Annotated in this window: 83 protein-coding genes, 1 tRNA gene and 1 pseudogene (1 of these 85 running past the window's edge); 51 read left to right on the top strand and 34 right to left on the bottom strand. The window is 63.9% G+C overall.

The window, feature by feature from the left end; genetic code table 11:
- Positions 1–284 precede the first annotated feature (284 nt).
- The 4 genes from IFT87_RS04485 to IFT87_RS04470 all read left to right on the top strand — a co-directional run bounded on the left by IFT87_RS04485 (position 285) and on the right by IFT87_RS04470 (position 4271).
- Positions 285–1334: a DUF262 domain-containing protein gene (locus IFT87_RS04485; RefSeq protein WP_192007672.1), complete on the top strand. Its 1050-nt coding sequence runs from the start codon at positions 285–287 to the stop codon at positions 1332–1334.
- A 56-nt stretch (positions 1335–1390) separates the two neighbouring features.
- A complete protein-coding gene (locus IFT87_RS04480) occupies positions 1391–1930 on the top strand; it encodes a hypothetical protein (RefSeq protein ID WP_192007670.1) in 540 nt (179 codons plus the stop codon).
- Positions 1931–2282: 352 nt separating this feature from the next.
- Positions 2283–3014, top strand: coding sequence for a PEPxxWA-CTERM sorting domain-containing protein (locus tag IFT87_RS04475; RefSeq protein ID WP_192007669.1), 732 nt, complete (start codon positions 2283–2285; stop codon positions 3012–3014).
- Positions 3015–3806: 792 nt separating this feature from the next.
- Positions 3807–4271, top strand: a complete 465-nt coding sequence (locus IFT87_RS04470) for an SMI1/KNR4 family protein (protein WP_192007668.1) — start codon at positions 3807–3809, stop codon at positions 4269–4271.
- Between the two features lie 214 nt (positions 4272–4485).
- On the opposite strand, the gene IFT87_RS04465 is transcribed toward IFT87_RS04470, so the two are convergent.
- Positions 4486–4914 carry a hypothetical protein gene (locus tag IFT87_RS04465; RefSeq protein WP_192007667.1) on the bottom strand — a complete coding sequence of 143 codons (429 nt, stop codon included), beginning with the start codon at positions 4912–4914 and terminating at the stop codon, positions 4486–4488.
- Between the two features lie 486 nt (positions 4915–5400).
- On the opposite strand from IFT87_RS04465, the gene IFT87_RS04460 reads away from it, so the two are divergent.
- Positions 5401–6225 carry a hypothetical protein gene (locus IFT87_RS04460; RefSeq protein ID WP_192007665.1) on the top strand — a complete coding sequence of 275 codons (825 nt, stop codon included), beginning with the start codon at positions 5401–5403 and terminating at the stop codon, positions 6223–6225.
- 117 nt (positions 6226–6342) lie between these two features.
- Entirely contained in the window at positions 6343–6507 is a 165-nt protein-coding gene (locus tag IFT87_RS04455) for a hypothetical protein (protein ID WP_192007664.1), read from the top strand.
- Between the two features lie 753 nt (positions 6508–7260).
- Here IFT87_RS04455 and IFT87_RS04450 read toward each other — a convergent pair.
- Positions 7261–8184: a hypothetical protein gene (locus tag IFT87_RS04450; RefSeq protein WP_192007663.1), complete on the bottom strand. Its 924-nt coding sequence runs from the start codon at positions 8182–8184 to the stop codon at positions 7261–7263.
- Between the two features lie 322 nt (positions 8185–8506).
- Positions 8507–8911, bottom strand: coding sequence for a lysozyme inhibitor LprI family protein (locus IFT87_RS20995; protein ID WP_192007662.1), 405 nt, complete (start codon positions 8909–8911; stop codon positions 8507–8509).
- Between the two features lie 144 nt (positions 8912–9055).
- Between IFT87_RS20995 and IFT87_RS04440 the strand changes: the two genes are divergently transcribed.
- A complete protein-coding gene (locus tag IFT87_RS04440) occupies positions 9056–9196 on the top strand; it encodes a hypothetical protein (protein WP_192007660.1) in 141 nt (46 codons plus the stop codon).
- A gap of 235 nt (positions 9197–9431) precedes the next feature.
- Here the strand turns inward: IFT87_RS04440 and IFT87_RS04435 are convergent, their stop codons facing one another.
- The gene (locus IFT87_RS04435; protein WP_192007659.1) at positions 9432–9953 is read right to left on the bottom strand and encodes a hypothetical protein; all 522 of its coding nucleotides are present in this window, start codon (positions 9951–9953) and stop codon (positions 9432–9434) included.
- On the bottom strand, positions 9928–10281 hold the full coding sequence (locus tag IFT87_RS04430) for a hypothetical protein (protein WP_192007658.1): 354 nt from the start codon (positions 10279–10281) through the stop codon (positions 9928–9930). The genes IFT87_RS04435 and IFT87_RS04430 overlap by 26 nt, the downstream gene beginning before the upstream one ends.
- Before the next feature lie 129 nt (positions 10282–10410).
- Between IFT87_RS04430 and IFT87_RS04425 the strand changes: the two genes are divergently transcribed.
- Together IFT87_RS04425 and IFT87_RS04420 are read left to right on the top strand one after the other, a co-directional pair.
- Positions 10411–11844, top strand: a complete 1434-nt coding sequence (locus IFT87_RS04425) for a hypothetical protein (RefSeq protein WP_192007657.1) — start codon at positions 10411–10413, stop codon at positions 11842–11844.
- Positions 11845–12059: 215 nt separating this feature from the next.
- The gene (locus IFT87_RS04420; protein WP_192007655.1) at positions 12060–12629 is read left to right on the top strand and encodes a hypothetical protein; all 570 of its coding nucleotides are present in this window, start codon (positions 12060–12062) and stop codon (positions 12627–12629) included.
- Positions 12630–13013: 384 nt separating this feature from the next.
- Here IFT87_RS04420 and IFT87_RS04415 read toward each other — a convergent pair whose 3' ends face one another.
- Positions 13014–14063, bottom strand: a complete 1050-nt coding sequence (locus IFT87_RS04415) for a tyrosine-type recombinase/integrase (protein ID WP_206757222.1) — start codon at positions 14061–14063, stop codon at positions 13014–13016.
- A gap of 68 nt (positions 14064–14131) precedes the next feature.
- On the bottom strand, positions 14132–14506 hold the full coding sequence (locus tag IFT87_RS20190) for a hypothetical protein (protein ID WP_206757221.1): 375 nt from the start codon (positions 14504–14506) through the stop codon (positions 14132–14134).
- Positions 14507–14580: 74 nt separating this feature from the next.
- Between IFT87_RS20190 and IFT87_RS04410 the strand changes: the two genes are divergently transcribed.
- From IFT87_RS04410 to IFT87_RS04390, 4 genes and pseudogenes are all read left to right on the top strand, one after another.
- Entirely contained in the window at positions 14581–15162 is a 582-nt protein-coding gene (locus IFT87_RS04410; RefSeq protein WP_192007652.1) for a helix-turn-helix domain-containing protein, read from the top strand.
- A gap of 416 nt (positions 15163–15578) precedes the next feature.
- Positions 15579–16097, top strand: coding sequence for a hypothetical protein (locus IFT87_RS04405; RefSeq protein WP_192007650.1), 519 nt, complete (start codon positions 15579–15581; stop codon positions 16095–16097).
- Between the two features lie 282 nt (positions 16098–16379).
- A pseudogene (locus tag IFT87_RS20990) lies at positions 16380–16577 on the top strand (glutaminase); the annotation flags it as partial.
- Between the two features lie 78 nt (positions 16578–16655).
- Positions 16656–17687 (top strand): hypothetical protein, encoded by a 1032-nt coding sequence (locus tag IFT87_RS04390; protein WP_192007646.1) that lies wholly within the window; start codon positions 16656–16658, stop codon positions 17685–17687.
- Positions 17688–17713: 26 nt separating this feature from the next.
- Here IFT87_RS04390 and IFT87_RS04385 read toward each other — a convergent pair whose 3' ends face one another.
- Positions 17714–18415 carry an HAD family hydrolase gene (locus tag IFT87_RS04385; RefSeq protein ID WP_192007644.1) on the bottom strand — a complete coding sequence of 234 codons (702 nt, stop codon included), beginning with the start codon at positions 18413–18415 and terminating at the stop codon, positions 17714–17716.
- 261 nt (positions 18416–18676) lie between these two features.
- Here IFT87_RS04385 and IFT87_RS04380 point away from each other — a divergent pair, with 261 nt between their 5' ends.
- Positions 18677–18979, top strand: coding sequence for a hypothetical protein (locus IFT87_RS04380; RefSeq protein ID WP_192007642.1), 303 nt, complete (start codon positions 18677–18679; stop codon positions 18977–18979).
- Positions 18980–19924: 945 nt separating this feature from the next.
- On the opposite strand, the gene IFT87_RS04375 is transcribed toward IFT87_RS04380, so the two are convergent.
- On the bottom strand, positions 19925–20242 hold the full coding sequence (locus IFT87_RS04375; protein ID WP_192007641.1) for a hypothetical protein: 318 nt from the start codon (positions 20240–20242) through the stop codon (positions 19925–19927).
- A complete protein-coding gene (locus IFT87_RS04370; protein ID WP_192007640.1) occupies positions 20227–20604 on the bottom strand; it encodes a cyclic-phosphate processing receiver domain-containing protein in 378 nt (125 codons plus the stop codon). Before IFT87_RS04370 ends, IFT87_RS04375 begins: the two co-directional genes overlap by 16 nt.
- Positions 20605–20870: 266 nt before the next feature.
- Between IFT87_RS04370 and IFT87_RS04365 the strand changes: the two genes are divergently transcribed.
- From IFT87_RS04365 to IFT87_RS04345, 5 genes are all read left to right on the top strand, one after another.
- Positions 20871–21188, top strand: a complete 318-nt coding sequence (locus IFT87_RS04365) for a hypothetical protein (RefSeq protein WP_192007639.1) — start codon at positions 20871–20873, stop codon at positions 21186–21188.
- A gap of 259 nt (positions 21189–21447) precedes the next feature.
- On the top strand, positions 21448–21912 hold the full coding sequence (locus tag IFT87_RS04360; RefSeq protein WP_197975100.1) for a DUF4011 domain-containing protein: 465 nt from the start codon (positions 21448–21450) through the stop codon (positions 21910–21912).
- Positions 21913–22226: 314 nt separating this feature from the next.
- The gene (locus IFT87_RS04355) at positions 22227–22997 is read left to right on the top strand and encodes a DNA adenine methylase (protein WP_192007745.1); all 771 of its coding nucleotides are present in this window, start codon (positions 22227–22229) and stop codon (positions 22995–22997) included.
- Positions 22998–23156: 159 nt separating this feature from the next.
- Complete coding sequence (locus tag IFT87_RS04350; protein WP_192007636.1) at positions 23157–23783, top strand: SOS response-associated peptidase family protein; 627 nt, start codon at positions 23157–23159, stop codon at positions 23781–23783.
- Positions 23784–24043: 260 nt separating this feature from the next.
- A complete protein-coding gene (locus tag IFT87_RS04345; protein WP_192007635.1) occupies positions 24044–27721 on the top strand; it encodes an ATP-binding protein in 3678 nt (1225 codons plus the stop codon).
- Between the two features lie 188 nt (positions 27722–27909).
- Here the strand turns inward: IFT87_RS04345 and IFT87_RS20310 are convergent, their stop codons facing one another.
- Positions 27910–28242 carry a DUF4113 domain-containing protein gene (locus IFT87_RS20310; protein ID WP_249403173.1) on the bottom strand — a complete coding sequence of 111 codons (333 nt, stop codon included), beginning with the start codon at positions 28240–28242 and terminating at the stop codon, positions 27910–27912.
- On the opposite strand from IFT87_RS20310, the gene IFT87_RS20305 reads away from it, so the two are divergent.
- The 7 genes from IFT87_RS20305 to IFT87_RS04310 all read left to right on the top strand — a co-directional run bounded on the left by IFT87_RS20305 (position 28177) and on the right by IFT87_RS04310 (position 36132).
- Positions 28177–28530 (top strand): hypothetical protein, encoded by a 354-nt coding sequence (locus IFT87_RS20305; protein WP_249403214.1) that lies wholly within the window; start codon positions 28177–28179, stop codon positions 28528–28530. The two genes, IFT87_RS20310 and IFT87_RS20305, sit on opposite strands and share 66 nt — an antisense overlap.
- Positions 28531–28653: 123 nt before the next feature.
- On the top strand, positions 28654–30699 hold the full coding sequence (locus IFT87_RS04335) for a DUF3857 domain-containing protein (protein WP_192007631.1): 2046 nt from the start codon (positions 28654–28656) through the stop codon (positions 30697–30699).
- Positions 30700–30752: 53 nt separating this feature from the next.
- A tRNA-Thr gene (locus IFT87_RS04330) sits at positions 30753–30866 on the top strand.
- A gap of 643 nt (positions 30867–31509) precedes the next feature.
- Complete coding sequence (locus IFT87_RS04325) at positions 31510–32088, top strand: hypothetical protein (RefSeq protein WP_192007629.1); 579 nt, start codon at positions 31510–31512, stop codon at positions 32086–32088.
- Entirely contained in the window at positions 32085–32396 is a 312-nt protein-coding gene (locus IFT87_RS04320; RefSeq protein WP_031440215.1) for a hypothetical protein, read from the top strand. The genes IFT87_RS04325 and IFT87_RS04320 overlap by 4 nt, the downstream gene beginning before the upstream one ends.
- 478 nt (positions 32397–32874) lie before the next feature.
- Positions 32875–34944, top strand: a complete 2070-nt coding sequence (locus IFT87_RS04315; RefSeq protein WP_342211127.1) for a TonB-dependent siderophore receptor — start codon at positions 32875–32877, stop codon at positions 34942–34944.
- The gene (locus tag IFT87_RS04310) at positions 34945–36132 is read left to right on the top strand and encodes a DUF1624 domain-containing protein (RefSeq protein ID WP_042466873.1); all 1188 of its coding nucleotides are present in this window, start codon (positions 34945–34947) and stop codon (positions 36130–36132) included. It begins immediately after the preceding gene.
- 63 nt (positions 36133–36195) lie between these two features.
- On the opposite strand, the gene IFT87_RS04305 is transcribed toward IFT87_RS04310, so the two are convergent.
- The gene (locus tag IFT87_RS04305; RefSeq protein WP_031395616.1) at positions 36196–36537 is read right to left on the bottom strand and encodes a PilZ domain-containing protein; all 342 of its coding nucleotides are present in this window, start codon (positions 36535–36537) and stop codon (positions 36196–36198) included.
- Between the two features lie 54 nt (positions 36538–36591).
- Positions 36592–38475: a methyl-accepting chemotaxis protein gene (locus tag IFT87_RS04300; RefSeq protein WP_414712132.1), complete on the bottom strand. Its 1884-nt coding sequence runs from the start codon at positions 38473–38475 to the stop codon at positions 36592–36594.
- A gap of 179 nt (positions 38476–38654) precedes the next feature.
- Between IFT87_RS04300 and IFT87_RS04295 the strand changes: the two genes are divergently transcribed.
- Positions 38655–39767, top strand: coding sequence for a carbohydrate porin (locus IFT87_RS04295; protein ID WP_042466875.1), 1113 nt, complete (start codon positions 38655–38657; stop codon positions 39765–39767).
- Positions 39768–39855: 88 nt separating this feature from the next.
- Here the strand turns inward: IFT87_RS04295 and IFT87_RS04290 are convergent, their stop codons facing one another.
- Both IFT87_RS04290 and IFT87_RS04285 read right to left on the bottom strand, forming a co-directional pair.
- On the bottom strand, positions 39856–41745 hold the full coding sequence (locus tag IFT87_RS04290) for an EAL domain-containing protein (RefSeq protein WP_192007628.1): 1890 nt from the start codon (positions 41743–41745) through the stop codon (positions 39856–39858).
- The gene (locus IFT87_RS04285) at positions 41742–42872 is read right to left on the bottom strand and encodes an FIST signal transduction protein (RefSeq protein ID WP_192007627.1); all 1131 of its coding nucleotides are present in this window, start codon (positions 42870–42872) and stop codon (positions 41742–41744) included. Before IFT87_RS04285 ends, IFT87_RS04290 begins: the two co-directional genes overlap by 4 nt.
- 212 nt (positions 42873–43084) lie before the next feature.
- Here IFT87_RS04285 and IFT87_RS04280 point away from each other — a divergent pair, with 212 nt between their 5' ends.
- The 3 genes from IFT87_RS04280 to IFT87_RS04270 are packed head-to-tail and all read left to right on the top strand — an operon-like array spanning position 43085 to position 44084.
- The gene (locus IFT87_RS04280; protein WP_031440221.1) at positions 43085–43321 is read left to right on the top strand and encodes a hypothetical protein; all 237 of its coding nucleotides are present in this window, start codon (positions 43085–43087) and stop codon (positions 43319–43321) included.
- A complete protein-coding gene (locus IFT87_RS04275) occupies positions 43321–43575 on the top strand; it encodes a transcriptional regulator (protein WP_052149302.1) in 255 nt (84 codons plus the stop codon). Before IFT87_RS04280 ends, IFT87_RS04275 begins: the two co-directional genes overlap by 1 nt.
- Before the next feature lie 32 nt (positions 43576–43607).
- On the top strand, positions 43608–44084 hold the full coding sequence (locus tag IFT87_RS04270) for a hypothetical protein (protein ID WP_031440223.1): 477 nt from the start codon (positions 43608–43610) through the stop codon (positions 44082–44084).
- 390 nt (positions 44085–44474) lie between these two features.
- On the opposite strand, the gene IFT87_RS04265 is transcribed toward IFT87_RS04270, so the two are convergent.
- Complete coding sequence (locus tag IFT87_RS04265; RefSeq protein ID WP_031440224.1) at positions 44475–44954, bottom strand: SRPBCC domain-containing protein; 480 nt, start codon at positions 44952–44954, stop codon at positions 44475–44477.
- A gap of 297 nt (positions 44955–45251) precedes the next feature.
- Between IFT87_RS04265 and IFT87_RS04260 the strand changes: the two genes are divergently transcribed.
- The 7 genes from IFT87_RS04260 to IFT87_RS04230 all read left to right on the top strand — a co-directional run bounded on the left by IFT87_RS04260 (position 45252) and on the right by IFT87_RS04230 (position 54058).
- Positions 45252–46130 carry a TorF family putative porin gene (locus IFT87_RS04260; protein ID WP_031440225.1) on the top strand — a complete coding sequence of 293 codons (879 nt, stop codon included), beginning with the start codon at positions 45252–45254 and terminating at the stop codon, positions 46128–46130.
- A 106-nt stretch (positions 46131–46236) separates the two neighbouring features.
- Complete coding sequence (gene kdpF, locus IFT87_RS04255) at positions 46237–46326, top strand: K(+)-transporting ATPase subunit F (RefSeq protein ID WP_037531783.1); 90 nt, start codon at positions 46237–46239, stop codon at positions 46324–46326.
- Between the two features lie 14 nt (positions 46327–46340).
- The gene (gene kdpA / locus IFT87_RS04250; protein WP_037531785.1) at positions 46341–48044 is read left to right on the top strand and encodes a potassium-transporting ATPase subunit KdpA; all 1704 of its coding nucleotides are present in this window, start codon (positions 46341–46343) and stop codon (positions 48042–48044) included.
- Between the two features lie 12 nt (positions 48045–48056).
- Complete coding sequence (kdpB, locus tag IFT87_RS04245) at positions 48057–50093, top strand: potassium-transporting ATPase subunit KdpB (RefSeq protein WP_192007625.1); 2037 nt, start codon at positions 48057–48059, stop codon at positions 50091–50093.
- A gap of 12 nt (positions 50094–50105) precedes the next feature.
- Positions 50106–50696, top strand: coding sequence for a potassium-transporting ATPase subunit KdpC (kdpC, locus tag IFT87_RS04240; protein WP_031440228.1), 591 nt, complete (start codon positions 50106–50108; stop codon positions 50694–50696).
- Positions 50696–53371, top strand: a complete 2676-nt coding sequence (locus IFT87_RS04235; protein WP_031440229.1) for a sensor histidine kinase — start codon at positions 50696–50698, stop codon at positions 53369–53371. Before kdpC ends, IFT87_RS04235 begins: the two co-directional genes overlap by 1 nt.
- Positions 53372–54058: a response regulator transcription factor gene (locus tag IFT87_RS04230; protein WP_031440230.1), complete on the top strand. Its 687-nt coding sequence runs from the start codon at positions 53372–53374 to the stop codon at positions 54056–54058.
- Between the two features lie 81 nt (positions 54059–54139).
- Here the strand turns inward: IFT87_RS04230 and IFT87_RS04225 are convergent, their stop codons facing one another.
- The gene (locus tag IFT87_RS04225; RefSeq protein ID WP_156363512.1) at positions 54140–54298 is read right to left on the bottom strand and encodes a hypothetical protein; all 159 of its coding nucleotides are present in this window, start codon (positions 54296–54298) and stop codon (positions 54140–54142) included.
- Between the two features lie 316 nt (positions 54299–54614).
- Here IFT87_RS04225 and IFT87_RS04220 point away from each other — a divergent pair, with 316 nt between their 5' ends.
- Positions 54615–56489 carry a sensor domain-containing phosphodiesterase gene (locus IFT87_RS04220; protein ID WP_197975099.1) on the top strand — a complete coding sequence of 625 codons (1875 nt, stop codon included), beginning with the start codon at positions 54615–54617 and terminating at the stop codon, positions 56487–56489.
- Positions 56490–56557: 68 nt separating this feature from the next.
- Here the strand turns inward: IFT87_RS04220 and IFT87_RS04215 are convergent, their stop codons facing one another.
- Positions 56558–56929 carry a hypothetical protein gene (locus tag IFT87_RS04215; RefSeq protein WP_052149303.1) on the bottom strand — a complete coding sequence of 124 codons (372 nt, stop codon included), beginning with the start codon at positions 56927–56929 and terminating at the stop codon, positions 56558–56560.
- A gap of 190 nt (positions 56930–57119) precedes the next feature.
- On the opposite strand from IFT87_RS04215, the gene IFT87_RS04210 reads away from it, so the two are divergent.
- The 3 genes from IFT87_RS04210 to IFT87_RS04200 all read left to right on the top strand — a co-directional run bounded on the left by IFT87_RS04210 (position 57120) and on the right by IFT87_RS04200 (position 58774).
- Positions 57120–57578, top strand: a complete 459-nt coding sequence (locus IFT87_RS04210) for a membrane protein (RefSeq protein WP_031440233.1) — start codon at positions 57120–57122, stop codon at positions 57576–57578.
- Positions 57579–57757: 179 nt separating this feature from the next.
- Positions 57758–58180 (top strand): hypothetical protein, encoded by a 423-nt coding sequence (locus tag IFT87_RS04205; protein ID WP_037531788.1) that lies wholly within the window; start codon positions 57758–57760, stop codon positions 58178–58180.
- Between the two features lie 12 nt (positions 58181–58192).
- Positions 58193–58774, top strand: coding sequence for a hypothetical protein (locus IFT87_RS04200; RefSeq protein WP_159511613.1), 582 nt, complete (start codon positions 58193–58195; stop codon positions 58772–58774).
- A 103-nt stretch (positions 58775–58877) separates the two neighbouring features.
- Here the strand turns inward: IFT87_RS04200 and IFT87_RS04195 are convergent, their stop codons facing one another.
- The 5 genes from IFT87_RS04195 to IFT87_RS04175 form a co-directional block, all read right to left on the bottom strand.
- Positions 58878–59531, bottom strand: coding sequence for an SOS response-associated peptidase family protein (locus tag IFT87_RS04195; protein WP_192007623.1), 654 nt, complete (start codon positions 59529–59531; stop codon positions 58878–58880).
- Between the two features lie 60 nt (positions 59532–59591).
- Complete coding sequence (locus tag IFT87_RS04190; RefSeq protein WP_192007621.1) at positions 59592–62045, bottom strand: prolyl oligopeptidase family serine peptidase; 2454 nt, start codon at positions 62043–62045, stop codon at positions 59592–59594.
- Positions 62046–62132: 87 nt separating this feature from the next.
- On the bottom strand, positions 62133–62930 hold the full coding sequence (locus tag IFT87_RS04185) for a hypothetical protein (RefSeq protein WP_249403172.1): 798 nt from the start codon (positions 62928–62930) through the stop codon (positions 62133–62135).
- A gap of 55 nt (positions 62931–62985) precedes the next feature.
- A complete protein-coding gene (locus IFT87_RS04180) occupies positions 62986–63918 on the bottom strand; it encodes a lysylphosphatidylglycerol synthase domain-containing protein (protein WP_192007619.1) in 933 nt (310 codons plus the stop codon).
- 68 nt (positions 63919–63986) lie between these two features.
- Positions 63987–65282: a glycosyltransferase family 4 protein gene (locus IFT87_RS04175; RefSeq protein WP_192007617.1), complete on the bottom strand. Its 1296-nt coding sequence runs from the start codon at positions 65280–65282 to the stop codon at positions 63987–63989.
- Positions 65283–65431: 149 nt separating this feature from the next.
- On the opposite strand from IFT87_RS04175, the gene IFT87_RS04170 reads away from it, so the two are divergent.
- The 4 genes from IFT87_RS04170 (at position 65432) to IFT87_RS04155 (ending at position 70729) form a co-directional block, all read left to right on the top strand.
- Positions 65432–66109 carry a response regulator transcription factor gene (locus IFT87_RS04170; RefSeq protein ID WP_031440241.1) on the top strand — a complete coding sequence of 226 codons (678 nt, stop codon included), beginning with the start codon at positions 65432–65434 and terminating at the stop codon, positions 66107–66109.
- Positions 66106–67467: a sensor histidine kinase gene (locus IFT87_RS20825; RefSeq protein WP_052149305.1), complete on the top strand. Its 1362-nt coding sequence runs from the start codon at positions 66106–66108 to the stop codon at positions 67465–67467. The genes IFT87_RS04170 and IFT87_RS20825 overlap by 4 nt, the downstream gene beginning before the upstream one ends.
- A 137-nt stretch (positions 67468–67604) precedes the next feature.
- Entirely contained in the window at positions 67605–68777 is a 1173-nt protein-coding gene (locus IFT87_RS04160) for an MFS transporter (protein WP_031440243.1), read from the top strand.
- Between the two features lie 83 nt (positions 68778–68860).
- Positions 68861–70729: a gamma-glutamyltransferase family protein gene (locus IFT87_RS04155; RefSeq protein ID WP_192007616.1), complete on the top strand. Its 1869-nt coding sequence runs from the start codon at positions 68861–68863 to the stop codon at positions 70727–70729.
- Positions 70730–70746: 17 nt separating this feature from the next.
- On the opposite strand, the gene IFT87_RS04150 is transcribed toward IFT87_RS04155, so the two are convergent.
- From IFT87_RS04150 to IFT87_RS04120, 7 genes are all read right to left on the bottom strand, one after another.
- Positions 70747–72150, bottom strand: a complete 1404-nt coding sequence (locus IFT87_RS04150) for a TolC family protein (RefSeq protein ID WP_192007615.1) — start codon at positions 72148–72150, stop codon at positions 70747–70749.
- Entirely contained in the window at positions 72147–73238 is a 1092-nt protein-coding gene (locus tag IFT87_RS04145) for an efflux RND transporter periplasmic adaptor subunit (protein ID WP_031440246.1), read from the bottom strand. The genes IFT87_RS04150 and IFT87_RS04145 overlap by 4 nt, the downstream gene beginning before the upstream one ends.
- Positions 73228–74916 (bottom strand): ABC transporter ATP-binding protein, encoded by a 1689-nt coding sequence (locus tag IFT87_RS04140; protein WP_192007613.1) that lies wholly within the window; start codon positions 74914–74916, stop codon positions 73228–73230. Before IFT87_RS04140 ends, IFT87_RS04145 begins: the two co-directional genes overlap by 11 nt.
- A 93-nt stretch (positions 74917–75009) precedes the next feature.
- On the bottom strand, positions 75010–75909 hold the full coding sequence (locus IFT87_RS04135; RefSeq protein ID WP_037531791.1) for a hydrogen peroxide-inducible genes activator: 900 nt from the start codon (positions 75907–75909) through the stop codon (positions 75010–75012).
- Positions 75910–75975: 66 nt separating this feature from the next.
- Positions 75976–77430 (bottom strand): glucoamylase family protein, encoded by a 1455-nt coding sequence (locus IFT87_RS04130; protein WP_037531793.1) that lies wholly within the window; start codon positions 77428–77430, stop codon positions 75976–75978.
- 68 nt (positions 77431–77498) lie between these two features.
- Positions 77499–80564: a TonB-dependent receptor gene (locus tag IFT87_RS04125; protein WP_042466884.1), complete on the bottom strand. Its 3066-nt coding sequence runs from the start codon at positions 80562–80564 to the stop codon at positions 77499–77501.
- The gene (locus IFT87_RS04120; protein ID WP_084215270.1) at positions 80561–81628 is read right to left on the bottom strand and encodes a LacI family DNA-binding transcriptional regulator; all 1068 of its coding nucleotides are present in this window, start codon (positions 81626–81628) and stop codon (positions 80561–80563) included. The genes IFT87_RS04125 and IFT87_RS04120 overlap by 4 nt, the downstream gene beginning before the upstream one ends.
- A 209-nt stretch (positions 81629–81837) precedes the next feature.
- On the opposite strand from IFT87_RS04120, the gene IFT87_RS04115 reads away from it, so the two are divergent.
- Entirely contained in the window at positions 81838–84099 is a 2262-nt protein-coding gene (locus IFT87_RS04115; RefSeq protein ID WP_249403171.1) for a glycoside hydrolase family 3 N-terminal domain-containing protein, read from the top strand.
- 63 nt (positions 84100–84162) lie between these two features.
- Positions 84163–85650, top strand: coding sequence for a glycosyltransferase family 39 protein (locus IFT87_RS04110; protein WP_192007612.1), 1488 nt, complete (start codon positions 84163–84165; stop codon positions 85648–85650).
- Positions 85651–85715: 65 nt separating this feature from the next.
- On the opposite strand, the gene IFT87_RS04105 is transcribed toward IFT87_RS04110, so the two are convergent.
- Positions 85716–86249, bottom strand: a complete 534-nt coding sequence (locus IFT87_RS04105) for a hypothetical protein (protein WP_031440253.1) — start codon at positions 86247–86249, stop codon at positions 85716–85718.
- A gap of 227 nt (positions 86250–86476) precedes the next feature.
- Here IFT87_RS04105 and IFT87_RS04100 point away from each other — a divergent pair, with 227 nt between their 5' ends.
- On the top strand, positions 86477–89602 hold the full coding sequence (locus tag IFT87_RS04100; protein ID WP_192007610.1) for a TonB-dependent receptor domain-containing protein: 3126 nt from the start codon (positions 86477–86479) through the stop codon (positions 89600–89602).
- A gap of 107 nt (positions 89603–89709) precedes the next feature.
- Here IFT87_RS04100 and IFT87_RS04095 read toward each other — a convergent pair whose 3' ends face one another.
- A complete protein-coding gene (locus IFT87_RS04095) occupies positions 89710–90771 on the bottom strand; it encodes a hypothetical protein (RefSeq protein WP_249403170.1) in 1062 nt (353 codons plus the stop codon).
- 93 nt (positions 90772–90864) lie between these two features.
- Here IFT87_RS04095 and IFT87_RS04090 point away from each other — a divergent pair, with 93 nt between their 5' ends.
- The 3 genes from IFT87_RS04090 (at position 90865) to IFT87_RS04080 (ending at position 93169) form a co-directional block, all read left to right on the top strand.
- A complete protein-coding gene (locus tag IFT87_RS04090) occupies positions 90865–91209 on the top strand; it encodes a hypothetical protein (protein WP_107046037.1) in 345 nt (114 codons plus the stop codon).
- A complete protein-coding gene (locus IFT87_RS04085; RefSeq protein ID WP_244180585.1) occupies positions 91184–92512 on the top strand; it encodes an aspartyl/asparaginyl beta-hydroxylase domain-containing protein in 1329 nt (442 codons plus the stop codon). The genes IFT87_RS04090 and IFT87_RS04085 overlap by 26 nt, the downstream gene beginning before the upstream one ends.
- A gap of 111 nt (positions 92513–92623) precedes the next feature.
- Entirely contained in the window at positions 92624–93169 is a 546-nt protein-coding gene (locus IFT87_RS04080) for an energy transducer TonB (protein WP_052149179.1), read from the top strand.
- Positions 93170–93187: 18 nt separating this feature from the next.
- On the opposite strand, the gene IFT87_RS04075 is transcribed toward IFT87_RS04080, so the two are convergent.
- Positions 93188–94357 (bottom strand): aspartyl/asparaginyl beta-hydroxylase domain-containing protein, encoded by a 1170-nt coding sequence (locus tag IFT87_RS04075; protein WP_249403169.1) that lies wholly within the window; start codon positions 94355–94357, stop codon positions 93188–93190.
- An 85-nt stretch (positions 94358–94442) separates the two neighbouring features.
- On the bottom strand, positions 94443–95527 hold the 3' portion of the coding sequence (locus IFT87_RS04070) for a glycosyl transferase (RefSeq protein ID WP_192007608.1). 16 nt of this gene lie beyond the right edge of the window; only the last 1085 of its 1101 coding nucleotides appear in the window; the start codon falls outside the window, past its right edge — the gene reads right to left on this strand; its stop codon occupies positions 94443–94445.

Below are 95527 nucleotides of genomic sequence, written 5' to 3'. Positions count from 1 at the left end.
ATGCCCGCCCGGGCAGCTGTTGCACGCGCCTCAAACCAGGGCGAAAACCGAAAACCCCATAGGCCAACATCCGCGGCCCGCGGCTTCCTGCTTTGGAGGATATCGTACACCTGCCGGTGCCCGATTTCCTTCACACATGAAGACATTCAGCCGACGTTTCGCGCTCCCCAACTTCAGACATCCGTTCATGTTCATCGGCCGTGATCGAATGCGGCAAGCCAATATCCCGAAATGTAGCTAGTGAACGCACAATGGCGCTGGCATACGTCCGGCGGGAGGAACCTATGCCTAGCATTCCACAGACGTTTTCAATTTCCGATTTTCTTACTTGGAACCGGCAGAAGCAGCTTGAGCTGCAACCGCAGTTTCAGCGTGGGTCGGTATGGACGCCTCAAGCTCAGTCATTTCTGATCGACACCATTCTGCGGGAGCTTCCAATCCCCGCCGTTTATATCCGCACACGTATCGACGCGGTTACGCAATCATCTATTCGTGAAGTCGTCGATGGTCAGCAACGACTGCGTGCTATCTTAGCGTTTGCTAACAACGACATCCGTATCAGCTCGCGCAGCCCTGACTTCGGGGGGCAACGCTACAATGAGCTTACACAGGATCGCAAAGACGCCTTCCTCTCCTATAACATTTCGACCGTTCAGCTTCTGAATGCGTCGGATGCCGAGGTGCTAGAGGTGTTTGCTCGCCTGAACTCCTACAGCGTCAAGGTCACGCCGGCAGAACTACGCCATGCGAAGTATGACGAACCCGTCAAATGGGCGATCTGGAACACCACGCGCGAGAACGGAGCGCTGTGGGACGAATATCATGTGGTGTCGCTACGTGACAGTGTGCGCCTAAAGAACACTACGCTGATCGCCGAGCTGTACATGGCCTTTGCGAATGGCCTAGGCGACGGCGGAGAAGAAAAGGTCGGCGGATTCTATAAGAACAACATTAAGCGAGACGAAGCGTATTTTGTGAATATAACCGCCCTTGTGCATAAAAACATCAATATTGCCGTTGCTACGTTCGGCCCATCCTTCAGTGAGACAACGTTTTTTGACGCGCCGAATTTCCTCCTTCTCGTTTGCGCCATCGCATTCGTAGCTGGCGAACTTCCCACTTCCGCTTTAACTGCGACTGTGGACAACAAACGTGGCGTTGGGCTGAGTCATGCGAATGCTGCGAACACTCTGCCATTGCTCGCCACGGCAGTCGAGAATGACGACATCAATGGCCCCTACGCCACGTTTGTTGTTGCAAGCAAAAGCAGCACACAGCGGACAAGCTCGCGACGTCCCCGGCTTGCAGCCATTGTTAACGCAATTGCGGCCTAATGCTTGGCAGTCTCGTGTCCCAGCTAGAGCGCCGGGTTGACAATCTCCATGCAGAGATGACGCCGCTTATAGGCGGTGCACCACTCAACGCCGTCGAACGCCGGCAGGCGGAGCATATCATTTTCCAGCTTCAGAACGCGTGGGAAATGTATGTGCGGAACTTCATTCTGTCGTCGGCGACAGGACGCGCCTCGGGCTTGGGCGGTCTGGTGCCGGCGAGCGTGCCGCATGGCTATAGAAACCGTGAGGCAGTAAGCCATTATCTTTTGCAGATAACAGGGCAGCGTTTCGAGCCGAGGTGGTATCGGCCTACGGATGCAATCAAGGCAGCGAGACGCCTCAATATTGGTAATGTCGCCAACGTGGCAGCCGCAATCGGCTCGACGCCATGGCCGCTTGAGAACCTTCGCCTGACCCGAAATTTCTTCGCGCATCGCTCGCGCAGCTCGGCCTTGGAACTTCGTGCTTTGCATTGGTTCGGCTCAAGAGACACCATCGAAGTAGAAACAACGGTGTTTCCTTTCGACGCTGGCGGTGTGCGCCGGTTTGACACTTGGTGCGCCGCGATGAAGGTCGTTAGTCAAGCGATGCTCTAACCGGCTTTCACCTTAATTATCGCCATGCTGGGCTCGTCCACGCCGACACGGTAGCGCGTCGTCATCTTGTGGCTCCTTGCTGCAATTTCGGAGGCGACGGGTTCTGTTAAATACAGACATCAGCAACCGCCTAATCTGGTCGATAGCTGCCGTCGTGCCGTCTATGAACAGATAGCCATTCTCGCCTCTTGCGTGCTCATAAGCGGACAGGCTGCTATCCACCAAAATCCGCCATTTCGCTATCATCCATTAGGCGTTCATTCGTGGTTTTCTCGAGCATTCTCAATGAAAGGGGTTCCTTGACAGAACGCTATCCCTGTTGCCACTTCGACGAAAAATAGGGAGGGCAACTATGCTACGTGCGTTAACGGCAGTGGGTCTTGTAGGAGTTGGGCTTGGGCTTGGCGTTCCCGCAGAGGCCGCAAAAATCGTATTTTCTGGACAAGGCAGCGTAGACGCTTCCCAGGGAGCTTTGGTCAGGAACGCTGCGGCCTCGAACGGGTCTCCGTTCCGTTTTACCTTCACGCTTGATACGACCGCTCTTACTTTCTTAGAAGGTGGCGACCAGGACGCGTTCTACGACCTGCCAGTGACGGATTTTTCGGCAACGATTGGGAATTACGCCTTTACCCTGTCGGGAGCGCCGGGTTTTGAACCCCTGCTATCGATTAGCCGCGGTTTCACCCTTTTTGGTCAACCGTTCAGCGAACCGGTGCTGGTTACGACGTTCAACTTCGCTAGCGCGCGCAGTACAGGATCGTCGCTCGAAACGCCGTTCGCGACAGGGGCAGGCGCTTTCGGGGCACTAGCGATCAATGCGTTCTTCCGCGCGGAGAATGGCGAAAGCGGTCTGGGGCTGGACGAACTTAAAGATCCACGCAACGCGGACCGGCTCAGCTTTAGTTATACCACTCTCGATCCCAACACTCGCCAGAGGGGCACTATCTTAGGCGCGTACAGCGGTAGCTTTTCCACATCCGCAGTCCCCGAGCCCGCCACTTGGGCAATGATGCTCGTCGGCCTAGGCATGGTCGGCGGAGCAGTTCGCTACCGTCGTCGCACCACGACAACGACCTACGCCTGACGGGTTGCGAATCTCAAAGGGTGAGACGAAGTCGTCAGCCGAAGGCTGGCGGCTTTGTCATTTCTGCTCTCCACCACGTCGCGACATTCGGGCTACCGATTGAGATCGGCCCAAAGCGGCCATTCCGCTTCCGCCCAATAGCGGACGCTCACGCGCTCTTTTTCTCGCCAGGTATCCGCTGTAGCCTATCGAAGAAAGTGGGGCATCGGCATGCACTATCCTTTGATGGACATCACAGATCGTATCCCCGAGCCGCCCAAATGGTGGCTGCGAGGCATTCCGCGATACTGTGATTACCATCCGCACGAGGCAACCTTCGCCCTAACAAACTTGTTGGTGCGGATGCGCTGTGAAGGTTGTCAGCGTACATTCGATGTCGCCTTCGGAACAAGCGCAGTCTTGCAAAGTAATGTCGTAGATCCAGTGCTGGGCTATCCACTCGACTCAACGACAGGCGCTACCATCAAAGAAGCGCACGACGACCCGCCATTCCATCTTGGGGAAGACGGCTTCAATTGCATCGGAAACCCGATGACGGCGGGGTGGGTCGCTATCCTACAGGTCTGGGAACGAAGTGGAGCGAAATGGAAGCGGAGATTTGACCTCGATGGCCCGTCACCCGACTGCTAGCCTCCATATCTTGACGCACGAACGTCGCTTTAACGAACGGCAGCTTTCCACCAACTCGCGACATTGGAGGTCAACAAAGCGGACGCCAAAAGCAGCCCGGCGGGAAGCGCCCACTAGCGGACTGGCAGCTAACCGGTAAGATCACACGTTAGGAGGTTGTCTATGCCGATTGCCATACCGACCATGCCCGCGCCGACAGACGCGCAACTCGAGGCTTTAGAGCAGTCAGTGGGAGTCGCGCTTCCAAACAGTTACGTCGAGTTCACCAGACATCATGACGGCGCAGTTCCGGAAGATAACTCGCTTGGCACTCAAGATAACGAGGTTGGCGTGGCCCGCTTCATCCCGGTGGGAGAGGCGGTTAAAGCTGCGAGCGGAATAGAAGGCTTTCCTGCTAACGTGATACTTTTGGCGGAGGATGGTTGCGGCAATCACTTCTACGTCGATCCCGGCAGCGGAGCAGTTCATTTCTGGGATCATGAATTAGAAGGGCCGGACGAACGTGTGGCGGACAGCGCGCTTGCGTTCGTCGATCGCCTAAATCCGTTCGACATATCGCGCGTGAAGCTCGCACCCGGTCAAGATCAAGGAGGGTGGGTCGATCCGTCGTTCAAGCCAGAGTTCTAACTTCCACTTTCCACCAATTCCGGACGCTCCGGAGCCGATCGCGTTGACTGACCGCTAACGCCCAGAAACAGCCCTACCTACCTTTATTCAGCGTGATTGAAAGCTGCCGGTTGTTAAGCCGGTCGGCACGTGAGTGCTGACTGATCGCCGACCAAAAAAGCTTCAATTCCATTGATTTTCCGGTGTTCGGCGAATCACAGCGCTCCCTACAAACTTATTGCGGAGTGGGTGGAGAGTTCATTTGCATGTAAAAGCCAGCTACCTTCTGCCCTTTTACAAAGTAAATAGTGGTTATCTCGTGCTCGCCGGACTTGCCCGAAACGGCGCCATACGGACATGTACGCTTCACTTCCACGAAAAGAGTATCGTACTTAACTGGAAGGAAGTTTGGGGTGTCGCGAATGGACGTAATGCGGCACCCATACCTTTCCATCTGCCCCAATATTGATACCGTCTCTTTATTTAGTGGGCCGCCAACATCACCCATCCCGAGTTGCGCGTCAGCGGTCAGCATAGTGAGTACGGCGGGCCAATCCTCCTTAGCACTTGCTTCTAATAAGCGCTGAACAATGGTAGTTGGCATTTCGCGACCTGACATCGCAACGATAGGAGCAAGCGCAAGTAACGCAGCAGTGAGCACCATGAGCAGCTACCTTGCCATTAGAGCACTAGATTAGCTGCAAAGCGGACTTTCGCAAGCCAGCCGAATATCACTATCGCCCCTGCTTTGCCATTTAATGGAGGTCCGCTTACCTGCATTGGTGGCCGGAGGCGGCCAAGCCGCTTTCGACCAATTGCGGACATCCAACCCGAGGGCGCATGTCCAGATTTGCAACGTGGCGCGGTTAGACGGCGCTAAGGCACTGTGAAATAACAGTTAGACAGACTGGAGGCCCGACCGGGCCTTAAACAATCGAACGATTTCAACGAGATAAAATGTCTAACCGGACTCGAACCGGCGACGGGCTTCTGCGGCGTCCCGTGTTGAATGGCTAACCTTTAGTGCGTCTGCGCTTCGAGCGCCGATGTCGGTTATAGCAACGCCCGATGGTAGCAGATACTGAGGCTCTGGTTTGCCGCTTTGCGCACTGCGGTCAGCGCTCACACACATTGCCCGGAAGGATGGCGAGTGAAGACGTGTTTCGTAATGCAGGTATTTGATAACGCCGAATATGATACGCGTTTCACTGAAACTTTTGCCCCTGCGCTGAACGCCGCTGGCGCTCTTCCCGTCCGCGCGGATAAGATACTTGGGACGAAGCCCATTGTCGAGAAGATCGAAGCTGCGCTCCGGGAAGCTACCATCGGGTTTGCTGAAATCAGCGAGAACAATCCTAACGTGTTCATTGAACTAGGGTACGCGCTGGATCAGGGATTACCATTAATTATGGTATGTGATCGCGCGAAGCGGCCTACTCTGCCTTTCGATATTCAGCACCGGCCCGTGATCTTCTATCAAACAAAGTCGCAGGGTGATTTTGCTAAACTATCTGGCGAGATTGAGGCCGCCGCGGTCGCTGCGCTGGTCGAGGCGGGTACGAAAACCGCAAAGGAGGTTGGTCCAGAGCCGTCGTTGGTCACCGACGTCGACGATCTAAAGAACAAGATTATGTTACATATTGTCGAAACAGAGATGGGTTCGCCCGTCGGTCCAACCGCTTTCAGTATCAAAAACCATGTCGCAAGAGCAGGATTTACAGAACAATTAGTAAGCTTGGCCGTTTTGAGCCTCATAGAGAGTGGCTACGTCCAACGGGAGATTGCTGAGGATCGGGATGGAGATCCGTACACGACCTATAACTTGTCACCGAAGGGACAAGCGACGCTACTTGGCCAATATGCCGATTTGAAGCGTTACGAGGATCGGATAATTGACTTCAGCGGTGTTCAATCAAAGGAAGGGATGAAAGCTTCTACAAGGACCAGCGCTTTTGACGATGACCCGCCTTTCTGAAATTTTTGCCTCTGCAGGGTGATTCGTCCGGATACGACCTGCAAGGAAAACGGGTTCGTGCTGACAACAGCAATTGTTCGCTATCGGAGGATTGGTGATGGTTTGACCGGGCTTTGAATGATGGAGGGAAACAACGCCTTGCTTGTTTTAATCTACGGTATCTCCGCGACGGTGTTCGGCGGCATCTCGCGCGCGGTGGCTGAATATCGCTCGGCGGCTTTCAAAGTTTCACTGCCTTGTTCAAAAGCACCTGAAATGCAATGCGGAGGGTGCAATGCATGATCCCGACTCACACCCCAAAAGCTCTGCTGGCGTTCCAATCGTTAGCATCGCGACTTCAATGGCCGCTCCCGCAATCGTAATTGGTGCCGCTACGGCATTCTTTTCCGGCACCGTGTACCTTGACCATTTACTTAACCACTTTGGGCTTGCGGGCGCGGCTCTCCAGGCAAGCATTCAGGTAGTTATGGCCACGGGCTATTCCGCAATCTTACAAATGGTAATTATCGCTGCGATTGGCTTGGTCCTCTGTATCGCGCTCTTATTCTGGCTTCGATCATACCGTCAAAAAAAGGGCAGTGCCCCTAAACCGCGAAGCCGCCTGATGCTGGCGTTCTCGTGGCTGTACATGATTACATTCCTGATGGGCTTTGGTTGGTTAAGTGGCAGCCGAGCGGCGGACGTCGAGTACAGGCGACTGTATCTAAGCGTTCAGGAAGGCTGCCACGCTTGTTTCTTATATAATACGACGCGAGGCCGCGTTGTCGGTATGCCCATAGGACAAGATGAGCGCGTCCTCATCCTCGCCACCCGTCGCGGGGTGGCGGTCTTACCAACCGCATCGGTAAAGGCGATACGCGCTATAAATCCGCGCCAGCCCTTACCGGGGCCAGCTTGGCTTCCGTTCTAGCTGATACCGCCAATGGCCTCTGCAGTGCGATTGCTCCGAAAGCTGAAGTTTCGGACTGTTCACGAGTAGAGGGGGCAGGCAAACCGGCATACCTGGCAGTCGCTGGAATCAATTTTGCGGCGCGGCTACAGCAATGCCTTGGTCTGCTCCGGCATTTCCAAGGGCAGGGGTTTAATTACCGGCGCCTCGTCGTCGTCGATGCGATCAAGCATATAGCCAATGGCGGCGCGTATGGCAGCGTAAAGGCTGATCGCCTCATCCACAGACTTTATGCTATCGTCAGGATGCATAAGGGGATTACGGTGCAAATCCTTTATGCTCTTCAGAACGTCGAGAACTTTTGAGTCGCCAAGTTTTTTCGTTTTCAAAACGTTTATGAAATCTCCCATATTACCTGAGGTGGGACGGCTACTAGCACCCGCCAGATGGTCAAAGTACTTTCGGAGAACCGCTTCATTCGCACGGTGCAAATGAAAAGCTGCAGCCGTAGGCAGTTCGAAAGCTAGGCACCGCGTCGCTGCCGCCACGTCAACCGCTGCCTCCGGAACCTTTACAAGCAATGATCCCGGAAACAGGTTTTCGCCGGCGTCCGTAAGCACCGACGTGTCAAATCCGCCTTTTTGCGAAACGTAGTATAAGTCGAGTGTTTGCAGAGTTGCGATTAAAATATTCTCAAGATTTGCGAATTTCGTTACCAGTCCGGCTAAGCGCCAGCCGCGAATTATCTCTGCATAATCCACATCCGGGCCAAGATCGGGGGCGATTGAGTCAATTGCCGCATACAGTTCTCGAGCGGGCTGAGCCAGAACGCGCAGCCCGGGTTTGAAAAGGCTCTGATTAACAAACTCATTCAATGCGCTTTTCACCTGGATCAAATTAAACAGGACGTCGATACGGGGAGTATCTACTTTGGGTAGATCATTGATCACCCGAAGGCTGACACTCAGCTTGTAAAGATACGCACCGTCTACTCGAAGCATGAGAATCCCCTTGATGTCCACGGGCTTAGACACCGTGGGAAATGATTCTGCAAACGCTGGTAAAGCCACGCTTTAGCCGTGGAGCCGTAATTCGCTTTGTTTTCAACGATGCTTGCCCGAATGAACCGCAAAACCGGCGTCATGTATATCAATGAGTTACGGGGAAGGGGGCATCAGCGACGGGATGCCGACGAGTTTGGTGAAGCGGCTTGAGCGTTATCGCAACTCGCGGCGGACGACCGCTTTCGCCCATTATCGGCCGTTTAGCTCGTCGGCTCGCCAGCCCGAAATCAGCCATTCGATCAGGGCGATCTTTCCACCCCGGTCATTCCTGATGCAAAAGTCAAAAGGTATGCATCAGCGACAACATCGTAACAACGCGTACGCTCAGCTATCCGCGACCATCTGACAGTGCGCTATCGGTCGCTGGGCGAGGTAATAAGGGGGGCGTGCTATCAGAATAAGTCAGCCAATGGCGCCAGATCATATAAGTCCGTAAGCGCGTTAAGCGTATGCGGCAGCCAATCTCCACGCTCGTTCTGATTGTGCCATCCCGATACTTCTCGAAAAGCGCATTGCATTCAAAATTTCTGTACGACAGCCATGATCGTTGAGCGTGGATGAAAACTTTGGCTACAGGCTCCCCACCTTCTTTGCGGACTCGCTGAACCGCCACGTCGTAATAGTGGGTTAGGTCAGCATCTGCCTCACCGAAGCGAGCTGCGAGACAGGCGTTCACCTCTGTCGTTGTTGCACCAGGGCAAGGAGCAGGGTCAGGGCTGGCAGTGACAATCATCACTAGCGCTAGAAGGGGCAGCACAGGTTCTCTCCTGAATCAGTCGATCTTGGTGATAGATCGTCAAACCAAGAGCGGAAGATCGCTTTCTCAATGATCCAAAATTCACGGACACAAATCTGATGCATTTGGCGAGCGCATTCGATGGCAGATTTTTCAGAGTTCAGCCCGAAAGCGGTCATTCCGCTTTCCACCAATTCCGGCCGTTCCGCTCACGCCCACCCCTTGCCGTTCAACGTTTTCGACCTCGATCCCGAAAGCAGTCGTTGGTTCAATTGTCCGTGAAGCCTGAAATTGGGACAAAGAGGCCTTAGCCGCACCAAGCACCGTACGGCAGGTCTAAACGGGAGCGGACGTTCGCCGGCTGGTGACGAACCTTGTTACGCAGACGCCCCGTCGTCCTCGACGAGAATGGCCGGTCCATCTGACTGCGCGTGAGCGGCCTGAACCTCGCCGTTCTCATTTGACAAGGTGACGAGGGCAACGATCCCTGCGTCGAGCATGAGCACGACATGCAGGTTCAGCAGCGCCTTGATCCGAGCGACCGAGGCCAGTATCTCTTCGGGTGCATACTCGCGTTGGTTGCCCGCAAGCACATGTTTGAGCGCCCGCGATGTAGAAACTCACCGCAGTCATTATAGACCTTCTTCAACTCAGCGAGGTCCATCCCGCCCTTCTTGTACTCGTATGAAGCTAGTCCTGCGCCATAGGTGACGGCATGCGGGAACGAGTTCCTGTTGCTACCCTCAAGAAGCTTGAAGATCATGCCGGGCTGGTAGCTGTCGCGAATACGAGACGTGATCCCGATGAGGTTGTGGACAGCGGCACTCGACAGAGCAATCAATTCGCAGACGTAGCGTACTTGCAGAATGCAGATTTCCGCGTCCGTGAACCCCTCGACTACCCCAGCCTCAATATTGAACCGGGCCATGTAGCGATCGATAGCCGGTGTCCGCAGTTTAATCTCCTCCATGAACGCGGAGTAATTGCCGATGTGCTGCGTCGGGTCCTGCGAATCAGCCGGCATCGCGAACTCGCTCATCGATCTGTTCAATGCGATCTTGCCACTCGTTGTACTCCATCCAGCCGCCGTCCCGTAGCTGTTGCAATGCCTCCTCCGCGATGAAGCGAAGGCTCTCCCCATCATGATCGAGGATGCCGCGATACAAGTCGAAACGACCGCTTCCCACCTCCCGCTCAGCAACCGAAACGACGATCGACAGGACAAGGTGCGCGGCTGAATAGTCGTCTTTGATGATCTCAGTTCGCTTGCTGCTGATCGTCATTAGCGTGAGGCGAATGATCGTGCGGAGGTCGGGCCACATGATCTGATCGCGATATAGCTCGCCGCACCAGTCCAGCGCCTGCAATCACAAGGAGGTGGCTTCGTTGGGAGAGAGCCGCTGTTTAAGCTCGGTGAACAAAGTCATCTCCTGTGCGCCTTTAACGGAACTGCACTTGATAGCCTTGAAACGATCGCGCAGGCTTCCCTGATGCGCATGAGCGATTTCGAACGATCCGTCAGCCTCGTCCTCACCGATTGCCAAGGCGCCGAGATGCGCGTGTCGGCGGTGTTCCACCAGGACGCGCACTATCTCCATCACAACCGCATCGCGCTGATCGGCGCGCGCGACCGAGAGATTGAACTGCTTCGGCTCGACACAGAGGGTGAGATCAACTGGACGCTCCATGCTCGGCCCGACTGGAGACTGAGCGAAGACGGCAGCTACAACCAGAAGGAAACGGGCAAAGGCTTGGTCCGCTCTAGCGGGATGACGCAAGGGCCGGGAATCGACGAAGATTCGATCCAGCCGTTCGCCGATCTCCAGATCCTCGAATCTCGCGATCAGATCGACCACGGCTATCATGGCGGAATGGGCGCCGAATATGTGTTCCTGCAGCGCCCGCGCGGCTGGCATGTCTACAGCAAGGCATGGCGAACCCCCGACCCGCCCCGCAAGACGGGGGCCTGGAAGAAGATCAAGCCGCTCGGAATCAAGTTCCGGTTGCTGCAGCTCACCTTGCATCGCGACGATGCCCGCACCGCGACCGAAGTCGAACGGCTCGACCTGCCCGGTATCGAGATGGCGTCGATCGCAAGCGGAATGGACCCGGCGGTCTTTTACGAAGCCGCAGACCGAATCTGGTTTCTGATGCGGATCTTGCTCGTGTTTCGCTTCCGCCAGTTCATCACACCGTTCCAAGAGGTGAAGAGCGGCGCCGGCAAGCACGACGTCACATGGCATAGCGTCAAGCTCGAGCCGCGGGAGCGTGCCCGCGACCATGTCGAGCCACCGTTCCTCGCCCCAGATGAGACCTATCTCGTCAAAGGTGCGACCGCGCTCCTGACGCTCGAGAGCAAACGCGAGCTGCTCCACGCCGCGGCCTATGGCTATGCGAGTTCATACACGTCAGGCGTGATGGAAACCGGGCTCACCGCGTGCGTCGAGGGTATCGAGCGGCTGATCGAGGCATTCGAGCAATCGCACGGGCTCACGCGCGAGACGGTCGAGAAGAAGCGCTGGAATAAATTGGGTAAGGCAGCGCGCAAGCTCGCGACCCCGCTCGCCGAGACCCCGACCGAGCGACAGGCCATCGAGCGCGCGCTCTCGATGGTGCCGACGATGAGCCTGATCGAGCGGATAACGCGGATGGTGGCGGCGATCCGCCCCACATGGCGCAAGCTCGCGAGCGAACTGCTCGAGCACGCGCCGGCCATGATCAAGATGCGCAATGATATTGTGCACGGCCGGATGGTCGAGGATCTGAATGCCCTGCGGATCGAGCTGATGCGTGCGCAGGTGCTTTTCGAGCGCCTATGGTTGGCCCAGCTCAATTGCGGCGACCTCCGCGGGTCGGGTTGGCCGCTGTTTACGATCCGGAACCACGATGCCGACATGAAGGCCAAGGCCGAACCGAGCAGCACGCTATGACAAAACGTCCCCGCGCCGATCCGCCCCAGTCCGGGAACCCACATGGACTGGTGCGGCAGCAACACGTCTTCCCCGCGAGGAGTATCGCGCGGTTCGTGACCGACGGCGGTGTCGAACTGCGCGACTTGCTTCGCCACAAGACCCGGCGTGCGCGTGCCGACGACGCGATGTTCTGCGCCGACCGCGCGTGGAGCCACGGCGCCGAAACCGGGTTCATGAAGCGGATCGAGGACGCCTTCCAAGCACTCGCTGAACAGATCCTCGCCGGCCAAATTTCCCATTTCGACAAGTCCCAAGTCGACATCATCTCGGATTTCTATGCGCTATGGCAGTCGCGCGCGGAACGCCGCCATCTGCCGACGCAGTACATCCGCAGCCCTGAGACGCTGGGGGTTCGGCACGAATATGGCGCCGACGAGCTCGAACGGCTTGAGAAGAACAATATCATGGCGACGCGGCCCGACGGCTCTTTTGCGATGCGCGACCTAATGGGTCCGGTCATCTATCTCAACCTCGACCGCATCAAGACGGCGCTCAAGGTAACCTCCTGGAGCCTGATCGAGCCGGTTGGCGGGCACTTCTGCGTGCCCGACGTCCCGCGACACGGCATCATCTCGCTAACCCCGACCCACGCCCTCGTCCCAAATGTGCCCTCGGGCCGGATCACCCGCGACAATCTCGCGCGTCTGAACCGCGAGATGGCCGGCTATGCCCAGGATTATTTCTTCGCCGATGATCTCAGCGCCTGCCCGGGTCTCACCGATCTGATCAACCGGGCAGGTTGACGTGGCAACCGGCTCCTACACTGTGCAGCCTTTTACCTCGGCGGCATTGCGCGCCCGGTCACCACAACTTAGCGGGCTGAGATCGCGCAGGAATGCCAGTCATGTCGCCGATGCGACGCATGGTCTGTCGTTGGACTAGGCCGTTGTCGCACGGCGACGTTCCAGTGCATCACGTCGAGGCCGCTCCGGCCGCCTCGTTCGCCGACGACATCGGTGCGGCTATCGAGATACAGCCCCTTCGGATTGAACGGGATTTCCATCGGCTTGGCGGTCAGCCAACCGGCAGCGAACCGTTCCGTTAATGACTCGGGCTCCCCGTCGGATCTCGCTCAATTGCACATGCCGGGACGTCGCAACAGAGCATGACGCGGAACAAGCATAGGATCAGGCGGCTAGGTCGAAGACGACAGGTTTGCGCTGGTTGACCAAATGGACCTTAGTCAGCTTCCCTACGTCGCTCCAAAACGCCTCTACGCCTTCGACGAATTGTGTCAAATATTCCGGTCGCAGATGGCGGTAGTGGCGATTGTTCGTCCCGGTGCCGCGATGACCGGCTGCGGTTTCGATCTGCGCTTCAGGCACGCCACGCCGGTGCATCTCTGTGCTGGTCGTATGCCGGAGCGTGTTTGGTGATCCCAAGCCGACAAGCTTGGGCCTCGGTGCGGTTTCGCCAAGCTTGTGCCGCGGCGGCAACCAGATCGGGGAGCCTTCATCATCGATCGCTTGATGGCAGATGCCAGCAGCAATGAGTGTCTTGTTAAAGGCAGTCTTGATACTGTCCGCGGGCAGGTATTCGAACCACGGTTCGCCCGTGCTGCGGTCGAGATGCCGCTTCTGCCATTGGATCGCGCGGCCTTGGTAGAGCTCCAGCCACGGCGCGAGCGTGGGGCAGATCGGGACGATCGAACGCCGCTTCTTGGTTTGCTGGCGACCAGGCGCGTTGAAGTAGATCAGCCCGTCGCGAACCTGCTGGTCTTTGTCGAGTTCGAGGACGGCCTCGACCCGGGCATTGGTGCTCAACATGATCATGGCGAACATATGGATATGCTGGCGATCCTCCAGCGACCACGCAGCTTCCAGCAGGCGCGCAACCTGTTCCACGCTGTAGACGAGGTCGCGGGGTTCGGCCTTATGCTTGACGTCCGGGACGAAGGGGGCCGAGGCGATCATGTTGCGCTTCCACGCCCAATTCAGAGGCTGGCGAAGCGCTGCGGTATCTCGTGCGATGGTGTGACCGCTGACGCCCTGTCGCGCGCGCCATGTATGGAAGCGCTCGACGAGAGCGGAGTTGATGTCGGCCACGGTCGGCGGTCCGGGAAGGCGACCGGTGGCGCGCTCATCTGCGAAAAACGCCAACCAGTGCGCCACGCCATTAGCATACCGCACAGGGTCAGAAAGGTTCGGCTGTGCATGGTCAATAAGCCAGTCGGCCATCAGCTTCTCGACGTAAACCTGTGCGATCGGTGCCTCGACCGGCTTCTGCGTTGAAAGATAGTGTTCGGCTAAGGCGTCTTGCGCTGCTTTCGGCGGGTGACTTGCGTCACCGCCGCCAATGCCGATCGACTTGCGGCAAGTCCGACGCTCACGTCCATCTGCTGTAGCGGCATACCAGCAGATGGCCCAGTCGTCTCGATCAGCGCGATACCAGAGCCAATAGGCTCCGAGCTCATGGCGCTTCGAGGGAGCGCCCTTTGTGGTTCGGTTACGTAATTGTCCTGCTGGCATAGGGCGTTGAGTTCTTCCGCTTCCATGAGTGCGATGATGGGGTAAAGTCTGGCGTCCATGAGGGCGCGGACGTGGCAGTGATCCAAATGAAGACGAGAGCCGTTCCGCGCTGCCTTTCTGATCCTGCCGGCGAGTTCGCTGTATAAGGTCATGGTGTGTGTTCTAAAATACACATGACGATATGTCCAGGGAAGCCTGCTAGGCGAAGCGGCAACGGAGACGCGAAGTGAAAGAACCGACAAGCGACACCGCTTATCGAGACAGTGCTGCTGCCAGAATGCTGGCCGACGGGCTTGCCAGCGCTGCCGGCGAGCGGGGGCTGAGTCAGCGTGCGCTCGCAAAGCTACTCGGCTACAAGCAGTCGGTGGTTCTAAGTCATATGGCCCTAGGCCGAGTTCCGATACCACTCGAGCGGGCAATGCAATTTGCTGACCTCTTGGAGCTTGATAAGCGGGATTTTTTGGTGGCTGTGCTCATCCAACGGCTTCCCGACGTCGACTGGACGGCAATCATTGGATCGGGGGCAGCTAAAGAGAAGGCCAGCCGTTTTGTGTCCGGCCTGGAGACTATAGCTCGTGGGAAGCTCGATAGTCTGGATGCAGGGCAGCATGCTGTGATGCGGGAGGTCGTCGCGGATCGACATGCCGGGGAGCGATGGCTGTCTGTGCACGAAGTTCCAACTGTGGCGCGGCTTCGCGAATTGCGGCCTACTATCAAAACTGAGGGGCTATCTGCGGAAGACAACGAGGCGATCGAGACCGCCTTGAAGGGCCTCTCGTCGCATGAGGATCTGCCTTCAATCTTTTGATTGTGTGTTGATGAGCACGCATTCGCTTGATAGGGCGTTTGGACATGGAAAACCTATGTTCTGATGCCGCCAGCAGACGCCTCGCGGCCGCCTCGCAAAATTCCGTCAAACGCACCGCGGGTAGGAGCTACCCCGGCCCTTTGAAGATCTCGGCGATACAGCTGCGTGACTTCAGTGGCGCGCGCCGGCGGAAGCCCCTCATGAATCGGCTGAAATCCGCGCGTTTGAGGCATGCGGACGCTGACCGCCAATTGGTCGGGGATCTGATGGATGATGCGCTTCGGCGATACAGGATTCATTGGAATCCGAGGCATGCATACCGGCCTATGTCAGTATGGAATGAAACCAGCCATCACTGCGACCTCCCGCTCATCCCAGCGACGAAGTTACCGCGCTGGCGCGACCTCACCGAAACCATGAAGTTATTCATCGGCTGGGATGCCGGAATGGAGTTCGAGCAAGCCTTCGCGTTCACCGCGCATATCGATCCTGAGCTACTCGTAAAATGGGAAGGCGAGGGTGCTATCCAGCGAAATGTCGAGCAGCGTCTTCGGAGGGCCATGAGGGTGAATGGCATTAAGGACCTTCCCCTGGGCTATGTGTTCGAGAGTCGATCAGCATCGGGGAAATCGCGGTCGCGCATTCACCTCCACGGATATGTGTTGTGTGAGGACCCTTTGCTCGCAACTCGTTTCAAGGTGGCGCTCGAGAAGGCCCTGTATCCTTCGTTGAAGCGTTCTCGAAGAACGAGGGAAATCGAGGTTAAGCGCGCAAATCGAGAGAAGGTGCGTTTCCTCCGTCGCGGCGCCTGGCCGTTCTACATTGCCAAAAATACAGGTTCCTATGACAGTCGATTGCCTAAGCGCAGAGTGTATATCAGCGAGTCCCTGACTGACATTGCGCGGCTGGCTTGGACAGTGCGTCGTGAGGAATGAGTGCGACTAACCTCTCGTGCAATGACGGGTTCAACGACCTCAATCACGCGATGCACGAGTTCATGTTGCATCACGACAACGTCCGCTCGCGGATCGACGCGGTCATGAGTGCCTATGTCCGACTACGTGCGGTAAGGGTCGACTGCGTCGGAGTGGCGCAGGCATGGCGTTATCTGGCCGACACACTCGTGTCCCCCGCCCGGTGCGGCAGACGACCGTGCCAGGCGCATGCGGACCATGCTCGCGTCGATGATGACGTGCGGCCATTAAGACGGTTCGAGTGATTTCGCAGTCCGTGTCGGACTGCCTGCCAGGAGCGGAGGACGCGGCGGCATCCTGGCTATCGCGCCCGGTATCGCGCCGATCGCAGTGTGGTCGAGCAATCTCGACCACCACGGCAATTCGATGCTTGGCGTCCGTGCTTTGGAGATGTTCAACGCGCGAACGGGATGGTCCGTCTCTGCGCCGCCAATTGCGTGACACTTCGGATTAGAACCCGCTTGTCGGCCGCCTGAACGACGCACATGGTCGTGTTATAAAAAGGGGGGAAGGCAACTGATGAAGACGTGGATGATGGTCCTTGCTTTGGCGACCGCAACGCCCGCTGCGGCACGCGATCTAGGCGTGCCGGCTGACAAGGGTTGGAAGCATGCTGAAACCGGTCTGATCCTGATGTCGCAACTGGCGGGCCTTTCGCGGATCGCGCTCACCGACGCGACGCAAACCGAACGTGACGTGGCCGCCCAATACGACATGCCGGACAAGAGCGTGTTCGCGACGATCTATCTCTTCCACCCGGCAATCTCCGACGTGGCGTTGTGGTTCGATCGGTCGCAGACTGCGCTCGAAACGCGCGACACCTTCCGCCATGCCGCGCCGGCAAGCGCCGATCCAATCGCCTTCACCGCGGCGAACAACGGGACGGCAACGTCCCTGCGCCAGGTCTATGCTACACCCGGCGGCGCGTATCGGAGCACCGCGCTCGCGCTCATGCCGGTAGGCGAATGGATCGTCAGCATTCGCATGAGCGCGAAGACGCTGACCGCGGACCAGCTCGATGTCCGCCTGCAACAGCTAATCAAAGCAGTCCGCTGGCCGTCCTCCGCTACCACGGCGACGAGCGCGGCGGCCCCGGTCACGGCTTGCACGGCACCGCTGACATTTACCAAGGCGAAGCAAGCGAAGCCGAACGGCGCGGATCTGCTGATGTCGCTGATGTCGAGCACCGTGGCAGCCAAGGCAAAAACGGAGGAAAAGCTGACTCCGCAGGCGCCGCATCCAACTTGGTGTCGTGACGGCACCGCACGCACCGAATACGGCGTCTATCGATCGAGTGCGAGCACGGGCGGCTATGTCATGGCGCTCTACGATGCCGGCCGTGTCATCAGTGTCTATCCATCGCTGATGGGCCAGGCCGACAAGAGCGGGACCTATGCGGTGTCGCTGGAGGATGTCGACGGGACGACGTCGGTCTTTCCGTCGTTCACAGCCCTGCCATCGCCCAAGCAGGTGTGGGATCTGGTCGAAGGTGGCAAGCGCAACGGTACGGTGAACGGCAAGGTAATAACGATCAACCCAAAGGCGCTCTGACCAAGGCGCCTGCCTGTACCGAAGGGTCAACTGCGATTGATACGATCGATCAGGACGGGCAGTTCGGCCAGGCTCTTCAGCGTCGCGAAACGATCCGAACACTCAGGCGGTGATGCATGCTCATGTGCCCAGGCACCATCCTGCGGGACATAGGCGGCCCACGCCCCAGCCTCCAGCGCCGGACGCACGTCGGAGCGCATCGAGTCCCCCGCCATCACCGCCTCGGCAGGCTGCACCGCGTATCGCTCGAACAGCCGCGCGAAGGTATCGGCGGTCTTGTCGCTGACGATCTCGACACCGGCAAAGCGATCACCAAGGCCAGATGCAGCGAGCTTCGCCTCCTGATGCAACAGGTCGCCCTGGGTGACGAGGACGAGCCGACCGTGATCCGCCAAAGCCTCCAGCGTCTGTGCGATCCCGTCGAACAACTCGACGGGGTGCGCAAGCAGTGATCGGCCTGCCGCTAGGATGTCCGCGACCATCATCGGCTTCAGATCGGCACCGCAAAGCTCGATCGCAGTTTCGATCATCGACAGCGTGAAACCCTTCGCGCCGTACCCGTAGAGCGGCAGGTTGCGGGCTTCACATGCTTCCAGCGCCGGGCGTGCAACATGCGCGTCGGCAAACGGACGCAACATCTCCAACAGCGCATCCTCGGCTGCGTTGAAATGCCGCATATTATGCCAGAGCGTGTCGTCGGCATCGAGGCAGATGAGGCGTATTGTCATTGCTACGTTTTACACCCCGGCTCTCTGTCGAACCATGCCTATCTACCTACAGCGCACGAGCCTGAAACCATCAAACCAGTCTTCCAGGAGCATCCAGGCAACGCGACCGCCATTCGATCCCACCCGAGAACAGCACCCAGGGTGGTTGCGTTTAGTTGTCAGATAGTTGCGCATTTTTGATGGTGCAGACGCAACTCGATGCCACCCGCATCCCACCGTCAGGCGTGCAATCACCGATCATCGACAACGAACGAAGGTGACATGATGCTCGACAACTTGCCCCCACCATCCGCTTCCCTAAGGCTCTATCAGGTGAGCTATGAGACATGGGTCCCTCCAGTGATCGTGGCAGCCAAGTCGCCCGAACGTGCTGCGGCAATCGCGACTTACGGCCGGCCCCCGGAGCCAGGTTCACCGCAGACCATAGTCATGGACGTCACCGATGAGTTTCTGGCACTTTCGCCGATCGCCGCATCGCATGTTCAAGCCCTGATCTCGGGTAAGGTAGAGGGCGTGGTGTCCTATGACGCCGAGGAGGGCTGGGCATACGAAGCCCTGCGGTAAACCAACGCTCGGTCGTCAAGGCTGACGATCAGATACCGTGATGGTGATGTGCCAGGTTCCAATCAATTTGGTGTTTGGCGCATTCCAAGCCACCCTCCGGCAATTGGCGGCGTGGTAGAGAAATCGCTAAAGTGAGGCAGCGCAGTTGGTTGCACCACGCAACCGGTCTTCCTTCGGAGCGGTCCTTGCCGATCCAAGGCTCGGAGAACGCGCCTGAAGGCTCGTGACCAGGAGGAAGCGCTCACTCCGCACGTATGCGTCGACCACCGCGGGTTATGCGCTTTTCAGACCCTCAATCTGAATAGGTAAGACATTCTGTCTAAAAGAACAAAAAAGAACCTCGTTCCCATATTACTACGTAGTAAGTAATATACCGGAGCGCGGGAGTTTCGAGATCAAGCTCGAATCCAGCGCAATCGGAGAATCTCTATCGCGCGCGCACGCGAGCGCACACGCCTAGCGCGCATGCGCGAGCACGCGCACGAGACCCAAAATCTCGCGGCGATCAGCGCGAAGCGCGGCGGTGGCAATGTAGATTAAAGCTCGAAGAACGGCTTGCTGAGCATGTACAACCGACCGATGCCATCATGTGGCATCGTCAGGCGCTGGAGCATCCATACGGCGGCTCACGCGGGGTTTTGTAAGGATCAGCGACGATCGGAATACGCCAGTGGCCTGCTTGAGGCCGCTGGAGCCACTCTAGGGCGCCAAAAGTGCGGCAAGGCTAGTCAGGTATTCCTGGGCCCACGTTCGCCGCTGTAAGGGGCCTTAAATGGGAAACCGAAATAAACCGCAATCACGCTACGTTCGCCGCATGGGCCAACTGGGTTGGTTCGGCCCGAACAGGGCGATGTGCACACTGGCCCGGTTACCAAGCTCCAATGGGCGCCTAAACGTCTTGACCGGGCACGGCGTGATTGGGTGGCGGCCATGCTAGTGCGGCCTTCAGTGCGCTAGAATGACGAACTTTGTGAACAGCACGCCAGAAGAGATCAGCGCGACGCCGACGACCATGCCCAGCCCAGAAAGGATCCACGGAGACGTCTTCCATGTATCGAGCCTATTCAGGGCCGCCAGATGCTGTTCCAGAGACTTTTCCATGATCCGCTGATTTAGCAATTTAATCCGCTTGGCACGGCCTTCAGCCTCCCCGTCTTCTGCCGGCCAAGTGGTGGTAGTCGTCGGCTCACATTGGGTCATGCGTCGCTTCTCCATCTCGCGCTGCGAGCGATTCGAAGGTTGACGGCTCATGCGATCCGCCATGTCGTCAGAGGATGGCTTGTCACGGGCATTTCGACAAGGCGAACCGATGGCAGAATACCGTGCCGCTGCGCACTCTCAAGTAGGCCGCGCATGTTCGCACGGCCAACGGGATTGGCGCTGTGCAGGATGACCAGTCTGAGGTGATCGAACGCGGCCGGGTGATCCATCGCTTCGTCGATCAACAGCCGCATGCAATGTTGCCCACTCGGAAGCTCGGCGCCCCGCTCATCACACCCAAGGTCGTGATCGAACGAAATGATCGATGGCTCATGGTTCTTGAGCAATGCACGAAACTGCGCGGCGTCACGCGCTACCAGCCAGTTGCCCAGCGGCGGGTTTCGCTCGTCGTCTAGGAAAATCATTAAGGAGCTGGGCAATGCGGAATCCATTGGGTGATCGAAGCTTATAGATAAAAACTTTGATTAATAAGTCTATACACATGATACGGACTTAAAAAATCGGCAATCTCAGGTAATCGATTTGCGGATTAAATGATTAGTAAAGAAATCGATTAATAGATAACCCTAACTTATATTAAAAAACACAAGCATGTTGTCATATATTGTTGCGAACGTTGGTTCATGGTGGCAATCTCCCATCATCAATCAAAAAGGACATCGGGGCTTGTATGATTCCAGAGCGCTTAAGAAGTTCTAAAAAGTGGCAGATATATAACATCGTTTTACCATCACCTGCTCGTCACCGTTATGTTGTAACGCATAGCCTTAGTCGGGCTTTAGAGATGGCTATTGGAAAAGACGATGAGATATGTAACGGAGAGATGGCGATGATATGGAACGTAACATTGAGTTTCATGGCGCATTCCAAACTCTATGGTTATTCAGTCATGTCTGTATTGGGTGAAAAAAGGGAAGGATTTTTAACCTTAGACCCGACAGATGGATGGGTGCGAATTACTGATGAAGACAGTATCCATCGTGACTAACCGGCCGCGGCGCCTTGGCCCGCTGATGGCATGGAGGTCCTAGAGAACGTCGCGATGTTTTTACCCGGGTAGTGCCAATCGCCGGCGGCGATACGCGCTCTAAGCCATCCGCGGGTAAGGTGGCTTCATGTGCCTTATTAAAATAAGGTTGTGGTAGACTTGGTGACCCTTTTTGCGCCTTATCGCCGCAAATGTCGCGAAGCGGGGGCGGAAATTGGCTACAGTACCGAGTATCGAGCAAGACGAGCCCACGCTTTCGGTGTTCCAGAGCGACCTTCCGATAGATGAGAAGTTGTATCGCGCGCGGACCGAGCTCCTCGATCTCTCGGCGAGGAACCGTCTGCTCAACATGCCTCACGCGGCGAACGGCGCGAAGGCGGTCGAAGTCGTCGACGAGGCCAGCAGCGAGATTTTCCGCATGCTCGTCGGTGAAACGCGACCCTTCTCGTTCCTCGCGGGCAAGGCGGCACCCGCCGGTCAGCAAACCGGTGAAGACGTGCCGGCGGAAGAGTCGGACGAGATAGCCGATCTCGCACAACCCGAGGATGACGTCGCCGACGAACGCGGTGTCTACTCGCGCCATGTCGACACCCGTCTCCAGACCCGTCTGACGCCCAAGGGCCTGCAAAAGCGCCTGCTCGAGCTCTACTTCGATGCGCGTACGCTGGAGGAGGAGCAGGGCGTCAACATCCTGTATCTGACGAGCGCTGGACCGAGTTTGTGAAGGCGCGGCGCAACTCCACCGCCCTAACTGCTGCAATTAATTATGGGCCAGGTCTTCGTGCGTTTAAAATCCTCATCGACGATGCACACCAACCTGGTGTCCGCATATGGCGCAGGACGTACGGGCGCCACTCGCGGCCGGTTGGCATGTCGAGCTTCGTCACCTTCGTGAAGGGCATGCTGTCACGGTACAACTGCACGTTCCTCGGCATCGATGCGTTGGGCGTCGGCGCCGGCGTCTACCAGCTGCTCGCTAAACCCGATGCCGGGATCAAGGGCGTCACCAAGATCGAATATTCCCTCGAGGTGAAGGCGATGATGATCATGAAGGCGCAGAATGTGATCTCGCGCGGGCGCATGGTCGCAATGATCGAGCGCGTTGACCATGACGGCTATGCCGAACCCTTTGTCGGCATGGGCGGCATCTTCCTTCGGCGACGATCGCGGCCGAAGGTCGAGGTAATCAACGACGTGTCGGGCGATGTCGCGACGTTCTTCCGCGTCCTCCAACGGCACTACCCGTATATGCTCGACATGCTGCGGTTCCGCGTTGCGGCCCGGGTCGAGTTCGAAAGGCTGAAGGCGACGCCGCCCGAGACGTTGACCGACCTCGAGCGCGCGTGCCGCTTCCTGTATCTTCAGCGCTTGGCGTTCGGCGGCAAGGTGAACGGCCGGCATTTCGGTGTCGACAAAACCCCGGGCGCGCGGTTCAACGTCGCCAAGCTGGAGCCCATGCTCGCTGACATTCACGAGCGGCTCGCGGGTGTCGTAATCGAACAGCTTGGCTATGCGGACTTCATCCGGCGCTACGACCGCGAGGGCATGCTGTTCTATCTCGATCCGCCCTATTGGGGTTGCGAGGAGGACTATGGCCAGGACGTGTTCGGCCGCGCCGACTTCGACCAGCTCGCGGCGCAGCTCGCCGGCATCAAGGGCAAGTTCCTGCTGTCGATCAACGACACGCCGGGCGTGCGGAAGGCCTTCGCTGCCTTCCCGATGAGCGATGCCGCGACAACGTACACGGTCGGCGCCGGGGCGGCCGTGAAAGCCGCCGAGCTGATCATCTCGAACTTCATTCCCAGCTGACGGCCGGGGCCGCGTCGCGCCGCCCCGCACCGGTCCTGCGGCAACCGGCTTGCGGGCAGCCCCCGAACGCATAGATTGATGCGATGGACCAAGCATTCGATCTCAACGACGCGCCGGCCCGCCCGACTGCGTGCGTGCACGACTTTCGGCGAGCGACCGATGTGTAACCGAGCCCGCAACCGCGGTGAGCCGGAGACTCTGTTCGAGCGGTTCGACGCCAGCTGGGCGCAAGACGTCGTCCGCCCGAACAGCGACCCGGTCGAGCTGTTCCCGAAGAGCAAGGCGTATGTCGTGCGCGAGGAGGGCGGCCGACGCGTGCTGGACGTCATGGCCTGGGACGTCCTGGGCGGGCAGGCAGCGTGGCCGATGACCAATGTCCGCAACCTCGCGCTGCCGCAGTGGCGGCGCCCGGCAGCCGAGCCGCTCAACCGTTGCCTGATCCCGCTGACCGAGTTCTGCGAATGGACGCCTGACAAGCACAAGGTCGGCGAGGGCCCCCCGATCAAAGGGGAGATGTGGTTCGACGTGCCCGAGCAGCCGGTGTTTGCGGTCGCGGGGTTCTGGCAGCAGACGGCGAAGGGAGCGGGGTTCACGATGGTGACGTGCGACCCGAACGACCTGGTCGCGCCGATCCATCCCAAGGCGATGATCACTATCCTGCATCCGGACGATCACGAGCAATGGCTCACAGGCGGCTATGACGACATCGTCACGCTGCAACGGCCATATCCGGCCGAGCAGATGACGGTTCGCGGTCCGGTGTTCCCAACCCGGACCGGGTTTTAGTCGGCTGACATCGCCTGAAGTTCTGTGATTGGCGTAGGCCTTGTTGAATGGCCGCCAACGGCCCAACGTTGACCGTCATGCGAGCTTGAACGCTTCGCGAACTGGACGTTCGTTTAGGTCGGGCTCGCTGACTGCCTTAACGCCGGACCTACATTTCAGAGCAGCCTATCCCGAGCGATACAGGCCTTGTTGATGAAGCGTCTTCCGCCGAGAACAATGCGCTGACGACAACCATCAAAGCCGCTAGAAAGTGTCCGACCGTGATTGACCCGATCATTCGGTTGCCGCACCCTGTCAATGTGAACGACAAAAGACGAAGTTTTGGTGCGCGAGCCTTTCAGCGCGACGACGATGGATATGCCTTCGAGGCGTTTGTCTTCGAATGTTTTCGCTATGCGCGAGGCGAGCGCGGTTTTTCAAAGCGATTGGCTCGCGGGCGAGACGGGGCCATCGATCTGCTCGATAACCTAACCGACCCTGGATCCATCGCCGTAGCGGAATGTAAATTCATTGGATCGGAAAATGCAAAGGAGGCACCGAATCGATGGGCTGAAGTGTATCGTAACCTGGCAAAAAATTTACCAAGACTATATTCCGATCCCGAAAGCTCGCCAAATTCACCCTATCAGGCTTGGCTAGACCTAGAAAGGCCAGTCTCACGCTATCGGTTTTGCGTAACAGCAGCCATGACTCCAAATCAACTTAGTGATCTGAAAAAACAGATTATAGCCGATTTCGGCAAGCTCGTTTCGCAAGGCGTCGAGCCTCTGCGCCGACTGGCGGAGTGTGAGGGAGCGGTGGAGGTTCTGCCGTGGGAATGGTTCGATGCTGAACTTGATGAGCACCCTGCGCTGGCCTTTCGCTGGTTCCGAGGTTTGCCGGTTGGAGTTGACTTGCCCGCCAGCCAATCGGGCAAAGAGGCTAGCTTTCGCAATTTCTTACAAAGCGGCACTTTGCGCTATTTTTCACGCAGTCAATATGTTGCCGAGACCGGTGCCCAACTGGAGGGCGCCGAGACCGACTTCGCGGCAACGTTAGCGCAAGGAAGAAAACCAGGATTGATTATAACGGGTCCGGGCGGGGTTGGCAAGACTCGCTTACTGCTAGAGTTAGCGGCCGTGCTCGGCGGTGATGATTACGGCTTTGACGTTTATTGGTTGGGAAGAAGTTCAAATTTCAAATCTATTACAGATCTTGCAAAACGTTATCCTACGGACGCGTCAGTACTTTTGTTAATCGATTATGCGGAAGCAGTTCCTGCACTTGCTGAAATTGCTGATGCCGTTGCCCATATTATTTCGAATACCAATCATAAATTTTGTTTAGTCGCTACCTGCCGATCAAGTGCTAATTCGCAGGTTCGTGAGGGCCTAAATCCGTTGGATGCGGAGGAACGGAGCTTGAGTTCCACGCGCCTGGGTGAGGCCGATTACGTCTCGTGGGTCACACAATCAATTATATCGGCCGGATCGTTTCCAGAGGCGGAATGCTTAGCTCGGGTATGCCATGGCGTTCCTGCACTGGCAGCTTTTGCTCTGTTCCTATTCCGGAACTACCGTGAACGGTTCGACTTGCAATTTGGTGCGCTTCACAGTCTCGGCGACTTCGATAAGTGGTTCAACCACCGCATCGAGATTTTAATTGGCCCGCGCGCCGATCGGCGCGAGCAGGAGCGAGCCCTCGCCCATATTGCGCTTGCCTTGCCAATTCCTGAGAGGCGTTACCCCGAGTTTGTACAGCAATGGGGCGCCTTACTCGACAGCCTGAAGACCGATCGATGGATTGAATATCATGACCAGGCATACGTAGCTGTACATGATGTCTTTGCAGATTCTCTCGCGGCGCGGTGGCTATTTGAGGCAGAGCATGTTGCCACAGACCACGCCCTCGAACTGCTTGACGTAGCTGCCAAGCGTCTTGGCTTGGCCCAAGCACTGACTGCGCTGGAACGTCTTGCGCAGCACCCCCATTTTAACGAAATTGATGGGCGACGAGTAGTCGAGGTCTTGCTGGTGAATCAGCGCGCGCAGGTGGAAGCGTGCTGCGGTTTAATTCTTAAAGGTAAGTTGCTTAATTTTGACGATAAGTTAGGCGTGTTGTCACACTCGTATGCCTTACAGCAGGTAGTTCGACGTGAGCGATCTATGGATGGTATTCTGAGTTATTTAGCTGCCGAAGCGGCCTATATGGGAATGAAGTCTACAGATGGTCCCGAGTTACAGATAATCTCGGACCTTCTCGATTACGCTTGTGATCAACGGCAATCTTCTAACATGGTCTTGCGGCGGGCCTACTCCTTCGATCCTGATCGCTTTCGCGAACGCGCTTTAGCGACCTGCGCGGATTCTATAGGATCAGAACAGGCGCACTTCCTTATTGTACAAATACTTAAGAACGGCGAACCATCGTCGGCGATCGAGCCTGTAGTAGTTCGTTGGTTAGAGCGCCACTCGCGCGCCTATTGCGCGACTTATCTTTACCGCGCTTGGCTAGATGCGGGTGGGGGGATTCAGATCGTTGGGTCATCGTTGCTGGAATGGCTAGGCGAGCACGGCGAGACTGACGGTGCTCCCTTCGTTTTGCAGAGTTGGCTAGCCGCCGGGGGTGACGCCGAGGCAATAGCGGTAGCTCTAGGCGTATGGGTAAGCGCGCACGGCCAGGCTTGCGTTGCAAAGTTCGTCTACAAAGCTTGGCTCGACGCGGGGGGCAGAACCGACGTGGTCGCGACTGCGCTGCTATCGTGGGCAGGCTCCCATGGCCAAACCGAATCCGCGGGGTTCGTCTATACGGCCTGGCTTGATGCTGGAGGTAGCGCGGGTTCGGTGGCTGCGTCGGTGCTTGGTTGGCTTGACGCGCATGGCCAAACCGAATCCGCGGGGTTCGTCTATACGGCTTGGCTCAATGCTGGAGGTGACGCGGAGTCGGTGGCCGTGCCGTTGCTTGCTTGGCTTGACGCGCATGGGCAGGGTGAGGGTGCCCAGTTCGTCTATCAGGCGTGGCTCAATGCCGGGGGCGGGATCGAGGCGGTCGCTGCACCGCTGCCCTTATGGCTTAGGGCGCACGGCCAGGCTATCAGCGCTCAGTTCATCTACAAGGCTTGGCTCGATGCCGGATGTGAAGCCCAGATTGTCGCTGCGCCGCTGCTTGAGTGGATAAATGTTCATGGCCAAGCCGAGTCCGCGCAGTTCGTTTATTCGGCTTGGCTTGATGCTGGAGGCGATGCCGAAGTGGTTGCGGCGTCACTTCTTGCGTGGATAGATGCTCACGGACAGACGGATGGTGCCGAGTTCGTCTATAGATCCTGGCTTGAACGTCAAGGACCGTTTGAAGCAATTCTTGAACCAGTGACTCAATGGGTTAAAATCTGGGGGCGAAAACCAGAGTTTGTCTATTTTAGCAAAATCCTAACTAGGCAGAGTGGGCTTCCCCCGTCAGTCATATTTGCCATATTTGAATGGTGTATTGCGTTTCCGGATAATGAAGACACCATGTACCGGTTTTCGTCGCTCATCGGTCGATTAAATGATGAAAAGATAACTTTTACTGATCGGTCAATCTTTCTTAATAGTATCGTCAGCGTTGTAGAAGGTAGGGGGCAATTATCATTGCTCGATAGGCAATTGATCTGCAAAACTCTTAAATCACTAGTACTGGGTCCCGCATGCATCTATAATCTTGACCCAGTTGGGTCGGTACGGGCCGTTTCAGAGATTGTGGCGCTAGCAACAGTTTTTGATCGTGATTTGGTTGACGACGGGGTTGATTTCTTAGCAGAAAGCCACGGAGCAATGGCCATGCTGGTCCGGCAGGGGCTTAATATGGGTATGTTGTGCTTAAAGCGAGACCAGACAGGCTTAGGCCGATTCGACGCGTGGCTGCATGAGCATGCCCCTTACCGACGACGTTTGCCGATCAAATTTCTGAGCAATGCTCGATGATTAGGTTCCGCTGCTTGAGCCGATTGGGCCGACCAAGTTGGGGGGGGCATAGTCGATATTAGGTGGATGATCAGCGCAGTTGGCTGCCACCATGCGGTTCATAAACGGATGTCCGGATTTGACGATTGTCGTCTGAAGTCGGACGAGCCGCTATTTACGAAAACCGCGCCTCCGTCCGCGGCGGTCGGCTATCTCGCAGATACGGTTGGCACGTCGCTGATCTGCGTCGTCCATGCTGGTGATTTCATCTCGGATCGCATCCTCCATTCCCGCCGGAACCCCTGCGACGCGGGAACCGCAGCGAATTTACCGAAGCGGCCGTTGATCTCGTCGATGGCGCCCACGGGCACAGCCGCGATTGGGATGAGGCGCGACGCTACGGCTTCATCTCGGCCGGCGGCGGCGCATGGTATAGCGGCACGCTTCGCCTGCTGGATCCAGGCGACCGCGTCTGGGTGAAGGCGCCGGGATACGGCTTTGTCGGTGTCGGTGTGGTCCGCGGCGAGCCGGTGGCGATGCATGACTTCGAACTTCGCAACGGTGAAGGCGCATCGGTGCCTGCGGCGGACATACTCACTAAAGCCAGCTATCACCGCGAGTTCATCGAGGATCTCGACCGCTGCGAATATTTCGTGCCCGTCGAATGGATCGCCACCGTCGGGCTCGATGCTGCGATCCATGAGGTCGGCATGTTTGGCAACCAGAACAGCGTGTGCGCGCCGAAGACGCCCAAGTGGCGGCATACCGTCGATCGGTTGAAGACGCTGTTTCCCGCTTGGGACAAGCCGAGCCCGAACAGCGCGACATAGGCTCAGCCGGGAGGCTTGCGGCTGGCAGCGTGGTCGGTCAGATGTTGCGGTAAGTAGCGCCCTGGGTAAGCTATAGCGACGTTCAGGGGGATAGATTTGTTCAGGGGCTCAATGTGGCGCGGAATGGCGCCGATCGTCGCGCTGTGTGGTACGAGTGTTGTGTATGCGGCAGATCGAGCGCCGGTGCGTGTCGTGCGGTATGCGCCGGCAGCAGCATGGGTGATCGCGGCGCCCAAGGGAAGTAACGCGCCGACGCCGCCCGGCGCTCCGCTGCGCATCATCTCTGCCGACCAGCAGGTTCGCGTGACGGACCGCGGCCAGGAAGAATATCAGGCGACCAAGCTGGCGCTCTTGACGCCGGAAGCATTGGCCGCCGGCAATCTGACCATGACATGGTCGCCCGCGAATGAGGAGATGGTCGTCCATCGTCTGGCTATCATGCGGGACGACCAGACCATCGACGTGCTCGCCACGCAGAAGTTCACGGTCATCCAGCGCGAAAACAACCTCGAACAGTCCGCGCTCGACGGTAACCTGACGGCGACGTTGCAGATTGCGGGTTTGCAGGTCGGGGACGTGCTCGAGTTTGCGATCACGACGGTCCGACGCCAGACCAGCCTCGGCGAGCGGCCTCAAGGTTTCATGCAGTTTCCGGTTGCGGGCGTTCGCGGAGCGTACCGGGTACGGCTGATCGCGCCGACGGGTGCAGGCATCGCCTTTCGAGCGTCACCCGATCTTCCTCAGCCGGTGGTCCGCGACATGGGCTTGGAAACCGAGCGCCAACTCACCTTGGCGGATCCGGCGTCCGTGACAATACCGGACGGTGCACCGCTGCGATATTCGATCGCGAGGCTGATGCAGTTCAGTGGTTACAGCGATTGGCCGGCAGTCTCGCGGACGTTCAGCGCACCGTTCGTGCGTGCAGGAACGCTCAGCCCGACATCCCCGGTGAAGGCGGAGGCGGCGAAGATCGCTGCCGCGACGAACGATCCGGCGCAACGCGCGATGGCGGCATTGCAACTGGTCCAGGATCGCATCCGCTACGTCTATGTCGGCCTCGACGGCGGGAATTATCAACCGGCGAACGTCGACGAGACGTGGCGTCGCCGTTTCGGCGATTGCAAGGCGAAGACGGTGCTTCTGATCGCGCTGCTGCACGAGCTGGGCATTGCGTCCGAACCTGTGCTGGTCGCGAGCAAAGGCGGCGATGGCACCGACGAGCGCCTTCCCACACCTGCGGTGTTCGATCACGTCGTCGTGCGCGCGACGATCGGCGCCGCGTCGATCTGGCTCGACGGCACGAGGCTCGGCGACCGATCGCTGACTGGGCTCGAACCGCCGCCGTCGCGCTGGGGCCTACCACTGCGCGCAGGCGGTGCTGCGCTTGAGCGGATCGCGCCCATCGTGCCGCGTTCGCCAAGCCGCATCCAAGCGGTTGACGTCGATGCGTCCGCCGGTTTCGACAAGCCCGGCAAATATCGCATCCAGGTGACGCTGCGCGGCGACGAGATATTCGGGATGCGTGCGCAGCTTGCTGGCCTCGCACCGGCCGACGCCGACAAGGCGCTGGTCGCCTATTGGCGACAGCAATACCCCGTCGTCGAAGCGACCCGTACTAGCTGGCGGTTCGACGAGGCGAACCGGCTTCTCGTGCTCGGTGTCGAAGGTGAGGGCAAGGTCGACTGGGACGGCGACGCGACGGAGGGGCACACGCACTATCTCTTCGGCGCCGGCTTTCCGCCGCCTGATGAGATGAAGCGGCCAAAGGATCAGCCGCAGGATGTGCCTTGGGCCAACGAGTACCCGTCGTTCACCTGCTACGCGACGACGATCAAAGTGCCAGCGGCAGGCAAGGGCTTCCGCTGGTCGTTCTCATCCGATCCTATGGATCGGCGACTTGGCGGCATTTCCTATTGGCGGATCTCATCGTTCGACGGTGTGACGGCGCGCATGGTCAAGAGCCGCCGTGTCGAGTTGCCGGAAATCAGTGCGACGGAGGCGGCCGCTATTCCGAACGCCGTCCCCAAGTTCGACAACAACAAGTCCTACGTCTGGGAGGTATCAAACAAAGGGCGCGAGGATGCCGCGAAGGCCGCTGTCGATACATTGAGCAGGTTTGGTACATTCAGTGATTTCGCGGCTGCGAATCCGCCGTGTCAAAAGCCGTAGTCGCCAGACGCCGGATCTTGGTATCGCGCTGGTATCGCAGATGTATCGATTTTGGCGTTTTGATGCCCGTAATGCCGACAATAACCCACGGTTTTCTGCGGTTTTTGCCAGATACTGTCGCATTCGTAATGCGGGGGTCACAGGTTCGAGTCCTGTAAGCGGCACCATACTACAGAAGCGCGGTTGAGCAGGGCGAATTTCAAGATTTGCTCGCGTTGCGCGCTGACTCGTAGGATAATGTTGCTCAGATGTTCTCACCGCAGCAATAGGCGGGGGATGGCATGGTCCAGACATCAGGCATCCGTAAGCGGACCGCATTTTCACGGTGGCTACGGACGGGCATGGTGCCATCGGCGCTAGGTCCTGACGGTCTCGAACTCAAATCAATCCATGGCATGATCCGGCGGACGGCCGGTTTACATTTGCAGGCGCGGGGCGCCGTGATGGACCGACCCAAACCGATACGACGAGCGCCAGAAACGATCGTGCGCGTTCTGGGAGCGGTCGCGCTCCAAGCCTAGGGGATAGTTATACATCGCGGACCGCAAAACCGCCAAAGGCTGAAACGCCCCGCGCCCGATCGCTCACGGGCGACGACCCGAAATCGGTAGAACGCAGGTCGGCCAAGGTGCAGTCCACGCGGATCCCGGGAGCGCGGCCCGGTGGTCAGCCGAACCCCGTCGCCGAATTCGTTGATGGCGTCGGTCAGGGACTTATGATGTTGGGGAAGGAACCGTGGCGGGAGTCCATGCTGCGCTAACAACAAATCCGGTAACGACTGTTCGCAACGCCGGCCGTGGCATCGCGGCCATGATCGACACCGCAATCACTGCTGAGGATACCCCGGCCCATATCCAGGCCTCCCGCGCGGCAAGCGCCGTTGCCAACGCCTCGGCGCGGGACATCGGTCGCGCCGCAGGAAAGGTTGCTGGGAACGTCGCGCTGGCGGTAGCGCCGGGGGCGGCGCTCTCCAAGGCTGCCGCATTGCGCCGACTCGCTATCGCGAGGCCGCGTATAACCTTTGACCCGCCGCAAATCGGCTGGGTCAAGGAGACGACCACGTCAAAAAAGGCATGGAAACCCTATAACGATTCGGCGCCCGGCGCGCGCGCCGGTCAGGCGCCAAAGTTGATGCGGACGATGCCCAACGGTTCTAAGCGGCCGGTGAAGTTTGACGGCATTCAGGGCGATTTTATGGTCGACCGAAAATGGGCTGTCGTAAACAGGCCTCGTTCGCGGGCCCAGATTTTGCGGCAGCCGGAGGTATTGGTACAACACCGTCTGATCGGGACGTGGGAGGTCCCTACGCCTGTCGAGAAAACCAAGGCACTGAAACTGCTCAAGCAGATGAGCATCACGAACATTCACGTAAAGGTTGTGAAGCCATGATCGCTATGCAGGTTGCAGAAATTATCGCGGAGTATGCCGTGTTCCTCGAACTGACCGACGACGAGGAACTTAACCCTGATACCGCCGTGAAAATGATGGAAGCCTTAGCTAGCCATCTTCAAGAGATGGACAAGGGATTTCTCCGTGAGCTCGTGAATGCGTTTCCGATCATAGCGGAAGAATATAGTGGCGAGGCGCAAGAGGTGGTGCGCAACATATCTTATGGCTACTATCTTGAAGAGGCCCTTGCAGTTGAAGACCCGGTCAAGATGGCTACATTGGATGCGTTGCGCGACGCGAGGGGCTGAACGGCCGTCGCTGTGACCCATGAAACCTTCTAAATCCCACTTCGTAGCGCCGCGGTTGCGCGCGAGCGTCGTGAGGCTGTGGCGCAATAGGTACGAGCGCCACTCGCGGCCCATCGGCAGTCCGAGCTTCGTAAGCATGGTGTCCCAGGCCCGGTCGACATTCTGCACCGCTCGCCCGCGATAATTGACCAGCCAGCCGCGGCCGGCGCGGTCCCTCAATTTGATTTACGTGAGGTCGCGTATTCGGCCCATAGCCAGCGATCGAGCGTCAGAAGGACGGGCAGCAAAGCTCGATGCTTCTTGTTTTGCGTCCCGCCCTGCAGGTTCAGGTCGATCGTTCGTACACCTGGCCACCACTGCAGACTGCCGCGTTGCCATAGCGGAGTGGTGACGTTAGGAGACAACATATCATCGCATATGAGGAAGTCTCTTGGCACGCTGGACGATGCGGACTGTGACACGATTATCGGGCGGGGCTGTGCCGCTTCGGCTGCGGCACACGCTTGGCGCGATCGGCATGATGGCAGGGTCGCCGGCGGTTGCGCAGGCCGTGGAGGAACCGGCGGAGCGGAACGAGATCGTCGTGCTGGGGACCCGGACATCGCGGGACGCGACGCTTTCCTCCGATCGCGCGACCGAAGTCATGTCGCAATCAAGCCGGTCACTCGAACAGGACATCCTGCGTGCGGCGGGGACGTACCGGTTGAGCGACGCGCTGGAATTGGTGAGCGGCAGCAGCCAGCAGAATAATCGCGGGGGCTTTGCCGATAATTTCGCGATCCGCGGCTTCCTGAGCACCGCCGATGGCGGCGGCGAATATTATACCGATGGCTTCATCGCCAATCGCGGCAGCGCCCCTGCGCGGGACCCCGCGACGATCGAGCGTATCGAGATCCTCAAGGGCCCTGCCGGCGCCGTCTTTGGCGATATCGATCCCGCCGGACGGGTCAATATGGTCAGCAAGACGCCGCGTTTTGCATCACAGGCGTCGGCGACGCTGCACTATGGTTCGTTCGACACGCGTCGCATCGAACTCGACGCGACGGGGCCGCTGACCGGGACGCTGGCCGCGCGGATCGTGGTCGCGACCGAAGACAGCGACGGCTACCGCGATTTCGTGACGGTGAAGCGCCGCGTCGTGTCCCCATCGCTGACCTTCCGGCCGAGCGACGCCGTACAGCTCACCTATCTCGCCCAGCATATCGTCTATGACGCGCCGTTCGACCGCGGTGTGGCGGCGGTCGATGGCGATCCGCTCGCGCTGCCGGCGTCGCGGTTTCTCGGCGAACCCTCGAACGGGCCGACGCGCGCGCGCGACACCCGCCACCAGCTGACCGGCGAAGCGCGGCTGGGTGGGACATGGTCGCTCGTCGGCGGCGTCGCCTATCGGACCGGCACGTTGCGGGGCTTTTCGGCGGATCCGTCGCGCGTCGTCGACGGACACACGCTGTGGCGGCAGCGTCGCGAACGGGGTTACGAAGTCGAGGATCTGTCCGCGCGTCTCGAAGTGCGCGGCGAAGTGCAGGCGCTCGGGCTTCATCGTCCGAGCCTGGGCATCAAGGGCAACACGCTCGACTATCTCGAACTGCTGAACCGGCGAAATCCGACAGCAGACAATCCCTATGCGATCGACGTCTTCAACCCCGTCTATGGCGAGACGCAGGCCCTGCCGCTCCTGCCCAGTATCGATCAGCGCGAAACGCGGCGCGTGGTGTCGCTCTACGCGCAGGACGCCTGGGCGGTGACCGATCGGCTCGATCTCGTCGGGGGCATCCGCCTCGACGCCTATCGGCAGCAGCTCGCGCGCAATCTCGTCAAGGCGACGACCGTGTCCAGGGGGCGCCCGGTCAATTTCCGCCTCGGCGCGCGCTATGCCGTCAGCGACGCGCTCTCGGTCCACACCAACTGGGGTGAGTCGTTCCAGCTGAATTCCGGCAGTGGCGCGGGGGGTGTCGCGTTCGCCCCCGAACAGGGGCATGGCTACGAAATCGGCGCGGCGGGCCGCTGGCGCGGTATCGATGTCGGCCTGACCTGGTTTGATATCAAAAAGAGCAACGTCCTCACGACGGATCCGAACGACGCCAATTTCCTGGCGCCGGTGGGATCGCTGACGAGCCGCGGCGTCGAATTCGATGCGTCGCTGCGGCTTGCCGCGCGGTGGCAGGCAGTGGTGAACTATGCCTGGACCCGGGCGCGCACCGACGATCGGTCGTTCGCCACGCCGCTCGCGCTGAACGTCCCCGATCATTCGGCGACCGCCTTTATCGTGCACCGCTTCGATCCCGGCACCGGCCGGGACTGGCAGATCAGCGGCGGTGTCGCCTATGTCGGCAAGCGGTCCGGCGCGACCGACGCCAGCGGGCTCATGCTGCCCGACTATGTGAGGGTGAAGGCGTCCGCCGACATCCCGCTATCGAGTTCGCTGACGGTCCGCGCCGAGGTCGATAACCTGTTCGACGAGCGCTACGCGCAAAGCTCGTACAATTCGGTCTGGATCTATCCAGGCGCGCCACGCACCGTGCGCGCGTCGTTGCGAGCGGAATTCTGAATGGCGATCACGACGGACCAGACGCGCGCTGCCGCACCCGATCGCGATATCCCGCGCAGGCGACTGGAGAGCATCGACGCGGTGCGCGGGATCGTGATGATCCTGATGCTGCTCGACCATCTGCGCGAGACATGGCTTGTCCTTGTTCCCATGCCCGATCCGGTGGATGCCAACACGGTCATGCCGGCACTCGCGATCGCGCGCTTCGCCGCCAGCTTCTGCGCGCCGATCTTCGTCGCGCTGACCGGCCTTTCCGCCTATCTCTTCGGCGTCAGCCACACGCCGCGCGAAACCGCCGCGTTCCTGGCAAAGCGCGGGTTGCTGCTGATGGCGATCGACGTGCTGTACCTGTCGCCACTCTATTGGGGGATCGTGCCTCAGCCGACCTTCTGGCTGCAGGTGATCTGGTGCCTCGGCCTGTGCATGATCCTGCTCGCCGGGCTGATACGGCTCCCCCGGCCGGCACGGATCGCCCTGGGACTGGTGCTGGTGTGTGGCCACAATCTGCTCGATCCCGTTCGGCTGCACCAGGGGGACACGCTGTTTCCGGTCTGGGCGTTGCTGCACCAGCGTGACGTGATCGCCCTGCCGTTCGGGTTCCTGGCCAGGACGACCTATCCGATCCTTCCGTGGCTGGGGGTCATGCTGCTCGGTCACGCGATCGGGCCGTGGTTTGACCGCATGGTCGAATCCGCGCAGCGCAGGCGATATCTGACGCGGCTCGGCATCGGGATGATCGTTGGCTTCATCACGCTGCGCGCGTTCAACCTCTATGGCGACGCGCCCTGGCATGTGGTCGATAACAGCCCGCTGCGGACGGCGATCAGCTTCCTGTCGATGACGAAATATCCGCCGTCGCTCCTGTTCCTGCTGCCGACCCTGGGCGGCGGAGCGCTGCTGCTGGCGCAATGCGAGCGACTGGCGAGCTCACGGCTCGTGTCCGGTCTGGCCGTCTTCGGTGCCGCACCGATGTTCTTCTATCTGTTTCATCTCACCATGCTGCGCATCCTCTATCACGCGGCGCTGGCGTGGTGGGGGCCGACCGATGGTGCGGTCTTCATGGTCGACGGCTATGCCTGGGTGCTCATCTGGTACGTCGTCCTGATCATACCCTTCTCGCTCCCGACGATGTGGTTCGCGCGGTTGAAGCAGCGTCGTCGGGATATCGCTTGGCTGCGCTTTTTCTGATGGCAGGTCCGCATCGGCGCGGTGACGACGCGATCACGCGGCCCCCGCCGGGCATGCCGCAGCTCAGGCGGCGTGTCTGACGGCCATCGCGACGATATGCTCGATCACCTGTTCGGGGATCGGGTTGGCGACCTCCAGCCCGAATCCCCCGAGATAGGACCACGCCACCCAACCGGGATATTGGGCGAGCCCGGGTATGTCGAGCGAGAGAAACCGGCCGATCGTGACGCCATATTCGGACTGGATATTGAAACCCCGGGACGAGACATTCTGAACGATCGCCGCGTGTGTGTCGCCGAAGCCGGTGACGATCGTCACGGGGAGGCTGATCGCACGCCGCGTGCAATTGCGTCGATCGAGCAGATCGTGGCTGATGTCGCTGGCGAGGCGGCGGTAGGTCTTCATACGCCACATCTAGGCCATCAACCCTAATGCCGCGTTAAGCACGCGTCGCTCGCGTCAAAAGGCGGCGAACCCGTAATCCGCGTCCTCGTCGATACCAACCGGGGCGGGGGGCGTGGTGGTCGCCGATCGAGACGAGCGCAGGCGCGTGTCGCGCTGTAGGTCCGGTTGTTCGGTCATCTGCCGAATTGCCCCGGCGCCACGCTGCGCGCCTTCGATGCGGAATTTCGCCGCCTGGTCCGACAGCGCTGCGACTTCGGCGGTCAGGTTGCGCGCCGCCGCGGAGGTCTGTTCGACCATCGCCGCATTCTGCTGCGTTGCCTGGTCCATCGCGCCGACCGCCATGCTGACCTCGGTAATCGCGCTCGACTGCGCACGATTGTCGTCCGCGATCCCGGCGAGCAGCGTGTGCACGCCGCGCACATCCGTCGAGATCGCCGACAGCGCACCATCGACCCGCTGCACGCGTTCCACCGCGGTGCCGATATCGGCCTGCGTCGCGGTCAGCTGGTCGCGCGCGCGTCCGGCCTCCTCCTCGGCGCGCATCGCCAGCGCGGAGACGAGATCGGCGACCACCGCAAACCCGCGACCCGCCTCGCCCGCACGCCCTGCCTCGACCGCGGCGTTCATCGCCAGCACGCGCGTCTGGAACGCGATCTTGTCGAGTCCTTCGATCACGCTGTCGATCCCCGTCGCGCTTTCGCTGACCCGGGTCATCGCCTGGACCGCCTCGTCCGCGATCCTGCGCCCGTCCGCCACGGTGGTGATCGCGCCGTCCGCCCGCTCGACGGTCTGGCCCGCGGCGACCGCGGTAGCCCTGAGGCGCTGATCCATCTGCGCGATCGCCGCCGCGGTCTGCTCGAGGCTGGCCGCGTTGCTTTCGGTGCGCCGGGCGAGATCCTCGCTCGCCTGCGCGATCTCCTGTGATCCGGTCCGGATCATCATCGCCCCTTGCGCGACCGATCCGATCAGCCCGCGCAGGCTGGCGAGCGCGCTGTTGAAGTTGCTCTTGAGCCCGGTGAACGGCGCGTGCAGATCGGCGACTACCTCGGCGGTCAGATCGCCCTGCGCCAGTGCGGTGAGGCCGGTACCCAGGCTGTCGACGATCAGTGCCGCCTGGGCCTGTTTCGCTGCCTCGGCCGCCTGGAGTTGGTTCCGGAACGCCAGCATCGCCTTCGCCATGTCGCCCAGTTCATCGCCGCGATCCGCGCCGGTCACCTCGGCGGCGAGATTGCCGTCGCCGAGTGCGCGCATCGTGCCGGCGAGGACCACGATCGGCCGGACGACCCGGCGCTGTGCGACCATCACGAATGCCAGCGTTCCGGCAATGCCGACCGCCAGCGTGATGGCGAGCAGGATCATCGCGATCGTGCCGAGCTGCTCCGCTTTCTCGGCGGACCGTGTCGAATTCGTCTCGATCGCATCCGACGCCGCGCCCATCGACACTTCCAGCACGCGGAACTGATCGAAGAACCCGGGCAGCATCGCACGCGCGGCGACCGGATCGCGGCCGACGCGATCGATGACCTGCGTCGCAGCGCGGACATAGGCCTCCATCGGCGCCGCCAGCCTGGAAGTTACCGCGGCGACCGCAGCATCGCCGGTGTACGCCGAATCCGCTGCGATCCCCTCGCGCAGGGCGACGAGATGCTCGCGGAAATCCTTCTGGATATCATCCGGCTTGATCGCGCTGCCGGGCTCCGCTGCCTGGAATGTCGCGAGCACGTCGCTGCGGATCGCGTCGTGCATCATGTCCGCGCCCTGGTGATTGGAAAGCAGCGTCGTCGCATCGGTCAGACGGTGCAGCGCGGCGCTCTGCATCCACGCCGCGCCGATGCCGGTCGCACCGCAGAGCAGCATCAGTCCGAACAGGACCACGCCCGCCATCCGGATCATACGGGTCAGCGACATCGCATCACGCGACCGGGACTTCGTCATCATCATGTTTTGCTGGCCTGTTCCGTACTGGGACACGTTTCGATTTCTATAATAGGCGGGAATGCAGTGCTCGGAGGTGGCGCGTGGATATTATGACGGTGCCTCGACTGGTCGGACCCGCCCTATTACTCTCCGCGGCCTGGACGTTACCTGCCTGGGGGCAGTCCGGCCCGCCAGAAGTCGTGCAAGACCCCCCGCCACGTGCCGTCGCGATCACGGGACGCTATGTCGTCGATCTCATGGGCAACGTCGCTGGCGGCGACGCGCGGGGCGCGCGGGTGCTCGACAATCTCGAGGTCACGGCCGATGGCGACCTCGACCGGCTGGCCGGCTGGCGCGGCGCGCGCGCGCATCTCCATGTGCTGAGCAATCAGGGGGGATCGATCAATGCGCTGGCGGGGACGGTGCAGGGCGTCGACAATATCGAGGTCGCTGACGGCCGCGTGAAGCTGTACGAGGCGTGGGTCGAACAGGATCTTGCGGGTGGACGCGCCGCGCTGCTGGTCGGGCTGTCCGATCTGAACGTCGACTTCTACCAGAATGACTCCGCGGGCATGCTGGTCGCGCCGGCGTTCGGCATCGGCTCGGAGCTCGCGGCGACGGGGCCCAACGGGCCTTCGATCTTCCCCTCGACCGCGCTGACGATGCGACTGAAGACGTCGATCGGCACATCTGGCTATTTCCACGCTGCCGTCGTGAATGCGCGGGCAGGGGTGTTGGGCGATACGACGGGGATCGACCTCGGAATGCACGACGGCGCGCTTCTGATCGCGGAGGCCGGGACACGCGCCAACGGCAAGCTGGCGTTCGGTGCGTGGCGCTACACGCGGCGTCAGGACGACATGCGGGCGTGCGACGGCAACGGCGATCCGGTCAAACGAACGGCGATCGGTGCCTATGTACTGGTCGATCAGCGGCTGGTCGGTGACGACGGCCGGGGCATCGATCTGTTCCTGCGCGCGGGCATATCGGACGGGAAGACGACGCCGTTTCGCGGCGGTTTTCAAACCGGGCTGCTCGCACGCGGCCTCGTTCCCGGACGGCCCGACGGGCAATTCTCGATCGGCGTCGCGCAGGGCCTGTTATCGCAGGCTCTGCGTCAGACGGTGCGCGATGCCGGCGATCACGCCGACGCCGCGGAGACGGGGATCGAGATCACCTATCAGGATCGGGCAGCGCCCTTCCTCGCGGTCCAGCCCGACGTGCAATATGTTCGCCGCGCCTATGCCGGCGCAGGCCGCCGGTCGGCGTTCGTGGTCGGGCTGCGGCTGATAGCCGAATTTTCACGTCGCTGACGGTCAGCCTCATCGCGGCTCCTGCGGATCCCCGAGGACTGGCGTTGCCGTGAGCAACGGCCAGCCGCGTCCGATCCGCGCACCCGGCTCAGGCGGCCTGTGACTGAAGCGCGTGCATGCGAGAGACGAAGGGAAGCGTTTCGACGAACGGCACGGGGCGGCTGAAATAATAGCCCTGCGCGCTGTCGCACTTCTCTGCGACCAGGATATTCAGCTGATCGAGCGTCTCGACCCCCTCGGCGGTCGACAGGATCCCGAGGCTCCCGCAGAGCCCCGTCACCGCACGCACGATCGCCAGGCTGTCGCTGTTGGTGCCGAGATCGCGGACGAACGATTGATCGATCTTGACCCGGTCGAACGGGAAATTGCGGATATGGCTCAGCGACGAATAGCCCGTGCCGAAATCATCGAGCGAGATGAGCACGCCCAGTTGCTTGATGTCACGCAACTGTTTCAGGACGCTCGCCGTGTCGTCGAGCATCGCGCTTTCGGTGATCTCCAGTTCGAGGCGGCGCGGATCGAGGCCGCTGACACGCAGCGCGTGGGCGACGACGGCCGGCAGCGTCCCCGACTTGAACTGCAGCGCGGAGAGATTGACCGCGATCTTGACGCTGTCCGGCCAGCATGCCGCATCCCGACAGGCGCGCGTCAGGACGAATTCGCCAACCGCGCCGATCAGCCCGATCTCCTCGCACACGCTGATGAATTCGTTCGGGGGGATGATGCCGCGCTCGGGATGATACCAGCGTGCGAGTGCCTCAAAGCCGACCACCGCATGCGTGCCGATCGCGACCTGCGGCTGGTAGTGAACCTCGAACTCTTCCGATTTCAGTGCACGGCGCAGTTCGATCTCGAGCTCGCGCCGGCGGGTTGCGAAGACGTGCATGTCGGGCGTGTAGAAACAATAATTGCCGCGCCCGCCCGCCTTGGCGCTGTACAGCGCGAGATCGGCATTGCGGAGCATCACGTTGGGGTCGAGCGCGTCGACCTCGACCATGGCGACGCCGATGCTCGCGCCGATCTGGATATGGTGACCGCCAATCTCGAAGGGTTGCGTCAGTGCCTCGATGATGCGGCGGCACAGTTGCTCGATCGCATGGTCCGACGTGACATGCTGGACGAGGACCGAGAATTCGTCGCCGCCCAGCCGGGTCACGACGTCATGATGACGGACCAGCGTGACGAGACGCGATGCCACCGCGACGAGCAGCGCGTCGCCGACCGGGTGGCCGAGCGTGTCGTTGACGAGCTTGAACCGGTCGAGGTCGAGACACAGCATCGCGCAGCGATCACCGCTGCGGGCGTTGCGCATCATCTCGTCGAGCCGTTCGCGCAGCATGGTACGGTTGGGAAGATCGGTCAGGGCGTCATGCCGCGCCAGATGCGCGAGGCGCGCGGACGCGTTGCGCGCTTCGGTGACGTCGGCAACGGTGTCGAGAAAACCGCCATCGACCAGCCGGGTGCGCTCGATCGTGATGGTCCGTCCATCCGGCCAGCGCTGTTCGATCCTCGCGCCATAGGCGGAGGCCGCGCCGTCATATTCCTCGACCAGTCGACGATGCTCGTCGGCCGTGCTGACCGACAGGCAGGGACTGTTGCTCAGCAGCTGGTCGAGCGACAGGCCGGGAACGGCATGATCGAGCCCGTAGATGTCGAGGAACCGCTGATTGGTCAGCACCAGCCGCCGGGACGCATCGAACAGTGCGAGCCCCTGGTTCATGTTGTCGAGCGCGGCTTTGAACCGCAAATTCTGAAGCGCGCTTTCCGCCAGCGCGACCTCCAGTTCCTGCGCCATCAGGCGGTTCGCGCGATCCGATCGCCGCCGGTCGACATCGGTTTCGGCATAGGTCGCCGACACCAGCGCGAGCAGGCGATCGGTGTCGATCCCGCCGTCGGGCCGTCGCGCGCGTTCCGCCTGGCGTGCCGCGATCCGGTGGAGCACCGGCGGCTCGGTAGTGATCGGGGGCGGGGGCTTCACGCACATTCCCCGATCAGCGTGATCGTCATCGTCTGATTGTGGAGGCACGGCACCGCGGTCTGATTTTGCGGCGCGATCTCGCCATAGGAATAGAAGCCCGCCAGCGCGATGTCCGGGCCGAGCGCGGTGGCGACCGCGGCGATTTCCTCTTCGGTGCGCTGGCCCATCAGCAGCCTCCGCCCGACACAGCTGATCGCGAGGCACGCTGAGGGTAAAGTCCCCCACGCGGCCGTCTGGTCGAGCGCGTGGTGCGCCGCGGTCGAGGCGCCGTTGATCAGTTCGTCGAACATCCCGCGCATCAGCCGCGCCTTCCACCCCTGCGGCATGTCGCCAGCAAAGGTCAGCGTGCCGGCGTCACGGTCGATGGCGAGCAATGTGCGGACGACGCGAACATCGGGGTGGGCGGGATCCCAGATCTCCAGCGGATAGAGCAGCCCCGATGCAGGCAGATCCACCGCCTCCTCACCGAGATAGCGCTCGTACAGTGCGAGCGCCGGCTCGCCGTCGAGTCCGCGCAGTGTCGATCCCGCCGCATCGTTGATCGTGCGTACGGGGCCGAACGGCTGCCAGCCGCCCGCGCTGCCATGCGCGAACCGGACATGGTCGCCGTAGAAGCCGATGGCGGCGACGACGTCTGCGTGGTGTTCGCCGCGTGCCAGGATCCGCGTGTCCGCAAACCGCGCGCCATCGCCTGCCAGCCCGCCGCTCAGCGCGACGCGATCGCCGATCACCGTGCGCAGACCGGCGACGAGGGCGCTGCCATTGACGTTCAGCCCGTTCGACAGGACGAATATCCCCGACAACCCGTCGGCCGCGAGCTCCTCGCCAAGCGCCGCACCAGCCGCAAACGACAGGTCGGACGATGGCAACGGTTGCACCGCGAGGCGCAGCTCGGTCCGGTCGAATCCCATGCCGAGGATGACGACCCCGTCGTCGTCGAGCCGATCACCTTCGACCATCGTCCCCGAACTGCAGCCAACGATCATCGCGGTGTCGTAGCGGTGCGCGAGCCGGTCGATGAGCGTGCGATCGGCAAGGCGGTCGGTCGGGCCGAACACGATCACCAGATCGGGGGCCGCTGGGAACATCGCCGATTCGCTGTTCGCGTTGATTTGCTTCGACCACATGAGCGCCGTCCCGGAAATGGCAGTGAACGCTGCTTGTGCCGGTGGACTGGTTTCCGGCCTGTTGCCGGCGACCTAAGGGAAACCCCTTAGTCAGCGCGTCGATTCCTCCCCCGCCGAAGCGGACGGCTCGCACATGAACGGCCTAAGCCCATTGAGAACGAAACGGGAACAGGATAGAAGTGCCGTCATCGAGTCGGCAGGAGGATCAGGTGATGGGCAGGGACGATGACGGGGTTGAAACGACGCGTGAGACATTCGGCAGGTGGCTGCTGAAACAGCGCGATCGCGGCGACTGGATCGATCCGGTCGCGGATGCAGCACGCGCCGATCGTCAGTTTCCGAAGGACGGCGACCCGGAAGCCGTACGCAAGCGCCTGCGCGAGATGTCGGCGGATGGCGATGCGTTCGCGGCGATCGACGATGCCGAACTGGACTGGATGGTGCAGTAATGGGCGCGAGACTTCGCCTGGCGCTGGTGCCGGCAGATCCGCGCCAGGCGTTGCGCCAGCTGGCCGACGAACGCGGAGAGAGCCTTTCCGCCCTGTCGCGCATGATCGACCGGTCGCCCGGCTATTTGGCGCGCTTCATCAACGAGGGGCGTCCGGCGGCCCTGACCTGCGACAATCACCAGCAGCTCTGCACGTATCTCGGCGCGGGGGAGTTCGGGCTCGGGATTCGCGACATCTGGGTCCCGCGCACATGACGCGGCGCTGCATCGGGCGCCGTGCGTGACCAATGTCCGATCCTGCAAAACCGCCCACGCGTGCGCGGCTGATCTACACCGCGCTGTGCGTGCTCGACCAGACGATCGACGATTGCTGTCCGCACCCGGTGAGGCCAAATCCGGGGCTGCGGCTGGCGTTGGCCTTGCTGCATTTCTGGGGTGAGGGCGACCGGTCGCCGTTCGACCAGTTCTGGCGGGTGGTCACCGCGGCACCCAATGCGATCACGCGGACGCCGGACACGCGGGCGACCTATGCCCGGACCTATCTTAGCGCGATCTGCCGGCAGGTCGGAATGCCGCTCAGCGTCGATATGCTGATCGGCCTGCGCAAGGCGCGCGGCCTGCCGACCTATGAACGGCCGCCCGCCGCTTGCCTGTGCCCGGTGATGGCAGAAGCGCCACAAGACGACGGCGGCGACCCGATAAAGGCCGTTGGACGCTCGCCCGATCGCGATGCTGCCGTTGGAAAAGGAGGGCAGGGCGCGTGACGGGGCGCTGTCTGTCTCGATCCGGGATTCGCGGACGACATGAGGCTTGTCCGCCGCGGCCATATTTGAGACGCTCGTCGCAGAGCTTACTGCTCCAAGACGGTAAGAGCTCGGCATCCCGCCCGCGACATCGACGGTGTCACACGGAGCGGGCGGGATGCTTCACACATTATCAACTAGTTGATCCTAATCAAGCACTCGAGGCTCTCGCCTCCAGTGACGAGTACCCTCAGCGCCCCGCCATGATCTTTCACACGGACATGCGGGGCGCTTTTCTCGTCTTTGGCCAAGACACGGGATCCATGCCGTAGCGGACAGCTGGGCGGGTCTGGCAAACGCTCCACGACTCCAGCGAGCATATACTCCCAGAGCAGCGGTTCCCGACCCGCGCTATCGATCCTGGCCGGCGAGTAATGCGCCGAGTTGTTCGAGCTGCTCCGGCAATCCTGCCGCCGAGCCCTGCAGTGCCTCGTCGAGCGCCTCCCGGGACGGATAGAATTCGCGAAACGTCAGCAGCGTCAGTGCATCGCGGTCCTCGAAGGTCACCGTCGTGATCGCGCCCTCTTCGCCTTCGTCATTGGTCCAGACGATGCGGTCGTTCGGTACCACCTCGATATACCGGCCGTAGAAGGTCATGATATCGGAGCCGCCGGCGCTGAACCCCAGCCGGTATGTGCCGCCGGTGCGGACGTCGAGGTCGCAAGCGACCAGCGAAATGCCGGCGACGGACTTCGGTACCCACCATCGCTGGAAGAGATCGGCCTGGCTCCACGCCTCATAGACCGTGCTGCGCGGCGCATCGAATATCCGCGTTACGACGAGTTCGCGATCGCCGCAGCGCTCGACCGCATTGCTACCCTGGCCGTTCATCGTTTTCCTCCTGCTTCAGGTCACGGATCACATTCTCCAATACGGCAAAGCGGGCCTCGCAAAGCTGCCGGTGTGCCTCGATCCACATCGCCCCCGCGGCGAGGCCGCGCGCGCCATCGCCAATTTGGCGCCGGTTTATCACCGGGCATATCGGCCCACAGCGTAAAAAATGCGCCAGCTATATGCGCGCTATATGCCATTTCCCGGAATCGATCTCGAATTGCTACGATCGATGCGCCTAATCGCACATCTCTGAAGGCATCGTCGTGTGACGAGCGCCGTTCAAGGGGTGCATCAATGAAGTTCCGTCATGCGGCCATGGTCGTCGCGATCCTCGCTCTTCCCGTCACCGCGCAGGCGCAATCGACACCCGGCGACAAGGCCGAGGCGGCTGCGGATACGGCCCCGCCGGCAACGCTGACGGTCAGCGGTTCGGCGGCGATCGCCTCCGACTATCGGTTTCGCGGCGTGTCGCAGTCCGACCGGGAAATGGCCGTCCAGGGCGGCATCACGGTGTCGCATGAGAGCGGACTCTATGCCGGCGTCTGGGGATCAAACCTTGCCGGCTGGGGGACGTTCGGCGGCGCCAATATGGAGCTCGATCTGATCGGGGGCTACAAGGTGAAGCTGGCCGACAATGCGACGCTCGACGCCGGGCTGACCTGGTACATGTATCCGGGTGGCGCGGACAACACCGACTTTGCCGAGCCCTATGCCAAGCTCAGCGGCACCGCCGGCCCCGCAACGCTGACCGCGGGCGTCGCCTATGCGCCCAAACAGCAGGCGATCGGCAAATGGTATGCGACCGGCGCCGATGCCGCGGCGGGCCTCTATACGAGTCCGGGCGACAAGGACGACAATCTGTACCTGTGGGGCGACGGCGCGCTTGCGCTGGCCGGTACGCCGATCACCGCCAAGGCGCATGTCGGGCATAGCTGGGGGCAGGACGGGCTAGGCCCCAACGCGACCGCGGTCGCGCCGACCGGCGAATATTGGGACTGGTCGCTCGGCGCGGATGCGACCTGGCACAACCTCACCTTCAACGTGTCGTACATCGACACCGACATTTCGGGCGCCGAGGCGATCTATCTGCGCCCCAGTTTCAGCAAGGGACAGGACGGCAGCGGCAATATCGCCGGCGGCACCATCGTCGCGTCGCTCACCGCGGCCTTTTGAGGAGAGATGGTGATGGACGACCTGATCTGGATCCTCGTCATGGTCGGGCTGGTGGCGGCGACGCTCGCTTATGCCCGGCTCTGCGACAACGCGTGAGGACGCACGCATGACGCTCGACCTCTGGCTCGCGGCGCTGACCGCGCTTGGCCTTCTCGTCTACCTGGTGGCGGTCCTGATCCGCCCCGAACGCTTCTGAAGGAGGCGGACACCATGACATTCCAGGGCTGGATCCTGATCCTCGGCTTCGTCGCCATCCTGCTCGCGCTGACCAAACCGGTCGGCGTGTGGCTTTTCACGCTGTACGAGGGACGGAGGACGCCGCTCCACATCGTGCTCGGCCCGGTCGAGCGCGGTTTCTACAAACTGGCCGGGATTGACCCGAATGCCGAGCAGGGGTGGCGGCGGTATGCGCTCCACATGCTGCTGTTCAACGTTATGTTGATGGCGTTTACTTATGCCGTGCTGCGCTTGCAGGGCGTGCTGCCGGGGAACCCGCAGGGGCTGGCCGGGCTCAGCCCGAACCTCGCGTTCAACACCGCGATCAGCTTCACCACCAACACCAACTGGCAGAGCTATGGCGGGGAATCGACGATGTCGAACCTCAGCCAGATGCTGGGGCTGACTATCCACAATTTCCTGAGCGCGGCCACCGGCATCGCGCTCGCCTTCGCGCTGTTCCGCGGTTTCGCGCGGCGCGAGTCCAAGGCGATCGGCAATTTCTGGGCGGATATGACGCGCGTCACGCTCTATGTCCTGCTGCCGATCTCGATCGTCTATGCTTTGTTCCTGATCGCCAGCGGCGTGCCGCAGACGATGGCGGGCGTCGTCGACGTCCAGACGCTGGAGGGCGCGAAACAGTCGCTTCTGCTCGGCCCGGTCGCGAGCCAGGAGGCGATCAAGATGCTCGGCACCAATGGTGGCGGCTTCTTCAACGCGAACTCCGCGCATCCGTTCGAGAACCCGACCGCGCTGACCAACCTCGTCCAGATGCTGTCGATCTTCCTGATCGGCTTCGGGCTGACCTGGACGTTCGGCAAGGCGGTCGGCAACACCAAGCAGGGCTGGGCGATCCTGTCGGCGATGCTGATCCTGTTCCTCGCCGGCGTCACCGTCACCTATTGGCAGGAAGCCGCGGGCAACCCGGTGCTCCAGCGTCTCGGCGTCGCGGGCGGCAACATGGAGGGCAAGGAGGTCCGCTTCGGGATCGCCGCGTCCGCCTTGTTCTCGGTCGTCACGACCGCGGCGTCGTGCGGTGCGGTCAACAGCATGCATGACAGCTTCACCGCGCTCGGCGGGATGATTCCGCTGTTCAACATGCAGCTTGGCGAGGTCGTGATCGGCGGCGTCGGCGCAGGGATTTACGGCTTCCTGCTGTTCGCGATCCTCGCGGTGTTCGTCGCTGGGCTGATGGTCGGGCGCACACCCGAATATGTCGGCAAGAAGATCGAAAGCCGCGAAGTGAAATTGGCGGTGCTGGCGATCGCGGTGCTGCCGTTGATGATCCTCGGGCTGACCGCGCTGTCATCGGTGTTGCAGCAGGGGCTGGCGGGGCCGCTCAACAAGGGGCCGCATGGCTTCTCGGAGATTCTCTACGCCTTCACCAGCGCGGTCGCCAACAACGGCTCCGCCTTTGCGGGTCTGACCGCCAACACGCCCTATTACAACGGGCTGCTGGGCGTCGCGATGTGGGTCGGGCGGTTCTTCATCATCGTGCCGATGCTCGCCATCGCCGGGAGCCTGGCCGCGAAGAAGTACACGCCCGAAAGCGCGGGCTCGTTCCCGACGACGGGCGGGCTGTGGGTGGGGCTGCTGGTCGGCATCATCCTCATCTTGGGTGGTCTCACTTTCCTGCCGGGCCTCGCGCTCGGTCCCATCGCCGATCATCTCGCGATGATCAGCGGCACATTGTCCTGATCGGGGGCCACCATGGCAAAGACCCAGACAAAAAGCCTGTTCACGGCCGACCTCGTCGTCCCCGCGATCAAGGCGTCGTTCCTCAAGCTCAATCCGAAGGAACTCGTTCGCAATCCAGTGATGTTCGTTACCGCCGTGGTCGCGGCGTTGATGACCGTCCTGCTCGTGGTCGGGCAGGATAACCTGTCGATCGGCTTCAAGCTCCAGCTCGTCATCTGGTTGTGGCTGACCGTGCTGTTCGGCACGTTTGCTGAAGCCTTGGCCGAAGGGCGCGGCAAGGCGCAGGCGGCGTCGTTGCGCGCGACCAAGGCGGAACTGACCGCCAAGCGGCTCAAAGGCGACGGGCGCGAGTTCGACGCGGTGCCCGCCAGCCAGCTCAAGGTCGGTGATATCGTGCTGGTCGAGACCAACGACCTGATCCCGTCGGACGGCGATGTCGTTTCGGGTGTCGCCTCGGTCAACGAGGCGGCAATCACCGGCGAGAGCGCGCCGGTGATCCGCGAGGCGGGCGGCGACCGCTCGGCGGTGACGGCGGGCACGCGCGTCATTTCCGATGAGATCCGCGTCAAGGTGACGGTCGAACCCGGCAAGGGGTTCCTCGACCGGATGATCGCGCTGGTCGAGGGGGCCGAGCGGCAGAAGACGCCGAACGAGATCGCACTGACGCTGCTGCTCGTCGGGCTGACGATCATCTTCCTGATCGCGGTCGGCACTGTCCCGGGCTTCGCGTCCTATGCCGGCGGGTCGATCCCGGTGGCGATGCTGGCGGCGTTGCTCATCACGCTGATCCCGACGACGATCGCCGCCTTGCTGTCGGCGATCGGGATCGCGGGCATGGACCGGCTGGTGCGCTTCAACGTGCTCGCCAAGTCGGGACGCGCGGTCGAGGCGGCAGGCGACATCGACGTCCTGTTGCTCGACAAGACCGGTACGATCACGATCGGCGACCGGCAGGCGAGCGAGTTCCGCGCGGTCTCCGGCACCAGCGCGCAGCAATTGGCCGAAGCCGCGTTGATCGCCAGCCTGGCGGACGAAACGCCGGAAGGCCGCTCGATCGTGCTGCTCGCGCGGCAAACATTCAACGTCGCGATCACCGCGCTCCCTACCGGGGCCGAGATCATCCCGTTCACCGCGCAGACCCGCATTTCGGGCGTGAAGATGGCCGACACCTTGATCCAGAAGGGGGCGGTGGACTCGATCCTGCGCGCCAATGCCGGATCGGGCGAAACCGCCGCGGCGACCGAACTGCGCCGGATCACCGACGAGATCGCCCGCGCGGGCGGGACACCGCTGGCGGTGGCGCAGGACGGGCGCCTGCTCGGCGCGATCTTCCTCAAGGACGTGGTCAAGGCCGGCATCCGCGAGCGGTTCGGCGAGCTGCGTGCGATGGGCATCCGCACGGTTATGATCACCGGCGACAACCCGCTGACCGCCGCGGCGATCGCGGCCGAGGCCGGGGTGGACGATTTCCTCGCCCAGGCGACGCCCGAGGACAAGCTGGAGCTGATCCGCAAGGAACAGACCGGCGGCCGGCTCGTCGCGATGTGCGGTGACGGCACCAACGATGCGCCTGCCTTGGCGCAGGCCGATGTCGGGGTCGCGATGAACACCGGCACGCAGGCGGCGCGCGAGGCGGGCAACATGGTCGATCTCGACAGCGATCCGACCAAGCTGATCGAGGTCGTCGGCCTCGGCAAGCAGCTGCTGATGACGCGCGGGGCGCTGACGACCTTCTCGGTCGCCAACGACGTCGCGAAATATTTCGCGATCATCCCGGCGATGTTCGTCGTGCTCTATCCGGGGCTCGGCGTGCTCAACGTTATGCGGTTGGGGAGCCCCGAAAGCGCGATCCTGTCGGCGATCATCTTCAACGCGGTCATCATCCCGTGCCTCGTCCCGCTGGCACTACGCGGCGTCGCCTACAGGCCGATGGCAGCCGGACCGCTGCTCGCACGCAACCTCGCGGTGTACGGTCTGGGTGGCCTCGTCGCACCGTTCATCGGCATCAAGCTCATCGACCTTGTGGTCGGTGGCCTCGGTCTCGCATAAGGAAAGACAGACATGGGCAAGGATTTCACCTCCGCGCTGCGGCCGGCGATCGTCATGACGATCCTGTTCGCGGTCCTTCTCGGGCTCGTCTACCCGCTCGCCATGACCGGGATCGGCCAGGCGATCTTCCCCTCTCAGGCGAACGGCAGCCTGGTGCGCGATGCGCGCGGGACCGTCATTGGCTCGACCGTGGTGGGGCAGGCGTTCACGACCGATCGCTACTTCCAGACGCGGCCATCGGCGGCCGGCAAGGGCTATGACGGTCTGGCGTCGTCGGGGTCGAATCTCGGACCGGCGAGCCAGGCGCTGGTCGATCGCGTGACGCCCGACGTCGCGAAACGCCGTGCCGAGGGTGTGGCTGGTCCGGTGCCTGCCGATCTGGTCACCGCCAGTGGTTCGGGCCTCGACCCCGACCTGTCGCCCGCCGCCGCGCTGACGCAGGCGCCACGCATCGCGCGTGTTCGCGGCGTGTCGGTCGAGCGGGTTCGCGCTTTGGTCACGGATGCAACGGATGCGTCCATCCTCGGGGAGCCGCACGTCAACGTGCTGGCGCTCAACCGCGCGCTCGACGGCCTGTCGGCCTCGGGCGCGCCCGCGCGCTGATGCCGGTCTCGGGTGACGGCAGACCTGACCCCGACGCCCTCCTGCGCGCTGCTGCGCAGGAGGGCAGGGGGCGTTTCAAGGTGTTCCTCGGCGCCGCGCCCGGAGTCGGCAAGACGTTCGAGATGCTGTCCGAGGGCGCGGCGCGGCGCCGCGACGGCGTCGACGTCGTCGTCGGCGTGGTCGAGACGCACGGCCGGGCGGAAACCCAGGCGCTGACCCGCGGCCACGAGATCATCGCGAGGCGGGCGATCGCCTATGAGGGCCGCACGCTGGAGGAAATGGATCTCGATGCGATCCTCGCGCGGGCGCCGCGTCTCGTCCTCGTCGACGAGCTCGCACATAGCAACGCGCCGGGCAGTCGCCACCCCAAACGCTATCAGGACGTAGAGGAACTGCTGGTCGCCGGGATCGACGTCTATTCGACCGTCAACATCCAGCACGTCGAGAGCCTGAACGACATCGTCGCCAGCTTCACCCGCGTCCGGGTCCGCGAGACGGTACCCGACAGCGTGCTGGAAATGGCCGAGATCGAGGTCGTCGACATCCCGCCCGACGAGCTGATCGAGCGACTGCGCGCGGGCAAGGTGTATCTGCCGCACGAGGCGACGCGGGCGCTGTCGCACTTCTTCTCCAAATCGAACCTGTCCGCTTTGCGCGAACTGGCGCTGCGGCGCGCGGCACAGGCGGTCGACGCGCGGATGCTCGACGACGTTCGTGCACTCGGGCTCGGCGGCACCTGGGCGGGCAGCGACCGGATCGTCGTCGCGATCAACGAACTGCCCGGTGCCGACACGCTCGTGCGCGCCGCCAAGCGCGTGGCCGACGGTCTGCGTGGCCCCTGGACCGCGCTCTTCATCGAAACCCCGCGCGTCGCGAATTTCTCCGACGCCGAACATCAACGCGTTGCCGCGGCGATGACGCTGGCGACGCAGCTCGGTGCAGCCGTCGCGACGGTGCCTGCGACCGATGTGGTGGCGGGTATTCAGGGCTTTCTCGCCGATGCCCGCGCGACGCAGCTGGTCATGGGAAAGTCGCACCGGTCGCGGTGGTTCGAGTTCCTGCACGGTTCGGTCGTCGACCGCGTGATCCGCGATACCCCGGGGGTCACCGTCCATGTGCTGCCCGTGGCTGCAGACCCGCGCGGCCGGGAACGCGGCCGGCGCCGGCCGGCGCGGTGGGGTACGCCCGCCGGCTATATAGTTACGACCGCACTCGTCGCGAGCGTCACCGGCGTCGCCAGTGCCCTGTTCCACATCCTCGATCTCGGCAACGTCGCGCTGTTGTACCTGTTGCCGGTCATGGCCGCCGCCAGCCTCTATGGCCTGCGGACCGGTCTTTACGCGGGGATCGCCTCCAGCCTTGCCTACAACTTCTTCTTCCTGCCGCCGGTCGGTACGCTGAGCATCAGCAATCCCGAAAATCTGGTCTCTGTCGTCGTCCTGCTCGCCATCGCGGTCGCGACGAGCCAGCTGACCTCACGTGTCCGGGCGCAGGCGGATCTGGCCGCGGCGAGTGCGCGGACCAACGCGACGCTTGCCGGTTTTCTGCGCCAGATCACGAGCGTCAACGACATCGACGTCGCGGCGCAGATGATCTGCGACGACGTCCGCGGGCTGCTCGACGTACAGGTCGTCCTGCTGGTGCCCGGGATCGGCAAGAGCCTGGAGATCCTCGCGGCCAGCGATGCCGGCTATCATCTCGGCACGATGGATACCGCCGCGGCGACCTGGGCGCTGGACACGGGGATGGCGGCCGGGAAAGGATCGGGCACGCTTGCGGCATCGGAGTGGCTGTTTCAGCCGCTGAAGGCCGGCGGCCGCGTGCTGGGCGTGCTGGGCGTGGCGAAGGATAGCGCGGCCGACCCGGTCCGCGCCGACCAGCTGCCGCTGCTCAGCAGCCTGCTCGACCAGTCCGCCTTGGTGCTCGAGCGGTTGCGGCTCGAGGTCGAGATGCGCGATGTCGAGACCGTGCGGACGCGCGACCGCCTGCGCGCGGCGCTGCTGTCGTCGGTGAGCCATGACCTGCGCACGCCGCTTACCGCGGTCATTGCCGCGGCGGACCAGCTCGAGCATGGCGCGACGCCCGACCTGATCGCGACGATCAAGGCCGAGGCCGCGCGGCTCAATCGTTTCGTCGCCAATCTGCTCGACATGGCCCGGGTCGAGGCGGGCGCATTGAAGCTTAACATCGAACCGACCGACCTCAGCGATGCGGTCACCGGCGCGGCGCACGATGCGCGGCGCGCGCTGGAGGGCCATGCGGTTCGGCTCGACGTCCCGCCCGATCTTCCACTGGTCTACACCGACCCGCAGCTGCTCCATCATTGCCTGCTCAACCTGCTCGACAATGCGGGGCGCTACGGCGATCCCGGGACCGAGATCGTGATCGAGGGGCGGCACCGGTTCGGCGAGCTTCGTCTGGCGGTCATGGATCACGGACCCGGCCTGCCGCCGGGCAAGGAAACCGAAGTGTTCGAGACGTTCCGCCGCCTCGAAGGGTCCGATCGCGCGGTGGGTGGAACGGGGCTCGGCCTCGCGATCGTCAAGGCGTTCGCGGAGGCGATGGACATGATGGTCGAGGCCGGGAACCGCAACGATGGTAGCGGAGCCGCCTTCGCACTGATCTTCCCCCGCGCGCTCATCGTCCGCGACCTCAAACCCGAAAGCATCGCCTGAATGCCCGCAAAGATTCTCGTGGTGGACGACGAAGCCGCGATCCGCCGCCTGCTGCGCAACACGCTCACCCGCGCGGGCTATGCCGTGGTCGAGGCCGAGGACGGGCGGCAGGCGCTGCAGCAGGCGGCGGTCGAGCATCCGAGCGCGGTCCTGCTCGACCTCGGTCTGCCCGACCGCGACGGGTTGAGCCTCATCCCGCTGCTGCGGACGCACGGCGATGCCGTGATCCTGGTGGTGTCGGCACGCGATGCGGTCGACGAGAAGGTCACGGCACTCGACCTGGGGGCGGATGATTTCATCACCAAGCCGTTCGACAGCGAGGAACTGCTCGCCCGCCTGCGCGTGGCGCTGCGTCATCATGGACTGTCTGAAACCACGCCTAAGATCGTGCGCACCGGTGACGTCAGCATCGATCTCGATCGTCGGGTCGTGTTCCGCGGCGACGAGGAACTGCATCTCACTCGCAAGGAGCATGACGTGCTCGCGGTGCTCGCCCGGCACATCGGCCGCGTCGTGACGCATCAGCGCGTGCTCGCGGCGGCCTGGGGCGGCGAGGAAGACCCGCGCGTCGAATACCTCCGCATCGTCATCCGCAACCTGCGGCAGAAGCTGGAGCACCCGGGACCAGTCGGCAGCGTGATCGCCAACGAACTGGGCGTCGGCTACCGCTTGCGTGCCGATGCGTAGCGAGGTCCTTGCGGATATCTCGATTGACATAGCATCGACGGGCACCGCGACTTGGATGCCTGACCGATGCCGGTGTCCTCGTCAGGCGGCCGTGCTGACGGGCGTTTCCGAAATGAGCGACAGATACAGGTTCGCGAGTTCGTAATGGCGGGCGCAGGCGCTTGGATCTTCGGTGGCGGCGGCCATTGCAATTTCCTGCTCGGCTCGCCGTTCGAAATAGCACCGATCTGCGTCCGTCATCGTCAAGCCCCTCGCGCAGCATCGCCCGCGTGTGTTCCGCCGCCGGCGAGTGCCAGCCATGCGGCGTCCTAGGCGCGGGACCAGATCGCGACAAGACCTATTGTTCGCTATATGTTCTTTGGCTAAGGACCCTCAATCCGTGGCGAAGTCCGTGCGTGTCGGTCGGACTCCGGAGGGCTCGTGCAGTACAGTTCTGGGTGCGCGTCCGTTGACGAATGGATACATGCCAAATCGGGCTGAACTATAGCCGTTTGGGATGTTCATGAAAAGTAAATAGAAATTGTTCTCAGATGCATCCATGGCTTATGATTTCTCCATGACCGATCTATCCTATCCAGTCGGTGATGATACCCAGCGTGTGGTGCTGCAACTCCAAAACGCGATACTCAAGAGGATTGCACGGGGCGAGAGTCTGGACGTGACCTGCCGGTCGTTATGCGAGAAGGTCGAGCAGCTGGTGCCCGGCGTGATCTGTTCGGTCCTGACGGTCGACCGCGCGGGCAGGATGCATCCGCTGGCCGGCCCCAGTCTTCCGGAGTCGTATTCGCAGGCGATCGATGGCGCCGCGATCGGGCCGCTGGCGGGGTCGTGCGGCACCGCCGCGTATCTTGGCACCGACGTCAGCGTCGCGGATATCGCGACCGATCCGCGCTGGGCCGATTTCAAGCATCTGGTGGCGCCGCTTGGTCTGCGCGGCTGCTGGTCGAGTCCGATATCAAATCCGGACGGCGTTACCGTGGCGACCTTTGCCTTTTACTACCGCGAAGCGCGGGGGCCGACGGCGTTCGAACGCGTGCTCGTCGAGCATTGCCTGCATCTCTGCCTGATCGCCATTGACCGCCATAATCGCGTCGTCGAACATGAGCGGCGCGCCTTTACCGACACACTGACCGAGCTGCCCAACCGGGCCGCCTTCAATGCGGCATTGGCCGATATCCGGGAACGGGCGGTCGAGCGCTGGGCGCGGTTCGTGCTCGATTTCGACAATCTGAAGGTGATCAACGACACGTTCGGGCATCCGGCCGGCGATGCTGTCCTGCGAATCGTCGGTCAGCGCATCGCGGCGGCGGGGGAGCCCGGGCGGACCTTTCGGGTCGGCGGCGACGAATTCGCGCTGATCCTGGAGTCGGCGGACGATCTGGCCGAACCCGATGCGATCGCGCAGCGGATCCTCGATGCGCTGGGCCGACCCGCCGATTGCGGCGGCCAGATCGTCGTGCCGCGCGCGACCATCGGTGGCGCGGTCTATATCGCGGGCGATCCCGTCACCGACCCTGTGCGCCAGAACGCTGATTTCGCATTGTATCACGCAAAGGATACCGCGCGCGGCAGCTTCGTGATGTATTCGGCCGCGCTGGGTTCGAGCATGACGCGGCGCCTGCACGCGATCCGCGATGTCAGCGCAGCACTCTGCGACGGACGGATCGAGGCCTATTACCAGCCGATCTTCCGGCTTGACACGCGTGAGATCGTCGGTCTGGAAGCGCTGTGCCGGATGCGCATTGACGACAGGATCATTTCCGCCGCCGCGTTCCACGAAGCCACCAGCGATGCGCGGGTTTCGACCGCGCTGACCGAACGGATGATGGGGCTTGTAGCCGTCGACATCCGGACCTGGCTCGATCTGGGTCTCGCGGTCCAGCATGTCGGGATCAACGTCTCGTCGGAGGATTTGAGCGGCGGGGCGATTGCGCGCGTGCTCGCATCAGCGTTCGAACGCCATGACGTCTCGCTCGAGCATGTCATCTTGGAGGTCACCGAGACCGTGTATATGGGCCGAGGCGACCAGGCGATCCAAGAGGCGATCCGCGCACTCCGCGACCACGGCATCCGGGTGGCGCTCGACGATTTCGGGACCGGTTTCGCGTCGCTCACGCATCTTCTGACGGTGCCCGTCGACGTGATCAAGATCGACAAGACGTTCGTCGATCATCTCGAACCCGACAGTGTCAGCGCGACGATCGTCGAAGGGCTGATCCGTGTCGCCAAGAAGATGGGCATCCGGATCGTCGCGGAGGGAATCGAGTCGGACCGGCAGATCGCGCAGCTTCGCGCGATCGGCTGCGTGCTTGGCCAGGGATTCGTATTTTCCCCCGCGGTCGACCGGGATGCGACGACCGCGCTCCTGGCGAAGCACGGGCAGCGCGAGGCGCGGCGTGTCGGCAGCGGCGCGATGGCACGGGCCTCGTGAGGATGCGGCCGACCTAGTGCCGGCGGTACCGCGAAATCCGGGCGCTGCGCTGCGCTCGCAGCCCGGCTTTACTGATAGCGGAGCGTCCTTTCGAACCCTTCATTGGTCTTGGTCATCTTGGCAATCTTGCGCAGCTGGCTGCGGACATGGCGCTGGAACCGGATATCGTCATAGATACCGGTTGCGGTATAATCGTCCTGCGCGATCAGGTCCTTGAGCCGTTTTGCAAAACCGGCCTGATCCGCGGTGCAGTCCGGTGCCTGAAGCGCCCGACAGGCCCATTCCTCGGCGGCCGCCTTGTCATAATCGTCCTGCGCCTCGTAGCCGCGCCGGTCCGCCATTGCCTGGTCGAGCTTCGCCGCGGCGAGCCGCCGCTCGAGCCAGATTTTGACTAGGGTCCCGTCCCACGCCGCGCTTTTGGTATTCGCCGGATCATTCATCGTTCGCTCCAATGCATTCCGGCATATGCGCAAATCGGGGACGTTCAAGCGCGTTTGCGGGCGCCGCTCTGCGTATCGGGGTGATACGCAGGTCGGTGCACGATCGAGCGCGCGCAGCGATGGAGCGCATTGACGGTGTCATCCGTTGACGAGGCCGATCAGACAATCGCTCCAACCGACAGGATCCCTTATGCTTCGTTCCCTTCTGATAGGCCTGGTGGCCGGACAGCGTGCGATGACGCCACTTGCTGCACTAGCCGGCGCCGCCCAGCGCGGCACACTCCCCGAGGACACCGCCGGGGCGCGTCTGATGGCGATGCCGCTGATCACCGCCGGGGGCGTGGCGATGGCCGCGGCCGAAATGGCCGGCGATAAGATGAAGACCGCGCCCGATCGTACGGTGTTCCTCGGTCTGCTCGCGCGCACGATCACGGGCGGCTTTGCCGGCGCGGCGCTCGCCCCGCCAAAGCGTCAGCTGACGGGCGCAGCGCTCGGGATCGGTGCGGCGATCCTGTCATCCTATGGTGGCCTCGCCGCCCGCAAATGGGCGATGGAACGCTGGGGGCAGACGAGCACCGGGTTCGTCGAGGACGCGATCCTGATGTCCGCGGCGACCGCGATCGTTCACGCCAGGCCGGCGCACGCCTGACGCCGGATCGCCGTCAGCGGCGGCCACCACGCCTCCGCTGACGGCACGATCTCCGACTAGATCTGGCTGTCTTCAGACTTCGCTTCGCCACAATACATCAGATATCGATCTATTGCCTCCGGCTCCGCCTTCTCGCGCACAAACAACAGTGATAAGCGCGAGATATTACGGGGGGATCTATGATTCGAGCAATCATTCTGGCTGCGGCATTTGCGGCGACGGTTCCGGCAGGGGTTTCGGCGAAGGATGATCCGAACACGCTGACGCACGGCATGGTGCAGATGAACCTGAAGGTCGGCACCACGACGCAGGCACAGATCATCGAGGCGTTTGGCGGGCCCAACATTACCACTATCGATGGTTCCGGACAGGAAATGTGGGTCTATGACCGCCATGCCACGGTGTCTTACGACAAGACATCGGGGTTTTCGATCGGCCTGTTCGGCGGCGGTGGTGGCGGCGGCGCCGCGGGGCTGGGCGGTCTGGGGTTCAGCAACAAGAAGTCGCGGTCGAGCCAGTCGTCGCGCGCCATGACACTCGTGATCAAGTTCGACGCGAACAAGGTGGTCAGCGATTTTCAAAGCCGCAGCAGTTCGTTTTAAGGGGGAATATCAATGAAGAAGCTTATCGTAGCGCTCGCCATGGCGGGTGCGTGCCTCGACGCGTCTGTCGTCCTTGCAAAAAAGCCGGTCGTCATGTCGTCGCTCGAACTCCAGCAACTGCAGGGTCGGGACATTGAGGCGAGCAAGGATCAGGTGTTCGGCGCCGTCATGTCGGTGCTGCAGGATTCGGGCTATCGTATCCAGGCCGCCGACAAGGACACCGGGCTGATCACCGGTATCGCCTCGACCAAGGGCAAGATGTCGTACAGCCTGTGGACCGGTTTCGGTAAATCGAAGAAGACGCCGATCGTCTCGGCCTTTATCGAGCAGACCAGCCCGTCGACGACGCATGTGCGGCTGAGCTTCGTCATGGGGAAAGTCAAATCGACCGTCTATGGCTCCGGGGCGCAGGACGAAGAGCCGATCTACGACGTGTCGGTCTATCAGACGGCGTTCGAGCAGATCAACCAGACCGTGTTCATCCGCCAGACGATGAAATCCCCGGCCGCGACGGTGGCGTCGCCGGGTGCGCCGATCGCCGCGACGCCTGTCGCCACCACGGTCGCGCCCGCCGCGCCGTCCGCCCCCAAGTGACGATCGGTCAGGCGGGCGGTACGCCGCCCGCCTGATCATGGTTGTGGGTGATTGCCGCTTGGCGTTGGCGCGCGGCCCGCTGCCGCGCTGGGTAGTTCGACACTTATAGCAGGGTGCGGCCCGTTGGCGCGGCGGTGCGGGTCGGAAAGACGGGGCCGCGCACCGTCATCCGGCTGGCCGGATAGGGGCGCTGCAGTGCCACGACGTCGTCGTAGCGACCGGTGAGCCAGAGCGCGTGACTGTCCGGATGTAGGATGGTGATCATCGCCTTGGGGTGGATCGGCGCGACCAGGTCATTCGCGTCGCAGGTGACCATCGCGAAATAGCGCTGCTCGCCGATCTGGCGCCAGAATCCGGCGATCGCAAACACGTCCTGGTCGATGACGTCGAACCACATCTCGCCCTTGATGGGCTTTTTCCCGTCGCCGCGATCAACGGGGTCGGGCGTCCATTCGCAGAATTCGGTGAGCGGGATCAGGCACCGGTTTTCGGGGTTCGCCGCGAGCGCTTTCCACTGTGGGAGCGCGAGGTTGCGGACATTGGTCATCGGCCATGGCGCCTGCCCGGCGGTCACGTCCCACTGCATCACGTCGAGCCCGCGGGCCCCGTCCTGCTCGCGGATCACATAGGCGCGGCTTTTGGGATAGAGCTCGGTCGGATTGAACCGGTTATCCATCGGCCTTGGCGTCAGCCAGCCCGCGCCAAAGACCTGGGTCAGGGTTTCGGGCTCGCCCTTGAACCGCGCGCGATTACACATGGGGTGGGGATGCGATGCGATCGGCGGTCGCGCAAGCCTGCGGAAAGGAGCACCGCCCGGTCACGGCCGGCGCTCCGCCGTCTCCGTTGCCGGCTTCGGCTTCACGTAGCGGTCCAGCCAGTCCGTCATCTGCCACAGCGTCTCTTCGGTCGACTCCAGCGCGCGATAGCCGTGCGGCTCGTTCGGCAGGACGACGTAGCGCACGGTCGCACCATTGCCCTTGAGCGCAGCGTACATGCGTTCGGACTGGATCGGGAAGGTCCCGCTATTGTCGTCCGCGCCGCCGTGGATCAGCAGGATCGGCGCCTTGATCCGGTCGGCATAGGTGAACGGGCTCATTTCGGTATAGGTCGGCGTCGCCTGCCAATAGGTCCGCTGTTCGGCCTGGAAACCGAACGGGGTCAGCGTGCGGTTATACGCGCCCGACCGGGCGATGCCTGCGCGGAAGAGATCGGTATGCGCGAGCAGATTGGCGGTCATGAACGCGCCATAGCTGTGCCCGCCGACCGCCATGCGGGTCCGGTCGGCGACCCCGAGCTTGACGACGGCATCGACCGCCGCCTGCGCATTCTGCTGGAGTTGCTTGACGTAGGTGTCGTTCGCCTCCGTGCCGCCTTCGCCGATGATCGGCATCGCCGGATTGTCGAGGATCGCATAGCCCTGGGTCAGCAGGAACAGGTGGCTGATGCCGCGTGGGCGCACGAAGCGATTGCCCTGGTCGACGGTCTGCCCGGCGACCTTCGCATCGGTGAATTCGGCGGGGTACGCCCAGAGCAAGGTCGGCAGCGGCCCGTCGCGCTTCGCATCATAGCCCGCGGGCAGGTAGAGCGACCCGGACAGCGCAAGCCCGTCGGCGCGGGGATAGGTGATCGTGCGCTGCGTCACGCCGGCGAACACCGGGGCAGGATCGGCGAACGCGGTGACCGGCTTGGCACTGCCGCCCCTGACGCTGCGCACGACGTAATTGGGGGCGAGCTTCGCACTTTCGCGGCGCGTGAGGATGCGCTGCCCGGTATCGTCGAGCATCGCGACGACGGTTTCGTAATAGGGCGGCTTGGCGGACCATAGCCGCGTCTGTTCGCCGCCTGTAAGCGGCAGCGTCGCAAGGAAGGGGAAGGCGCCCGCCTTGGTCGCACCGTCGCCGGTGACGTAGACGGCCTTATGGTCCGGGGTGAAGCGCATCACCGGTTTGCCCGCGGCGTTCGATTCGACGACCGGCCGACCCGGGTCGCCATATTGGTCCTGATAATTGCGGGTCAGCAGCGTGCGCGCCTGGCCCGGTCGCGCCGGTGCGACCGCGAGCCGGTGTTCGGTCCGCGACCGCCATTCGCGATCGACGACCATCGCGAAGCCGTCATCGCCCCAGAAGGTCGTCGCATAGCGCGCCGGGGTCATCGCCAGATCGACCGGCGCTGCTTCGAACGGTGCTGCCTGCATCTTGACCACGTCGTGGAAGGCGACCTTCGCACGCGGATTGCCGCCGTCGAGCGCTTCCGCCCAGACGAGCGTGGCGGGGGCGTCGGATCGCCACATCGCCTCGCGCGGTCCCTTGACGGCGGCGTCGAAGTCGACCGGAAGATCGTCGGCGAGCGGGCGATCGACCAGCGTCCGTACCCGCTGGCCATCGATCGTCGCGACGGCGATCTCGGTCGGGAAATAGCGCGCGGGCAGCAGATAGGAATAGGGGCGCTTGAGCCGTTCGGTCAGCAGATACCGGCCGTCGGGCGAGACGCTGAACTCGGTGATGAGCCCGGGTGCCCCGATCGGCCGGGCGGCACCCGACAGCGCGATCCGGACGAGCTGGCCCGTGAAATAATGATCGAACAGGGCCTCGTCCTGCGCATCGCCGAGCAGATCCTCATAGGTTCGCGCCGCCGACGATCGGCCTGCACTTTCCTGGACGACGGGGCCCGTCGGCGTGTCGCCGGCGACCGGCGCGGGGCCGCGGTTCGCGGGGACGGTGTAGGCGATCAGCGCCGTGCTGTCGGGCATCCAGGCGAACGGCGTGCCGAACGTGCCGTTCAGGCCGCTGGCCACCATGCGCGCGCTGCCGTCACGCTCGGCGATCCACAGCGAGAGACCGTCGGGCTGCTGTGCGTAGAAGGCGAGGCGGGTGCCGTCGGGCGACCAGTCGGGTGCGGCAAAGCGTAGTCCGGCCGGCAGCGCGACATTAATGGTCTTGCCGCTCGCCAGATCCTTGAACTGCAGCGCGTTCAGCCACTGTACGCGGACCTCGGCCTGGCCGTTGGTCGCGGGATCGATGCGATAGCCACCGAGCCGCAGGATCGGTTTGGACAGATTGGCGATCGACGGAAGATTCTCGCGACCGAGGATCGCGAGCGTCCGGTGGTCGGGGCTGACCGAGACGCCCGGGGTCGGGGGTGTCTCCAGCGCCCGTGCGATCGCATCGGGCGCGCGGTGATAGGGCGTGCCCGGCGTCTGCGCGCTGGCGCCGGAGACGACCGCGCTGGTCGTGACGAGGAGGAGAGCGATCAAACAGGCACTGGCGCGCATTCATAACCCCTTGTTCTGATATGTCAGGGGTGTGGCATGTCGGGCGTGCCGGCACCAGCGGGCCCGGCCTGCGTGGCAGCTGGCACCTCAGAATTCGCGGATGATGCGCAGGCCGACGCGCGGTCGGAATGGACCCGACACGGCGCGTTCGGCGCCCGCACCGATCTGCGCCGAGACCTTCCGCCCGATCGCGCGGTGCAGCTGTGGCATCAAGAGCCAATGGCCGCTCGCCCCCGTCTGCCGGTTTACCTCGAACCCGAGCACGGTGCCGTCATCGACATCCCAGAATGTCGAGTGATTGACGATCAGCCCGGTGCCCTTCGTGCTCCTGAGCGTCACGTCGCCCGCGCCGATCATCGTCATCGTGCTCAACCGTTCGCCGAAGCGGTTGCCGAGCAGATAGACCAGGCTGCTCGACCACCCCCCATCGCGGCGATTGTGAAGCCCGAGATACTGGACGCCGTGGATGCTGCGTCCGCCGCGAAACGTGCCGAATGTTCCCTGCAGCCCCATTTTGAGATCGGTCAGCCGGCTATTGGTGAACGGCAGCTCGAGCTCGACCGCAAAGCCGTCGGCGACCGCATATTCGACCTCAGGCGCCCATTCGACATGGCGCGACGGTCCGCTGAGATTGACCTGGGCGAGCGTGTTGGTCTCGAGCTCGCCGCGCCGTGCGCCGAGTGGCCGGACCATGTCGAAGATCATCGGTTCGGGGATGGCGGGGATCGCCGCGGACGTCGCCCCCGCGATCGCGGTCGCGCCCGGTACCGGCTGGGCGTCTGCCGATCGCGTCTGCGCGGCAGCGCCGGTGCTGGCGGCAAGGAGGGCGGGGGCGCAGAACGCTGCGAGGGAAAACGGGGCGCTGGGCCGCGCGCGGATGATCATGGTAACGGGTTCCGATGGATAGTGCATGAGGACATGCGCTCATTGCCGCGCCGACTTACGCCGACCTTACGCGGGCCCGCAGGTCGACTTCATGAAGCGCGAACAGCACCATCCCGATGGCCAGCGGGATCAGGAAATAGACCATCCGATAGGCGAGCAAGGCGGCGAACAGCGTCGCGCGGTCGATCTCGGGGAGGCTTGCCAGCATCACCGCTTCGAACACGCCCACGCCGCCCGGGGCGTGGGTGATGAGTCCCGTCGTGATCGCCACGAGGTACCCGAGCAACAGGCCGGGAAGCAGGGCAAGCGACGCACCGGGCAGCAGGACGACCAACACCAGCGCCGCGAGGACGAGGTCGATGCTCGCCATCATCATCTGGATGAGTGCCTGCCGCGTGCGAGGCACGGGGATCGAGCGGCCGAACGCGACGATCATCCGACCGCCACGCCGGTGGAGCAGGACCAGCACCACGCCCAGCAGGGCAAGGCTCGCCGCGCCGATCGCGGCATGCACCGGGTAGGATATCGCAAGGCCGGCAATCGCCAGCCTGTCGGGACTGGCGATCAGCCCGATCCCGAGCAGCAAGAGCACCCCGGACCAGAAGGTCAGGCCGGTCAGCACCATGACATGGCCGACTTCGCCGATCGTCAGCCCTGCGGGCTGGTAGATCCGCCACCGCGCGGTTCCGCCGGTCAGCAGCGCGAACCCGAAATTGTGACTGAAGACATAGCTGGTGAACGAGGCGAGCGCCGCACGGGGATAGGCAACCCGTCGCCCGATGACCCGCAGCGCGATCACGTCATAGCCGGTCAGCACGCCGTAGCTGGTTGCGGTGATCCCGGCCGCGAGCAGCAGCCGGACCCAGCCGATCCGCGTGAGCGCGTCGCGGACGTCGGACCAGTCGACCCCGTCTAGCAGGCTTGCGAGTGCCGACAGGGCGATCGCGACGACGGCGAGCATCGCGGCAGCAGCGGCTGCCGTTCGCACCGACGACGATGACAGGAGACGTCGCCACCCTGACGGCGTCCGGGCGCTGCACTGTTCTGTCACGACGCTCAGCCCGCGGCCAACCGGTTCCGCCAGAGTGCCGGCGCGGCACCCGGATCGGCGGTTGCCGACACCGTGTCCGTGCCCAATAGCGCACGATAGGCGTCGAGGACCATCGCCGACGCCGTGTCCCAGTCATAGGCCGCGCTTGCCGCACGTGCGGCCCGGCCCATCGACGCGCGCAGATCCGAGAACAGCGCAAGACGGCGAACCGCGGCAACCGCCGCATCGAGATCGTTCGCGGCGAAGAACATGCCCGTTTCCTTGCGCAGCAGGTTGCGTCCGCTGGGGATGTCGACGCACACGCTCGGCAATCCCGATGCCATCGCTTCCAACGTCACGTTGCCAAAGGCTTCGGTAATGCTCGGATTGACGAAAATATCCGCGCTGGCGACTGCGCGGGCCAGTCTGTCGCCCGACAGGCTGCCGAGGAGGATCGCGTCCGGCAGGCGCCGCGTTAGCCAGTCCCGTTCGGGCCCGTCGCCGACGATCACGGCCCGGATGGTGGCGGATGATCCGCACAGATCTCCGCTACCCGTGCGAACCGCGTCGACGATGTCGGCGAACAGCGCCGGCCCCTTCTCGCGGACCAGCCTGCCGAAGAAGAGCAGGACGATGTCGGTGTCGGCGATGCCCATGTACCGACGCCAGGCCAGGTCGCGGTGGCGCGGGGAGAAGGCGTCGCGATCGACTCCGCGACCCCAGAGACGTGTCCGCTCGCCAAGCCCCTTGGCGGAAAACTCGGCGGCGATGGGCGGGGTGGGCACGAGGATCGCGTCGCTGCCGGTGTAGAACCGGTCGAGATGCCGTTCCATCGTTGGCCGGATCAATCCCGCACCATAGAATTGCGCATAGGTCTCGAACCGCGTGTGCAGGCTGACGACGACCGGGACGCCCATCGTCCGCGCCAGCCGCTGCGCGGCAACGCCGGTCCAGTCGGGGGCGGACAGGTGGACGATGTCGGGGCGGAAACATTCGACATCGCGCCGGACCGCCGCCGGCAATCCGAGCCCCAGCCGATACTCGCCGCGACCCGGAATGCGAACCGACGGGACCGACACCAATGTGCCCTTGGGGTCAAAGGCGGGGCGGGGCGATGTCGGTAAATAGACCCGGACGTCGACGCCGTCGCGCTCAATATACCCAACAAGGCGGTTGAGCGCCTGGTTGGCGCCGTCGCGCAGATAGTTGTAGTTGCCCGAGAACAGGGCGACCCGGCGCGGCTGGTAGGGCGCCGCACGGACGCGGGACACCGCGGCGCGGGTCGCTGCAAGCCGTTCGAACGGGCCAAGGATATTGGACATGGAGACACTCTGATTTTTGCTGACGGCGCATCGCGCGACATCGATCGGGATCGAGGATCGGTCGGCCTATCCCGTCCGGCTTACGCCAGCCTTACAGGCGGCCATCGGCGCGGGCGGTGCGCTCCGGGCAGCCCGACCGGGGAGCGTCGATGCGGATCCTGATCGTCGAGGACCATGCCGATCTGGTCACGATGCTGATCCGGCTGCTCGGCGAGGCGGGCTATGCCGCGGACGCGACCGCGACGGCCGCCGATGCACGGCTGATCCTGTCCTATACGCGCTATGCCGCGGTCATCCTCGATCTCGGGCTGCCGGACGGCGATGGCCTGTCGGTCGTGCGCGAATTGCGTGACCGCGACGATCCCACGCCGGTCATCGCGCTGACCGCGCGGGCGAGCGTCGCACACCGCGTGACCGGGCTTGAGGCGGGGGCCGACGACTATCTCGCCAAGCCGTTCGCGCCCGAGGAACTGCTCGCGCGCATCCAGGCGCTGCTCCGGCGCAGCGGCACGATTGTCGACCGGACGATCGATTGCGGCAATGTCCGGTTCGATCCGGCAACGCGCGAGGTCACCGTTGCCGGCCGGCCGACCGTTTTGTCCGCGCGCGAACTGGAGGTGCTCGCCGGGCTGATCCGCCGCACGAGCCGGGTGGTGACCAAGCAGCATCTCGAACAATTGCTGTTCGGGCTCGCCGACGATCTCGGGTCGAATGCGGTCGAGGTCTATGTCCACCGGCTGCGGCGTCGCCTGGCGGAGTCGCAGGCGACCGCGGATATCGTTACGGTCCGAGGAGTCGGCTACATGATGCTGGAGCGGGACGCGTGACGCGGCCGCCACGGTCGCTGATGGCGCAGATCCTGCGCTGGCACGCGATCGCGGTGCTGATCACCGCCGTCGCGGTGGCCGGCGGGGTCTATCTGTTTCTCGACACGACGGCGGCGCGGATCCAGCATCAGACGGTCCACGTCCATGCCCAGGCCCTGCGCCAGGCGCTGTCGCAGGACGCGACCGGAAGGTTGCACCTGACCCAGGACGGGACCAGCGCCGCGGTGTTCGCGCCGGGGGCGGGCTTTGCATTCCGCATCGTCGATCCGCGTGGTGCGGTCCTGTTCCGGTCGGACTCGCCGATCCTGGTGCCGCTCGCTGCCATCCCGCTGAGCGACGAGGAGCGTTTCTTCCGCCGGCAGTCGCGGCACGCCTTCTATGCCGGCGCCAGCAGCCCGGTGCGCGTCGGGAGCGCGCGTGTCTGGATCGTCGTCCTGCAGAACCTGACCCACCCGGACTATATTCTCGACGACCTGCTGGCGCAGTTCCTGCTCTACGGTCTGGCGATCGTGACGCCGGTCCTGCTGGTTCTGCTGGCGATCGACGTGCTGATCATCCGGCGTGCGGTCGCGCCGGTACGGCGAGCCTCCGCATCGCTGCGGACGGACGATGCGCTGCCGCTCGATTTGCGGCTGCATGACGACCGGCTTCCGGCCGAGGTGCGTCCGCTCGCGCGTGCGGTCAATGCGCTGCTGGAGCGTCTGACGTCGAGCTACCGCATGCAGCGCGACTTCATCGCCGATGCGGCGCACGAACTGCGCACGCCGATCGCGGTGGCCAGGCTTCGTGTTGAGGAGGTCGAGGATGCGACGTTGCGAGCGACGCTGCGCAGCGATCTCGACACGCTCGGCCGCATCGTCGAGCAGGTGCTGGAGATCGCCGAGCTCGAAACCGTCGCGCTGGATACCGCGGCATCGGTCGATCTCGTCGCGATAGCGACCGACGGCGTGGCCTCGATCGCGCCGCTGGCGATCCGTCAGGGCAAGTCGATCGCGCTGTCGACGGAGGCGGACAGCGTGATGGTCGCGGGCCATGCGGCCTGGATCGCCAAGGCGCTGGGCTGCCTGATCGAGAATGCGGTCAAGCATAGCGGTCCTGGCTGTCGGATCGACGTGACGATCGGGACAGACGGCACGCTGGCGGTCTGCGACGACGGCCCCGGCATCCCCGAGGCGGATCAGCCGTCGATCTTTCGCCGTTTCTGGAAACGCGATCGTGCCGCATCCGCCAGCAGCGGGCTGGGGCTGGCGATCGTCGCGCAGGTCGCGGAGGCGCACGCGACGCGGGTGGTGCTCGCGTCGCGGCCGGGGCGGACCCGGTTCGCGATTACCTTCCGCACCGCATTGATGCGCCGCTGATCGCGACCCCATCTTCGCCACTGACGCGCTCTTATCGGGCATTGCACCATGGTCCACATAGCGGGCACGCGGTCGCAGAGGAATTTGGTATGACGAGTATTGCGGACGACCGTGGCCCCTTGGAGCCGGATGCGTCGATGCCAGGCCCGCCGGGCGGACACCATCTCGGTCGGGGGCTGACGTTCGTGATGGCCGCGGCGGCCGGCGTTGCCGTCGCCAATATCTATTACAACCAGCCCATGCTGGGGATCATCGAGCGCGACCTGCCCGGGGCCGCGACCAGCCTGGTGCCGACCGCGACGCAGCTTGGCTATGCCGCGGGGCTGTTCCTGCTGGTGCCGCTCGGCGACCTGGTCGAACGCCGGCGCCTGATCGTCGTGCAGTTCTTGGGGCTGGCCGCGGCCCTGATCCTCGCGGCGATCGCCCCGAGCGCGGCGATGCTGATCGCCGCGTCGCTGCTCGTCGGGATATTGTCGACCGTCGCGCAACAGGTCGTGCCGTTCGCCGCGCATCTCGCAAGCCCGGAACGACGCGGTGCAACGGTCGGGACGGTCATGGCGGGGCTGTTGTGCGGCATCCTGCTCAGCCGGACGCTGGCGGGTTTCGTCGCGACGCATGCCGGGTGGCGAGCGATGTTCTGGCTGGGCGTGCCGATGGCGCTTGGCGCGGGGGTGGTGATGGCGTTGCGGCTGCCGCGCAGCGTCCCGACCGCGGATCTCGGTTATGCAGGGCTGCTGCGGTCGCTCGGCGGTCTCTGGCGGGAGTTCGGCGCGCTGCGCAAGGCCGCCATCACGCAGGCGCTGCTGTTCGGCGCGTTCAGCGTGTTCTGGACGATCCTCGCGATCCATCTGCAGAGTCCGCGCTTCGGTCTGGGGGCGGATATCGCGGGTCTGTTCGGGGTGGTCGGCGCGGTCGGCGTGCTCGCCGCGCCGGTCGCCGGGCGTATCGCCGACCGCCGCGGTCCCAGGCTGGTGATCCTGCTCGGGGCCGTGCTGACGCTGGCAAGCTGGGCGGTCTTTGCGCTGTGGAGTTCGATTGCCGGGCTGGTGGTCGGCGTGATCCTGCTCGATTTCGGTGTGCAGAGCGCGCTCGTCTCCAACCAGCATGTGGTTTACGCGCTGCGGCCCGAGGCCCGCGCCCGGCTCAACACGATCTTCATGGGGGCGATGTTCCTCGGCGGCGCGGCGGGATCCGCCGGCGCGACCTGGGCATGGCACATGGACGGCTGGGTCGCGGTCACGGGCCTGGGCGCGGCCTTGTCCGCGGCGGCGGTGCTGCTTCAGGTCGTCGCGGCCGGACGCCGGCGCTGATCCGTCGACGCGCCGCCGATTTCAGCCACTTGCGCCGATCGCCCCTGCGGGCAACAACCATGCCGGGTCCTGGGAGTTCGCCAATGCATCGTCGCACCTTCATCGCATCGCTGCCGGCGACGGCGCTGCTTCCGACACTCGCATCTGCGCAGCGCGGTACAGCCAGCACCGACCCCGCCCCCGGCCCGGGTCAGGGGGCAGCACCCGCGACGGATACCAATCCTACATTCTGGGCGCCCGGCGAGGAGCGCTTCCTGCGCCCCGACGTCCATGCCGGCGACCGGCCGATCGGCGCGAGCTTCGCGTCGCGCACCGCGGTCTACGGCCTCAACGGCGCGGCGGGGACCGCGCATCCGCTCGCGACGCAGGCGGGAATCGACATCCTGCGGTCGGGTGGGTCGGCGGTCGATGCGGCGATCGCGATCAACACGTGTCTCGGCTTCCTCGAGCCGACGTCGAGCGGGATCGGTGGGGATGCCTATGCGATGATCTGGGATCCCAAGGCCAAGGCGGTGGTCGGCCTCGCGGGGTCGGGCGCATCGCCGCGCGGCCTGAGCCTGGAAACGGTGCGATCGCGCGCCAGGAACGGCGCACTGCCGCCGCTCGGCGCACTTAGCGTGTCGGTGCCGGGGACGGTCGATGCGTGGTGGACGATGCACCAGCGCTACGGGAAGCTGCCCTGGGCGGACCTGTTCCAGCCCGCGATCGCGCTCGCCGAAGCGGGCGCGCCGGTGCCCGACATCATTGCCTATTACATCCGCCGCAGCCTCACCGCGTTTCGCCGTCCGGGGAACGGGCTGGAGGAGTCCGTCAATGCGCTGCGTACCTATGGGCTGGCGGACGGCAAGGGGCCGGCGGCGGGGGGCGTGTTCCGCAACCCCGACCTCGCACGCACCTATCGCGCGATCGCCAGCGGTGGACGCGATGCGTTCTATGAGGGCGACATCGCGCAGACGATCGAGCGCTACTTCAAGCGGATCGGCGGGTGGCTGTCGGCGGCGGACCTCGCCGCGCACCATTCGGAATGGATCGCGCCCAGCACGACCGACTATCGCGGCACGACCGTCCACGCGCTCGGCGCGAACACGCAGGGGCTGGCGACGCTACAGATGCTCAACATCCTCGAGCGGTTCGACCTGAAGGGTGCAGGCTTCCAGTCCGCGCTGTCGATCCACTTGCAGGCCGAGGCCAAGCGCCTCGCCTATGAGGATCGCGCGCGCTATTATGCCGATCCGCACTTCGCCAAGGTGCCGGTCGAGTGGCTGATCTCCAAGGACTATGCCGCACAGCGCGCCAAATTGATCCGCCCCGACCGGTTGCTGACCCCGGTCTATCCGGGGCAGGCGCCGAGCCACGGCGACACCACCTATTTCAGCTGCGCGGACAAGGACGGCATGATGGTGTCGATGATCCAGTCCAATTTCCGCGGGATGGGATCGGGCCTCGTCGCCGATGGCCTTGGCTTCATGTTTCAGGATCGCGGGCAGCTGTTCAGTCTCAAGGACGGTCATCCGAACATCTATGCGCCGGGCAAGCGGCCGTTCCAGACGATCATCCCGGGCTTCGCGACGCGCAAGGGCGCGCCGTGGATGAGCTTCGGGGTGATGGGCGGCGACATGCAGCCGCAGGGGCAGACGCAGATCATCGTCAACCGCGTCGACTATGGGCTCGAAATCCAGTCGGCAGGGGATTCGCCGCGCTGGCATCACGAGGGATCGTCGCAATCGATGGGCGAGGATACGCCCGGGCTCGGACCCACCGGGCTGTTACGGTTAGAAACCGGGGTGCCGGTCGCGACGCGCAAGCGGCTGGCCGACATGGGGTGGACGATCGGCGATCCCGATGGCGGCTTCGGACGCTACGAATGTGTCGAACACCGGATGGACGGCGACACCCGCGTCTATGCCGCGGCGAGCGAGATGCGCGCCGATGGCTGCGCACTCGCCTATTGAGTGAGCCGGGGCGGGGCCTAGCGGTCCAGCCCCAGTGCGGCACGGTCGGCCGTCGCGGCGGCGAGTTCGGCGCGCGCGGAGGCGATCCGCGCCTGCGCGTCGATCAGGCGGACGCGCGCATCGGTCGCGGTCTCCTCGCGCTGGTTGACCAGGAAGAAGTCGCCCGATCCCAGCTCGAAGCGACGGCGTTCGGCGACAGCGAGCCGGTCGGCAAGGCTGCGTTCCTCCTCCGCGATCCCGGCAAGCCGTTCGGTCGCGCCGACCGCGATGACGATGCCTTCGACCTCGATTGCGATCTGGTCGCGAAGGAAGCGGCTGCGCTGTGCCAGTGCGTCGATCTCGGCGCGGGCTTCGGCCACGCGTCCCTTGGCGGCGCGATTCTGAAGCGGGACGCTGAAGCGGAAGCCGACCGCCGCTTCGAGCGGCGTGCGGTTCGGTCCGCCCAGACCGACCGGGCCGACATCCTTGCCGACTTCGCCGCGCAGGTCGAGCCGGGGCGACAGATCGTTTTCCGCCAGCATCAGCCGCGCGGTCGACTGATCGATCCGAGTCAGGATCGCCCGGTAATCCGGCCGCGCGACCGCTGCCGCGCTCGATCCGGTCGGCGCGACGCCGGCAAGTGCGCTCGTGTCCGCGGGCAGCCGGTCGGGTGATACGAGCAGCGGCGCCCCCGCATCGTCGCGCAGATAGAGCGAAAGTGAGTTGGCGGCGGTGGCGATATCCTGTTCGGCACGCACGACGAGCGCGCGCCGGCGGACAAGGTTCTGGTCGTTTTCGGTCAACAGGATCTCGGGTCGTGCACCCAGCGTCACCAGCCGCCCGATCGCGCCGCGCCGCCGCTCGGCAAGGTCGAGCAGGTCGCGATAGGCACGCAGGCGCAACCCTGCGGCGACCCAGGCCTGATAGGCGTCGACCGCGCGGCGCTGAACGCCGATCGCGACCATCTGCGCCTCGAACCGTGCGACGTCGATGTCCGCGCCGGCGACGCTGCGCCGCGTCCGGCGTTCGTCGACCACGCGGTCGCGCAGCAGGGCGAACAGCGCGCCGACCTTGGCCTCGCCCAGCCGGTTGGTATAGGCTTGATCCTCATAGACAGGAAAAGTGCCTCGTGACGCGCGGTAGCCACCATAGACATAGCCGCCATTGGTCGTCAGCGGCCGCGTCACACGGCTCTCGACCACCGTGCCGTCATAATAGCCCGCGACGCGCGACTTGCCGTCGACGTCGAACACCGTGTCGAACGCGCCGTCCGCCGACAGCGATCGCCCCTCCGCCTGGCGGACGCGCGCGAGTGCCTCGACGATCTGCGGGGCCGACCGCGCGGAGGCACGCAGCACCTCGTCGAGTGTCAGTGGGGCGGCTTGCGCGATCGCTGACACCGGGGACAGCAGCATTAGCAGCGCGACGAGGAAGCGGGTCACTTCTTGCCGCCCTCCTCGTCGGAGGCCTTCGCGTCCATGCCCTTGGCCTCGCCCTTTGCCGCGCCATAGGCTGCCGCGGCCGGACGCCGGCCGAATTCGAGCGGGAAGTCGTTGAGCTGGCGCCAGAGTTCATAGCCGACCAGCACCGTCTCGCCCTGCACCCAGCCACGCACCTTGCCGCCGGGCCGGACGAATTCGCGCGCGGGCCAGGCGGGCTTGCCGGGCTGGGGCTCGACCAGGATGCGGAACAGCCCGTCTGGCGCGGCATTGGGATCGATCGTGCGGACGCGGCCGTCGAACATGCCCTGTGCAACCGACGGCCAGCCGCTGAACTGGATCGCAGGCCAGCCCTCGAATTCGAGGCGGACTGGTCGGCCGGGACGCAGCACGGGCACGTCACGGCCGTCGACGAACAGCTCGACCGCGCGTTCGACGCGCTCGGGCGCGATCACCGCGAGCACCGTACCGGGCGACACCATCGATCCGCCAGTCGTGGCGTTGAGCTGCTGGACGCGACCGTCGCGGGGTGCGCGGACCATCTGGGCGGACTGGCGGTTGAGCTGGATGTCGATCCGGTTGAGCTTGGCGCGCGCCTCGGCCAGCTTGGCGCCTGCATCGGCGACCTTGATCTGGGTCTGCTCATAGTCGCGCCGTGCCGCCAGCCCCTCGGCGAACAGCTGCGCGGTACGCGAAACGTCGATGCCGGCGACCGCGCGGCTTTGCTGGACCGCGGCGATCTCCGCCTCGACCTGCGCCCGTTCGGCGCGCAGACGCGACAGCAGATCGGGGTCGAGATCGACGACGCGGGCGATCGGATCGCCGCGTTCGACATGCTGTCCGTCATGCACGTACCAGCGTTCGACGCGGCCCGGCACGAACGCCGTCACCTGCTGCTGGCGATCGTCGGGATCGAGCGCGACGACCTGGCCGGTGCCATTGGCGGTCTGAACCCAGGGGACCAGCGCCATGATCGCGATCGCGACCGCGATGCCGATAAACAGCAGCCACGCGACCGTCACCGCGCTGCGCGGGGCGCGCATCTTCGCCAGTGTCGGGAAATGTGCGACGCGATCGGGACTATACGGCATCGTTCGACTCCGTATGCGCGTCGGCGATCAGCGCGGCATGGGTGGCGAAGCGTCGCTGGCGATGCGGTTCGAGCCGGAACCAGCCATCAAGGACGATGTCTTCGGGCCGGCCGGTACACAGCAGGGTGGTCGTCCCGGCTGCCTTCAACCGACGCAGCACGTCCGCCAGCCGCTCCGCGGCTATCAGGTCGCACAGCTGCGAGAGCATCAGCACGCGTGGTCGCACGAGCAGCGCGCTGGCCAGCTTGAGCGCGACGACCTCGCCGATCGCCAGCGGATAGCCCGACGCGGCAAGCGGGGTGTCGAGCCCGTGCGGGAACTGTGCAACCCGTTCACGCAGGCCCACGGCATCGAGGACTTCGAGCATCCCGCCCGGGTCGGATCCCGCCGCCGCGGCAAGCGACAGATATTCGCGGATCGTCACCTCGACGATCGTCGGCCGGTCGAGCACCATCACCGCGGATCGCAACAGGTACATGTCGAACGTCGCCATGTCGGCGCCCCCGACCGTGACCAGCCCGCGCTCGGGCACGATGTGCCGCTTGAGCACCATCGCCAGCAACCGTTCCGCCCCGCCATCCGCCAGCGTGACGAGCTGTTCGCCCGCCGCCAGCGAGAAGTCGAAGCGCGCACCCTCCACTTCGACCGCCTCGAGCCGGACCGCGCCATCGGCGGGCGCCTGTCCCGCGGTGGCGGCCGCCTGTTCCTGGGGAATCGCGAACAGCAGCGACAATTCCTCCGCGCTCGCGATCAGGTCGTAGAGCGTGTCGAGATACCAGCCGAGCTGCGACACGCCGTAGAAGACGCCGCTCAGGATCAGCTCGGCCGCGACCAGCTGTCCGATCGACAATTCGCCGCGCAGGATCAGATTGCCGCCGAGCGCGAGCAGCGCCGCACTGGCAAAGGCATAGAGCAGCAGGAAGGCCACGGTCTGCGCGAAGCTGTAGCGGAAATAGCGTTCGTGCCGGTCAACATAGGTTGCAGTGACGGCTTCGGACCGATCCATCGCGAAATCGAGATGGCGGCTGGATTTGTAGAAGCCGTTCGATCCGCCCAGGCTTTCAAGCCAGCGGGCGGCCTCATGCTTGGCGTGGCTGAGCGCGACCGCGGAGCGGATCGATCCGCGCGACCAGATCGTCCAGATCGCGAGCACCAGCAGGATCAGCAGGGCGTTGAACGCGAGGAAGAAGGGGTGGTAGAAGCTCGTCACGACCAGCCCGACCGCGGACTGGAGGATGATCGTGAACGCCCCGATCACCAGGCTCGGCACCGCCTTCTGCACCACGACGAGATCGAAATAGCGGTTGAACAGGTCGCCGCGATTCTGATCGGCGAAGAAGGGGTTCTGCGCGTGGACGGCGCGTTCGGTGATTTCGGCGACGACGCGCGCGAAGAACCGCCGTTCGAACAGCGCCATGACCCAGAAGCGCATCGCGCTGAGCCCGGCCACGAACAGCAGCAGCACGAGCAACAGCCCGGCCAGCGTCCATAACGGTGCGGGCAGCGCGGTGTTGGCGACGCTGTTGATCAGCAGCTGCACCGAGATCGGCGTGGCGAGCGACAACAGGCTGATCGCGACGCCGTACACCATTGCGAGGCGGAGATAGGGCGTATCGGGTGCAACGATCTCGCCCAGCCAGCCGCGCGCTTCACGCCATCCGATTCGTTTGCCTGCCACCTGCGTCATCCAACTGCTCGAGCCCGCAATTAGAATCGCCGCACAGCCTTATTGATGCAACTACGGGGCGGCTATATCGTCGATAGGATAAACCTATGGGCCGACCGCGCGCAACAGGTCGGCGATCAGGTGATAGGCGGGAGCACGGCCCGCGCCGATGCGCCACAGGAGCCCGATCTCGCGATATTGGCGACCTTGGTTGAACGGCCGCACGGTTACGTCGTCGCCGTCGCGCACTTCCTGGCGGACATAGAGCTCGGGCAGCAGGGCCAGTCCCATGCCCATCCCGGCCATCTGCCGGATCGCGTCGAGACTGGTGCCCTCGTAATCATTGAGCACGACCGCGCCGACTTCGCCGGCGATCGCGGCGACCTGTTGCGCGAGGCGATAGTCCGCGACGAGCGTCAGCAGGTTCTGGCCGCGCAGATCGGCCATCTCGATTCCAGCCTTGGGGGCCAGCGGATGGTCCGCCGCCATCGCCAGATACAGCGCCTCACGGAACAGACGCTCGGTGTGGAATCCGCGCCCGGCGACCGGCAGCTGTGCGAGGATCAGGTCGTGGTCACCCGCCGCGAGTCCCGCGGTCAGCGCGGAGGGCAGGCCTTCGCGGACATGGATGCGCAGCGTCGGATGGTCACGGTGCAGACGCGCGACGAAGGTCGGTAGCAGATAGGCGCCGAGCGTCGGCGATACGCCCAGCCGGATCGTCCCGACCAGCGCGTCCGCTGAAGCGACGCGCACTTCCTCCAGGTCCGCAAGGTCGAACAGGATCCGACGCGCGCGCTCGAGAAGCTCGCGGCCGAGCGGCGTCGGGATCGCAGGCCCGCCGCGCTCAAAGAGCGGCGCACCGAGAATCGTCTCGAGCGCGCGGATCTGTTGCGAGAGCGACGGCTGCGACACGCCCATCCGTTCGGCCGCGCGGGTGAAGCTGCCGTTTTCGGCAAGCGCGACGAAATAGCTGAGCTGGCGGATGGTGGTCCTGGGGCGATGCATGCGTCATCCTATCGCGCCCGAGCCGGCCGTGCGCACCTGTTATCGCGTCATCGCCCGGTGCGGCGATCAGGTCAGCCAGCCCCCGGTAAACCCCGCGCGCTGCAACCCGCGGCGGATATGCGGATTGCGGCGCATGGTCGTCCAGACGAGGCCGGTGCGCCAATTCTCCATCATGACCACGATCGCGCCCTGGTCGATGCCAAGATAATCGTCGTCCACCCACCCCGCAGCGGGATTGACGCTGCCATGCTTGAGCGGCACCGACGTGGCCGTCAGCGTCGGGTTGAACGAATCGAGAAAGCCGTATTTGCCGTAGATGCGGGCGCCGTAGCGGGCGTGCATCGTCTCGATCGCACGGCTCGACAATTCGGGTTCGAACGCGATCGATGCCGCCGCCGCGGTCGGGGCCAGCGTCCCGTCGTCCCGGTCGCCGACGCCGCGGGCTGCATAGCTGAAGAATTCTCGGCGGCGGCCACCGATGTCGATGGCGAAATCGCCGGGGCCGTCACACGCGGTGAGCCCCCAGACGTCGGGGCCATAGCCTACCCAGCCTTCGGGGTTGGTGATCGCATAGGCGCGCTGCGCGCGGACGGCGCGGCGGCTGTTCTCGAAATAATCGATGCCCTTCGCCGTCATGTAGCGGTCGCGAATACCGCGGAAGTCGATCCAGCAATGGCTGTACTGATGGATGAACAGCGCGGGAAACTGGACGTGCGGCTCGCCGCCCCAGCGGTCGCCCCACTGCGCGTCGAACCGGCTCGTCCACGCATCCCAGCTCTCTGCCGGCAGCGCGTGCGTCGGCGAGCCGAGCGCGAGGATATAGAGCAGCAGGCCTTCGTTGTAGATGTTCCAGTCATGCGGGATGAAGCCGCTTTCGGGATGCCAGCCCATCGCCATGAACGGTGCACGCGGGGTGATCCAGGTCCAGTCGATCGCGGCATAGAGCTGGTCCGCCAGCGCACGGATCCGGACGTCGCCCGGATGTTCGGTATCGAACCAGCTCTGTGCGAACAGCACCCCGCCGATCAGCAGCGCAGTGTCGATTGTCGACAGTTCGGCCCGCGCGAAGCGGTGACCCTTGGTCCTGCCGAGGAAATGGTAGAACAGGCCCTTGAAGCCGCTGTCGTCGCTGCGGCTGTCGCCCTGCGGGGCGGCCGCGAAGAATTCGAGCGTGGCCAGGGTCCGCGCGCGCGCCTGGTCGCGCGTGATCCAGCCATTCTCGACCCCGATCGGATAGGCGGTGAGCGCGAAGCCGACCGCGGCGATCGACGCGAAGGACGGGGTCGGCCAACGATCGGGTGCAAGACCCGTGACGGGATCGGTCGTGTCCCAGAAATAGCGGAAGCTGCGGTGATGGAGGTCCGCGAGCAAGGCGCTCGGCATCGGCGTGGCGATGGTCCCGGGGCGGGGTAGGGGCGCGCTGGGGAGGGGAGCACTGGGGCGGAACGGCGCGGCGCAGCCGGCCATGAGTCCCGCCAGGCCGAGCGTGCTGTGGCCCAGCATCTGCCTGCGATCGATCATGATATCCTTCGGGTCTGGTCTTCAAAAAAAAGCGGGGGCGTGGCTGGGCCACGTCCCCCGGGGGCAGGTCAGAAGGAGAAACCCGCCGACAATTTGACCGTGCGCGGAGCGTTGCCGCCCGTGCTGTAGGTCGACCGCCGACCGTAATTCGGATCAAGCGGGCTGTTGTTGAAATCGACGTAATTGCGGTCGTTCATCACGTTCAGGATATCGAGCCGCATGCGGATCCTGGTCTGATCGGAGATGAAGCCGAGCGGGACATATTTCGTGAACGCGAAATCGAGCTGTCGGCGACCCCAGAGATCGCCAAGGCCATCGGCCTCGCGCCCGACCAGCGTTCGCGAGAACGGATCCGAATTGTCGATGAACGCCTTGAGATAGATCGGCGATTCGATCTGGAACTTGGTCGAGATCGTCACCCCGATCGGCGTATCGACGCTGCCCGCGATGACGAACCGGTGACGCGGCACGCCCGACGAGCGCAAGGTCGGATAATCGGAGAGCTGGGCGAAATCGAGCGAATATGTTTCGCCGAACTGGCGGTTCTCGTCGGCCTGCGTGTAGGTGTAGGTCGCGTCGATGCTCCACGGCGAGGCCGCCGAATAGGTCTTGGTCAGCTTGAAATAGACGGCATCGGAATTGGTCTTCAGGCCATTGGTGCCGAGAATGATCGACCCGAAGCCGTTCGGCGAGAAGGAGAACGGCGACTGCGGTACGTCGGTCGGGTTGGCCGGATCGTTGAAGAAGAAGCTTCCATCGGGGCGGCGGTTGCCGAGCAGGAATGCGAACCCGTCATTGCTCTCGATATGCGTGAAGCCCAGTTCGAGTTCGACCGGCGAGAAACGGCCGCGCAGACCGAGGCTGAACTGGTCCGAATAGGGCAGCTTCAGGTCGTTGTTCATCATGACGATCGCGCGGCCGCCGCCGCTCGCAGAGGTTGCCAGCTGCTGACGTCCGGCCTCGGTCAGGTAGACCGGATCCCATGCGATACAGGTCTGGCTCGGCACGCAGGGGTTGAGTGAATCATTGCCGATGAAGTTGAACGTGCGGACCTGATACGCGCCCTGGCTGACCTCCTGCTGCAGGAAGTCGAACTGGTTGCGATCATAGGAGCGGCCATAGCCCCCGAACATCGAGAAGCGTCCGGCTTCGTCGAAGCGATAGGTGAAGCCCAGCCGCGGCTGCCACGCACCCTTGAACGCCTTCCGGTTGTTGCCGGTCGAGATATAGTCGTTGATGTCGTAGTCGGCGCCAGTGAGGTTGCCGTAATTGGCGGGTGACACTGCTGCGACATTCTCTGCCGAGGTGGCATAATCGAGATAGGCCGGCGTCCGCTCATAATCCCAGCGCAGGCCAAGATTGAGCGTTAGGTGATCGGTGACGTCCCAATCATCTTGCGCATAGAAACCGATCTGGAAATTGTTCGACCGGACGTTGGGATTGCCCGCCGCGACGGCGGCGCCGAACTGGAGCTGGTAGGGCAGCGTGTCGTTGAAGGCGACGCCGGGGATTGCGTTGACGTCATAGGTATATTGCGGGTTGGTCAGGTTCTGCTCGCGCGTGTTGAGCTTCACCCATTTCGCCTTGGCGCCGACCTTGATCGTGTGCCCCTGAAGGCCGGTGAAGGTGAAATCGTCCTGGACGGTCCAGCCCTTCTGACCCTTGGTCTGGAAATTGCCACCGGCGCCGGCGCGAAGCAGATCGGTGCGCTGCGTGCCGCTGCCGATCCGCTGCGTCGCCTGGAAGAACTGCGTGATGCCGTCGGTCGCGGGCGTCGGCGAGAAGACCACATCCTCATACGAGACGCGCGCGTCGTTGATCCAAGTATTTCCCGTATGCTGCCAGCGCAGCAGGCCGCGCTTGTCGACGACCTTGTTCAGCGTCGACGTGCTCGCGGCGTTGATGCCCGTCGCGTTCTGCAGCCCGGATTCGTTGCGATATTTGCCCGACAGCTCGATCAGATCATTGTCGGTCGGCACGATATCGATCTTGCCGAAGTACAGGTCTTCCTTGAACCGCTGCGCGAAGGTACCGAAATCGTCCCGATATTGTTCGGGGATCGACGCGACCGGATAGCCGTTCTCAGGTCGCACGTCGTACGGGCTGGTGATGCGCTTGCCTTCATAGGTGAAGAAGAAGTGCGCCTTGTCCTTGATGATCGGGCCGCCCAGGGCCGCGCCGAACTGCTTGTTGCTCGTGTCCACCTTCGGGATCGTGGTCGGGAAAATCTCGCTCGGGCGACGGTCGCGCAGCTTCTGGTTGGTGTAATCGAAGAAGCCCTCGCCGTGGAATTCGTTCGTGCCCGACTTGGTCACCGCGGTGATCGCGACCGAGCTGACCTGGTCGAACTCCGCCTTGTAGTTGGACGACAGCACCTGATACTCGCCGATGCCGAGCTGCGGGAAGGGGTTGCCGGGCGACGAATCCTGGCCGGTGATGCCGTTCTTGAGGACGTAATCCTTCTGGCTGACGCCATCGACGAAGACGTTCACGGTGCGGCTGTCCTGGCCGCCGCCCTGGATGCGCGACGCGCCGCTGGCGTCCTCAATGAAGCGGACGCCCGGTGCGAGATCGGCGAAGGCAAGGAAGTTGCGGTTGTTCTGCGGCAGTTGCTCGATCAGCCGCTGTGTGATGTTGCTGCCGACCTGGCCGCCAGACAGCGAGCGGATCCGGTTGCCGGTGACGACGATCTCGTCGCCCGTGCCGCCGGCCGCCGGGGTCGCCCCGGTGTCCGCCGTCGGATCGGGTTCGGCACCGGGCGTGGCCGGCTGCGTGGCGGGGGGCGTCGCGGCGCTCGACAGGTCGAGGTCGAGCCCGGCGCTCTGCCCGACGCGCAGCGTGAAGCTGTCGGAATTGCGCATACCGGTGCGCTGCTTGATCTCGAGGCGATAGGTGCCTGCGCGCAGCGACGCGAAGTTGTAGCCGCCAGCGGCGTCAGCGGGCACCGTGCGACGCAGGCCGGTCGCGACCTCGACCGCGGTGACCTCGACGACCGGATTGTCCGCCGGCGCGGTGATCGTGCCGCGTAACGACGCCTGGCCGACCTGGGCGGCTGCCGGCGCTGGGGCGAACAGCACCCCGCCGGACAGCGCCGTCAGCGAAAGCGCTGCCGCACGCAACATCATCTTGGTCATGGTCGTTCCCCTGTTCCCGATTGATCGGGTGTCTCGTTGTGGATTGTGGATAGAAATGCGTTGGGTCGTGCCGGGTCGGGCTGGCCGGTCGATTCCCGTATGACGACGACCGGGACGCGCTGCTCGGGTAGGCCATCGTCCTGCCCGGCAATCGCGCCTGCCAGCCGTGCGACGCCGCGCGCACCGAAGGCCGCGATGTCGATGCTTGCGGTGGTCAGCGACGGCGTGATGAGCCGGGCGAGCGGGATGTCGTCGAAACCGGCGATCGCAATCTGCTCCGGAACGGCAATCCCGGCCCGTTTCAGCGTCATCATCGCGCCGATCGCCATCATGTCGTTCGCGGCGAAGATCGCATCCGCGTCGCACCCCTCGTCGAGAAGGGTCGCGGCGGCGGCGATGCCCGAGGGTTCGTTGAAGTCACCCGGCAGGATGCGCAGCGTCACGCCCGCACGCGCACAGGCGTCGCGCGCGCCGCGACAGCGTTCCTCGGCATCGATATTCCCCTCGGGGCCGGTGATATGGACCAGCCGGCGGCGGCCGGTCGCGATCAGATGCTCGACGATCGCGGCGGCGCCGGCGGCGTTGTCGATGCGCAGTTCGGCGCGGCCGGGCTGCCCCGGCGCACAGTTCAGCAGCACCGCGGGCATGTCGCGCGGCAGGTGCGCGAGCAGCTCGTCCGCCGCGACCTGAGGCGCCATCACCAGCAGCCCGTCGACCCGACCGCGCATCGCGTTCAGCGCCGCCACACCGCGCGCCGCGTCGCCGTGCATCCTCATCAGCATCAGGTACAGCCCGCGCTCCGACGCCTCGCGGTCCATGCCGCGCAGCAGTTCGGAGAAGAATTCGCCGTGGAGATCGGGGATCACCACGCCGATCATGCCCGAGCGGGCCGAGCTCAGATGTCGCGCCGCAGCATGCGGGACATAGCCGAGCCGCGTCGCGACCTCCTCGATATGCTTGCGCAATTCGGGGCGGACGCTGGCAAGCCCGTTCATCGCGCGCGACACGGTCGCCACCGACACCGCCGCCTCGCGGGCAATATCACGGATCGTGGCATGCGACATGGCTGGTCAGGATCCCCTCTGGCGTCGGCCGTCGTTCGCGGCTGGAAATGTTGTTCTTGATGTAACCGGTTACATGATCCACAAACGGGGATCAAGAACCTTGCAACGATCATCAGCCCGGTGGAGCCGGGCGGTCGAAACAGGCACGGACAAAGGGTTAGCGGATGACGGCGGCGACGATGGTACAACGGACGATTTCACGACGGGCGATGATCATGGGCGCCGGGGCGGTGACCGCCTGGGCGGCGAACCCCGCGCGCGCGCTGCTGCAGCAGACGGCACAGCCGCGTGCCCTGCCCGCATCGGTCGAAGCCGTGCTTGCGCGCATGACCGTCGTCGAGAAGGCCGGGCAGTTGACGCTGATGGCGGCGGCCTGGGCGGGGGGGGCGGCGACCGCGCTCAACCCCGCGGGCGGGTCGTCGAGTTTCGACGAACAGCTCGCGCAGGTCCGCGCCGGGCGTCTGGGCGGGGTGTTCAACGGCAATGGCGCGGTGATGGCACAGCGGATGCAGACCGCTGCGATGCGCCAGTCGCGATTGAAGATCCCGCTGCTGTTCGCCGCCGACGTGATCCACGGGCTGCGGACCGTGTTTCCGGTCCCGCTGGCAGAGGCGGCAAGCTTCGATCCCGAACTTGCACGGCGTACCGCCCGGGCCGCGGGGGCCGAGGCGGCGGCATCGGGGATCGACTGGACGTTCGCGCCGATGGTCGATGTCGCGCGCGACGCGCGCTGGGGCCGTGGTGTTGAGGGGGCGGGCGAGGATGTCCTGCTCGGCCGGATGATGGCGGCCGCGCGGGTCCGCGGGTTCCAGGGCGAGCGGGGACTGGCGGCGTCGGACGCGGTCGCGGCGTGCGCCAAGCATTTCGCCGCCTATGGCGCGGGCGAAGCCGGGCTCGACTACAACACGGTGGACGTGTCCGAGCGTACGCTGCGCGAGGTGTATTTCCCGCCGTTCCAGTCGGCCTTCGCCGCCGGGGCTGCGACGACGATGGCGGCGTTCAACGAGATTTCGGGCGTTCCGGCGACCGCGAATGCGTGGCTGCTGACGCAGATCCTGCGCCGTGAATGGGGCTTTGGCGGGCTGGTCGTGTCCGACTATACCGGTGACGAGGAGCTGATCGCGCACGGTTTTGCGACGGATGCGCGCGAAGCGACCAAGCTCGCCTTCATGGCCGGCGTCGACATGAGCATGCAAAGCGGGTTCTACTTGGCGCATCTGCCGGCGCTCGTCGCGGCGGGCGAGGTGCCGATGGCGCGGCTCGACCAGGCGGTCCGCCGCGTCCTCGCGCTCAAGGTCGCGCTCGGACTGTTCGACGATCCGTTCCGGCGGATCGACCCGCGTCGCGAGAAGACGCGGATCCGGACGCGCGAGACGCTGGCGCTGGCCCGCGATGCGGGGGCGCGGTCGATCGTCCTGCTGAAGAATGAGGGCGCATTGCTGCCGCTGCCGCGACAGGGACGGCGGATCGCGCTGATCGGCCCGTTCGCGGCCGGGCAGCACGACCTGATCGGTCCGTGGAACGTGTACGGCACCGACGCCGAAGCGGTCGATCTGGTGACCGGTATCCGGGCCGCAGTGGCCGATCCGGCGCAGGTCAGCGTGACGCCAGGGTCGGGGATCGACGATCCGCTCCCCGGCGGGATTGCCGCAGCCGTGGCCGCCGCACGCGCGGCCGATGTCGTCCTGCTGGCGGTCGGCGAGAGCCAGCGCATGTCGGGCGAGGCGCAGTCGCGGGCGTCGATCGTGATCCCCGCCGCGCAGATGGCGCTGGCCGAGGCGGTGGCCGCGACCGGCACGCCGATCGTCGTGCTGCTGCGTACCGGCCGTGCACTGGTGCTCAGCGAAGCGGTGCTCAAGGCGCCGGCGATCCTCGTCACCTGGTTTCTGGGGTCGCAGGACGGGCCGGCGATCGCCGACATCGTGTTCGGCAAGACCGGGCCGTCGGCGCGGCTGCCCGTTTCCTTTCCGCATGCCACGGGCCAGGAGCCCTATCATTACGACCACAAGAACACCGGACGCCCCAACCCGCCAGGGCCGCTGCTCGAATACAAGGCGCGCTACCGCGAATTCGCCAATGCCGCGCTGTTCCCGTTCGGTCATGGCCTGACCTATGGTGCGATCGAATACGAAGCGCTCGATCTCGGCGCTGCGCGTCTGTCGACCGATGGCGCGCTGACGGTGCGCGCGACGATCGCCAATGGCGGCACGCGCGCCGCCGAAGAGGTCGTGCAGCTCTATATCCGCGATCTCGCGGCCAGCGTGACGCGTCCGGTGCGCGAACTGAAAGCGTTTCGCCGTGTCGCGCTGAAGCCGGGCGAGCGGCAGGTCGTGTCGTTCACGCTGCGTCGCGACGACCTACTCTTCATCGGCCAGGATCTCGTGCCGACGGTCGAGCCGGGCCGCTTCCACCTGTGGATCGCGCCGTCCGCACAGGCTGAGGGTGTATCCGGGGAGTTCCAGCTCGTCTGACGATCGTCGATGCGGTGAGGCCGCCCCTTGTGCGGGCGCGCGTGATCGGGAAAGGCGATGCGGGTGAAGCGGGTCGATCAGCATGGTGGTTCCCCGGCGGCGGCGGGACGCCTGCGCGCGCCGCTGATGCTGGCGCTGATGCTCGTCGCCGTTGCGGCATTTCGCATCCACACGGCGCAGTATTCGCTGTGGTATGACGAGCTGGCGTCGCTCGAATTCGCCCGCCAGCCCGTGGGGCGGCTGTGGAGCAGCTGGATGCTGCGCGAGACCAACCCGCCACTGTTCTACACGATGCTGTCGGGCTGGATCGCGCTTGTCGGCCAGGATGATGTCGCGGTGCGGCTCTTGCCGATCGGGATCGGGACGGCGGGGATCGGCGTGGCATACGGGCTAGGGCGAGCGGTCGGGGATGCGAAGGTGGGGCTGCTCGTCGCCGCGCTGCTGTCGCTCTCCGCGCTGGGCACGGACCTGAGCCAACAGGTGCGCGGCTATGCGCTCGCGCAGCTGGCGGTGCTGCTCGCCTGCACTGGCATGGTCCTCTATCTGCGTCGCCGGACACCGGGTGGGCTGGTCCTCTACGGCATTGCGACGCTCATCGGCCTGTATACGCATACGACGGTCGCGCTGTTTGCCGGGTTGGCGGGGGTGGCAATGCTCTGGTTGCTGCGGAGTGACCGACGGGCACAGGCGCGGTGGCTGGCGACGAACGTCGCGGTGCTGGCCGGTTGGGGGTGGTGGGCGATGATCAGCGTCCGCCAGATGACGATGCCCGTGACCAATATCGCGTGGATCGCCACACCGTCCTGGCGCGACGCGGCGGCGATGACCGCACAGGTCTATCTGCCGCTCTTTCCCCATGAGACGGGGATTGCGGGTATGCTGCTGCTGGCGGGCCTGTTCGCCGGGCTCGCAGCGTGTGCGGTGCGCGCGGCGCGACCGGAAGTGCGGCTGCTCGCCGTCCTGACGATCGGCGCGCCGCTACTGCTGTTCGCGATCAGCCAGCGGGTGCCGATATTCCTGCCGCGCACGCTGAGCTGGGCGAGCGGACCAGAGCTGGTGCTCGTGGCGCTCGGTGTGACGCGGATAAGATCGACCCCCGTCGCCCGTGCAAGCGGCGCCATCCTGCTCGGTCTGAGCGCCATCGGCCTGGCGAGCTGGCTGCCCAGCCGTGAGCGCGAGCACTGGCACCAGGCCGTGGCCTTGATTGGAAGCCATCAACCCGCGCTCGTCATCGTCGGCGACGATGCGGTCGCGCTGGCGCTTGATCGCTATCGCTCAAACGCGGAGCTCAAGGGCCCGAGACCGATCGTCGTTCAGTCGGCCTATCGTGAACGCTGGGCCGACGGGCTGTATTCGGGCCCGCATTTGTCGCCCGCCGCCGCGCTTGCGGTGATTCGCGACCGGGGTTGCGGCGCGGTGGTCGAATGGGGACCCTTTCATCCGCCGATACTTGACGATCCGGCGGTGACCGCCCGACCGCTCACCCGTGACACCGCCCCGGCGGTGACGCTGATCGATATCCCGCGGACGCGCCGAGCATGTCGGCCTTGATCTGAAGCCCGTCCACGACCGCAGGACGCCACCTTTTTAAGAGGTGCCGAAGATAGCGACCGGCCTCAGCGGCGGCGTTTGACGAGGATCGCGCGCTCTCCGGTGATCGACGCCTTGAACCCGCCAAACCCGGCCTGCCGGATGGTGATCGCGGTACCGGGCCGGGGTTGCAGCGAGAGCGGTTCGATCGTTTCCCAGACCATGCCGTTCGCCAGTTGCAGCGCGAACCGCGCATAGCTCGCCGGCTTTGCCGTGGTGATCGTGGTCTGCACCTCCGTAACGCGTGTGACGCGATCCGCCTCACCGCCGCCGAGCGGGCTCTGACCGGCATCGGCAAGACCGAATTGCTGGCGTTTGCGCTCGATAACCTTGCCACGATCGAGCGCAAGCAGGTCGCCTGCCTGGCGCGCGCGCGCGATCTGCCCGGCGGTCGTGTCGAAGCAGGCAAGCCGGGCTGCATCGCCCGGTATGTCTCGGCACGCGGCCAGCGCATCCAATGTCTTCGACGAGTCTTCTCTGGCCTGCGCGGCAACAGCCGGGGCGATCGGCAGCGCGCCGCCGAGCAGCGCTGACAGGGCAACAGAGATGGCCGATAACATTCGCATATGATCGCCTTATGAGCTTTGGCTTGGCAGAACCCGGCCTCGGGTTTCGCCATACGACACTATGTTGCGGTTATGTCACGGTGATGTCGCAAACGAAATGAGAAAAGGTCCGAATCGACGATAATTGTTGCAGCGCAATGGCGTGGCTGGATAGATCGTGACCAGAACCGGAAAAACCGGAGAAAATGCACGGTGCATTCACCGGCAACAAAGGGGTATTTATGACATCTGCAGCTCGCGCCCATTTGCTTGCGACCACGTTGCTGATGGGGGCGACGACGTTCGCCACGCCAGCCCTCGCGCAGGTCCAGGGGGATAATTCGGGGATTCGCGCCGGGGGCGCGACCGCGACTCAGTCGACCACGCCGGGCGCCAACGCCCAGGGCGAGGTCGGCATGACGACGTCGGAAGCCGCGCCGAGCACGGAGAACAGCCAGGGTGACATCGTCGTCACCGGCTCGCTGATCAAGAATCCCGCGCTGATCGCCTCATCGCCAGTGACTGTCATCGGCCAGGAGGAAATCAAGCTTCGCCAGTCGAACACCGCCGAAGACATTCTGCGTACGCTGCCCGGTGCGACGCCGAGCATCGGTTCGGCCGTCAACAACGGTAACGGCGGCGCGTCCTATGTCGATCTTCGCGGCCTCGGCTCGTTCCGCAACGTCGTCCTGCTCGACGGCAACCGCATCGCACCCTCGGGTCTGCTCGGTCGCGTCGATCTCAACAACATTCCGCTCGCACTGGTCGAGCGGGTCGACACGCTGACCGGCGGCGCAGCGACCACCTACGGCGCAGACGCCGTGTCGGGCGTCGTCAACTTCATCACGCGGTCGGATTTCTCGGGCATCGACGCCTCGGTCTCGAACCAGATCACCGAGCGTGGCGATGGTGCCTATTTCCGCGGCGACATCACGATCGGCGCCAATTTCGACGATGGCCGCGGTAACGCGGTCTTCTCGGTCGGGTACCAGCAGTCGGATCCCGTCTATCAGGGCGAGCGCGACTATTCGGTGCAGAATTACGACTCGTTCTCGGGCGCGAGCAGCGGCTCGGGCACGACGGTCCCATCGGTCTTCACGCTTGGCGGTCGTCGCCAGATCAACCCGGCCACGGGTTCGCTGACGACGGCGGTCATTCCGTTCAACTTCAACCCGTACAACATCTTCCAGACGCCGTTCGAGCGGTTCAACATGTATGGCGCCGGCCATTACGAAGTGTCGGACAGCGTCGAAATCTATACGCGCGGCCTGTTCTCGAAGAACACCGTCGACACGATCATCGCGCCGTCGGGTGTGTTCAACTCGTCGATCGTCGTGCCGTTGTCGAACCCCTATCTGCCGGCCGGTGCGCGGAATCAGTTCTGCGCCGCCGCCAGCATCACCCAGGCGCAGTGCGACCTCGCCGCAGCCGCGACCAGCCCTACCGTCACCGTGGGCGGCGTGACGACGGCAAACCCGAACTTCCGCACGATCACGACAAACCTGTCGCGCCGGACGACCGAGGTCGGGCCGCGCATCTCGAACTTCCAGACGACGATCTTCGATTATCGTGCCGGCGTGAAGGTTGGGCTGACCGAGGGTATCAAGCTCGACGTCTCGGGCGGTTACGGTGAATCGGAGAATACGCAGACGCTGCAGGGCTATGTCCTGACGTCGCGCGTACGGTCCGCGGTCTATGCAACCAACACCACGAGCTGCCTTGGCGGTGCGCCCGGCGGTGCGGCGATCGACGCGGGAACCGGCTGCGTTCCGCTCAACGTCTTCGGTGCCGACGGTTCGATCACCCCCGATATGACCTCGTATATCACGGGTGAGAGCACGACGACCGTTCGTACCTCGCTGGCGCAGGCCCGCGCGGTTCTCAACGGTGATTTCGGCTTTGCCTCGCCGTTCGCAAGCGACTCGATCGGTTTCGCGGCCGGTGCGGAGTATCGCAAGTACCGTGCGTCGCAGCGTTCGGATACGCTGGCACAGACCGCTGGCGAACTCGGTGGCGCCGGTGGCGCCGCGCCGAACATCGACGGTGGCTATGAAGTCAGCGAAGGCTTTGGCGAGCTCATCGCACCGCTCGTCCAGGATCGTCCGTTCTTCCAGAGCCTGACGCTCGAAGCGGGCGTCCGCTACTCGCACTACAAGGTGTTCGCGGCCAACTCGCCCTCGTACAACACGACCACCTACAAGGGCGGCGGCAGCTGGGAGCCTGTCACGGGCCTGAAGGTTCGCGGCAGCTACCAGCGTGCCGTCCGCGCACCGACGATCAGCGAGCTGTTTTCGCCTGTGAATACGGGTCTGACCAACCTGGCGACCGATCGTTGCGCCGGTGCAGCGCCGGTCAACGATGCCAATCTGCGCGCCGTCTGTCTCGCGCAGGGCGCGCCGGCCTCGACCATCGGCCTCATTGCGGTTCCGACTGCGGGTCAGGCGAACATCACGTCCGGCGGTAACCTCGACCTGCGTCCGGAAAAGTCGGACAGCTATACGCTCGGCCTCGTCATCCAGCCGCAGCAGATCATTCCCGGCCTTTCGATCAACGTCGATTACTACAACATCAAGATCAAGGGCGCGATTTCGCAGTTCGCGCCGGGCGATATCATCTCCAGCTGCTTCGACACCATCACCGCGGCGAGCGCCACCAGCCCGGCCTGCCTCGCGATCTCGCGAAACCCGGTCACGGGCGGCCTCGACGGCGATCCGGCAACCACGCGGGGTCTGCTGGCTGCAATCTCGAACCTTGGCACCGTCAAGACCGATGGTATCGATCTCGCGATCAACTATCGCACGCCGCTGACTCAGGGTGTCAAACTGGGCCTGTCGTTCCAGGGCAACTGGTCGAACTCTGCGACCTTCCAGGCCGCACCGGGCCTCATCAATCGTGAGTGCATCGGCTATTATTCGGTCAACTGCGGCGGCGCGGCCAGCGCTGCGGCTGGGGGCTCGGGCTCGATCCAGCCCGAATTCACCTGGAACACTCGGGCGACGTTCACCTTCGTCGACAATATCGACGTTTCGGTGCTGTGGCGTCACATCGATAACGTCCAGCAGGAGCCGGACGATGTCGTCAACGGTAACGGGGCGGCGTTCAGTGGTACGCTCACCGGTGGCGCTCTCGCCGGCCAGTCTGCGGATTTCACGCGGATCCCGTCCTACGACTATATCGACCTGTCGACCCGGATCGGCATTGCCGAGAATTTCGACCTGACCGTCACGGTCCAGAATCTGTTCGACAAGCAGCCGCCGCTCGTCGGGTCCACGGTGGGTTCGACCAGCTTCAACAGCGGCAACACCTATCCGTCGACGTATGACGCACTGGGCCGCCGCTTTGCGATCGGTGCGAACCTGCATTTCTAGGGTCAGGCCATCTCGGTCTTGAATGGGGCGGTTCTTCGGAACCGCCCCTTTTTTTGTCCGGGCTCGACCGCGAACCTATCGGCTGCGCGTGGTGGCGGGACGAGCGCCTAGCCCTGCAGGGGCGCCGGGGGATCAAGCGCGACGCCGGCGGTGCGTGCGACCGCCTCTGCCCAGATGACCACCTTGTCGATCTCGTCGGCGTGGAGTGCCGCGCCGGTCTCGTGCTCGCGTGCCCTGTCCGCCGCGCCATAGGTCTTACCGTCCTTGGCATTGCGCGCAAAGGCAGGGCCGTCGAGCAGCGCCTGCACGGTCGCCGGATCGTCGGGTAGTGCATAGAAGCGTGCTAGGGCCGTCACCGCGGCCAAGGGGTTCGCGAGCAGGGTTTCGCTCTGCAACGTTCTGACGCGGTCCGGAAAGCGGGCCACCAGGCCAGCGAACAGATCGGCCTGCGCGATCCACCCTACCGCTGCTGCCTGCAGATCGGTCAGCCTAAAGATATCCTCGGGCGTGAGGCCCAGATCGACGATGCCGTCGGCGAGTTGCTTGGCGAGAAGCTCGCGCACCCAAAGCCGGCCCCACATGCCCTTTCGTGCGATCGACGTCAGATAGATGCGCAACGGCGCGTAGAGCAGCACGGCGCGGGCCTGTGGCCGCATCGCCAGCATTGCCGGCGCGAGGGCGTTCACGACGTTCGACGGCTTGATCACCACCGCCTCGCCGGGTTCGAAGGCGCGGCCAAGCAGTCTCAGCGTCGCATCAAGGACCTCACCGACGCGCGCGGGATGACCGCCGCGGTGACGCCAGCCGACGAGATCGTTGAGAATTACCGGCTCTTTCAGCGCGGTGGCGAAGCCCGGCATGTCGAGTGCCTGCGCCAGCATCGTCGAACAGCAATAGGCCGAGTGGAAAATGAAATGAACCGATGCAGCGGGCGGGGCGGCCGCGACGGCGTCGCGTCGTGGCACCACGATCGGCGTGGCCGACGACGGCAGATACTCGTCGGTGAGGAAGGTCGCCACGCCACGCTGCGCCCGGTCCGCCGCGATGAAATGCACCGCATCATGGTCGGGATCGTAACGATGGGCCAGCCAGCACGGATCGCCGATCTGTGCGCCGACGGACGTGGCGGATTCCCGGGCGGGGGCGGGCGGGCGGGTCGGACGGGTCATGGCATCGGGATTGCATATCATGGTGCCGACTGCCACCGGTCTTGGTACGTCCGAATCGGCCAAAATCTCGTTGCGAAACTGAAAGGACCCGTCATGATGCGTACCGGCAATGCATTGCGGAGCGGCATGATGATGCGGACGACATGGTGTGGATCGGGGGTCCGATCGGGTCTTGCCGCGGCGTCGCTGATCGTGGCGGCGCCGTCCGCGTTCACTGTGGCAGCGGCCGGCGCGACGATGGCGCAGCGCGATGAGGTGCCACCGGCCGCGACACCGCCGGCCGAGCGTCGGATCTGCAAGCGATCGGCGCCGTCGGGATCGCTGATCGAGACGCGACGCGAATGCCACACCCGCGCGGAATGGGACCAGATCGCGCAGGCGGGACGTGCCGCTGGACAGGATATGGTCGAACGTGCCGCACGCAGCGGTGCGCAATAACGGCGCCCCGGTGATGCGCCAGCAGCCGGGGCCGTCGCTCGAGATGTTGTTGCAAGCCGCCGAAACCGCGCAGCGTGCCGGCGACGGTGCGCGGGCCTGCGCCGTCTTTCACGACGTGCTCGGCATTGCACCCGAACATCCTGTTGCGCTCAACGCGCTGGGCCTCGACGCGTTGGCGCGGGGCGATGGTATGGCGGTCGGCTATTTCGCGCGCGCGACGACAGCTGACCCTGCCGCGTCGCCGCTGTGGATGAACCTGGCGAGCGCCTATCGCGGGCTCGGCGACAGCGTGGGGGAACAGACCGCGCTCGAACGCGCGCTTGCGCTCGACCAGCGCAATCTGATGGCGAACGTCCGGCTGGCCGAACTCCAGGACCGCGTCGGTAACACTGCGGCGGCGGCGTTTCGCTGGGGTGGGGTGGCCACGATCGTTCAGTCGCTCCCCGAGCGGTCGCCAGCGTTAAGTCAGCTCCTCGTCCGTGCCTCTGATAGGATCGCGCAGCATACACGTGCGCTGTCCGATGCCATCGATACGGCGCTTGCACCGTTGCGGGAGGATGCGGCCGCGGACGATCGACGTCGCATCGACGTCTGTATCGATGCGATGCTCGGTCGTCGGGCGATCCATGCGCCGGTACCCCACGGGCTGCATTTTCCATTCCTGCCCGCGGACGAATTCTTCCCGCGGCGGCATTTTCCCTGGCTGGCTGCGTTCGAAGCGGCCACGCCGGCGATCCGCGCAGAGCTGGAAAACCTTCTTGCCGATGGGGCATCGGGCTTCGCGCCCTATGTCGCGATGACGCCGGGCACGCCGCCGAACCGGTGGACCCCACTCGACGGGTCGGATCTGTGGAGCGCCCGATATCTGTGGCGGTATGGCGTGCGCGACGATGCGGTGTGCACGCGGTGCCCGCAAACCGCGGCGATGCTGGAGACGCTGCCGTTGGCGGACATTCCCGGCCGCGGGCCGTCCGCCTTCTTCTCGGTCCTCAAGCCCGGCACGCGGCTGCCGCCGCATACGGGGGTCAGCAATATCCGGTCCGTCGTCCATCTTCCGTTGATCGTGCCCGACCGATGCGGCTTTCGGGTCGGGGGCGAGACCCGAGCGTGGCGTGTCGGCGAGGCGTTCGTGTTTGACGACACGATCGAGCATGAGGCGTGGAACGACAGCGACGAGATTCGCGCCGTCCTGATCGTCGACGTCTGGAACCCGCATCTCACCGCGAGCGAAATCGCGATGATGCGGCGGATGTTCGGGACGCTCGGCGCGCAGCTGGGCATGGCGGGCGACGTGGTGGATTGAGCTTGCCCGCGCGAGGCTGCGGTGGTGAAATACTGGCTGGGAGACGAAACTATGCGGACGACGCTGTCATGGGCAAGCCGAGGGTCGTGGGTCATCGTGCTCGTGGGGGGTATGGTCGGCCTATCAGCCGTCGGGGCGCAAATCGCACCCGTCTCCACTGCATCTGCAGACGATCCCGCGCTGCAGGCGCTCCGGGAAAAGAACGCACGTGTTCAGCTCGCCAATTATCCGCGCGGGGCGCTGCGTCGCGGTGAGCAGGGAACCGTCGGGATCAGCGTTACCGTCGATCGGCAGGGGCGGTTGCGCGAATGTGCGGTTTCGAAGAGCAGCGGCTTTGCCGCGCTCGACGAGGCGACGTGCGACTTCCTGTTCTCGCACGCGCAGATTGCGGCCTATGTCGCACCGGGCGGCGGCGGGCCGACGACCCGGCAGGAGGGGCAAGTCGTTTGGACGCTGCCTGCGGGTGTCCGACCCACGACCGCATCAGCCACCGCGGGGCCGTTGCCGGAGAAGAAGATCTGTCGTGCGCAGGCGCGGACGGGCTCGCTGGTCGCGAGCCAGCGCATCTGCCTGACCAAGGCGGAATGGCGACGCCAGTATGAACTGGCGCAGGACGAGACCCGCGAGATGCATACCCGCGCGATGCCGGGCGACTGATCGACACGCCGGCCGCGTTTAGCCGGTATCGACCACGGGACCCTGATACCGGTCGATCGCGGCGAATATGTCGGTCAGCGCGTCGCGTTCGGTCGCGGTCAGTTCGGGACGCCAGACTTCGAACAGCAGGACGATCCGGGTCTGCGTCCCCCGGTTCCACGCCTCGTGCTCGAAAGAATCGTCGAATATCAGCATCCTGCCGTCGCGCCACGGGCGCGTCTCGGACCCTACGCGCAGCGCGCATCCGTCAGGGGCGATCAGGGGAAGGTGGCAGATAAGCCGCGTGTTGAGCATGCCGTGATGCGGGCGGATATGCGTGCCGGGGGTCAGCCGTGAGAAGATCGCCATCGGCGACCGGCCGGGAATGACGGGGATCGGCGCCAGCGACAGCGCGGCCATCGTGTTCGGGCATATCGTCGCATTGGGCTCGACCGGCACGCCACCACGCCAGAGGTTAAAGGCGCCCCAGCCCGGATCGTCGAGCAGCGGGTTTGCGGGCGGTGGTCGACCGGCCATGGTCTGCACATAGGGTGCAAAGCCCGGTCCGGCCGCGAGCACTGCGTCCAGTTCGGCGCGGATCGCGCCGGTTGCCGCTTCGATCGGGGCGACCCAGGCGAACTCGTCGCGCTCGAAATAGGCACGCTGCGCCAGGCCCGGGAAATAGAACATCGAGGGTTGCTGAAGATAGAGCTCGCTCCGGCCGAGCAGCAGGTCGAGCGCGTGGCGGATCCGGGGACTCGCCGTGCGCGGCATGTCCTTGAGGGCCGCGTCGAGATGCGCCGAGAAACGGCCGGCGACTTCGGTCAGGAAGGTCTCGCCAACCCGGAGCAGGGGGACGAGCGCGGGGGCGATGGTCGCACCCGGCTGGGAGGCGACCGACAGCGCGGTGCGATAGAAGGACTCCGCCGCACGATCGTCCCCACGACGACGCTTCAGCGCCGCCATCGTCAGCAGTGCGCCGAGATGCCGGGGCTCGGTCGCGAGAAAGCGGACGAGCGCGTCGTCGGCCTCGTCGTCGCGCCCGAGCGCCTGCGCCGCCTGCGCGATCAGAAACCAGGGCGCGGGCATGCCCGGTGCGCCGTCGCGCAATAGCGACAGCCTTTCATAGGCGACAGCGGCGTTGCCGTTGCGCAGCGCGGTCATGCCCTCACGGGCGAGCGAGTCGGCCTGTGGCCGGGTCAGGTGCATGACGCAGGCTAGCCTGGCAATGAACCGGATACAGCTAAAAACGTCCGGATCGGACCCGCCTATCTTCCATTCCGGGGGGGCCGGTTCAGCGTGTCCAGAGATCGGTGGCGAGCCGGTCGAGATAGTCCGCGGCGCTGGCGGCGGCGGTGGGGGTGTGGAGGCTTGCGAGTGCGGCGGGGTCGAGCGCCTTGGCGGCGTCCAGCAGGCCGCGCCATGGGGTCGATGCGCCGGGCCAGCTTGGCACCAGGATCGCTGCGCCGAGTTCGGCCAGGCGTTCGGCCTTGCGCATCTGTTCGTCGAAATAGCGCCATTCGGGCGCGCAGACATAGGGGCGGCCGACCCGCGCGATTTCGTGGACGATGGTATCGCCACTGGAGGCGACGACGACGTCGGCCGCGGCGATGTGCGCGGTGATCGTCGAGACCCAGCCGCGTAGGTGGAGATTGCCGAAATCGGTCTCATGGCCTTCGCGCTGAACGGGGCCGAGCACTAGCCAGTCGGTCTTTGGCAGTGCGCGCGCGGCCATGGTCAGCGGCGCATAGGGCGTGCCTGCGCCGCCGCCGCCGGTCAGCACGACGACGATCTCGCGGTCGGGGGAGAGGCCGAGCATCGCCCGCGCCTCCGTCTTGCCCGGCACGACGTCCCGCGCGGTGCACAGCCCGCCCGCATAATGGGTCATGGCGCGAATCCAGTCAGGGGTCTCGGGCTGTTCGAGCGCTTCGTCGAAGGGCGCGAGCAGGCCGACACAGGCGCGATAGCCGGCGAGATGCGCGGCATCGCCGCGGTTGCCGTGCATCCGGATCCCGATCGCGGGGACGCTGGCGATGCGGGCCAGCAGCGCGATCTCGGCGGAGACGTCGACCACGAACAGCGCGGGATCGACCGTGTCGAGATGGTCGAGGATCGTCCGCATCGTCGCGCGGATCGCCGCGTCGCCGACCGGTGCGCGGTGGAGGATGTCGGGGGTGGGCTGCGCGGCGAGGGCCGGCGGGGGGCTGTCACTGGCCGCGCCCTCGTCGGGCAGGGGCACCAGCGTGACGGCGCGCGCGAACCCGTCGAACAATGCGGGCCGCGCGGTCAGGATCGTGACGGCGCGCTCGGCGGGCAACGCGTCGATGATCGCCATCGCGCGATTGGCATGGCCGTGGCCCTGATGGCCGACATAGAAGG

The sequence above is a fragment of the Sphingomonas sp. CFBP 8765 genome (genome assembly GCF_014841445.1).
Lineage (GTDB): Bacteria > Pseudomonadota > Alphaproteobacteria > Sphingomonadales > Sphingomonadaceae > Sphingomonas > Sphingomonas aerolata.
The sequence above is the reverse complement of the archived record's forward strand: the minus strand, read 5'-3'. Positions and strand labels throughout refer to the sequence as shown.

Excerpts from the sequence above, each read along its gene's own strand:
- IFT87_RS04215 (WP_052149303.1), bottom strand. The coding sequence starts at position 56,929 with ATGAATGATCCGGCGAATACCAAAAGCGCGGCGTGGGACGGGACCCTA.
- IFT87_RS04125 (WP_042466884.1), bottom strand. The coding sequence starts at position 80,564 with ATGACCAAGATGATGTTGCGTGCGGCAGCGCTTTCGCTGACGGCGCTG.
- IFT87_RS04270 (WP_031440223.1), top strand. The coding sequence starts at position 43,608 with ATGTCCGATCCTGCAAAACCGCCCACGCGTGCGCGGCTGATCTACACC.
- IFT87_RS04480 (WP_192007670.1), top strand. The coding sequence starts at position 1,391 with ATGACGCCGCTTATAGGCGGTGCACCACTCAACGCCGTCGAACGCCGG.
- IFT87_RS04265 (WP_031440224.1), bottom strand. The coding sequence starts at position 44,954 with ATGAACGGCCAGGGTAGCAATGCGGTCGAGCGCTGCGGCGATCGCGAA.
- IFT87_RS04355 (WP_192007745.1), top strand. The coding sequence starts at position 22,227 with ATGATGATCATGAAGGCGCAGAATGTGATCTCGCGCGGGCGCATGGTC.
- IFT87_RS04135 (WP_037531791.1), bottom strand. The coding sequence starts at position 75,909 with ATGCATCGCCCCAGGACCACCATCCGCCAGCTCAGCTATTTCGTCGCG.
- IFT87_RS04285 (WP_192007627.1), bottom strand. The coding sequence starts at position 42,872 with ATGTGGTCGAAGCAAATCAACGCGAACAGCGAATCGGCGATGTTCCCA.
- IFT87_RS04465 (WP_192007667.1), bottom strand. The coding sequence starts at position 4,914 with ATGGTGCTCACTGCTGCGTTACTTGCGCTTGCTCCTATCGTTGCGATG.
- IFT87_RS04230 (WP_031440230.1), top strand. The coding sequence starts at position 53,372 with ATGCCCGCAAAGATTCTCGTGGTGGACGACGAAGCCGCGATCCGCCGC.
- IFT87_RS04155 (WP_192007616.1), top strand. The coding sequence starts at position 68,861 with ATGCATCGTCGCACCTTCATCGCATCGCTGCCGGCGACGGCGCTGCTT.
- IFT87_RS04275 (WP_052149302.1), top strand. The coding sequence starts at position 43,321 with ATGGGCGCGAGACTTCGCCTGGCGCTGGTGCCGGCAGATCCGCGCCAG.
- IFT87_RS04120 (WP_084215270.1), bottom strand. The coding sequence starts at position 81,628 with ATGTCGCATGCCACGATCCGTGATATTGCCCGCGAGGCGGCGGTGTCG.
- IFT87_RS04145 (WP_031440246.1), bottom strand. The coding sequence starts at position 73,238 with ATGCCGTATAGTCCCGATCGCGTCGCACATTTCCCGACACTGGCGAAG.
- kdpB (WP_192007625.1), top strand. The coding sequence starts at position 48,057 with ATGGCAAAGACCCAGACAAAAAGCCTGTTCACGGCCGACCTCGTCGTC.
- IFT87_RS04210 (WP_031440233.1), top strand. The coding sequence starts at position 57,120 with ATGCTTCGTTCCCTTCTGATAGGCCTGGTGGCCGGACAGCGTGCGATG.
- IFT87_RS04175 (WP_192007617.1), bottom strand. The coding sequence starts at position 65,282 with ATGTCCAATATCCTTGGCCCGTTCGAACGGCTTGCAGCGACCCGCGCC.
- IFT87_RS04260 (WP_031440225.1), top strand. The coding sequence starts at position 45,252 with ATGAAGTTCCGTCATGCGGCCATGGTCGTCGCGATCCTCGCTCTTCCC.
- kdpF (WP_037531783.1), top strand. The coding sequence starts at position 46,237 with ATGACGCTCGACCTCTGGCTCGCGGCGCTGACCGCGCTTGGCCTTCTC.
- IFT87_RS20995 (WP_192007662.1), bottom strand. The coding sequence starts at position 8,911 with ATGATTGTCACTGCCAGCCCTGACCCTGCTCCTTGCCCTGGTGCAACA.
- IFT87_RS04350 (WP_192007636.1), top strand. The coding sequence starts at position 23,157 with ATGTGTAACCGAGCCCGCAACCGCGGTGAGCCGGAGACTCTGTTCGAG.
- IFT87_RS04130 (WP_037531793.1), bottom strand. The coding sequence starts at position 77,430 with ATGATCGATCGCAGGCAGATGCTGGGCCACAGCACGCTCGGCCTGGCG.
- IFT87_RS04310 (WP_042466873.1), top strand. The coding sequence starts at position 34,945 with ATGGCGATCACGACGGACCAGACGCGCGCTGCCGCACCCGATCGCGAT.
- kdpA (WP_037531785.1), top strand. The coding sequence starts at position 46,341 with ATGACATTCCAGGGCTGGATCCTGATCCTCGGCTTCGTCGCCATCCTG.
- IFT87_RS04220 (WP_197975099.1), top strand. The coding sequence starts at position 54,615 with ATGACCGATCTATCCTATCCAGTCGGTGATGATACCCAGCGTGTGGTG.
- IFT87_RS04475 (WP_192007669.1), top strand. The coding sequence starts at position 2,283 with ATGCTACGTGCGTTAACGGCAGTGGGTCTTGTAGGAGTTGGGCTTGGG.
- IFT87_RS04370 (WP_192007640.1), bottom strand. The coding sequence starts at position 20,604 with ATGATTTTCCTAGACGACGAGCGAAACCCGCCGCTGGGCAACTGGCTG.
- IFT87_RS04080 (WP_052149179.1), top strand. The coding sequence starts at position 92,624 with ATGGTCGGCCTATCAGCCGTCGGGGCGCAAATCGCACCCGTCTCCACT.
- IFT87_RS04105 (WP_031440253.1), bottom strand. The coding sequence starts at position 86,249 with ATGTTATCGGCCATCTCTGTTGCCCTGTCAGCGCTGCTCGGCGGCGCG.
- IFT87_RS04115 (WP_249403171.1), top strand. The coding sequence starts at position 81,838 with ATGATCATGGGCGCCGGGGCGGTGACCGCCTGGGCGGCGAACCCCGCG.
- IFT87_RS04470 (WP_192007668.1), top strand. The coding sequence starts at position 3,807 with ATGCCGATTGCCATACCGACCATGCCCGCGCCGACAGACGCGCAACTC.
- IFT87_RS04225 (WP_156363512.1), bottom strand. The coding sequence starts at position 54,298 with ATGACGGACGCAGATCGGTGCTATTTCGAACGGCGAGCCGAGCAGGAA.
- IFT87_RS04075 (WP_249403169.1), bottom strand. The coding sequence starts at position 94,357 with ATGCACCTGACCCGGCCACAGGCCGACTCGCTCGCCCGTGAGGGCATG.
- IFT87_RS04200 (WP_159511613.1), top strand. The coding sequence starts at position 58,193 with ATGAAGAAGCTTATCGTAGCGCTCGCCATGGCGGGTGCGTGCCTCGAC.
- IFT87_RS04415 (WP_206757222.1), bottom strand. The coding sequence starts at position 14,063 with ATGGCCGACTGGCTTATTGACCATGCACAGCCGAACCTTTCTGACCCT.
- IFT87_RS04100 (WP_192007610.1), top strand. The coding sequence starts at position 86,477 with ATGACATCTGCAGCTCGCGCCCATTTGCTTGCGACCACGTTGCTGATG.
- IFT87_RS04160 (WP_031440243.1), top strand. The coding sequence starts at position 67,605 with ATGCCAGGCCCGCCGGGCGGACACCATCTCGGTCGGGGGCTGACGTTC.
- IFT87_RS04375 (WP_192007641.1), bottom strand. The coding sequence starts at position 20,242 with ATGGCGGATCGCATGAGCCGTCAACCTTCGAATCGCTCGCAGCGCGAG.
- IFT87_RS04280 (WP_031440221.1), top strand. The coding sequence starts at position 43,085 with ATGGGCAGGGACGATGACGGGGTTGAAACGACGCGTGAGACATTCGGC.
- kdpC (WP_031440228.1), top strand. The coding sequence starts at position 50,106 with ATGGGCAAGGATTTCACCTCCGCGCTGCGGCCGGCGATCGTCATGACG.
- IFT87_RS04405 (WP_192007650.1), top strand. The coding sequence starts at position 15,579 with ATGAAGTTATTCATCGGCTGGGATGCCGGAATGGAGTTCGAGCAAGCC.
- IFT87_RS20190 (WP_206757221.1), bottom strand. The coding sequence starts at position 14,506 with ATGACCTTATACAGCGAACTCGCCGGCAGGATCAGAAAGGCAGCGCGG.
- IFT87_RS04195 (WP_192007623.1), bottom strand. The coding sequence starts at position 59,531 with ATGTGTAATCGCGCGCGGTTCAAGGGCGAGCCCGAAACCCTGACCCAG.
- IFT87_RS04170 (WP_031440241.1), top strand. The coding sequence starts at position 65,432 with ATGCGGATCCTGATCGTCGAGGACCATGCCGATCTGGTCACGATGCTG.
- IFT87_RS04190 (WP_192007621.1), bottom strand. The coding sequence starts at position 62,045 with ATGCGCGCCAGTGCCTGTTTGATCGCTCTCCTCCTCGTCACGACCAGC.
- IFT87_RS04235 (WP_031440229.1), top strand. The coding sequence starts at position 50,696 with ATGCCGGTCTCGGGTGACGGCAGACCTGACCCCGACGCCCTCCTGCGC.
- IFT87_RS04305 (WP_031395616.1), bottom strand. The coding sequence starts at position 36,537 with ATGAAGACCTACCGCCGCCTCGCCAGCGACATCAGCCACGATCTGCTC.
- IFT87_RS04205 (WP_037531788.1), top strand. The coding sequence starts at position 57,758 with ATGATTCGAGCAATCATTCTGGCTGCGGCATTTGCGGCGACGGTTCCG.
- IFT87_RS04090 (WP_107046037.1), top strand. The coding sequence starts at position 90,865 with ATGATGCGTACCGGCAATGCATTGCGGAGCGGCATGATGATGCGGACG.
- IFT87_RS04420 (WP_192007655.1), top strand. The coding sequence starts at position 12,060 with ATGAAGCGGATCGAGGACGCCTTCCAAGCACTCGCTGAACAGATCCTC.
- IFT87_RS04185 (WP_249403172.1), bottom strand. The coding sequence starts at position 62,930 with ATGATCATCCGCGCGCGGCCCAGCGCCCCGTTTTCCCTCGCAGCGTTC.
- IFT87_RS04485 (WP_192007672.1), top strand. The coding sequence starts at position 285 with ATGCCTAGCATTCCACAGACGTTTTCAATTTCCGATTTTCTTACTTGG.
- IFT87_RS04300 (WP_414712132.1), bottom strand. The coding sequence starts at position 38,475 with ATGATGACGAAGTCCCGGTCGCGTGATGCGATGTCGCTGACCCGTATG.
- IFT87_RS04440 (WP_192007660.1), top strand. The coding sequence starts at position 9,056 with ATGGCAGATTTTTCAGAGTTCAGCCCGAAAGCGGTCATTCCGCTTTCC.
- IFT87_RS04380 (WP_192007642.1), top strand. The coding sequence starts at position 18,677 with ATGATGCTCGACAACTTGCCCCCACCATCCGCTTCCCTAAGGCTCTAT.
- IFT87_RS04320 (WP_031440215.1), top strand. The coding sequence starts at position 32,085 with ATGATCGCTATGCAGGTTGCAGAAATTATCGCGGAGTATGCCGTGTTC.
- IFT87_RS04335 (WP_192007631.1), top strand. The coding sequence starts at position 28,654 with ATGGCGCCGATCGTCGCGCTGTGTGGTACGAGTGTTGTGTATGCGGCA.
- IFT87_RS04365 (WP_192007639.1), top strand. The coding sequence starts at position 20,871 with ATGATTCCAGAGCGCTTAAGAAGTTCTAAAAAGTGGCAGATATATAAC.
- IFT87_RS04435 (WP_192007659.1), bottom strand. The coding sequence starts at position 9,953 with ATGAGCGAGTTCGCGATGCCGGCTGATTCGCAGGACCCGACGCAGCAC.
- IFT87_RS04425 (WP_192007657.1), top strand. The coding sequence starts at position 10,411 with ATGAGCGATTTCGAACGATCCGTCAGCCTCGTCCTCACCGATTGCCAA.
- IFT87_RS04325 (WP_192007629.1), top strand. The coding sequence starts at position 31,510 with ATGATCGACACCGCAATCACTGCTGAGGATACCCCGGCCCATATCCAG.
- IFT87_RS04390 (WP_192007646.1), top strand. The coding sequence starts at position 16,656 with ATGAAGACGTGGATGATGGTCCTTGCTTTGGCGACCGCAACGCCCGCT.
- IFT87_RS04385 (WP_192007644.1), bottom strand. The coding sequence starts at position 18,415 with ATGACAATACGCCTCATCTGCCTCGATGCCGACGACACGCTCTGGCAT.
- IFT87_RS20310 (WP_249403173.1), bottom strand. The coding sequence starts at position 28,242 with ATGCATCGCCACCGGCTCGCCGCGGACCACACCGACACCGACAAAGCC.
- IFT87_RS04455 (WP_192007664.1), top strand. The coding sequence starts at position 6,343 with ATGATGGAGGGAAACAACGCCTTGCTTGTTTTAATCTACGGTATCTCC.
- IFT87_RS04095 (WP_249403170.1), bottom strand. The coding sequence starts at position 90,771 with ATGACCCGTCCGACCCGCCCGCCCGCCCCCGCCCGGGAATCCGCCACG.